Origin of the sequence: Psychrobacter immobilis (assembly GCF_003148585.1) — a bacterium.
Lineage (GTDB): Bacteria > Pseudomonadota > Gammaproteobacteria > Pseudomonadales > Moraxellaceae > Psychrobacter > Psychrobacter immobilis.
The window spans coordinates 64,203-179,545 of the sequence record NZ_QGGM01000002.1 but is presented as its reverse complement, the minus strand read 5'-3'; the positions used below and the strand labels follow the sequence as shown (position 1 = coordinate 179,545).

The window sequence follows — 115,343 nt, the reverse complement described above, 5'->3', positions numbered from 1 at the left end:
AAGCTTGCCAATAGCAGTTACTTTGTAAGCCGCAGTATATATTTGCAGATTATAACTTCGTAAAAAATAATATCAAAAAATAAGACCTAGCATGATGCTAGGTCGAATCATAAAAGCTAAGAGTAATTTGGTGTATCAGACTAAAACTGCGAACAGTTCTCGCCTGAGTAATATTGATTTTTAACTGTTTTCACGAGCAATGGCATGATGACCAATATCACGGCGATACTGTGCACCATCAAAACTAATCGCACCTGTTACCGCAAGTGCGGCTTGCTGAGCATCTGAAATACTATCTGCAAGAGCAGTCACGCATAATACACGTCCGCCATTCGTCACCACTTCTTTTTCACGGTCTATGGCATCACTGTCAGAAAAAGCAGTGCCCGCATGGAAGACTTTGACAGCGTTGTCATTATTGTCATCTAGTTCTGGCAAGCCAGCAATTACATCACCTTTTGATGATGTTTCAGGATAGCCTTTTGAAGCAATGACGATACCGAGGGCAGGGCGGCTGTCCCATTGAGCATCACTAGGCAACTGTCCTGCTAGACCTTGTGCCACCAAATCTACCATTGATGATTGTAAACGCATTAGGATAGGCTGAGTTTCTGGATCACCAAAACGGCAGTTAAATTCGATCACATAAGGGTCACCTGCTTCATCAATCATGAGACCTGCATATAAAAATCCCGTATAGGGGTGACCCGCATTATTCATTGCATCAACCACTGGTTGAATGACTTGGGTCATGACTTTTTCATGGACATCTTGAGTGACTACTGGCGCAGGAGAGTATGCTCCCATACCGCCTGTGTTCGGACCTGTATCGCCTTCAAAAGCCCGTTTATGGTCTTGGCTTGTTGCCATTGGCAAGATATTTTTACCATCAATCATGCAGATAAAGCTGGCTTCTTCACCTTGCAAAAACTGCTCAATCACCACGCGGCTGCCTGCATCACCAAACTTATTGTCCGCAAGCATGTCATCGATGGCCTCATATGCCTGTTCGATGGTTTCTGCAACGATGACCCCTTTACCAGCGGCAAGGCCATCAGCTTTGATAACGATGGGTGCACCTTGTTCATCGATATAAGCTTTGGCTGCCACCGCTTCGGTGAAGCCTTTGTAGGCTGCGGTAGGGATATTGTTTTGTTCCATGAATTCTTTGGCAAAGGTTTTGGAGCCTTCTAACTGCGCACAGTATGCTGTTGGTCCCCACGCTTGAATCCCAGCATCGCGGCAAGCATCAACGATACCAATGACCAAAGGCGCTTCTGGTCCAACAATGACCATGTCAATGGCATTGTTTTGGCAAAAATCGATGATTGCACTATGTTCACTAGCGTTCTCGTCTGTCGATACTAGGACAATGTTTTGGCATTTAGGTTCAAGCGCTGTACCAGCATTACCAGGCGCGACGTAGACATTATTGACCTTATCGTCTTTTGCACATTGCCATGCTAGCGCGTGTTCGCGACCACCTGAACCAATCACCAAAATATTCATCATACGTCTTGCCCTTAGCATTAAAGTTAGTTATGAGTTAGCCACACACTCTCAAATATACTGGCATATTCTAACAAAAAAGTCGTACTGATTGCCATGAGTATCCACTTGCCAGCAATTAATCATCAATAAACGGAAAAACCTGTCTCATGAGCAAATGTTATCGACATGTTGCTGATTCATGAAATGATGTTGTACGCTTTAGCTGGCGCGCTATGTACGTTACACTTCACTAAATTAATGGCATTAAATCCCAATTGCGACATATTCCTAAAAATAAGGGTGGAAAAAGGAGAGAAACTTAAAATATCAAGAAAAAACAGAATAAATTGCGTAAATGGATATACTGCTCCGCAGCACCAATAATGTTTCACATATTTATGCGCTGCCATTAGTTAGTACGAATTAATAAACTTAAATAAATGATAAATTACATCTATAAAAAAGGATGAAGGACATGCCAAACTCCCTCAGTATCGCAAAAGAGCGCATCAGCCAGATAAGCGATATTGCTACCAGTTATGTACAAAAAGACAAATCATTATTTGATCATTTTATTCATAGCTATTATCAGCCATTGCACGCAGAGGCAGCTGAGACTATCAGTAATGCTGACCTAGCGGGCATGGCATTACATCATTTTACGTTGCTCCAAGCCTATGATGGCAGCAAGCCACAACTGAAGGTACTAAACCCCAAAGCAGAAGAGCAGCATTTTCATAGCTCACATACGGTTATTCAAATTGTTGCCTATGACAGACCGTTTTTAGTCGATACGATTTTGATGAGTCTTGAGTCTGAAGGTATCGATGTTCATCGTACTTATAACATCATTGTCAGTGTTGCACGTGATGATAATGGTCATATTACTCATGTCGAAGGCGCACATGAAAGCGCGACCTCTCATTTGTCTTTGATTCATTGTGAAATTGCCTATCAAGATGATGAAGATCTGGCTGCATTACAGCAAATGTTATTGGCAAAAATTGATACGCTAGATACAGTCGTTGGCGATTGGAAGCAGATGCGTGCGCAGTTGACGGATATCAAAGCTGAGCTATCAAACAAGCCACTGCCAGAAGTTTTTTACTCGCAGCAAGAGATACAAGCATTTTTAGATTGGATATTAGACGATCATTTTATATTCTTGGGTTATCGTGAATATCGTTTGGAAGGCGGGCAGGCTGTCGAAGTGAATGCTGAACCTGCTGATTTAGATTTATTCGCCATTGGTAATAGCGGTCTTGGTCTATTACGCGGTGCTGAAGAAGATAAACTGTCCGAAAGTTTTAGCCAATTGCCAAAAGTATTAAAGCAGCTATTGACTGAACCACGCGTGTTGATGTTGTCCAAATCAAGCCGTGTATCGCCAGTGCATCGTCCCGTATATATGGACTTTTTGGGTATTCATAAGTTTGATGACAACGGTAAACTGGTTGGTGAATATCGATTTATTGGTCTATTGACCTCACAAGCGTATCAACTAACGGTACAGCAAATTCCGCTATTACGTGACAAAGCCAATAAGATTATGGCAATGGCAGAACTGCCGCGTGACGGTCATGCGCACCATAAAATGATGCATGTGATTAACACCTTACCGCGTGATGACCTCTTTCAAGCCAGCGTCGAAGAGCTATATCCTATCGTTTCTGGTATCAGCCAGTTGCAAGATAAAAAGAGCCTGCGCCTATTCAGCCGTGTGGATCATTATCAGCGTTTTGTCTCATGCTTGGTCTATATCCCGCGCGACAAGTTCAACACCGAGCTACGTATCAAAGTACAGAACGTCCTAAAAGAAGCCTACGGTGGCACATCATCAGGCTTTACCACAGAATTCAATGAATCAGCTCACGCACGTGTGCATGTCCACGTGCGTACAGTGCCAGGTCAAGTGAAAGACGTCGATACTGCTGCACTTGAAGCAAAACTATCTGCTTTAATGCAATCATGGAGCGACAGCTATCAAAAGATGCTGCTGGATAATGTGGGTGAGCAACAAGCCAATGCTCTAAACCGTCGCTTCTTAAATTATATCCCTGCGGCTTATCAAGAGCGTTTTGATGCCCGTACTGCGGTTGAAGACACCAAGCGTTTGGCTGTATTGACAGCAGAACAGCCGATGATTTGGCATTTATACCAATCAACCGGCGACGCAAGCAATCAATTACACCTAAAACTGTATGGTCGTGAACAGCCTGTCATTTTATCCAAAGTCCTGCCAATCCTTGAAAACTTTGGTGTGTCTGTCATTTCAGCGCAAACCTATGAGTTTGATTTGCCAGAGCAGCCCATTTGGATGCAAGAGTATGAACTGACACTAGAGCATGTCGATACTGTCAACATGCAAGTGGTTCGTGGTCAGTTTGAAGACAGTCTCAAACAGATTTGGGCGGGACATGTTGAGAGTGACTCCTTTAACGAGTTGGTATTGACGACCAATTTAGACACTTATGATGTGGTGGTACTACGAGCATTATCACGCTATATGATGCAAGCAAAAGCACCATTCTCTAGTACGTATATTCAGCAAACGGTAGTAAAAAATAGCGACATTAGCGTGGCGCTCGGTAGTCTGTTTGATGCCCGTATGAACCCTAAGTACAGTGAAGATGAACGCACAGAAAAAACCGCGCAGATTCAACAGCAAATCACGGCTGCATTGGCAGGTGTGGATAGCTTGGATGAAGACCGTATCTTGCGTTGGTACTTAGATTTAATTAACGCCATGGTACGCACCAACTTCTATCAAACCGATAGCGATGGTCAGCGTAAAGATCGTTTATCGTTTAAGTTTTTGGCAGCAGATATTCCTAATCTACCAAAACCAAAGCCGATGTTTGAGATATTCGTGTATTCGCCGCGTGTTGAAGCCGTGCATTTGCGCGGTGGTAAAGTGGCCCGTGGCGGTCTGCGTTGGTCAGATCGTATGGAAGATTTCCGCACCGAAGTGCTTGGTTTGGTCAAAGCACAGATGGTTAAAAATGCGGTGATTGTTCCTGTTGGTTCAAAAGGCGGTTTTATCGTCAAAACCAAAACCATGGCAGATGGTCGCGACGCATTCCAAGCCGAAGGCATTGCTTGTTATCAAGCATTCCTACGCGGTATGCTCGATGTGACGGATAATATCGTTGATGGAAAAATTGTCCCGCCAGCCAACACCGTGCGTCATGATGAAGATGATCCGTACTTAGTGGTCGCGGCTGATAAAGGAACGGCCAGCTTCTCTGATATTGCCAATGCCTTGTCTGCTGAATATGATTTCTGGCTCGACGATGCCTTTGCTTCAGGGGGCTCAGTTGGTTACGATCACAAAGCCATGGGTATCACTGCACGCGGTGGCTGGGAGTCGGTCAAACGCCACTTCCGTATGCGCGGCATGGACATTCAGAACCGTGATAACTTTACCGTGGTTGGTATTGGTGATATGAGTGGTGACGTATTCGGCAATGGTATGCTGCTATCAACCCATACCCAGCTGGTCGCCGCATTTAACCATCTACATATCTTTATTGATCCGAATCCAGATGCTGCTGCTTCACACGCAGAACGTGCCCGCTTATTTGACATGCCGCGTTCGACGTGGGATGACTATGAAAAGTCACTTATTAGCCAAGGAGGTGGCGTTTTCTCCCGTCAAGATAAGAGCATCACGCTCAGTGCTGAGATGAAACAGCGTTTTGATATCGCTGAAGACAGCATGGCACCCAACGAGTTAATCAGTGCGCTGTTAAAATCGCCTGTTGATCTTATTTGGAATGGCGGTATTGGTACTTACGTGAAAAGCGTGAATGAGAGCCATGCTGATGTCGGCGACCGTGCCAATGACGCCGTACGAGTCAACGGCAATGAGCTACGTACGGCTATTGTTGGTGAAGGTGGTAACTTAGGCTTTACCCAGCAAGGGCGTATCGAATATGCACAAACGGGCGGGCGCATTTATACCGACGCTATCGATAACTCAGGCGGCGTAAACTGCTCAGATCATGAAGTGAATATCAAAATCTTACTTGGCAAAGTGGTCGAGCAAGGCGACATGACTTTAAAGCAGCGTAATGAGTTGCTTGAAAGCATGACTGATAGCGTGGCAGAACTGGTATTGCGTCAAAACTACCTTCAACCACAAGCCATTGAGCTTAGCCACATTCGTGCGGCGGCTAACTTAAGTGATCATCAGCGTTTTATTCAGATGTTAGAAGGTGAAGGGCGTCTTGATCGGGCGATTGAATATCTGCCATCAGATGAAGAAATTGCCAAACGTCAAAAAGCAGATACTGGCTTGACCAACCCTGAGCTGGCAGTTGTCATGGCTTATGGCAAAATGTGGGTGTATGACAACTTGTTATCATCAGACTTGCCAGATGATGCGTACTTTATCAATGAGTTGCGTAAGTATTTCCCTGATGAGCTGGCGACGCGGTTCTTTGATGAGATGACTGAACACCGCTTACATCGTGAGATTATCAGCACCTATTTGACCAATAGTGTGGTCAATCGTTTGGGCATTGAAGCACTGTTCCGTCTTTATGAGGAAACAGATCAATCGCTGGCGACCATCGTGCGTGGTTATGCGATTAGCCGTGATGTCTTCAATGTGTCAAAAGCTTGGAACACGCTTGAAGCACTGGACAATCAAGTCGATGCTACATTACTGCTAACTCTTGAACTGCGTCTACGTGACGCGCTTGAGCAAGGTGTTGTTTGGTTTATCAATGCCTTTGGTCAAGAATTGCAAGTCGCTGACATGATCAGTCGCTTTAGTGATAGTGTTGAGAAATTAACCAAATCAGGCGGCTTTATTGAGCAACAATTTGCAGAATACTTGCAAGAAGATACCACTAGCCTGATGCAGAATGATCTGTCTAATAATGATGCCGCATTGTTTGCGATGCTGCCTTATCATGTTGATGCACTTGATGCCGCACTGCTCGCTGAGCAATATGAGCGTCCTGTTGATGAGATTGCAACATTGTACTTTGATGCCTATCACGTCTTGCAGTTAGATTGGATGATGGACAACATCGCCACGTTACCACAGCAAGACTACTGGGATCGCCGCGCACGCCATGCGTTGATGAATGAGCTGTCACGTAGTCTACGTCTACTGATGGATGCTATATTATCTAAACCTGATGCGAAGCAAGCGTTTGGTGAATGGCGTTCACGCCACTTGGATCATCTGGAGTCTGTCACCACAGAGATGAGCAAGTTAGATAATCTACATAGCAATGACGAAAATAGTCAAATTGGTCTCTCAACGTTGTCAGTATTGATGAGTGAGCTAAGCGGTTTGGTAACTAAGTAACTAAACTAACTAAGTAACTAGTCATTCAATAAACAATAAGATAAACGTCTTTTCAAAAAAACCACCGTTATTAGGGCGTGTCCTCAATTCAATCAATTACTTTCTAAATGGGCTAAACATGGCTAAATTTTGTTAAACATCGTCAAATAGCTTATCAATATCTCGATATTAACGGCGCTATCTTCCTTGTTTGACGGCAATTTATCTCATTTTTATCACCATTTTTAAAATGAGGACACGCCCTAATTAACGGTGGTTTTTTATTGTCTGGCTAAGCGTAATAAGTAATCAACTGCGTGATGCACGCTCGACTCTTGATGACCGCTTTAGCTTACGAAGTTTTTTCATTAGTAACATTGACCACTCGGCGACAGCCTTGACCACTGATTTGGCTAAAACCACCCGAGATTTTTTCAACCTTGATTTGAGTCAAGATGCGATCTTTTAACGCCTGTACGTGAGAGATAATACCAATAAGCTTACCTTCTTGTTGTAAGCTCGTTAAAGTATCGAGTGCAATATCAAGCGACTCTTCATCAAGCGTACCAAACCCTTCATCCAAAAACAGTGAATCCACGCGAATATTGTGACTCGCCATCTGCGATAGCCCAAGGGCGAGCGCCAAGCTGATAATAAATCCTTCGCCGCCCGATAGATTTTTGGTACTGCGAATATCACCGCCTTGATAGTTATCAATCACATTAAGCTCAAGCGGATTGCTGTCATCATGAATGAGCAAATAGCGGTCACTCATTTTTTGCAGTTGCGTATTGGCATGGCTAATCATCACTTCAAACGTTAAGCCTTGCGCAAAGGTACGATATTTTTTGCCATCAGCAGAACCAATTAACGTATGTAGCTGCTGCCAAACTTGTAGTTTTTGTTTTTGTTCATCGATTGCAATCAGCTGTGTCGCCTGTTGCCCTTTTTGGCTGTCGTTATCCTTGAGCTTTTGGTCAATCGCACCAATTTTTTGACTTAACTCATCGATATCCGTCTGTATTTGATGATGCTTGCCAGCAAGTGTTTCTCGGTCTTCATCTGTCATAGGCGTGGCAAGTTTTTGCTCTAACGTTTGCTGGGTATTGTCTAACTGCAACTTAGCCTGTTGTAGGGCATTATCAATCGCTAGTTTACGTATATGTAATGCCTCACGCTCTTCTTTAGGCAGACGCGCACTCAAAAAATCCGCCTCATCGACGAACTTTGACTCTGTGAGTAAGTTAGTAAAAATGCTTTCCTGTGTATTTACGGTAGTAGTCGCCGACTGTCGCTCTGTGGCTAGCTGTTGCTCTCTGCTCTTTAATTGCTCTAAAGACTGCTGTATAGAATCTAGCTGTCTTTGCGCTATGATTTGTTCAGCTTTAGCCTCATCAGCAGCGCTGCGTAACTGGTTTTCTTCATAGTCTGTATCTTTATCTGCGAATAGCGCTTTTCTAGCTTTCTTTAATTGTTCGATATCATCAGTTTTATTATCAATTAATGTCTCTAATTCTTTGAGTGCTGTCTCATCATTGGTGAGCTGTGCTTGCTTACTCTCAATATTCGCAGTCAGGCTGATCAGAGTATTTGTGAGTTGCTGTTGGCGGCTACTTTGCTCATGATGATATTGCTTTAACTGCTTCAAAGCATGACGTTGTGCCCGCAACTGGTCAATATGCTCATCATAATCTGCGCTTGCTAATACTGTTTGCTTATGAATACTTTCAATGAGCTGCTGCAGTGCGCCTTGAACGTCAGTCGCTTTGAGCGCTATCGTTAAATGATTCTCGTATTTAGCCGTTGGATACTTACTCACCAAAGATGAAATATCGGTCATCATGAGTATGAGTTCAGAAAAATTAGTGGCAATCTTATCTTCGACACTTTCAACTTTTTGAGCATTTAGCTTGATATCAGTCGCCAGATTATTAATGGCGCGACTAAGTAGCTGTTGCTGCTGTTCATCGGCTTCGATGGCAATACTGAGCGTTGCAGCACTTTCAGCTAGGTTGTCATATTCGACGACTATCGTTTTAAGAGACTGTTTATGCTCAGTCAGTTTGTGTTTGATGATGCTTAATAAGGATAAGCCCTGATCAATATGAATATCAGTATCGTTGTTAATCTGCGCAAGTGGATCGATAATTGCCACAGTCGATTCCGAATAACTATTTTCAGTGTTAAATAGCGAGGAAAGGTTAGACTTAATATCAGCGTGTAAGATTTTAGATTGCTGCTGTAAGGGCGCTAACTGCTGCTGTTGATTATTGATGGCTTCTTTTTTGGTGGCATGGTCGATATGATGTTTAGATAAAATCTGCTCAAGACTATCAATAATAGTTTCTAGTTCAGCTATGTGCTGCTGAGTTAATTGTGCCTTAGTCTGTTTTATTGTGGACGACTGGTTTTGATCGTCATTGGCGTCGGTATTATTGTTTTTGGTACTAGGGTCTAATAACGGGTGCTGTTTACCATAAGGATGCTCATGTGCGCCGCAAAGCGGGCAGGGCGACCCATCCTCTAGCTCTACTATATAATCTTCAAGCTTAGCGACCTTTTGTAGTAGATGTAGATGCTCCTGCCTATCTTGTTTTTTGAGCTTAGCCTCTTCAATATTTAGCTTGTGACTGTCAATCAAACCTTCTAAAGTCTTAAGCTCTTGATTCAGTTTGGGTAACGTTGCATTGATGTGTTGAATTTGGCTGGCACGCTCAGACAGCTGTTCTAGCTTAATATTGGCTTGCGCAATCTGGGTGCTGATTTGCTCGATTTGCTCTTGCTCGCTACGCATATTAGCAATGGGCTGGTTTTGAATGAGTATGGCTTGCTGCTGTTGTACGCTGGCAAGTTGCTCGCGTTGCTGCGTTATCAATAATTTCTCTGCGTTTTGCTGCTTATATAACTTATCAAAATCAGTCTGTAGCATGCGGGCTTGATTACTATAAGCAAGTTTAGCCGCTGTTAGATTGGCATTATCTTCCAACAGCGCCATTAATTGGCGACAGCTGTTATCGAAGGTCACCATATCTGTATCGAGGTCGTTTAGCTCTTGGTAATCGCGAAAGTACTTTTCTATACTGCTAAGCTGAGTCTGAGTCTTTTGCTCTGTTTGTTTGTAGTCAGCTATATCTTGAACTAATTGCTGAGTGTTACTAACTAATGTATCTTTACTTTTATTATCGCTAGCTAAAGAATAAGAGTGCTGTTTTATCTCAGTATCCAACTCACGCGTCTTTTTAATAATAGGCAAAGTAGCATGTAGGATATCTGTGGCTTGCTTTTCAATGGTATTGATATTATTTAAATGGATTGAAGCTTGTGCCAGTACTTCTTGCTGAGTTGGAATCTTATTAAGCAAATCTTGTTGTTCAGTATCCAACCGCTTAACCGACTCTCGGCTATAGCTAAGCTCTCGGAAATAGCTATCAATCTCTAAAGCCTTATTAGCGCCATCTAAACGCTGGGCTTCTGGAATAAAGGTTTGCTGCATATGCTGTGCCGCTGCAAAATCGGTCTGATAGGTCGAGAGATTTTGCTGTAGCTGCTGAACGCTATCCAGCCACTGTACCTGTTCACTTAGGGTTTTAAAGGTTTGACGCTGGGTGCTTTGCTGCTGGTTAAAGCGCTCTAAATCTGCTACCAGTAGCTTTTCTTCTTCAGTACCTAATAACGACAAGCTATTCACGCTTGCCTGTAGTTTGCCAAGCACTTCCTCTTCAGAGCGTTTCTTTTCATGAACGTTTAACGATATTTTGGCATAAATAGCAGTACCCGTTATTTTCTCTAAAATCGCGGCTCTATCGCCAATATCAGACTTTAAAAACGCGGCAAAACTGCCTTGTGCCAGCATGATGGAGCGCGTAAATTGATTAAAATCCATGCCAATGAGGTTTTGTATATGGGCAGAAGTTTTGGACTTTTTCTCTTCTAAAATCTTGCCGGTCTGCACCTCACTAATTTCATGCTTAATTGGTAATAGGTTGCCCTTGGCTTTTTTGTGGGCACGATGTTGATACCAGTAGCATTGATAACGCTTGGAATCAATCTCTATAATGACTTCTGCTGAGCATTCACCTGTACCTTGGGTCATTATCTCGTTCGTTGAACCAGTGATATCGCCCAGTCTTGGCGTCTGGCTATAGAGTGCTAAGCAAATCGCATCCAATATGGTCGTCTTGCCAGCACCAGTCTGTCCAGTAATGGCAAAAATACCTTCGTTAAGAAAAGCGGGGTCACTAAAATCAATGTGCCATTCGCCTTTTAAGGAGTTGAGGTTTTTAAGTCTTAGTTCTATTAGGCGCATGGCAGGGTCTTATTTTTATAGGTAGTAATAAAAAAGGCAATAATGAGAAATAAAGCTGTTATTCTGGCTAGCTTCTATCAACAGCGTTTATGATTAAATAATGCTATTCAGCCTGAGTATCTTCATGACGTAAGTTATAAACGATTTGATCATAGGCGTCACGTAAGGATGATTTTTGCTCATCAGGAATATCATGAGCAATCAAGCAACGCTCGAATACTTCTTCCTCATTTAAATCTTGTAGCGTCTCAGAAATCTGTTGTTGATTTAGTACTTTATTATAGGTACGAGTGTTTTTGATTTTTAACACCTCGCACGGCAAATTATCTACCATCGTTTGGATGTGCTCACGTAACTCGCTGACCACATCATCACCCGTATAAATAATTTCAAGCCAAACAGATTCTGTTGCATCAAGAGCTTGGATGGTTTTATCAATAGTCTTATTAATAGATTCCAAATCACCCGATATTTGCGCCAATTTTTGGAATTTTGGAATAGGTAGTGATACTACTTGCATCTGATTAGAGTCATCGCGATGCAGTATTTTGTTGGGAGTATCGATATTTTTAGGCATTGATTGGTTGTTTTGATCCTGCTGATCAGGGATGTTTTTTGTAGCAGCAGTTTTTGTCACCTCATTATTTTTTGATTGCTCGTCAAAACCAAACAAGTCATCCATAAATTCCGTAGTCTGACTGGCTGCTTTATTAGCAGGTTTTTCAATCGGGGTAACGGTATTGGTCAGCTGAGGAATAATGCTTTCAACTATATTATTTGAGGCTGATTTTTGACTGCTAATGTCATTTGCTACTGCACTAAACTGTACCAGTAATACTTGTTTTTGTTGTTTTGCCTCGCCAAATCCCATCGCGATTGGCGAGCCTGAATAGCGAATGCTCTTACGACCACCGACGCGTTGCGGTACGTGCAAATGCCCAAGCGCCACATAGTCAAAACTTTCATCGAACATGTCAGCAGAAATCTTACCGAGTGAGCCGACATAAAGCTCACGCACACCATCGTCTTCAGTAGTGGTGCCACCAGCTGCAAATAGATGCCCTGTAGCAATGATGGGAATGTGACGCTGGTATACTTCAACTAATTTAGCCTGTTTGGCTTTGGCAATGCTAGCTACTTCATCATAATGGGCGCGAATGCCTTTGATAACATTGGCATCTTTGCTATCAGCCGACTCGCCAGCACTACTACTACGGACATCACGATCACGCAAATAGGGGACGGCAGCGATAATGCAATGCGGGTTTCCATTTGTATCGTCTAACACCAATACTTCATCGTTTAAGTCTTCACAAGCGGTACCGATAACATGGACGTTTAAAAACTTGAGTACGTTACTTGGTGCATCTAAAAATGTCGGAGAGTCGTGGTTGCCTGCGACGATGACAATATGTTGACAGCATGATTTTGAAACTTTTCCTAAAAATTCATAATATAGCGCTTGAGCTCTATTGCTTGGGGTCATGGTGTCAAAGATATCACCAGCAACGATTAGTATATCCACTTTCTGTAGGCTAATGGCGTCTTGCAACCAACTTAAAAAGGCTTCAAATTCGTCATAACGCATTCGTCCATAAAGCCTGCGCCCCAAATGCCAGTCGGAAGTATGGAGGATAGTGAGTGGTTTTGGCATGAATTTAGTATCGGCAGGTATGGACATAATTGAGCTTAAGGACATTTGATAGAAAGTATTCATTCTAGCAAAATTTTCTATGTTGGAGATGGCTGTCTAAAGACATATATAAGATTTCGTCTATAGCTATAATTCCTTTAAAACTGCGTACAAAACCTATACGTCATAATTAGTTGTTTTTAAAAGTAATTTGTTTTATTGGCTCCGATAAGCGGTATGTAATGGTTGATAAACGTTTACTTTATCTCTAATATGCTGTTTGTTATTGAGTTGTATCGATAGTGAAAAATTATATATCCCAAAACCTTTTGAAGGCTTACATGACATTCTTACTCTCACAAAACTAAAAAAGTGTTTCTATGAAAAAAGTCCTTAGTATTTTTGGTACACGCCCTGAAGCGATTAAAATGGCGCCTGTTGTTAAAGCTTTAGAAGCCAATCCTGATATTCAATCCATCGTTTGTGTGACTGCCCAACATCGTGAAATGCTAGATAAGGTGCTGGCTCTATTTGAGATAGTTCCCGACTATGATTTAGATATCATGAAAAGCAATCAGAGCCTGACCCAAGCTAGCTCTAGAATGCTAATGGCACTTGAGCCTATTTTACAAGAATGCAAGCCTGATTTAGTACTGGTACACGGCGATACATCGACCACACTATGCGGTGCACAAGCAGCATTTTACCAACAAATACCGATCGGACACGTTGAATCTGGGCTGCGTACCTATAGTCTTTATTCACCTTGGCCAGAAGAAGCTAACAGACAACTAACTAGTGTCATTACCAAGTTGCACTTCTCTCCAACCAAAGCTGCCGCGCAAAATTTGTATGATGAGCATAACAACCCAGAATACATCTATGTTACTGGTAACACCGTTGTAGATGCCTTGTTAGATGTTAAAGATAAGTTAGAAAATAACGCATCACTACGATTGGAATTACAGCAGCAGTTTTCAGAATTGGACTTTAATAAACGTCGGGTCCTTATTACGGGTCACCGCCGTGAAAATTTTGGAGAAGGCTTTGAGTCTATTTGCCAAGCAATCAAAGATCTGGCTCAAAAGTATCCAGACTACGAGTTTGTTTATCCTGTTCATCTAAATCCTAATGTTAAAGAGCCTGTCAATCGCTTACTAAGCGGTCTTAATAATGTCAAACTTATTGCGCCACAGGATTATCTGCCTTTTGTCTATTTGATGAGTACTAGCCATATTATTCTCACGGATTCAGGTGGTATTCAAGAGGAAGCGCCATCGCTTGGTATTCCAGTATTAGTCATGCGTGAAACGACTGAACGCCAAGAAGCAGTAGAGGCAGGTACCGTTAAGCTAGTAGGTACTCATGGCCCTACCATCGTTGCTGAAGTTAGTAATTTGATTGAGAACGAGGCTATTTATTTAAAAATGAGCCAAGCCCATAATCCTTATGGTGATGGTAAAGCCTCACAACGTATTGCTAAGACTATCGTTGAGTTCTTATACGAACAAACTGCTAAAACTAAAGCGTTAAGCTAACTTAATATCAAATAGACGGGATTAAGATGAAAAATATTTGTGTGTTTGGTTTAGGATATATTGGTTTGCCAACAGCTGCGATGTTCGCCCATCATGGGGCTAATGTCGTTGGCGTTGATGTCAATCAGCATGCAGTTGATACGATCAACCAAGGCAAAATCCATATCGTTGAGCCAGGTCTAGAAGCAATCGTTAAACAAGCGGTAGATAACAATAAGCTTAAAGCTAGCCTAACACCCGTGCATTCAGATGCATATCTTATCGCAGTGCCAACACCATTTAAAGGTGATGACCACACCCCTGATTTGTCTTATATTCAAGCAGTCAGTAAAGCCTTGGCACCACTATTAGAAAAAGGCGATTTGGTCATCTTAGAATCGACCTCACCAGTAGGTGCAACAGAGCAGATGGTTGAGTGGCTTGCTGAGGCACGTCCTGATTTGACCTTTCCTAAATATCATGAGCCTGATGTTGAAGCTGATATCTATGTGGCTTATTGTCCTGAGCGCGTGTTACCTGGTAAGGTGGTTGAAGAGCTGATATCTAACGATCGTATCATCGGTGGTATGACTAAAGAGTCGACTAAAAAAGCGCAAGAAGTCTATCGTATCTTTGTAGAAGGCGAGTTGTTAGCAACCAACTCTCGTACGGCTGAGATGGCAAAACTGACTGAAAATGCCTCTCGTGATGTTAGCATTGCCTTTGCTAATGAGTTATCTATTATCTCTGATAAGCTCGACATCAATGTTTGGGAGCTGATCGAACTGGCCAATCATCATCCACGAGTCAATATCCTACAGCCGGGTGCTGGGGTCGGTGGTCACTGTATCGCTGTTGATCCTTGGTTCATCGTCAATCAAAACCCTGAGGAAGCCAAAATCATCCGTGCGGCTCGTGAGATCAATGATAGTAAACCTGACTGGGTAATAGGTAAAATCAATGCTGAAATCGATAAGTTAAAAGAAAAAGGTATTGAAAAGCCGACAGTAGCGTTATTAGGGCTGGCGTTCAAACCCGATATCGATGATCTACGTGAAAGCCCTGCGGTCAATATTGCTCAAAAAATGCTTGATGCTGATAATGCAAATATGCTATTGGTTGAGCCTAATATCAGTAAATTACCTGAAAAATTGAATACGGGTATGCTGGTATCTTTAAATAGTGCTGTAGAGCAAGCTGATGTAATAGTGGTGTTGGTTGCTCATGATGAATTTACAGATATAGCTCTATCCGATAAAAAAGTAATTAGTCTTGTGACTAACTGTTAGTATAGTCAGTTGAAAATAAAACTGTTATATAAATTTAAACGCGCTACTGGGATGAATTTTACTTGCGTGCTGCGTTCCCAGAGGCTGCGAAAAATTCATCCCAGTAGCGCTATGTTATTTTTAAAGTACATTGACTATATACGATGCAATAATAAGTCTCATTTCTAAACCCTTTATCTATGTCTAAATTGAATAAAATTACTTATGGTGAGTTATGAAAAATAGAATTTATGAAATGTTCTCTAAACAGGACAAAAAAACTGATCAAGATGATATTGATACCATGAGTAATTTACCTAAGTCACATGAGGCTTCTGAAATTGACATATCGATAAGTCAAAGAGGACTCTCAGTTTCCTCAGAAGAGGAAAATACAATTTCCTATCAATTAGGTAAATCCATTATAGATGCTGCAAAAAGAAAGACAACCATCAAAAGGTTTAGTAAAGAGCTATCATCACTTTACGTTGAATCTTTGCGTAGAAAAAATAAGTATCTTACTAATGCTTCTTTACTAGAAAAGATAGTCATCTTGTTGGACGATAAAGAGCTGCAAGAAAATTATTATCTAGAAAAAAGAAATCTGGTCGAGAATAAACTAGAGAAAGAACCAACTTTAGTAAAGGCGTTAGAACACCAAAATCAGTATAAAGGCATGGGTTTCAAAGGAGTAGATAATGTTGCTGAGACATCTATATTCTCTCCAAATATCCAATCTAAGGAGTTAGCAAGCCTACAAGAAAGGTTTATAGGAAAGAACGTAAAAATTGCAGCAATTATGGATGAATTTACATCCTTTTGTTTTGATCCAGAAGCAAATTTCTTACATCTTACCCCTGATAGCTGGGAAGTAGAAATAGATTATTTTAAACCAGATCTTTTATTTATTGAATCTGCTTGGAAGGGTAAAGATGACTTGTGGAAATTAAAAGTAAGTCAATGTTCTGAAGATTTACAAAAGTTAATTGATGGATGTAATCAAAGAGGGATTAAAACAGTTTTTTGGAGCAAAGAAGACCCTGTGCATTTTGGCACTTTTCTAGATGTTGCCAAAAAAGTTGATGTTGTCTTCACTACAGATATAGATTGCATTAAAAAATACAAAGAACATGTCAATCATGATGATGTCTTTTTATTGCCTTTTGCAGCCCAGCCTAAACTACATAACCCGATAGAGTTATACGAGAGAAAAAACAAATTCAATTTTGCTGGTTCATACTACCTTAAATATCCAAGAAGACAGCGCGATTTTGAAGTGCTTTCAAGTGTGGCAAAAGACACTAAAGGCTTAGATATATTCGATCGAAACTTCAATAAACCTCATCCTCATTATCAATTCCCTCACAGGTTTGAGCCGATGATACTTGGTAGTCTAGCACCTCATGAGATTGATAAAGCATATAAGGGATACCATTATGGTATCAACATGAATACGATTAAACAGTCTCAAACGATGTTTGCTAGAAGGGTGTTTGAGATGTTAGCGTCAAATACCATAGTAATGAGTAATTACTCCAGAGGGGTAAGATTACTTTTCGGAGATTTAGTAATTTGCTCCGATAACGAGACTGAACTCACTAGACAACTAGAAAGACTAGAATCTGACCTAACTACTCGAGAAAAATTCAAGCTGCAAGGGCTAAGACATGTACTTAAAGATCATACCTATAAGCATAGGCTTAAGTACATCTTACAAAAAACATTTAAAACCAATTTAAACTCTCAAGGTTTTAGTACAACTGTAGTCTCATATATTAAGAATGAACATGAATACGATAGGTTAATTGAGTCTTATGAAAGACAGAAGCTGGTTAATAAGCGTTTAATTATCCTTTCTGAAGTGACAATTAATGCAAGCTTAAAACAAGATGTCAATATACTTAACACAAAAGAAGACTTTGTTGAAGCAATTGAACAACTCGCTAATGAGTCATCTATTGCCGTATTTAATCCAAATGATAGTTATGGCAAACACTATTTAAGTGACTTTGTGCTGAGTTATAGCTACTTATCATCGGATTCAAAAGAAGGTGTGAGATTAACCAAAAATAGTTATTTTGAGAACACCAATGACACCCTGTCTCTGGTTTCGGGAGTGGTATATGGATATATCGACAATATTAGCTTATCTAGAAGTTTATTCACACTAGATGATTTCAAAAATAATATTATAGATAAAATAGAGCTTCAGGAAATCAATAATGCACAGTTTAAACTGAAAGCTTTTTCAACGGATGGCTTTAGCTATGTATTGAATGGTTCAGAGCTTAGTGAAAGTGCGTTAAGCGTAGCTCATGAAGATTTGACTATTGATGAGGGTGTAGACTTTTTAAATAAGTTATTACCCCTTTCTGAATCGATTCGAGGATTCAACGACACGACTGAGTTGACCAAGACAATTACTATAAATACTCTCTTAGCAACAGCCAATAAATACATTGAAGTAACAAAATTAGAAAATAATTTTCAAATAAAATCTAGTTTGCCAGCTAAACAGCATCGTTATATAAATATTTTAGATAAGTTAGCATTGGTAGGTGCATCTGAAGTACATACTTATTTAGATATCCATGCTAGTAATAACATCGAGCTGGTATTTGAATACTTTGACAGCAAAGGTCAAAAAACTAGTTTTGAAATCAAGAAGTACACGCCATTTATTACTGTTGATGTTATTAATAACTCTGCATTTATGAGTATCAATATTCGGATAAAGGGCAGTAGCAGTTTGGTCTTGAGTGATGAGTTTAAACTGCAGCTTATTAGCAATAATAGAGTTATTGAGAGTCATTATCAAGACCCAAGAACGTTCATCTTTGATGCTGCAGAGATAGACAAGCAACTTGTCAGACCTCAAAGTAAGCAAATAGCTATTGGGTTTAAAGATGGGCTCACTGAAATAAAATCAACATTAGCAGATGATAAATTTGCTTACGTATACTTTAAAACAATTTATCATCGTGATGATATTAACCTAAAATTAAACAGTCATTACACCGTCGAAGCTGAAAGTGATTTTGATGTAAGACAGGTTTTCGTATTTCTTGATGAAAACAAAGAAAAAATTTCGCACAATATCGTTAAAGTTGAAAATAGCCATACTATGCCTATACCAACAAACTGTAAGTTCATTAAAATAGGTTATAAATTATCTGGAAGTGGTACTACACGTATTAAGTCACTAATGATTGGCGAGACTGTTGAGGCGATAAATTCTTTAGTATGTAAAAGCGATACATTAATTCTAGCTAAACAATATCCTGCATATGATGATCTATATAAATATGGGTTTTTACATAGCCGATTAAGATCTTATAAGAATAATGGGTTTTATCCAGATATGTTTAAAATCATTAATTCAAAGTCTGGTGAGGCATTTAGAGAGTTTGAGTCTATAGATGTTTTTAATGGTAATAAGAACAACCTTAGAGAGGTTTTAAGCTCTGGACAAGTAAAGAATGTTTTTGTTCATTTGTTGGATAAAGATATGTGGGAAGTTCTCACAGATTTTAAGGACGTGCTGAATATCTCTATATGGTTGCATGGTGCTGAGGTACAAAGCTGGAAGAGAAGAGAGTTTGACTTTGTAGGATCAACTAAAGATGAAACGAGTAAAAAGAAAAGGCTTGCCGATAATAGAGTTAAGTTTTGGCAAAAACTTATAAAAGAGGATTTAAATAGTAGGGTTAAACTTATATTTGTTTCAAAGACATTTTTGCATGAAGTTGAGTCTGATTTAGGATTTGATATTCCAAATGGAAATAAATTAGTTATACACAACTATGTAGATAGTAATATCTTTAAATACTCTGAGAAGGAAGCTGATGATAGATTTAAGTTATTATCTATAAGACCATATATGGGTCCAAAATATGGAAATGACATAACTGTGCAAGCTATTCAAGAATTAGCTAATTATGAGTTTTTTAACAAGTTAGAGATTAGTGTTTATGGGGATGGGCCAGAGTTTGATAGTATAAATCGACCACTTTTAGAATATGATAACGTACATCTTCATAAAAGATTTCTAAGTCACAGTGAAATTGTTGACGTTCATAAAGAAAACGGTGTCTTTCTTAATCCTACAAGATGGGACTCTCAAGGTGTGTCTAGAGATGAAGCAATGTCTTCAGGCTTAGTAGTAGTTACTAACAAGGTAGCGGCAGTTCCAGAGTTTATTTCTGACAAAGAAGGTGCTCTATTTGAAGGCGAAAATATTCATGAAATGGTAAAAGAAATTGTAAAAATAATTAAAAATCCCACTGTTTTTCTTGATAAATCTAAAGCTGCTAGAGGCAGAGTGGGATTACAATGTGGTTTTGATAATACTATAGCTAAAGAGATTGAGCTTATAAAATAATTTTTGATCTAGAATTAGCAGCTATGTTCATTAGTTGATAATTTATTTTTATTATTAATCACGATAAGCCAGTCTGATTAGGTAAAAAATAAGTAGGATTTTAAAACTGTGTTTGTATTTCACATACTATTAATGATAAATGTATGTCTTATATAATATTATTTATAGCAGTACCTCTAAAATAACGGTTTATTTGGGTTTGTTCATATGATAAAAATATTAGATGATAAAGGTGTCTCCATCTTTGTTAACCATAAAGGAACAGACATAGAGATTTCCCTAAACCAGAAACGGAATAACTGCGTTTATGCTTGCTATTTTCACTTTGAAGATGTAACAGTTACATATCACTATCAGCATCATGTGAATTTTTCACATCAAATAGATTTGCATGGCTCAAAACTACTAAGCATTAGATATTTTATATGGGATAAAAAGAAGGATATACGTATTTCCGAGACTCTAAATATTACCAGACAATTAGAGTTATTGAGTACATATTCACTTTTTTTAGATAATGAGTTAAGTAGTTATCTTTTAGATAAAGACGTCGAAAACTATATTTCTACTGAAGAAAATATTGTAAGAGGAAAGATGCTGTTTGAGGATAACAAACTCAAACTTACTTCTTTTGCTCCAGTTGAATGGGAAGAATGGGAGGCTAACCCTTTTGATAATAGATCTTGGCAGTGGGCACTACATTGGTTCGACTTTAATAAGTATCTCTTAGCATTCCATCATGAGACTAATAACGATGAGGTCTTAGTTAAGTTAAAAAAATTCATCAGTAGTTGGATAGATAGGTACTTATACAACGATAATACGGATTTCGAGTTTATATGGCATGATCATGCAACTGCCTTGAGAGCTGAACAGATATTATTATTATTACACTACCTAAAAAAATATAATCCGATATGGATGCATACTAATTTTACTTTCGTTTCTTGTTTATTTGAAACTCTAAACGTTTTAGGGGAAAAGTTAGAAGAAGAAGATTTCTATTCTAGGCATACTAATCATGGTCTAGAACAAGTTCGCGTGCTGATGTTACTAGGACTCATTTTAGATAACAAGGTGTGGGTAGATACTTCTATATTACGCCTAAATGACGAATTAGATTTTTCTTTCACTAGTGAAGGTGTGCATAAAGAGAATAGTCCAGGATACCATCAGTTTGTATTTAAAATATTCCTTTCAATAATCGAAGAATTTCCATCTTATGTATTAAAAGACTTAGGCCCTAAATTCAATGACATAGCTTCTAAAGCATTGACATATATAACTTATATCTTAAGACCAGATAATAACTTACCAATAATTGGGGACACAGAGCTAAAACCCACCAGCGATGCATATCGTAATTATTTTTCTGGAACCATAGAATATGAGAACTTCCTATACTCATTGACTCAAGGTAAAAGAGGATCGGTACCCCTTAGGAACAACATGGTTTATCCGAAATCAGGATATGCAATATTTAGGAATACTTGGGGTAATGAGAAAGATTTCACAGATAGCATGCACTTGATATTTAAAGCAGGCTGCTTGAGTCAATATCATCATCAACAAGATGAAAATAATTTCGTTTTATATGCTTTTGGTGAAGACTGGATAATCGATTCAGGATTGTATAACTATATCAATAAAGACCCTATAAGGCATTATGCTCGTAGGAGGCAAGCTCATAATATACCTATTATTTCTAATACAAGTTATGCTCATACAGATTTTGATCATAGAATGGATAACTGGTCGATATATGACTATAGTGAGGATCAGTACAATCCTTATGTCAGTGCTGAAAATACGGTTTTACAAGATATTGGACACAGTAGAAAGATTGAGATTGACAGTTTGAAATCAGAAATTAAGGTTGAAGATAATATTATATGCTTGGATGATGTGAAAAGAACGGTGATTTTTTTATTGCACATTCCTATAGATAAAAAGATAGAAGTATTTGATGATGTAATAAAACTTTCATCTTTAAGAAGTAGCAACGTTATAAATCTATTTCTATCTAAAAAACCTAATTTAATTGAAGTAAAAAAAGGTGTAAAGAGCAATACAGTAAATAGTGTCGTCTCCTATATCGCAAACACCTATGAAGACAGTCAAGTAATTAGGTTTACCTTTAATGAATTAGATGAGATTAAACTAAAAACTACTATACGATTTGAGCAATTCAAATAATTTAGTTCCATTTTAAAAAACATACCATCAGATTAAAAATGATTTGTTTATAGGTTTATTAGGATAAGTTCTATATGATTCGTAAAAGCCCAGTATTTTTTATAAAAGATAATCAGGTTATTTATTACCCTAAAGGTGATGAAGTAGATATCAATGTAAGCGGACGTATATATAAAGCAACTACCCATGGAGCTGGTTGGATTAATTCAAAATTAATCTATCAGCCATCTCATCTAACTAGTTTTAATCCTAGTTTTTTTCTAAATCAACAGTTCTATTCATCTTATCGTGGTTCCTTATGCTTGTTTTTTTACGATGAGATCGAAAGTTACATTTATCAAGATCCTTTAGGTGGCGCTTCTATTTTCTATTATTTTAAAAATGGAGTTTTTGCTTGTGCTTCTGATATGTCTGCTTTAATAAATGTCTTAAGTAGTAATGGAGTATATCCAACTAAAAGTTTGGACTTTATTACTGAGCTTTTATGCACAGGCACAGGTGGTATTTTTCAAACCAGTTATAAAGATATTGCTATCTTAGATACTCATACATATATCAAAATCTATAATGGTAACGTTAATTTTAGAAATTCAGGTACAAGATCCATAATTTTTGATAGTCAATATACTATAGAAGCTGCTAGAGATGAGATTCAAAGTAATATTAACTCTACTTTAGGCTGTGAAGAAGTTATGAAAACAGCTCATATAACGGGTGGTTATGACTCGAGATTAGTCTTTGCTGCTTTAGAGTCTGAATCAGCAAAAGAGTATAACCATAAGGATATTTATTATGCCTGTCATGGCTATAATGAATTATTAGATAAACAAATTGCAAAGCAAATTTGTAATACGTTTGATAAGACTATGGTTAATAATGAAGGTGTACTTAGAAGTGCAGATAGGACAAATTTAAAAGATACTTGTGGTATGTCTTTAGATACCCCTCCAATGTGTAGAACCAGACATGAAATTATAATTTCAGGTGGTTTTGGAGAGACGCTTAGATCAACATACTCTAATTCTATTCTTAAATATAAAAACTTAGAAGAGTTAAGCTTACCTTTTATTATTGAAAAAACTTATGGTTCAGCTATAGCTGGAAGTGAGGATAATCGAATCGTAAGTAATGATTTCTATAATAGATTTCAAAGCATTGTCAGTAATAAGATTAATGATCTAACTAGCTCACACTTAGACATATACTCTATTTTAGATTACTTATATCTATCAATTAGAAATAGGTATTTCGTAGGTCAGATATCTACAAATTATAGTAATGTTAATCCAAGGCTAGATCCTTTGTATTCACCGATTGGTTCGAGCTATGCGTTAAGAATGGATGCAGATAGTAGGTCTAAAAACTTATTAGGATTAGAGCTAATGAATATGTTTAATCCTAAGTTATTGTCATTTCCTCTTGAAGGAAGAGAAATACCACAAGAGATTAAAACCAAACACGATATCAATATCTTAGACTTGGATTTATTGGCAACGCCCAAGCTAAAGGAATTTCCAAATTATCGATTGATTTCTAATATAGTCTCACCTAAAGGAACACCCGAGCATATCAAGCGAGCTAACAAATTGAATGCTCCATTATGGCAAGTTGTTCAGATGGAGACTATGCAGAAGCAGTTGCTTGATCTTCTAAACCAAATAGGTAAGAAAGAGATATCTAGGAGCTTTAGTTGGAAGTATCTACATAGAATATGTACTAATAAACTAAGTAGCCGTATTCATTTGAGAAGGCTTTACGCTGTTTATGATGCTTTAAGTTGGTATTATAAATAATCTTATCCTTAGAAATTAAAACTGAACGTATAATGAAGAAATATTTTAGATAATCATAAAATAGTTGAAACCTTAAGAAGGTTAACTATAATACTTTAAATTTTTTGGAGATATTAATGTTTATAGCTATAACTCGATTTAGCTTATTTTTACCACGTTCTTCAGCTTGGCTTGTTTCAATGCAGGCAGGTGATGAAGATAAAATAGAGCAATATAAGAAAAAATTATTCGATAGTCGACGGTTAGATTTCAGAATTAATTTTCTATCTAAAATAACACTGCCTATATTAGAAAAGGCTAGTAATGGTTATGACTTTGTTCATATTATTGAGTATTCAGATTCTCTACCTATTAAGTATATAAAGGAATTGAAAAAAATAGAAGAGAAATATAGTTTTGTTAAATTGAATGAGTATAATATTGAGGGTCAACCCCAAAGAAGTATAGATGACATTGCTATAGATTTTTTTAAATTATCACTTTGCACTGATAGGGATATGATGATAGGTCGATTTATGCTAGATGATGACGATTGTATCTCTATAGATTATTTTAAAAGATGTAGTAAGTACCTTAACAAATATTTTCATGGTCATAATTTATCTCTTGGTTTGGGAGTAGCAGGTGTTTTTGATGAAAATTTTAAATTAACAAATATCGTCGAAATGTATTATCCAAAGGTAAATATTGGCTTATTGCGTATTGGAGTTTACAGGCATAAGACTAAAAAAATAGTTTTTAGTTCACTAGGTAGTCATATGAGAGCTGATAGGTACTCCCCTACTATCATCGACTCACGGCAGATTTCCTTTTTCTGGTCTAAACACTCTACACAAGATTCAGCTGAAAAAGATTTTCATGATGCAGATCTCAAAAAATTGGATAAAATTGATCATATTGATTCCAGTCTAGTGTTAGAAAATTTCGGTGATCTATTTATTGAGGATTTAAACAATCTTTAATTTTCTATTAATTGAATTATATAAATATATAGTAGATCTCTTGCAGAAGTCACAATGTAAGAGGTCTAGTTAATATGTACTTTAAAACTTTAATAAAGCTGGAATTGAAATTATTGCGCCTTACAATAAGGTTTATTTATATTTTCTATAGTAACTCTTAAAAAGAGATATTCTTTCTAATAAAATGACTATATTTTTAATTTCTGTTTTTAAGTATGTGAAAATATGTTAATCATCTTGATTTCTGACGAGTTAACAGCGAAAGCTATAGATAAAAGCAAAAACATAATAATTAGCAAGGATTGGCGCTGGTTGTTTAAGATTTATAAACCAGACTTCATCCTAGTTGAATCCGCATGGCGAGGCCACAAAGACAAATGGCGCTACAAAATCGCCAACTATCCTGACTATCCTGAACGTAACAATATTGAGCTGCGTAAACTGTTAGAGATGGCGGACAAATATAATATCCCAGCAGTATTTTGGAATAAAGAAGACGGCGCTCACTTTAACCGTTTTATTGACTCTGCCAGTTTATTTAAGTATATTCTGACCGTTGATGAAAACTGTGTTGAGCGTTATCGCTCTATATTGGGTAATAATGTCAAAGTAGGGGTATTGCCCTTTGCTGTACAGCCTAAGTTTCATTATCCTGCCACATCACCACCGCGTTACCGTAAGAGCTTATTCATAGGCAGTTATAGTAAGCATATCCACAGTGCTCGGCAACAGTGGCAGGACATGGCATTTAGTGCAGCATCTCCCTATGGCTTGGATATCATCGATCGCAACTCAGATCGCAACCCTGACGTGTATCGCTATCCCGATTTACCTAACACGACAGTATTTCCTAATGTCCCTTATGATAAGACGGGTGATGTATACCGTCAGTACTCACACTGTCTGAACGTCAATACCGTGACGGACTCACCAAGTATGTTTTCTCGTCGTTTAATTGAGATTATGGCATGTGGACGTTTGGCTGTGAGTAATCCTAGCGTATCAGTAAATACACGCTTTGAGGGTATGTGTGAAGTGATTGAGAGTCGTGAACACGCGGATGAGTTATTTGCACAGTTATCTAAAGGATATACCAAACAGCAGATAGAGATGATGCGTTATGCGAGTGCTCATGTATTAGAAAACTATAACTATGATCAATGGCTACAGCATATTGTAGATTTTATCGAGCTATAGGTCGCTTCTAGTATAGAAAGATGCTTATCATATGGTGTAAGTTATCAAAAATTACCCGCCAAATATAAAAACCTACCAGCAATTAAGGGTAGGTTTTTTTGTGTGAGTTAAAAGCCTTGATTTAACCAATCACTAGCTGCTCCAAACCATTATCAGCCGTTGCCAAATTGGCTACCATAGATAACGCATGGGCCTGCTGGCTAGTATGGTCAGTTTTTGGTGTAGCCGCTGTGCCACCACGTAACCAGTTATTAGCTGTAGTGTCACTATTGTTATTGTCCTGCTGATTTTGTAGGTTATACCAAGCCAAATCATGATGGAGCGCGACCACGTCTCCCATAATGAGCAAGGCTGGTGTGGGCAGCTGGTTTTTTTCTTGCAACTCAACGATGTCAGCAAGCGTTCCCGTTAATACCTGCTGATTGGGCATACTGGCATTGGAGACAATGGCAATCGGGGTATCACTACTGCGCCCTGCATCAATCAAGCCTGTCGTCAAACGCGCCAGCGAATGCAGCCCCATATAAAATACGACTGTTTCATCCGTATTCAAAAAGCTCTTAAAATTGCTATTGGGTGCGCCAGCCTTTAAAAATCCAGTGACAAAACGTACCGACTGCGAATGGTCACGGTGAGTCAATGGAATGCCAGCATAGCTAGCGGCAGCATTGGCAGCGGTAATACCAGGCACCACTTGATACGGGACGCCATGCGCACGCAAGCTCTCAATTTCTTCGCCGCCACGCCCAAATATGAAAGGATCACCGCCTTTTAGACGCACCACACGGCGACCTTCTTTAGCGCTATTGACCAACAACTCATTGATACCAAGTTGCGCTACCGCATGGTTGCTACGTTTTTTGCCAACAAATACCTTATCAGCATCACGGCGGCATAAGTCCAAGACTTGCGGTGAAACTAGCGCATCATAGTAAACAATGTCAGCCTGCTGCATGAGACGCAGCGCTTTAAAAGTGAGCAGCTCTGGGTCACCTGGGCCTGCACCAACGATATAAACTTCGCCTACATTATTTTGTAGGGTTTGAGGTTCTATGGACTTATCATTTTCTGTATGTTTATCACTGATAATTGATGCTGTTTTATCTAAATCGGCTTGTAATTGTGCCACTGCTTCATCTTCATTGCCGGCAAACATCAGCTGACTGACTGACCCTTCAAATGCTTTTTCCCAAAACTGCCTGCGTCCTGTCAGCGTAGGTATTTTAGTTTTCACTTCGCTACGAAAATCACCAGCAAGCTTTGCCAATTTTCCATAGCCTTGTGGAATCAAGGTTTCAAGGCGAGCACGTAATAGACGTGCCAGCACTGGCGCTTTGCCGTTTGACGATATGCCAATCACGATTGGATTGCGATCAACAATCGCAGGGAAGATAAAATCGCACAAATGCGGCGTATCGACCACATTAACTGGAATGTTGAGCTCAGTGGCATCAGCATGTATTTGATGATTCAGTGTTTCATCGTCAGTGGCAGCAATGATAACGCGCGAGTCTGTCATATAGTTTTTATTATATTTTTTATAAATCAATTCGTGCTTGCTATCACTTAACAAGGCTTGTATTTCGTCGCTAATACTTGGCGCAAGAACAGTGATGCACGCGCCAGCACGGCTGAGCAAATCTGCTTTACGTAGCGCCACATCACCGCCGCCAACAATGAGTACTTTACGGTCTTCTAATTTAAAAAATAATGGAAAAGTGTTCATAGGATTACCTGTAATTCATTCAATGTAAGGTATGTCGCTATTATGGTGTATCACAGGCATACACTCACGTAGCGAATTGGCATTAGCATATTCGTTTTTGTCATGTTGGTGAGGATTTTTGATGTAAAAGGGAATAGATTAGAATGTGCAATCTTAGTCAATATAAGACATAATTTCAGTCTTGAAATTTAAATAGTGAAGATAAGAACCATGATTCTGAACAATAATCGCAGAAAACCAATAACACATTCTTTTTCTATATTTGGATTATCCTTTGGTTTTTTGATGCTAAATGGTCAAGCCGCAACCAATTTAGAGTCTAAATTAGAGAAAGACGATACAAAGGAAATGGTTTATGAGAGCGATAATGATTTTTATGAAGGGATGGCAAGAATAGAGCAAGATGATAAATATGGTTTTATTGACAAGAATAATAAGATGGTCATTCCAGTTAAGTATGACGATGCCAATGCTTTTTTTAAAGGATTATCGCGAGTCAGCCTGAATGGTAAGTGGGGCTTAATTAACAAAATGAATGAACAAATAATCCCCATAGAATATGATGAAGTGAGTCCCAGCTTTGAATTTAATCTAATAGCCGTCAGTAAAGGTGGGAAATGGGGTTACGTCAATAAAAAAAATAAAGTCGTTATTCCTATAATATATGATGAAGTAGGTGGGTTTTCAGAGGGATTGGTTAGCGTACAAAAGGATGATAAGTGGGGCTTTATGAATGAAAAAGGCAAGCTAGTCATACCGATAGAATACGATAATGTAAATTATTTAATAGAAGGTTTGGTTGCTGTTGCTAAAGATGACAAGTGGGGTTTCTTTAACAATAAGGGTGAGCAAATTATTTCTTTACAATATGATTACGCCAGTAGCTTTCAAGAAGGTCTAGCGCCAGTCAAGCTTCACAAAAAATACGGATATATCAATAAACTAAGTGAAGGAATTATTGACTTTTCTTATGATTCCGCTGGTAAGTTTTCTGACGGCTTAGCATTGGTTAATAATGCTTATAAAACAACGTACGAGGTCGGTACAGTCGAAAGATATAAAATGGGATTTATTGATAAAAAAGGCAATATCGTCATTCCTTTAATTTATAATTTGAGTGACAAGTTCTCTGAAGGTCTGGTTGCAGTTCATAAAAATGGTAAAGGTGGTTATCTAAATAAAGCAGGACAGACAATCATTCCCTTTGATTATGATCAAGTTGACTCCTTCCTTGACGGCAAAGCTTATGTTTATAAAGATGGCGAAGGCTACTATATCGATAAACGAGGACAGCGACTGCATTGATTTAGCTCTTATAACTATTTATTTACAGAAAAATTTGGCGCTAAGCTAAAGTCTGATCTTGTGATGAACTTGACCTATCACGTAAGGCATTTGATTTACATGATAGGCGTAAGAATATCAAACATCTTTAACCGGATGCCAAAACCTACTCAAACTCACTCAGCATCTTAGTCATACGGGCATCTTTTTGTTGCCAGATATCCTCTAACCAGTCAAACATCATTTTTTTGGTGGTTTCATCACGGTCATAGCCGCCGTCCATGATGGCAGCAAATAATTCATCTGGTATCTTTAAGCGAGTCACATCGACGCCCAAACGGCGAATATTACCTTTCCATAAATCATCATAGTCAGGCGCGCCGTCTGGGTAGACAATGGTCACGTCCAAGATAGAATCCAACTCATTGCCTAACGCATTAATTGCTAATGACAAACCGCCAGCCCGTGGCTTTAACAAATGCTGATAAGGGGATTTTTGCTGTTCGTGTTTTTCTGGGGTAAAACGCGTCCCTTCTAAGTAATTCAACAGGGCAAAAGGTTTGTTTTTTAATTGACGACAAGCACGCTTAGCTTCAAGCAAATTTTGTTTTTTAAGCTCTGGATTCTTGGCCATCGCTTTGGCAGAAAAGCGCTTCATCATCGGAAAGTCTAAGAAATAAAAGGCTTGACCGATAACAGGAATATAAATCAGATTAAACTTGGTAAAAAACCGTGTCAGAGGCAGGGTATCTTGGCTGATATATTGCACAATGCTGGTATCAACCCACGATTGATGGTTGCTTACCAATAGATACTGTTTGTCTTCGCTCAGATCGTCAGGCAGGTTAATGCGCCAGTCTTTGTGAGGTAGGGCATGATCAATGACGGCGTTATTACTATTAATCCAGTATTTGGTAATCGCAATCAGCGCATCATCCGCAGCTTTCGCTCCTGTCAATACTTTTGCCGCTCCCAAAGTCCAGATGGGCAGACCCACCATCGCACTATTGGCAGTAAGAACACTCGTACCGGTTAAAAAAGAGGCGGTCTTGCCTACCGCTGGTAGCTTATCGTGCAGTTTTTCATAGAGTGAATCGATTTTTTTTATAAAAGACATAATAAATATCCATATTGATGAGCGCGAGTGCCTATAAGGAAATAAAAAAGGATGAGTAACTTTGTACATGATGTGGCTTTATAGCGTCGGTTTAATGCCGAGCAGCCACTGAGGCAAGCCATAGAATACCGCAATGTTAGACAATAAAACGTTCAAGAAACGTTAATTATTCAAATGCTGACTTCTTTATACAGATAGAGATATTCAAAAATAATAGAAAATTGTCTATTAAGCGGACTATTTGCTATAGTTTGGCGGCCTCTAATACTTTACATAATAAGCTATTGTGAGGAAGAGGAGGATGTATGTCATGGTTCACCATAGCGTTAAAGCAATAAACGGTAGTCAATATGATTGTAGTGCTAATCTAAGATGTTGAACATTATTCCGCGTGGCGCCGCGCTAAGTTTAGCGTCTGCTTTGTTTGGCATACTTTTATTATTGGCTTTTGTACTGACTCATCAAATAAGTTGGTCAATTTCTGGTGTCTATCGCTATGATCTGTTGTTGGCTTATGCTTTGATTATTCAGGTTTTTTTGGTTCATTTCAAATTAGAGACACCGCGTGAGGTATGGGTCATTGCTATTTTTCATATCATGGCCATGGCAATGGAGTTGTTTTTAACCCATCCCAAAATTGGTTCTTGGTACTATCCTGAACCAGCAATTTTTAGAATTGCCACTGTGCCACTTTTCGCCGGTTTTATGTATTCGGCAGTAGGTAGTTTTTTAGCGCGTGGCTTAAGATTGTTTAATGCCTCTTTTACCGACTTGCCACGTTTACTGTGGGTGAGTTTATTGGTTATTTTTTCTTATGCCAACTTCTTCACTAAGTTTTTTGTCCCTGATATTCGCAATATATTGTTCATCGCTTCAGTAGTTTTATTTTGGAAAACCAGAGTGTTTTTTCAAATCCATCACAAGAATAATCTTCAACTGCATGATACCAAGCAATATCAATGTCCATTTTTACCATTACTGTTGTTCCTCGCTTTTTTGGTTTGGTTGGCAGAAAATATTGCTACTTTTACCAATATTTGGCGTTATCCGTCACAAGCGAATGTATGGCATGTGGTAGGTTGGGGTAAGCTGGGCTCTTGGTATTTATTACTGATGCTAAGTCTAGTGTTGGTTTTGGCAGTCATGGGTAAAAGGGATGAGAAAGGCGGTTGGCAGTTAGCTCGATAATTTTGATACTTGCGTGTGTCCTCATTGTTTTGGCAGTAGCGCTTGGATTATAGATTCAAATTTTGTGGGACTGAATATTGAATCTACTATGACAATAAAAAAACACCTCTTATATCTAAGAAGTGTTTTTATCGTAAAGCTACGAAATACCTAAAGCTGCGTGTGCAAGCCACACTCACGGCTTTCTTCTACTTTCGTTGGATCAAAGTAATCAAATTCATTCGGTAAGTGATGCTCTTCGAGATAAACATCTAAATCGGCGTCAGTGTTTTCAAACAATGGCGCTACTTTTAAGACGCCATCTTTTGATAGGCTAAGTACATCAAGACCTTGGCGGAATTCGGTTTGATCTTTACGAATAGCATTGAACCAAACATCAGGCTTTAACTCATCTAGCGCACGGCGGAAGGGCTCTAATTTTACTTGGTCGGTGAATTCATCATGCTGTGGGTTGTCGATACCTGGGATACCGTTCATGGTCGCGTCACGATACGCTGCCGTTTGCTTAGGAATATAGGTGATGACGTTTAAATTTAAATCACGGATGACTTTATTGGCAAATTGATAAGTGGCATCCGTGTTATAACCTGAGTCTACCCACAATACGGTGATGTCAGGGCGCTGTTTGGCAACCAAATGCAGAATCGCTGACTCGTATGGGCGGAAGTTAGTGGTGATGATTGGGTTTTTCGCTTGGCTTAATGCCCACTCAACGATTTGCTCAGGCGACTTGCCTTGCAATGATTGGTTGGCTTGGTCGAGGTCTAAATTTGGATGTAATTGGCTCATAATACGTTCCTTAATGGTTGTTAATAATTTAAATGCATAAAGTTAAAGATGGTAAAAAAATTAAGTATTGAATAGTAATCTTAGGCTGGGTTTTTAACCCAGCTGTGAAAATTTATAAAAGTAATAGGTCGTTGCTGTCATAATTTAAATTGAAATAATACAAATTAGGCGTCCGCAAACATCGGTAAGTCGGCGGCGTTGCGACCGTCATAACTGCTAGCCAGCGCGTTAAATGCTTGGCTGATGTCGGAGATGGACTGTAGGTCATGCTCGCTTATCATAAAACTGTCCGCGCCCGCACGTAGTAGGTAGGCAATTTGGTCACGCCCAAACTTGCCAGCCATACGAATCTCGCCTTGGTAACCGATCTGGCGTAGGGTCTGGGCAAAGCTAAAGCCGCGTCCATCGGTGAACACTGGCACATTAATCACAATTAAATCTTGCTGCAATAAAAACTCTGGTATGCGAGTTAGCACTTCCGTATCGCTATTCGATGTCACCCAGACACCAAGATTGCTGGTATGTTGAGCGAGTAATTCATACACCTCTTGCAATAGACCGCCAGCAATATTGCCCTTAGTATCCAATAAATCGCTAAGCGGTAAGAGCACATCGAGCTTTTCTTGCTTTTGTAAAATTTCGAGCAATGATATGTGGGTCAGTGCGATACCATCTGGTAGATCGTTAGTCGTCAGTACATGCCAAGTATCGTTTTGACTGATGTCCGCAGCCTCGCTATTGAAAAGATGATGATTACCCATAGACCTTCTCCTTAAAGGGTGCAAGGCCAATACGATTGATCAGCTCACCAAAGCCTTCTACCTCATTCTCATTAGCCACGCGTTGCTCTAGATAGACGTCTACTATCTTTTGTATCGTCGTCGCGACATCATCAGATGGCACCGCTTTACCCAATATCTTGCCGATTTTGGCGTCGTTACTAGAGTTTCCGCCGAGGCTGATTTGATACCAGTATTCGCCTTTTTTATCGACACCAAGGATACCGATATCGCCGGTATGATGATGCGCACAGGCATTCATACAGCCAGACATATTGAGGCGGATTTCACCCAAATCATAAAGATAGTCGAGATCATCAAATTGCTTTTCGATTTGTTCAGCGATATTGTGGGTTGTGGCATTGGCGAGCGAGCAAAAGTCCCAGCCTGGGCAGACGATCATATCGGTGAGGGTATTGATATTTGGACGGGCCAAATGTAGCGCAACCAACTGTTGCCATAGCTCGTATAAGCGGTTGGTTTGTACATCAGCGAAAACCAGATTTTGCTGATAAGTACCACGCAATTCACCAAAGCTATGTTCATCAGCGAGGTCGGCGAGGGCGTCCATTTGCGACTCACTGATATCACCTGAAGGCACGTACTTACCATTGACCAACCCTGCTTTTAACGAAATCACCACGGCGCGATAACCTGCGATTTTATGGGCGACCGTATTTTGGTTATACCAATTGGCAAAGTCTTTATCAGCGTTTAATTGCTGCTGCAAGTCCGACTGTACTTGGAGCGCATCAAAGCTTAGATAATCAGGTTCGGTAAAATAACTACTGGCTTTGTCAAAGCTGGCATCGGTTAGAGTTAATGAGCCATCTTTGGTGTGTGCTTCCCATTCAGCGTCGACCAGTTTAGCAAAGGCAGGACCGCCCATGCTCTCGACTAATATTTTGATACGCGCTTTGAATTTATTATCGCGGCGACCATGCAGATTATAGACGCGCAAAATCGCATCTAAATAGCTGAGTAAATGATGGCGTGGTAAAAATTTATTAATGGTTTTGCCAATCACTGGCGTACGTCCAAGCCCGCCACCAACAATCACCTCAAATCCAAGCTCGCCTTCTTCATTGGCTTTTAAATGCAGTCCGATATCATGCACCTGCGTCGCTGCCCGATCATTGGCGGTACCAATGACGGCAATCTTAAATTTGCGCGGTAAAAATGCAAACTCAGGATGAAAGGTTGACCACTGGCGAATAATCTCACAATAAGGACGTGGATCAGCAATCTCTTCTTTATGAATACCGGCGTAAGGGTCAGTGGTGGTATTACGAATACAGTTGCCCGAAGTCTGAATGGCATGCATCTGTACCGATGCCAGCTCCGCCAAAATATCTGGCACTTCTTCAAGTTTTGGCCAGTTCAGCTGCATATTGGTACGAGTGGTAAAGTGTCCGTAACCTCTGTCATATTTGCGGGTAATCTCGGCGAGCTTACGCAATTGATAGGTTGCCAGCAAGCCATATGGAACCGCAATACGCAACATCGGCGCATAACGCTGGATATAAAGACCGTTCTGCAAACGCAGCGGCAAAAATTGCTCTTCTGGCAGCTCGCCTGCCAAAAACCGTTCAGTTTGGTCGCGAAATTGGGCGACTCGTTCTTCTACCAAGGTTTGGTCAGCATAATTATATTGGTACATGACGTAATCTCAATAATGATAGACGTATATGATAGCTTAAAAACTGCTCAGTGACAGTTTAGTTTAGCTTAGCTTAGCGTCACATCATATAAGCTATAGCGTTAAAACATAAATTCCTATAAGTCATATCCATATCCAAAGTCAGCATAAATTTTCATAACGAAAATTCGGTAGCCTATGCGTATTCTATTTATAACCCATTTACTCAGCTTTCTCACTCATCATTAAGGTTTTAAATTAATATGACATCTTCAGTCCCCAATCAAGCAGCCTCAAAACTAGTACCCCCTCATGGTAGCGACACCCTAAAGCCACTATTATTAAAAGGTAAAGCACGCGAAGAGGCTCTAGAACTTGCCAGCACTTTGCCGACTATCACGCTAAGCTCACGTGAGCGTGGTGATTTGATTATGCTTGGTATTGGTGGCTTCACCCCGCTAAATGGCTTTATGAATCAAGCCGATTGGCAAGGCGTTGTTGACAACATGCGTCTGCAAAGTGGTGAGAATGCTGGCTTGTTTTGGCCAATCCCCATTACTTTATCTGCTCCAAGAGCACTGACCGATACTTTGAGCCAAGGTGATAAAGTGGCTTTGGTCGCGGATGATGGGGAAGTGATGGGCATCATTACTGTCGAAGAAACTTATGATATCGACAAAGACCATGAGTGCCAGCAAGTCTTTACCACAACTGATCCTGAACATCCGGGCGTGCAGCAAGTCCTGAACCAAGGCGAAGTCAACATCGCAGGTCGCGTCGAAGTACTAAGCGAAGGCGAGTTCCCCGCCTTATACCCAGAGATTTATAAAACGCCAGCTGAGACGCGCGAGATATTGGATGCCAAAGGCTGGAAAACAGTCGCCGCCTTCCAAACGCGTAACCCTATGCACCGCTCACACGAATATCTGGCCAAGATTGCGATCGAGATTTGTGATGGCGTACTGATTCATTCGCTACTCGGCGCATTAAAACCAGGAGATATCCCAGCTGAGGTACGCCAAGAAGCCATTAAGACCTTGATTGATAATTATTTCAGAGCTGATACCGTGATCCAAGCAGGCTATCCGCTAGACATGCGTTATGCCGGTCCGCGTGAGGCGCTACTGCATGCAGTATTCCGTCAAAACTACGGTTGTAGCCATCTGATTGTTGGTCGTGACCACGCTGGTGTCGGCGATTATTACGGTGCCTTTGATGCACAAACGATATTTGAACAGGTTGGTAAAGATGATCTTATCACTCAACCACTAAAAATTGGCTGGACGTTCTGGTGTAATGCTTGTAATGCCATGGCATCAGATAAGACTTGCCCGCATGAAGCGTCTGAACACGTTAAAGTATCAGGTACGAAGCTGCGTAAAGCGCTATCAGAAGATGAAGAAGTACCAGACAACTTTAGCCGTCCAGAAGTACTACAAATTTTGCGCGATTATTATGCTGGTATCGCAAGAGAGGAACGTGCTGAAGTGAAATTAGTCGGTGCCTCTGCGGTGTAAACCAAGATTATCAGCATACAAACCAGTATCAAAAAAAGGTGTCAGACTTATCATCTGACACCTTTTTTTTGATACTGGTTTTCAACGCCTGTTATCTAAGCTAGCGTTCGTTATCTATTAAATCTCTAAATCTGTTGTCAGCTTTTGATAGTCACCAATCAATGTGCCACCGCCAGAGCAGAAGTAGTTAAGCGCGTATTTATCTTGACTATCAATAGTCAGCTTATCATCCTTAAATTGAAAGAATGCTGTACTGTCATTGACTTTGCTTTGGAAAATAATGCCGTGCGCGTCGTCTTGACCCATTAATGTCGCCTTGCTATCAAACTGGCAACTGGGCTTTTTAATATCGCTACGGGCGCGAACCTTTATGTTGATTTGCTGATCACTCTCTGCCCGTACCATGACGCCAACCCAATCATAGCCTTGCGCGCGCTTTTCATAACCTTCATCAGCATAATCTCCAACGACTGCTTGCACAGCTGGCATGACATCGGCTATAGGTTGTTTTATGGCTTGGTGATTCACGCTAGGTGTCATGTTATTACAGCCACTTAAGGCAAACAGAGCCGCCGATGTGGTGAAAAATACCGAAAAAAAGCGTGAGTGACGAGCGGCACGAGGTGGAGACATGATCATTTAAGTACCTTTGATAAAGGAGTGATTAAGAGGAATGGTCGTTATCTAAACGAAACGCCTAACAGCATGGCTGTAAGGATATTAGAGATAGTATCGTTTACATAAAGGCTCGTCTATTTGACATACTCCCCCCACTTTCGCCAAGCTCAAGTGGGGGATTCTAAAAGCAAACGCTCTTAGGCAACATTCTCACGAATATCACAAGTTTTCTGTTTCAACGGGCGACCCTTTACCGCATCTTCCCTCCGCAGACAACACGGCATGCCCTGCCGCTAATATGTTGCGAGCCGCGTTAACATCTGCGTTCGCAACATAACCACATTGGACGCACTCAAATTTTGATTGAGTTTGTCTATTTTCTTTGGCGACATGCTTGCAGTTAAAGCAGGTTTGGCTGGTGTAACGTGGATTGATTTTCACTAGCAGCCCACCTTGCCATTGCTGCTTGTACTCAAGCATATTGACCATCATGGCCCAGCCTTGATCCAAAATTGATTTATTCAATCCTGATTTGGCTTTGATATTATAACCTTTTTTCTCCATCGACCCGCTTGCAGACTTCGACATATTGGTTACTTTTAAGTCCTCACAAGCAATCATAGCGTGGTTTTTGCTGATGCTGGTGGTGATTTTATGCAAGTAGTCATGACGAATATTGGCGATATGATGGTGCAATTTCTGTATCTTACGGTTTTGCTTTTTCCAGTTTTCACTGAATTTTACTTTCTTGATTAATTGACGCTGTAATCTAGCAAGCTTGAGTTGATTGGCTTTAAAGCCGTTTTTAGGTTTGATGTATTCACCATTTGAGGTGGTGAGTAGTTTGCTGATACCCATGTCTAATCCAATAGCGCTTATGGCAGGATGCCGAGGGTTCTCAGCCAGTTCAAGTTCACACCCAAACGACACGTACCAGCGCCCTGATTTCTTGCTGATGGTGACGTTTTTGATGGTGCCGATAATGTTTTGGGATTTTCTAAACTTCACCAAGCCAATACCGTTGGGTAGTTTGACTCGATTGTCCTCAACACGGCAATATTTATCAAACTGAACCAAGCGAATTGAGTCGCAGCCATCGGACTTGTGCTTAAATCTTGGCATCAGTGGACGTAGTTGGATCTCCGATCCATCAGCCAATTTAAAGAACTTGGGTTTACGGGGTTTCTTTTTATTTTCTTTTAACCTGGCATGGACTTTGGGGTCAAAAAAACGTGACCAAGCAGAGGCGAGATCACGTACTTTTTGTTGTAAAGCCACCGCATTTGAACTGGTTTTTAGGAAGTCAAAATCAGGATTACTTTTTAAATCTATAATTTTATTAACCAGATTGGTGGCATTAATAAACTCGTTGTTAGCAAACATCTCAAATGAGATTGCCAGCATTTGATTCCAAACAAAACGCGCAGAGCCGACAAGATTATTTAAAATAACCGTTTGCTCCGTATTAGGCTCAAGCCTAAATTTATACGCTTTGTTGATCTTCATAAACACTTTCTTTATTAATGAGTGTGTATTTGATATTATGATTATAATTCTAACACTTAAGGGTTTTTATTACAATGAGTGAGATATATAAAAATCGCTATGCCGCCTTTAACCTACACGTTCATTTGGTTTTTTTTACCAAGTACCGAAAAAAAGTTTTAGTTGAGTTGCATCATGATTATTTTAGTGAATGTGTTGCTGAGCTCTGTAAAATTTTTGACGCTGAGCTAAAGGAGTGTAACGGTGAGGCAGATCACATTCACATGCTTATTCAGTATCCGCCAACGGTGCAGTTAAGCAAGTTGGTTAATAATCTAAAGTCAGTCACAAGTAGACGAATGAGAGGCGATTTCATTGAGTTAAGAGCAGCTTATGCCAAGCCGGTGCTTTGGTCCCGATCTTATTTTGCAAGCTCTTGTGGTGGTGCGCCATTAGATATTATTAAGCAATATATTCAGAATCAGCGAGGCTAGCCTAAGCCTTGTGAAATAATTAATAAAATGACTTATGCCAAGTTAATCACTCGATAAGCGCATTTGTCACTAAGCATTTGACTCACATGCTGTTAGCATATTTCTCATTATCCATAGAACCGTATCCAAAGAATTATGAGCATTAATAAGATTGTCAATGCTGTGGAAAACGCTTCTATCAACATTATTGAGAGCACCCATGCAACCAGATAACAAAAGTATTCAGCAAATATCTCAAAATCTTCGTTTTGCTAACCTGCATACCCTTATTGAGGATAAAAAGACGCCAACGCCGATCGCCAATATCAGTGTTAAAGTTGGTAGCGTACTGGCGTTTGCTATGCTAATGACAGGCTGTAATCCTACCGAAGCCACTCAGCAAGACGGCTCGAACGCAACGGGTGATGCAAAAAATATCAGTTTATTAAATGTCTCTTATGATGTATCACGCGATTTTTATAAAGATTATAACGCTTTATTTAGCGCAGATTATCAGCAAAAGCATTCAGACAGTCAGGTAAATATCAACCAATCACATGGTGGCTCAAGCAAACAAGCGCTGTCGGTTGCCAATGGTCTGCAAGCAGATGTAGTGACCTTAAACCAAGAAAGTGATATGAATCTGTTGGTTAAAAAAGGCTTGGTCACAGCTGATTGGCAGCAAGCGTTCCCGAACAATGCGGTGCCTTATACCAGTACCATGGTGCTATTGGTGCGCGATGGTAACCCCAAAAACATCAAAGACTGGTCGGACTTGGCGCGTAACGATATCGACGTGGTGATACCAAACCCGAAAACCAGTGGCACCGCGCGTTATGCGTTTTTGGGTGCTTATGGTTATGGATTACATCAATTTAAAGAAACGGTGCAAAGTCCTGCCAAAACGGATGATTTTATCAAAAGACTACTGGCAAACGTGGTCACTTATGACAATGGCGCACGCGCCGCAACAACCAGCTTTACTCAGCGCAGGCTGGGCGATGTACTCATCACGACCGAAAATGAAGCGCATTTAGCCGTCAAGCAATTTGCCAAAGGACAGGTCGATATCGTTTATCCCAGTTATTCTATTGTGATTGCGAATCCAGTGGCGGTCGTAACAGCCGTCACTGACAAGGGCGGCAAGACGGCAGCGGCGAATGCTTACCTAAAAGGCTTATGGGACACTCCAGCACAAGAGCTTATGGCAGAGATGTATATGCGTCCAAGTAACCCACAAGTGCTGGCAGCTCACAAAGCAACCTTGCCTGATATTGAGACTTTTGAGCCGGTAGCAGTATTTGGTTCTTGGGAGCAGATTATGGACACTTTCTTTGTCGATGGTGGGCGTTTTGATCAGCTGGCAAGAGTGAAGTAGGGAGCCTTTATCAAGAGATCGTCAATGACCTGATACATGCTCAAAGTGCTCAATTTGTATGAGCCAGAGCGGGTAGTTAGTAGGGTGTCAGCCTTATGTGTTAACGATACTATTTAAGTAATTGATAACCTTGTGTTTATCCCTTTGTTATTCCATTTTGGCAATAACATACGCATATTCATCATTAAACATAATAAGATGGCACTGTTAGCATACTTGCATTACTTAACAGATACCTTTGAGGAATTTATGACATACGCTTTGCACTATCAACAAAAAAGTAAAAAACGTCACGTCTTGAGCATTGCAGGCGTTGCATTAACCTTAGGGCTGGCTGGCTGTAGCAATAGCGAGACAGAAACGACTGCTAATGCAGATGGCACCGCTGCCACAGAAGGTCAAAATATTGAGCTACTGAACGTCTCATATGATGTGGCACGTGACTTTTATAAAGACTACAACCCATTATTCGTTGAGCATTATAAAGCTGAAAATCCAAACAGCAATATTCTAATCAAGCAGTCACATGGTGGCTCAAGCAAACAAGCGCTGTCGGTTGCCAATGGTCTGCAAGCAGATGTCGCTACCATGAACCAAGGCTCTGATATTGAGCTGCTTGAGAAAAAAGGTTTGGTTGAATCAGATTGGGAAAGTAAATTCCCAGACAATGCCGTGCCTTTTACCAGTACCATCGTATTCTTAGTCCGTAAAGACAATCCAAAAGGCATCAATGACTGGGAAGATTTGACCAAAGAAGGCGTTGAGATCGTCATGGCCAATCCAAAAGTGACGGGTAATGGTCGTTATGCGTTCTTGGGCGCTTATGGTTATGGCTTACATGCTTTTGATAAAAACGAGACCAATGCCAAAAACTACGTGAAAGACATGCTTAAAAACGTCAAAGTTTATGAGAATGGCGGGCGCGCTGCGACCACCACTTTCGTTCAGCGTGGTATCGGTGATGTCCTAGTGACTTTTGAAAATGAAGCCAACCTTGCCGCAACTGATTTTGGTGCTGGTAAAGTTGACATCGTTTATCCTAAATACTCTATTAAATCAGAAAGCCCTGTTGCGATTGTCAAGTCAGTGACAGATAAAAAAGGCACAACGGATGCCGCAAAAGCTTATCTTGACTACTTATGGAGCGAGCCTGCTCAGCAGCTAGCAGCCAACCTATACTTGCGTCCTAGTGTCGAAAGCGTCCTTGATAAAAATGGTGATAAATTACCACCAATCGAAACATTCCGTCCAAATGATGCCTTTGGTACGTGGGATGAGATTATGGGTACTTACTTCAGTGATGGCGGCGTATTCGACCAGCTCGCCATTAACGCCCCGCAGTAATCACTTGCTAAGTGCATAAGAGAAGCTACTGCGCTAGCAAATGCAGTCAGTCACACCATTAGTCATGCAGAATCTTATAAAGGACATGGTCATATACGCTATGTCCTTTATACCGTAAGCATATTAATAACTACCTGATAGCGTGGTTTTATGGACGACATCATCGTTAAATGCTTTCTGTTAAGTGCTTTTTTTAAGTATCAATAGTGAAAACCCACGTTAAGCAATAACAATAAATAGTAATCATCGCTAAGTACGATTGGTTAGGCAATAGGACATCATTATGAGTGCAAAAACATCTCCTGCCAGCAAAGCCCCTGTAAAAAAAGGGTGGTTAACACGTTTGCGCCAACGCAATGTGCTGCCAGGGTTCGGCCTGAGCATGGGTATCACGGTCTTTAGCTTGTCGCTACTGGTGGTATTACCGTTTGCCATGATGGCCTACACCACGACTCAGATGGGTTGGACTGGATTCTGGGAGACGATTAGTCAGCCGCAAGTCACTGCTGCTATCAAGCTAAGCTTATGGATGTCATTTTTGGCGATGCTGACCAACATGGTGTTTGGCACATTGGTCGCTTGGGTACTCGTACGCTACGAGTTCTGGGGTAAGTCGCTGATTAATGCGCTAGTTGATTTACCATTTGCATTACCAACGGCGGTCACAGGCATTTCGCTTGCGACCCTTTATGCCCCTAATGGTTTGATTGGACAGTGGTTTGATAAATTTGGCATTCAGGTCGCCTTTACACCTATAGGTATTTGGCTCGCATTGGTTGTGGTCAGCTTTCCTTTTATTGTCCGTGCGGTACAACCTGTACTCGCTGAGCTATCGGTTGAATTTGAAGAGGCAGCCGCGGTATTGGGCGCCAATCGCTTGACGACGTTTCGCAAAGTAATTTTGCCAGAGCTGTTGCCCGCTTTACTCATGGGTGCAGGCATGATGTTTGCTCGTGCCACTGGCGAGTACGGTTCGGTTATCTTTATCGCTGGCAATATTCCCATGCAATCAGAGATTTTACCGCTCATTATCATTAGTAAACTAGAGCAGTTTGATGTTCAAGGGGCTTCTGCGGTTGCATTATTTATGCTACTGATCTCATTTGTGATCTTATTGACCATTAACATCATGCAGTGGAAACTGTCGCGCCGTGTAGGAGCTCGCTAATGCAAATATCTAATAGCTACGACTACCAAAGTAACGCAGCGACTAAAGATACGCCATGGATACGCCTTACCTTTATCGTCATCGCAGTGCTATTTATGGTCATCATGTTGGTCATTCCGTTGCTGGCTGTATTCTATGAAGCCTTTAAAGGTGGCTGGCAGTTGTATATTGCCTCGTTGGTTGATCCAGAAGCCCTGCAAGCCATTAAGCTGACATTAATTACCGCGGCTATCGTCTTACCCATCAATATGGTGATGGGTATCGCCATCGCATGGTTAGTGACGCGCTATCAGTTTAAAGGTAAGCAGCTGGTCACCACTTTGCTTGATCTGCCATTTTCAGTATCACCCGTCGTTGCAGGTCTGATGTTCGTTTTACTATTTGGACTCAATTCCACCATTGGCGGCTGGCTTGAGAGCATGGGGTTTCAAGTTATTTATGCGGTTCCAGGGATCGTGCTCGCTACTTTATTTGTCACCTTTCCCTTTGTAGCACGTGAGCTGATACCGCTGATGCAGACGCAAGGCGACTCTGAAGAGCAAGCGGCATTGACCTTGGGCGCGACTGGTTGGCAGACGTTTTGGCATGTGACACTACCGAATATCAAATGGGCACTACTCTATGGTTTGATTTTGACCAATGCGCGGGCAATGGGTGAGTTTGGGGCGGTGAGTGTGGTATCTGGTCATATTCGCGGTGAGACCAACACCATGCCACTACTGGTTGAGATTGCTTACAATGATTATAACTTTACCGCCGCTTTTGCCTTGTCAAGCCTACTTGCCGCGCTGGCGCTCGTGACGTTGCTTATTCAACAAGTCATGACTAAGCTACAAGAGCGCAAATTTGCCAAGTCCGAACGGCTGGCAAGTGTGCCTGAATTACTGGTAAGTGCCAACGCTACGAAGGCTACCAATACTACTGATGCAACAACCGCTGAAATTTCGGATAAGTAATACTATCTACACTTGGTCTGAAAGGGCTGGCATTAGATTTAATTTAATAATGTAAATGCGGTAACCAAAAAATCTGCCACCATACCAAAGATATAATAAGAGAACCCATTATGAGCATCGAGATTCGCAACGTTAATAAAAAATTCGGTCAGTTTACCGCCTTAGATAATATCAATATCACCGTGCCGACTGGCAAGCTGACCACTTTGCTGGGACCATCAGGCTGTGGCAAAACGACGTTGTTACGCATTATCGCCGGCTTAGAATATGCTGATTCAGGGCAGATATTGTTTGATGAGATGGATGTGACCAATACGCCAGTACAAAAGCGCCATATTGGCTTTATGTTTCAGCATTACGCATTGTTTCGTCATAAAAATATCGCCGATAATGTCGCCTTTGGACTGACCTTGTTACCAAAGAATGAGCGGCCAAGTAAGGCAGATATCAATAAGCGCGTTGCCGAGCTATTAGACTTGGTGCAGCTGCCACAAGTGGCCAATGCTTATCCGCATCAATTATCAGGCGGTCAGCGTCAACGGATTGCGCTGGCACGCGCCTTAGCAGTGAAGCCAAAATTATTGTTGCTCGATGAGCCTTTTGGTGCACTCGATGCCAAGGTACGTAAAGAGCTGCGCACGTGGTTAAAGAACATCCACCATGAGCTTGGTATTACCAGTATCATGGTCACTCACGATCAAGAAGAAGCCCGCGCCGTCTCAGATGAGATCGTGGTCATGAATCAAGGGCGGGTAGAGCAGGTAGGCACATCGGAGGAGCTGATACACCAGCCAGCCAATGCGTTTATCAGTGATTTTTTAGACTTAGCATAGTGAAATTTGGTGCAGTTCTTCTGTTATAACCCATAAAAAAAGACCTATTTATTGTAGGTCTTTTTTTTATAGGTTAAAGCAGGTCTCAATTTCATTTGGTATCTAGCGTTATTGAGATCAAATGTTGATAGCAATAATGCTAGATAGTCATCATATCTCAGCAGGCTTGGACATATCGATGTCTTTGCTAGATATTTGCTTATAAGTAATATCCAAAATCTCTTGGCACCATTCTGGCAAGTCGTCAGCGACTTCATACCACATCCACGTACCGTCGCGAACACAGCTTAAAATACCGAGTTTCTTTAAATGGTTCAAATGACGCGATATCGTTGGCTGTGGTTGATCTAGTATTTCTACCAACTCACCAACACAGCGCGACTCTTTGTTAAATAGAATTTGAAATATTTTTAAGCGCGTCGGGTCAGATAAGACTTTAAATAACTCGATAGGTCGTATCGTAAAATTATTATCAGACATAGAACAATTCCAATTGGGCTTTGTTAATAGGGGTTCAATATAACAGCAGTTATCTACAAAATCGATTAAAAAATGGGCTAAATTACAGTTCGTCGTTAATTTACTACCTTTCATCATATTCGGTTACACGCACGCTTATATTCACTTACATCAATTAACTGCGTGCAATATAACTCTACTTTCTTGACTGTACTTTTATACCAATAATATATCAAATGCTATTGCAAATGATAATAGTTATCGTTATTATACATCAAGCCATAAAAATGACCGTGAATATCAAGACAAACACTCTATTCACCATTTTTATCATCAATGCACTAAATTTATGAGCAATAAAAGTAGTTACCGAATAGCGGTATTCAGAGGAGCCAGACCATGTACGTATGCATCTGTAATGACGTAAAAGAAAAGCAAATCAAAGCAGCCATTGCTTCAGGTATCGATACCCTTGACGGTCTAAAAGATACCCTCGATGTTGCGACTTGCTGTGGCTGCTGCGAACCGATGGTTAACGATTACCTAGATGAGCATCATGCTAGACTCGATGTCTTGGCTTACGCTGTTTAAACGTTATCAAACCAGAGATTTACTACCCAGCTGTTCATCACCTCATTACACCAATATCACTAGTACGCCTCGATACCACATACATTCAATATTCCGCACTTATCCTTTGGTCATTATACATAAAGGGTAAGTTGCGAGCGTCCATATAACTTTACTCATACACCTACTACAATGATATTGAGCATCATTAGCAGCCATTGTTGCGATAAATCAGTGATTACTAAAGCTAGCTAATTATGATTCTCAATTAGCATCTTATTCTTAGTTCATAACATTACAAGCTGTATAGCGCCTATATGCTACTATATCTGTCTCACGTTGTAAGACGTTTTGTTGATTTTGATCTTTACTGATCAGTTTACCAATAGTACTATCCTTATATGGATAATTATGAATGTACGGTGATCTGTAAAATATAAATAGGGGAGTATAGGTTATGATAGGTAGCCCAAAAGTCATTGATTATTTGAATTTTTTGTTAGGCGGTGAGCTTGCTGCCCGTGACCAGTATTTTATTCACTCAGAAATGTATGCTGAGTGGCATTATGGCAAATTGTACGACCGTATCCATCATGAGATGGCAGATGAGACGTTACATGCCCAAGCTATTATTCGCCGTATCCTAATGCTGAGTGGCACGCCGAAAATGACGGTCAATGCCATCAATATCGGTGCGACAGTTCCTGAAATGCTGCAACTTGACCTTGAGCTAGAGTATCAAGTACAACAGCACTTAAAAGACGGTATTGCTCTCTGTGAAGCAGAGCGCGATTATGTCACGCGTGAGATGTTGGTAGAACAGCTAAAAGACACTGAAGAAGATCATGCGCATTGGCTTGAGCAACAGTTGCGCTTAATTGAGATGATCAGTCTGCCCAATTATCTACAAAGCCAAATGGCTGAAGTCACTCCCAATCTTGTTTAATGTCACGAAGATATGAACAATAACCATAGTATTTAGCATAAATAACGGCATGAAAGGGAGAGAGATAATGAAAGGGGATAAAGAGGTTATTCGCGCTTTAAATAAAGTGCTCGGACAGTCATTGATTGCCATCAACCAGTACTTTTTACATGCGCGCATTGCGCGCCATTGGGGATTAGAAGCCCTTAATGAAAATTTCTACAAACAGTCTATCGCTGAGATGAAATGGTCTGATGAGCTGATTGCCCGAATTTTATTGCTAGGCGGTTTACCAAATTTGCAAGATTACGGCAAGATGTTCATCGGTGAAGATGTGCCAGAGATTATCGAATGCAATTTGCGCCTAGAAAAACAAAAATTCGAGATCATTACCGATGCCATTACTCTATGTGAAACAAAGTCTGACTATGTGTCACGCCAGCTATTAGTGACGCTAAAAGATGGTAATGAAGAGTATCAAGACTGGTTAGAGACGCAAGAAGACTTGATCGAAAGCATTGGGGTTGAGCGCTATATCCAATCACAAATGGATGATGACGCGCCTTAATGGTTCATTGTTGATGCAATGAGCCGTAATATGCTCTAAAAATGCCAGCGTGTCTTGTGGTTTATAATCACTCACATGCTGGCATTTTTATGTCTCATATTTGACAACGCGTGCTATCTGCACTGCTGACAAAATCAACGCTTAATCAATATTTTTCAAACTCTTTATTCAAAATCCAAATATCAGCGGCTCAGTATAAGCCGCGCCCATCTTCAGGCTTAAGTCGTAAGAAGTACAGCCCCGAGAGAATGGTCAAGACCCCAAGTATCCAATAGGTGGTTTGAAACGCTGTCAGCGTATCCATTTGTAGGCGTTCACGTAACAGCGTCAGTACCGCTGCCCCAAAAGCAATACCGAAACTAATTGCTAACTGCTGATTGACCGCCATTAAGCTATTGCCGCTACTGGTTTGAGCGCCTTCTAAATCACCGATAGTAATCGTATTCATCGCGCTGAATTGCATAGAATTACAAGCGCCCATTATGGTCAAAATAGGGATAAACCATAACCACTGTGAGGCATCGGTAAACTGTGCCAACACAATGATGAGCGTGCCCATCAAAAACGTGTTGAAGACCAGCACTTTGCGATAAGTATAACGCTGAATAATTTTACTGACCCATGGTTTAATCCCGATAGCACCGACTGCGATGGGCGCAAGGAGCCAACCTGCCTGCGACGGTGAGTACTCAAACACCACTTGCAGCAACAGCGGCAGCAAAAACGGTACGGCGCTGATGCCTAATCTGGTAAATAAGTTACCAGTGATGCCAATACGAAAGGTGCGAATGTCAAACAAACTCAAGGGGAACAAGGGTGCTTGACTACGCTTGGCGTGCCAAATATAAGCGCCTATCAATAAGCTGGCCACCAAACTCAGCAGCAACCCATAAAACCCTCGACCAATCTGTGAGCCGAACTCTACAGCAAGCGTAAACCCACAAGCCGCTGCCGCAAACAATAAAAATCCTGTCCAATCAAGCCGCTTGGTATCCTCAAATAGTGCCGGAACCAGTTTTTTGCCCATGATAAAGCCAAAAATACCCATCGGTATATTGATCAAAAATATCCAATGCCAACTGGTATATTGTACGATATAGCCACCTAAGACCGGCCCTACTAGTGGTGCTACCAAAGCAGGAATCACCGCAAAGTTCATAACGGTCAGCAGCTTATTGCGTGGGTAGGATTTGACCAATATTAAGCGAGCCACAGGCGTCATCATCGCCCCGCCAATACCTTGTATAACCCGTGAGCCAATCAAAAAATCCAACGTTGGTGACGCAGCACATAGCAGTGAGCCAATACAAAAGATAATAATCGCTGCCAAAAATACTCGGCGCGTGCCGTATTTATCCGCCAAAAAACCACTGATGGGAATAAATATGGCCAAAGTTAGCGCATAACTGATCACCGCCCACTGCATTTTTAATGGAGACTCACCCAGCGCCTGTGCCATCTGCGGTAATGACGTATTTAATATAGTGGCATCCAAAATTTGCATAAATAGCGCCACCGCTAGCACATAGGGCAAGTATTTATCTTGTGTCGGGGTTAGCGTTACCATGTAAATCTCATTAGATATTCCATCATAAAATGAACAAAATAGTCTATTGACGACTAATTCGCTATACCAACCGAGTAGTATAAGAAAGACTCAATCATAATAAAAGGGAATCAAAGTAACGGCTGGCGGTTGAGGTTATAAAATTCTGTGTTTAGAGGTAATAATATTAACACTGCTTACAAGAGAGGACTTTAATATCAGGGTTGGTTATCGTTATAGTAAACCCTCGCTAACGACTTAAGCCAACAGATAAGCAGTATAGTCAATTTCATCTCAATCATATGATATTGAATTGACTACCGACGATATAAGTAGAAGCATCAACAATACGATAAAGATAAACTGAGGATATATTATGAGTCAGGAAAATAACAAAGCTTGCAATCATACCGATGGCCAAAACGATAAATATGTCCCGCCAAAGGTTTGGACGCAGGACAAAGAAAACGGTGGTAAGTTTGCCAGTATCAATCGCCCAACAGCGGGTGCGCGCTATGAGAAAGCGCTGCCAGTAGGCGATGCGCCATTACAGCTGTATTCATTGAATACGCCAAATGGCGTCAAGGTTAATATCCTGTTAGAAGAGCTTGCCGAGATTGGTGTTAAAGGTGCTGAATATGATGCCTATAAAATTGATATCTCTCAAGGAGAGCAGTTTGGTTCTGGCTTTGTAGCCATAAACCCTAACTCAAAAATTCCAGCCTTGGTTGATCATTCTTCCGATATAGCTGGCGAGCCGATAGCGCTCTTCGAGTCTGGTGCTATCTTGATGTATCTGGCAGAAAAATTTGACCAATTTATGCCTTTATCACTTGGCAAAGCACGGGCAGAGTGTTTGTCTTGGGTCATGTGGCAGATGGGCAGTGCGCCGTTCTTAGGTGGCGGCTTCGGACATTTTTATGCTTATGCGCCTGAACCGCTAGAGTACCCGATCAACCGCTATACCATGGAAACCAAACGCCAGCTCGATGTGCTAGATACCCATCTAAAAGACAGCACATATATGTGTGGTAACAATGAAGCCGATTATAATATTGCGGATATGATTATTTGGGCATGGTATGGACAATTGGTGCTTGGAAAGCTCTATGATGCCGCCGAGTTCCTGCAAGTTAATGACTACAAGCATGTGAAGCGCTGGGCACAGGCAATTGCTGAACGTCCAGCCGTTAAGCGTGCCGTAGACCTATCATTAAAGCCTATTGACTAAAACTATCGATAACAGACGCATTAATAAAATCAAGGCTGATAGGCTATTTGCTTATCAGCCTTGATTTTATCCGACATCTTGCTATTCTATATTCATATATGGTTATATTAAAATAGAGATATACTTACCTGTTTACACAATGATACATTAGTACAACAGATAGAAACCTTAGTACGTTAAGATAGCTTGAGTAGCTCAAGCAGATAACACCTTAATAAGCGGGTATTTGTACTGCTTATTTAATTGGCTCAATACCATTGGGATACCAGCAAGGTGAATAGAGCCAATTATAATAGATTGAGTAAGTCACACAGAATATCTGATTGAAATAAGATTGACTATATTGATGGATAACGATTATGAAGGATGATAACCGTAAACGGATCAACTTCTCACGACAGGCGATGGCTAGCGAATTAAAAGTTATTAATACTAAACTCAGCGCCATTCATAACGATCAACAGATAGATGCTGATCGATACTCAATATTGCAATACAAAGCCAACTTAACCACCCATCCTAAAAAAATAAAAAAGATACTCTTATTGATGATAAAAAATAAAATACGATTACCTATGTTTGCTGCTATCAGCGCAGCTTTATTTAGTACAGCGACGATGGCCAGCAATGGCATTGAATTTACCAATCAAGACTGGCAGGTAGTCTGCGACAATACTCGTACATGCCGGCTGGCAGGCTATCAAGCAGAAAACAATAGCGAATTTCCTATATCGGTATTGCTCATACGCCGTGCAGGCGCAAATGCTGGTGTGGATGGCAAAGTGAAGCTGGGCGGTGCTAAAGAAAGCTCATCTAAAGCCTTGATGCAACTTGGCAATCGTCATCGTATATCATTGTTCATCAATGGTAGAGACTATGGCGAAACCAAGCCGTTTTCAACTGCAGCAGGTAATGCTGACCTGACCCCAACACAAGTCACAGCGCTACTAGAGGCGCTGACTAAGTCAAGCAAAATTGAGCTAGTACTACGTAACTCACGCTGGCAACTGTCTGATAAAGGGGCTAGCGCCGTCATGCTCAAAGCAGATGAAGCCCAAGGTCGAGTAGGGACGTCATCTGCCTTTATCAATACTGATGGTGCCGCCAAATCAAATAGCACTGTATTGTCATCCAAGTCCGCACCAAAACTGCGCTTTGTGGCGCCCAATCCGAAAGCCGTCGCTAGTAACAATAGAAAGTTTGTGATGAAATCGTCGCAGCTAGCGGCGCTGATGAAGAGTACAATGAAAGATGCGGATAGCGACTGTCCCAATCTATCAGATAAATCACCATGGCGTGTGAGCCGACTGAATAGCTCACAGCTGTTGGCACAACACGATTGCTGGACAGGTGCTTATAATACTGGTGCAGGTATCTGGGTCATCAATGACAGTAAACCTTATAAACCGACATTGGTAACCACCAACGCCACGGGCTATGATAAGGGTAAAATCACTTCCGTACAAAAAGGTCGCGGCATCGGTGATTGTTTAACCAAGACTGATTGGGTATGGACAGGTAAGGCATTTGAAAAAAGCCATGAAAGTACCACAGGGCTTTGCCGTATGATTGAAGCGGGCGGTGCGTGGCAGCTGCCGACGTATGTTACCGAAGTTAAAATGGTGCGATAGCCGCCAATAATACTGCTGATTGTCTTATTACTCAGCATATCGAACACGCACATTTATAAGCCAATTTGCTTTATTTACCGAGAAATTTAATAAATAGCTACATATAATATTTTATTGTGCTATACTGCGTCGCCACGTTAGCTTAGGCTTTCGTGAATTATGAGATTGATAACATCGCCTGCGATTTTGGGTCTAGGATGACCATAAGTAATTGTTGCCGATGATTTTGTGTACTTGAATAACCTGTCATGAAAATAGCAGTTATTTTTGACTCATATCTTATCTACCGAACCATAAATGTGGTTTAAATTGGTTGTTATTCGCGATTATTTGCTTTGGACAAAGCATTAATAATACGCTTATATCAAACAAGGATGAGACACTCGGCACTACCACCAAAATACGTCAGACAGCACGAACGCATTTATTGTAGAGGCTCTAAGCATTATTGGCTTGGCTTCTGATTATCGACACTTACATGTGGTCCGGTAATTCTTTAATAAAGGCAGCGTGGTGAACGGTTATCAGTGGTATGCATCAAGCTTGCTGAATTTACAGCAACTTATACTTACCAAGGATTCTCATGACTGATATTTTATCTGCAATCGCCGCTGAAAACGGCATCATCGAAAACACTGACACTCCAAATACTGATACTAATAATCAAGCGGCTACTACTGACGCGACTGATGAAGATCAAATTACCTTTGCTGAACTAGACATTGCCAAGCCGATTTTGACCGCGCTTGATCGCAGTGGTTATACCAATCCAACACCTATTCAAGCACAAGCCATTCCTTTTGCTCTAGCGGGTCGCGACTTATTATTGTCTGCGCAAACCGGTAGTGGTAAAACGGCGGCATTCGTTATCCCTGTACTTGACCGTTTAAGCCGTGCCACTAGTTTTGATAAACTAACTAAAGCTCTTATCTTAACGCCAACGCGTGAACTTGCTCAGCAAGTACATGACAGCGTACGTACTTATTCTAAAGACATGCGTGGTCTATTCTGCGTACCTTTGGTTGGCGGCGCACCATACAATGGTCAGATCACTGCGTTGAAAAAAGGCGTTCAAGTTATCGTTGCGACTCCAGGTCGTCTACTTGACCATATCAATGCTGGTCGTGTTGATTTATCAAGCCTAGAAATTTTGGTACTTGATGAAGCTGACCGTATGCTAGACATGGGTTTTGCTGATGACATCAGTGACATCCTTCGTGCCGCACCAATTGATCGTCAAACGATTATGTGTTCTGCAACTTGGGATGGCCCAGTAGGTAAAATCGCTGCCAGCTTTACTAAGAACCCTGAGCGTGTATCAATCAAAGTAGAATCTGCACACATCGAAGAAAAAGTGTACTACTGTGATGATTTTGATCACAAAAACCGTTTGCTTGATAAAATCGTTTGCCAGCAAGATATGGAACAGATCATTATCTTTGCTGCTACCAAACGTAGTACTGAAAAACTGGCCAAACAGCTACAAGAAGCGGGTCATAAAGCCAGCTTCCTACATGGTGATTTGCCACAAAGCAAGCGTAACCGTATCGTTCAAGACTTGCGTAATGGTAAAGTTAAAATCCTAGTAGCGACTGACGTTGCTGCTCGTGGTCTAGATATTCCAGCTATCTCGCACGTTATTAACTATGATCTTCCACGTCAGACTGAAGATTACGTCCATCGTATCGGTCGTTGTGGTCGTGCTGGTCGTACTGGTATCGCTATCAGCTTATGTAGCATGGATGATCGTCCACAGCTAAACGCGATCAACCGTTATTTAGATCGCAAAATGGAAGTATGTATTATCGAAGGCATGGAGCCTAAGAAGACTTATGTACCTAGCGAAAACAAAGGTAATGGTCGTGGTCGCGGTCGTGGTCGTTCGAACGGCGGCGGTGGTAATGGTCAAGGCCGTGGTCGCTCAAGCGGTGGTTATCAAGGTAATCCTGCTAATGCTCGTGGTCGCTCAAGCGACAGCTCATCAACTGGTCAACGCGCTAGCAATGACAGCGGTTATCAAGGTAAGCCACGTGACGCGTCAGGCAAACCAAATGAACGTTCAGGTGGCAAGCCGTATCAAGGCAAGCGCACTGGTGCTCCTAGCCGCGGCGATAGCACTGGCGTTCCACGTGGTGAGCGTGCTGCAACAGGTCGTGGTCGTCCAAGTGGCAGCCAAGGTCGCCCAGCAGGTCGTTCTGACAGCCGTGGTCAAGGTCGTCCAAACGGCGGCAACCGTGGTAACAACTCGTAATACTTTTATATTTTGTGATTAAAGTTATTAATTGCTTGATCGCCTAAAGATAGCACTAAAAAAGCCAGATACTTGTTATCTGGCTTTTTTGTGTTTATTCGATCGCTGCTTGCGCGTTTTTTTTGCCTTGTCTATACTAACAAGCTTTTATTCATCGTGTGCTGCGGAGCTATTTGATGCCCGATATTTCTCATTTAACTATTGATAGCCTGCCATTGGCTTTTGGCATCATTATGGCCATTATCGGTTTGGTTTTTTATACCCAAGGATTACCCGGTAAATTCTGGCAGCGCTTTTATGCGGTATTGCCGGGTATTGTGCTGTGCTGCTTTATACCTGCAACGCTTAATAGTTTAGGTGTCTTTGCTGACGGTATTGGCTCACAGATTTATGGCTTTACTGCCACGTATCTGTTGCCAGCAAGTTTGCTGTTAATGACCTTGTCGATGGATGTACCAAAGATATTGGGGCTAGGCTGGAAAGCCATCGCCATGTTTTTCGCCGCCAGTATCGCGATTATTATTAGTGGTCCAATAAGCTTAGGTGTCGCTAAATGGGTATCGCCTGAAATGTTTACCGATGACACGCTATGGCGTGGGTTTTCGGCGGTGGCGGGTAGTTGGATCGGCGGTGCGGCAAATCAAGCAGCGATGAAGGAGCTATTTGGCGTCAGTGATGATTTATTTGGGATGATGATTTTGGTCGATACCACCAATGCTTCATTATGGTTATTGGCTATCTTGGTATTGGCGAAGCATAGCGATAAGATAGATCGGCTATTGAGGGCAGACACCAGTAGTATTGATAAAGTGATTAAGGCGGTTGAGAATTATGAGCGTGACAATGCTCGTCCAGCAACTTTAAATGACTTGATGGTGATGTTTGGCTTATGCTTTGCTATGGTGGGTGTCGCACACTTTGTTGGTGGTCAAATTGCAGGATTTTTTGCGCCCTATAGCTGGGCAGTACAATATAGCTTTGCCAGCTCATTCTTTTGGATGGTTGTGATTATAACCTTGATAGGGGTAATTTTTTCCTTTACCAAGATTCGTAGGCTCGACCATGTGGGCGCTTCCAAAATTGGTACGGTATTCATCTTCATCTTGATTGCTGCTATTGGTATGCAAATCAATCTTGCGGGTATCGTTTCGCAATGGCGATTGTTACTTATTGGTTTATTATGGATGAGTATCCACGTAGTGATTATCTTTGCTGTGGCTAGGATAATTCGTGCGCCGTTTTTCTTTTTGGCAGTCGGCTCCAATGCCAATACTGGCGGTGCCTCATCAGCACCCATTGTTGCAACGGCATTTCACCCATCACTCGCGCCAGTTGGGGTGTTTTTGGGCATTCTGGGCTATGCGGTAGGCACTTTCGGTGGCTATATTAGTACCCAATTGATGCGCTTGGTAGTAGGGTGAGCTCGAATATAATGCTCAGCATTGGTAACGCTAGACGCTTCTGTAGTAACGCTAACAAGTCTGCGCTGTTAATCGCTATCATATTCATATGAGTCGGACTGGTTAGTATTAGTTGATAAACAACTATGTTGACCCATCATATCTCTACAGAGAGAAAAACTTTCAATTTATGCCAATTTAATAACAAAAAGCCGACTTCACCGTCGGCTTTTTACTTGTAGTATCAATACATACCAAATTGAGCAAACATTCAAATTTGATATTAAATATTTTTAACTCAAAACTATAAGGATGAAAAAATGCAAGCAAACTACAACCCAAAAATCATTGCTGGTGCAACATTCCCCAATATCGAAGTACCCACTTATAATGGTGACATGACGCTATTAGGCAAGCCCAAAAATGGTCATGACTGGAAAATGGTGGTTGTTTACCGAGGTCAACATTGTCCCATTTGCACCAAATACCTCAATCAGTTAGAAACATTAAAATCGGTATTTAATGAAACTGGTGTCGACGTCATCGCTGTTTCAGGTGACAGCAAAGAGCAGGTAGAAAGTCATTTGGAAAAAATAAATGTGAGCTTTCCTATCGCCTATGATCTGACCGTTGAACAAATGAAAATGCTGGGTCTTTATATCTCCAACCCACGTTCAGAGAAAGAAACCGATCATCCATTTGCAGAGCCCGGCTTGTTTGTTATCAATACAGAAGGGAAGATTCAGATTGTAGATATCTCCAACGCTCCTTTTACTAGACCTGAGCTGGAAGCCTTGGCAAATGGTCTGGCCTTTATCAGAAATCCAGAAAACAACTATCCTATTCGTGGTACACACGATTATGCTTAAGACTGTATTATTGACGACGGCATTTTTCTTGATATCAGACATTTAATACGCTTAAGTGTGGCTGTAAACTCAAAACTAAACTAATAACTAGTCAAAGACGTAAATTCATAGGGCAGTGCATCATAACCGATGCATTGTCTTTTTTATTGCAAACGCTCTTTATTGTTAACATTCTCTCCAAAGGCTGAAATCACAAACCTTATTTATACAGGTGTGCACTCACAGTCAAAAACTCTGCACTGTCAGTCAATCTATTTGCCAAAAACCTCGCTATAGTAAAAAAGCTTCGTCATTAGGATGGATGACAGCCATATAAAGAATGAGTGTAATTGTTAAGTATTGACGGCCACATTGGGCGTTATATTTTACAGAGCCACTCATATCTTCTGATATAAATTTCTAGACAGGGAGTCTCACATGAGCAAAGCTCACACTTCAATTGATCCTATTACTTTGTCCGTCGTACGTGGTGCCTTAGAAACGGCGCAGCGCGAGATGACGACAACCTTAGAAAAAACCGCACGCTCTAGCGTCTTCAACTTAGCTCACGATTATAGCAATGCTTTGTTTGATCATTTGCCTGAGATGATTTTGCAGGGTCAGGATATTCCTATTCATCTAGGCTCACTCATGCCCGCCATGAAAGCTGTTGCCGAATATTATGGTGATGACATTCATGAAGGCGACGTTATTTATCACAATGATCCTGTGATGATGGGCAGCCATATCCTAGATTGCTGTATGTATAAGCCAGTGTTTTATAAAGGCGAGCTGGTATTTTGGACGGTGTGCAAAGGTCACGTCACTGATATCGGTGGTCCCGTGCCGGCAGGATATAATCCAGACGCTAAAGAGATATACGCCGAAGGGTTGCGCATTCCGCCTATCAAAATATGGGAAAAAAGCGTTAGACGTCGTGATGTCATTAACTTAATCCATAGTAATATGCGCTCTCGCCGTAACCAAGAAGGCGATCTTAATGCTCAATATGGTGCTTGTGCGGTTGGTGAGCGCAACATGATTGCGTTGCTAGACAAGTATGGCGTAGAGACCGTCCGTGCGGCGATCGAAGAGCTAAAGAATATGGCTGATACCCATATGCGCTCATTAATTTCATCTATCCCAGATGGTCAGTATCATGGCGAAGCGGTGTTAGAGGATTCAGGTCACGGTTTAGGTGATTTGACCATCAGCGCTGATATTAAGATTAAAAACAGCGATGTACATATCAAGATTACCAGTCCACCGCAAGTGCCTTACTTTATTAACTCCTATGCGGGTAACTCGATGTCTGGTGTACTGCTAGGTCTGATGATGTTTGCCCAAGTCGATCCACCGTACAACGAAGGTTTATATCGCTGTGTTACGGTAGATCTGGGTGAGCATGGCACGCTATGTAATGCCAAAGAACCTGCCCCTCATGTGAATTGTACTACCACACCGATGGAAACCTTAACGGATGCTGTGCGTATGGCTTTTGAAGATGCCGCGCCAGATCGAGTGATTGCTTCTTGGGGTCATGCGTCTGGTATCAACATCTCAGGTATTGACCCAAAAACAGGGGAACAATACGTCACTATGATTCTAGCTTCGATTATCTCTGGTGCTGGCGCGACTCAGCAGATGGATGGCTGGCATGCTTGTGGCCCATTATGTTGCTTCGGCGCGCTAAGCTCTGGTGATATTGAGCTACTAGAGTATCAATATCCTATCTTAATTCATAAGTACGGCTTGGCAGAAGACAGTGGCGGCGCTGGTGAGTATCGTGGCGGTTGCGGTACCGTATGGGAAGTTGAGCCGTTAGGTCATGAGATGACTGTCGTAGCATTTGGTGAAGGTCGTGAGCATCCGACAATGGGCGCTGCAGGTGCAGAACAAATATCACCTGAGCTTAAGTTAGGGCGCTTAGAGATTATCCATAAGGATGGCGTCACTGATCTGCACAAGCAAAATATAATGACTGAAATACAACCGGGTGACCGTGCGCGTAATACCAATCCTGGCGGTGGCGGATATGGCAGTTCGTTTGCACGGTCGGTACCCGCAGTATTAAAAGATGTAGAAGAAAGAGTCATATCAGTAGCAGCGGCTAAGACTGAGTACGGTGTGGTTATTGACTCACAAACGCTGGCGGTCAATGAAGCAGAGACTGACGCGTTACGTCGTAAGCTGACAGCATAAAACCCAAAACTAACTGATGATATTAAATAATTTGAGTTAAGGATGACTTATGAAAAATGATTTCCGTATTGGAGTCGATGCTGGTGGGACGTTCACTGACTTTGTTCTGGCCGAAAGAAGTGGTAATGTACATCTATTCAAAGCACCTTCTACTCCCGAAGATGGCACCTTAGCTATTGCCAACGGGTTACAGCAAATAGCCACGCAGTTTGACCGTCCTATTGAAGAGATTATTCAAGCCTGCGACCTATGCATCAACGGTACGACCGTCGCGCTAAACGCCTTGATTCAGATGAAAGGGGTGAAGGTCGGACTATTATGTACGGCAGGCCATGAGGACAGTATCGAGATACGTTTAGGGCATAAAGAAGAAGGGCATCGCTATGATGCTAGCTATCCGCCAGCACCGCAAATTGCCACCCGTGATCGTCGCTTTCCTATTCGGGGTCGTATTTTAGCTGATGGTACTGAACACGAGCCACTAAATGAGCAAGACGTACTCGATGCAATCAAAGTACTTAAGGAAAAAGACGTTCAAGCAGTTGCTATCTCCTTCGTCTGGTCTATTCGTAATACTCAGCATGAGCATCGCGCTAAAGAGCTGGTTGAGCAGCATATGCCAGGGGTATTCGTTTGCTGTGGCAGTGACGTATATCCACAGATTAAAGAATATACTCGTACCTCAACGACCCTAGTTAATGCCTATTTGAGCCCAGTAATGGCTTCTTATGTCCATAAAATTGACGACTACTTTAAGGCATTAGGCGCTGAACAGCCTGTACGTTATTTCCAGTCTAATGGCGGACTTGCGGTCGGTAGCATCATGCGAGAGCGTGCGGTAAATGCCATTAACTCGGGGCCAGCATCTGCACCACAAGCGGGTCTGTATATTGCTAGCCCTTTTGGGATTGACGATATCATTACGGTTGATATGGGCGGTACTTCTTTTGACATCACTATGGCTAAATCAGGCAGAACCAGCCTCAACCGCGATATTGATTTCTTACGTAATCGTATTGGTGTGCCTATGATTCATGTAGAAACATTAGGCGCTGGTGGGGGTTCAATTGGGCATGTTAATACCTTTGGTATGTTAGAGGTCGGTCCTCAGAGTGCTGGCGCGACGCCTGGACCGGCATGTTATGGTAAAGGTGGTGACTTGCCAACCGTCACAGATGCAAACTTAGTGTTGGGCTATCTACAGCCGAATGCGGTATTAGGCGGTAGTGTGACCTTAGACAAAGACAAAGCAGTACAAGCGGTGCAAACACACATCGCTGATCCGCTAAACATCGAGTTAGATCATGCCGCATTTGGTATCAGTGCTATCGTTAACCAAAACATGTCTAATGCCATTCGCCGTATTACTATCGAAAAAGGCTATGACCCTCGGGATTTTGCGCTAGTATGCGCAGGCGGCGCAGCTGGCATGCATATTATTGCTCTGGCTGAAGAGATGGGGATTGGGACTATTTTAATACCGAAAATCGCATCTTGTCTCTGTGCTTTTGGTCAAATTATCTCTGATATCAAGTATAACTACTTAGCGACACAGATGATGATTCTAGCGCCAGATGTAGAGTTGCCATCACTCAATGCCAAGCTACAAGAACTTGAAGAGCAGGGTGTACAAAAGCTGCTAGAAGATGGCTTTACAGATAAAGATATCAGCATCGAACGTACCATGGAGATGCGCTATGTTGGTCAGGTGCATGAATGTAACGTGCTGATACCGAATGGTAAGCTCGATGCTGATAGTGTCAACACCATCTTAGAGTTTTTCCATCATCGCCATCGTGAGCTTTATACTTATGATGAGCGTGATAGTCACGTCGAGCTGGTCAATATTGAGGTATCGGTAATTGGTAAAATCAGTAAGCCAAAACTACCGAGCCTTATACCGCAGCAAGGGGATATCAGTAATGCTAAAACGGGTAGCCGTGAGATGCTGTTTGATCAGTCCTATGACTGGATTGATACGCCTATCTATGACGGTGAGAAATTTGGTGCTGGTGCTGTGGTCACAGGTCCTGCGCTCATTCAAGAGCCAACCACTACCGTGGTCATTAAAAATGGCTGGCAAGCAGAGCTGCATGAGACTGGCACTTATAAGCTGACTCGAGCAGCATAGAGATAAGTCGTTAAGCAAAACCTACTAGAGGTTTCACCAACTAAAGGCTTCAGGCATTAAAAAGTATTTAATGCCTGAAGCCTTTTTTATTTTATGATATAAAAGAGGATTATTGATCAATAACTGATAGGATATCAGTACAGTTGTATACCATATATTGAGTGTTCAAGGATGAATGCAAATCAAAAGCCAAACCGTTATCAAGATACCTCTCATCAAACCTTGCTAGCAGATAAGACAAAAGACGTCACTGCACATGATTTATCAATGAATAAAAATTTTCTAAGCCTCTCAGGGTTAGAGATGCCAGCAACGGATCGCATGCAAACCTTAGGTGCCTTCGATTGGAAGCGTACCATCAGTGACACTTACTTTGATCTTGATGTGAGCTTTCGGCAACCAAATAAGTTTTCTGGTTTTTTGCAACATGCTAAGCTTCTAGAGATAGGTGTTTCGCACTATCATGCTAATACTGTGCACTATAATCGCGGCAGACAGAGCCCCGGCTATATTGATGACAGTATTTTAATTACTTTTCCTATCACAGGCGACGTTCGTTTTACTCAAAAAGGTCGACAGCTAACGTCTAAGCCCGGTCAGTTCTTTATTGAGCTGTCCAGCCTACCTTATGAGTTCTATCATCTGCACGAAGCATCACTGTATGTGATTAAAGTGCCTTTAGCGCTATTAACCCCGCAAATGGGCACTATAGAGCGGCAGTTTGCCCGCAGTCTGTCTATTGATGAAGGGGCAGGCAGGTTACTGGTATTTCAAATTGGTCAAATACTGGCGCTTATTCATAACAATCAGCTGGGTGATTTAGAGATAAAAATATTAGAGCAGCAGCTGCTTAACCTTATTGTATTGACATTGATCGCCCCGAAAGAGGTGATGATGAGTACCAGCTCGTCCATACAATCGGTGCACTTAAAGCGGATAGAACACTATGTAAGTCTAAACTTAGCAAGCTCTGACCTTAATCCTAAGACCGTCGCTGCTGCTTGTCATATCTCTGCCAGATACTTACACAAGCTGTTTTCCGATCTACCTTATACTTTTTCAGACTGGGTCAAGGAATTGCGCTTAAAGCAGGCCAATCACATTTTAAAAACCAAAAGCTACGTGACTATAGATGAGGTCGCTCATAGAGTAGGCTATACCGATCAAGGTTATTTTTCACGTATTTATAAGCAGCACTTCGGTTATTCGCCGCGAGATACACCAAGCACAGGATAGTCATTATTATGTACTCTTTCATGCAGTCGCCGTATAATTTATGAATTGAGCATAAGCGCGTATATTAAGGAAAAACCAAGATGGTTGGTGTTACGAATGATAAAACAGCAAAAGTAGAGATATATGAAAGCGCTGATGGGAAGGCGCAGGTAGACGTACGTTTTGGACAGGATACGGTCTGGCTGTCACAATCACAAATGACTGAGTTGTTTGGTCGTGACCAATCAGTGATTTCGCGTCATATTACCAATGCCATAAACGATGAAGAGATCGCTGAGAAAAGCAATATGCAAAAAATGCATATTGCAAATTCTGACCGCCCTGTGACTTTTTATGACTTAGATGTAGTTATCTCAGTAGGTTATCGCATCAAATCTCCCCAAGGTGTGCAGTTTAGACGCTGGGCAACCCAGCGCTTACGTGAATACTTAGTTCAAGGCTATACGCTCAATCAAGAGCGCTTTGATAAAAACTCAAGCGAGCTACAACAAGCGTTAAATTTAATTAGAAAAACCGCGCAAAGTCCCGAGCTTAAAACCGATGAAGGACGCGGCTTGGTTGAAATTATCAGCCGTTATACACAGACATTCTTATGGTTACAGCGTTATGATGAAGGCTTGCTTGATAATCCTTCAGGGGAGGATGGCGGTATCTTACCCAGTCCGACTGAGGCGATGGCAGCGCTGACGGATTTAAAAGCGCAGCTGATAAATAGAGGCGAGGCGACTGAGCTATTTGCTAAGCCTCGCGGTGATGGGTTGGACAGCGTACTGGGTAATTTACAGCAGACGGTGTTTGGCGAGCCTGCGTACCCGACCATTGAGAGTAAAGCGGCGCATCTGCTGTACTTTATGGTCAAAAATCATCCTTTTACCGATGGTAATAAACGCAGCGGCGCTTTTTTGTTTGTGGATTTTTTGCATCGTAATAATCGACTGCTCAATGATAAAGGTGAGATGGTCATCAACAATACCGGGCTTGCCGCATTAACCTTGTTAGTCGCTGAATCTGATCCCAACCAAAAAGAAACCTTGATTAAGCTGATTATGAATATGTTGTCGTTAGAGAGTTGATACACAGGCTTATTGTCAGCACCATTTAACCCCTTAAAACACATAACGCTAATAATAAAAAGCACAGTCTAAAGACGCAATTAAAGGAAATTCAATATGTTTAGCATAATAAAAGACTGGCGCGAGCAGCGTATCTTAGACAACAGCGAGTTTACCCATGCTGACTGGCAACAAGCTGCCAAGCGTATTGTGATACTTGATCGGTTAAATGAGGACGAGCTAACACGCTTGTTTGAGCTGGCGACGCTGTTTTTGGCGGATAAGTCAATCACGGGCGCACAAGGTTTTGAGATTAGCGATACGGTGCGGCAATCCATCGCCTTGCAAGCTTGTTTGCCTATCTTAAACCTTAGCCTTGAGTGGTATGCTGGCTGGTCAGCCATTATCATTTATCCTGGTTCCTACAAGAGCGAAACAACCACTGTCGATGAACTGGGCATCGTCCATGAGGGCAGTCAGCACCGTAGCGGTGAGGCGTGGCTGCGCGGCCCCGTTATTTTGTCATGGAAAGATGCGAAGCACTCAGGCGAGCGCGATGGTCATAACGTTGTCATCCACGAATTTGTGCATAAACTTGATATGTTAAATGGCCGTGCCAATGGCTTTCCACCACTGCAACCCGATATGGATCCTGCGCGCTGGACTGAGATTATGACACGTGATTTTGAAGACTTTCAGACTCATTGTAAGGCAGGACTAGATCGTTATGGCGCTACCAATCCTGCGGAGTTTTTTGCGGTTCTGAGCGAAGTGTTTTTTGAAACACCGCAAAAATTGGTAGATGCTTATCCAGATATCTATGAGATTATGGTGAAGTTTTTTCGCCAAACGCCACTTTAATAAGATCATTAGTATTTAACATTTATGTTGAATACTGAATATACAGGCGGAAAAATAATAAAAAGGGCAGTGTATGGCTTCGGTGACACTGCCTTTTTTATTACTCATTCTTTATTTAAATACATGTTCTTATAGATAAAAATTATTTAAACTGTCCATTGCTCATTCACAATAGCGACCAAATAGCGTTTGCCTTGATATTCTTCAAACACTAAGCGCATGATGCGCCAATCCATACCAGCGTATTCCTCTGAGCCTTTATGATAAAACTCGACAACCTCTGAATTGGGATAAATCCTCTTTAGGTTATTAATCATATTGCCGCTGTGTTGGAATTCATTAATACTGATACTGGCATTATTAAACTTGCTAGCATCAATCCATGTGTCTAAATATACAGGTAGTGGTGTGACTAGTAGATCACCAGTACCGTCTTTTTCACCCCAAGTAAAGCGTACTTTGGACTGTTGTAAATATTGCGCGAATTGTTCACGGCTAAAGACTTTATCAGTCTCAGGACGCACATAGGCATACATCGAAAAACGAACACCACGGGTTGGATGAATATCATTGGTGATGCGAGCGAAGTCTTTATTCGCAAGTGCGCGCTGAATACGTAAGGCTTGCTGCTTAAGGGTTTGCTGACTGATATCGGAGACAACGGGCGTTGATGAATGGCCGTTAGATTGATTTGGAGTGGCTATATTGGATTCAGCAGAAGATTGACAGCCAGTTGCTGCTAGCGCCAAAGCCAATGCGCCGCCAACGGTTAATTTAGATGAACGGTCTTTGAAAGTAGATAATAGGGTCATAAAGCATCCTTATCGCAGTGGTTAGCGAAATATACGTTACTGTGAATATAATTGAGCAAATGTCACAAGATTACTGAGCAAAAAGTTATTATTTAAAAGTTACTAAGTAATAGATTATTTCTATTAGATAAACCGGAATGATACGATAATACAGCAGAGTCATAATATGGTTATGATGTAATGGTTTATAACACTTATATCATTGAAGCTCGTAGAGAACGCCATGCCAACACATTATTCACTGACGCTGCTAGCTATGGGACTGATAACAACCAATTCTGCTATAGCTGATATAGCAGAGTCAACTCAGACTTATGCAGCCATAAAAATAGCGACCATTAGCAATATGTATCAGCAAGATGTCAACAATCAAGGCATGGATAATCCTGTCGTATTGCAACAGTATGCCGACCCAGATCTACAAGCCGCGATGCAGATTGAACAGGATTATTTTGATAGAGAGCAAATATCTTGTCATGTTGATTATGATGTATTGTGGGATTCGCAAGATCCTGATTATACCCAAGACAAACAGTTTTCGATGACTGACCAAGGATTGGTGCAAGTGAGTTTGGCGCATGGCAGCAATGTTTATTACGAGTTATCATGTAATGGTACCGATGACGATGCTAATTGCCGAGTGGCAGATGTGATTTTAGATGAAGATGGCAAGTCTTTACTCAAGCATTTACTAGAAACCTGTCGCTAGCCAATACTGAGTGTTATTTTTATTAATACCTAAATATAAAAACTATAAACCCTGAATAAAAATCACAGAGACAATCTTGAGAGCTTATAAATCGCACTGTATAAAACTATGAGCCTAACTTCTAAAGTCATTGGTTTGTTTTCGCATAATGTATATTATGTTAAACTAAGGCTACCGTACAATAAGTTCATGGGATTATAATTATATGATTAATCTTTATCAAGATTGGTTGATGATTGATTAATTCTCATACCTACTAACTATTCATAAAGTCATCTTCATCAACATCCTCGTTTGATTGTAGTACAACTCGATATATCTAATGATATTGGTAATAGCGGCAAACCTTGTTTTATAGTCTTGGTAATATACTAGTTCGTTCTTCAATATGCCCCAGAAGCTTTCTATGGGTGCGTTGTCAAAGCAGTTACCTTTAGCGCTCATTGAGCTTGTAAAGTGAGGCTGCTTGATGATCTTATGGTACGCGTGGCTACATACTGGCTGCCTATTTTAGAGTGAACGACTAGCCCTTTACTGGGTCGTTTGTTCTTGATGGCCATGTTCAATACTTTGCATACTAGATCTGCTGTCATGCGTTTGATGATGGCGTAACCGACAAGCTCTTTAATGTATAAGTCTTTAACGCCTGCTAAATACAGCCAACCCTCATTTGTCCAGATATAGGTGATGTCATGGCCTTGCTCGGTGAGTGTTGCATGCAAACGTTCATAACCATAACGTTCTTTACTTTCACTGTGAGCGGCTTTAACTAGTAGCTCACAATGGTTGCGATGTATCTGCTGCTCGCTGATATCGCGACTACTCCAGTCGTAATAGCTTGATGGTTTGACGCTTAACACACGGCACATAGAGACGATACTAAAGACCTGTCTATTAGTTTTTATAAAGGCGTACTTTACTAGCTGTGCTTGGCAAAGTACGCCGTCGCCTCACTCGAGCATAGCTCTCCCCTTGCGTCGGGGCGAAGCAATGCTCCGCTTTATCCCTCCTCATTTAATATCTCTCGCTCTTCTTCAGCAACTTTAAGTTGTCGCTTGAGCTACTTTATTTCTTGAATAGCTGCCATAAGATCAGGTTCATATTGCTGAGTGCTGATAAGCTTGCCTTGATTGGCTTTATTGTGCCAATTAGATAAGGTCTGCATGGCGATGCCAAGCTGCTTTGCGGTCGCTGAGATATTGCCATTATTGTCTGCTATCTTCTTGACTGCCTCGGCTTTAAATTCGTCACAGTAGGTTCTTACTTTCTTGGTCATGATAAACTCCGATTAATACGCTTAGTTTACCAAATTTACCTCTACGGTTTCTTCAGCATAGCTCAAACCATTTTTTAGTAGTCATGGTGTTTAGTCGCACGCCTTCGCCTTTGACGTATATCATCCTAAGCACATATTAGGCATCAGCATCACCTTGATTAGCTTCGCGTTGAACTTGGCTAAAATCAGTAACCATAGCTGACACAGACAGCATCGCTGCTGCTAAAAAAGGATATATTTACGTGTTAAAGAGGTTTTAGGGAGGGTCATAGCAGATTTCTATAGATAGTTTTTTGGAACTTAAACTTATGTATTATTCTCATGATAGCAGAGCTATTTTCGAGCACTCGAACCGATGACTTTTTTTGCATGAAAACCATTTAACGTAACATCTCTAGGAAGAAGCTCAGTCTGCTAGTGAGGACTTGAGTCTTAGGCTATGCATTTATGGATTTATATCAAAAACAGTTTAGGGCGTGTCTTCAATTCAATCGATGGACATCTAAATGGGCTAAAAATGGCTAAATTTTGCCAAACTTCATCAAATAGCTAGGTAATATCCCGATATTAACGGCGCTATTTTCCTTGTTTGACTACAATTTATCTAATCTTTATCACCATTTTTAAAATGAAGACACGCCCTAGTATCTAAAACACTTACCAAACAGTTTTTCCTATCTTACCTTACCTTTACTGATCTTGTGTATAGGTGATAAAATAAAGTCCAAAACGTTATTCGACGTTTGATTTATTTGTTAATTACATAGGTATGTAATGATGGACGCCTAGTTTTAACTGGTCGTCCATCATTGCATGCCAATCTGCTTTTATATAAACAGGTGGTTCCGCTCATGGAAAAATTCATAGCTATTATTATGGCGGTTTTTGCCGCACCTTTGCTTATTGGAGGTACCTACTTACTCTCGTTAGGCGGTAGCGCTTACTATGTTATTGCTGGCATTACGATGCTTGTCACAGCATTCTTGCTATTTAAAAGACATTGGAGCGCCTATGGGCTCTATACTATTTTTATTATAGCGACCCTGGCTTGGGCGCTTTGGGAATCTGGGTTTTATTGGTGGGCACTGGCAACTCGCTTGGGCTTTCCGCTGATATTTGGTTTATTAATGTTATTGCCATGGGTATCTAACAAGATGCAGGGTAATAAAACTCGAGTATCAAAGAGCTCTGATAAAAATTTAGTTGCTAATGGTACATCGAGCTTACATTCCGAAAATCTTATTACAACTCCCTTCAAAGACGCCAAAAATAACTCAAAAAACCCTATTTATTATTGGGGATTGCTGGCTAGTGTGGTTGTGGGCGCACTGCTCTCTTTCGGTAGTATGGCCAATAATGCCACCGACAAATTGGGCGAGCTCGATTTAACTGCCAAAGATGACGGCGATCAAAATGCCACTTCTACCAACCTTGGCGACCCATTATCAAATGGCGAGCAAACACCAGATGGTGAGTGGAGCGCCTATGGCCGTACTAACTATGGCCAACGCTACTCTCCTTTGACTCAAATCAACACAGAGAATGTCAAAGATTTGGAGCTGGCGTGGCAAATCCAAACAGGCGATATCAAAGGTCCTAATGATGTTGGCGAAACCACTTATCAAGCAACCCCACTAAAGATCGGCAACGCTCTTTATATGTGTACGCCGCATAACTGGGTGCTGGCATTAGATGCCGACTCTGGTGAGACTCTATGGAAGTTCGATCCTAAGGTTGGCGAAAACCTCCAGCGTCAGCATCAAACTTGCCGCGGTGTCTCTTATTACGCTGGTCAAGCTGGTACAAACAGCACTACGCCAGCAGCTAATGCTAATACCGAGACAGCTAGCGATAGCGCCGTCAGTGACACCACTGATAATAACGTAGTAGCGGCTAATAAACCGGCTGCGACTGGCGATACATTGGTGCAAAAAATTGCTGGGAATACCTTTGAAAATCCCTCCAAGCAATGCGATGCCAAGATATTTATCCCAACCTCTGATGCCAAGCTATATGCCCTCGATCCAAAAACGGGACAACGCTGTCAAGAGTTTGGTGAAGATGGCGCATTAGATTTGATGCACAACATGCCGTTCCAGCAAGCAGGCTACTATTACTCAACATCTGCCCCAGTGGTTGCAGGTGGCGTTATTATTGTCGCTGGTGCTGTTAACGACAACTACGATGTAAACTCACCCTCTGGTGTGATCCGTGCTTATGACGTGAATACTGGCGAGCTTATGTGGAACTGGGATTCAGGTGATCCTGACAACACAGCCCCTTTTGATGTCAATGATCCAACTCAAGTCTATCGCACCAGCTCGCCAAACTCATGGTCGACTGCCAGTGCTGATGAAGAGCTTGGTTTGGCCTACTTCCCAATGGGCAATCGCACGCCCGATCAGCTCGGTAGCTATCGTAATGCTGCTGAAGAAAAGTATGCAACCTCTGTGGTCGCACTAGATCTGAAAACTGGTGAAGCGCGCTGGGTACAGCAGTTTGTCCATCATGATCTTTGGGATATGGATACGCCTGCGCAGCCAACATTGCTTGACTTAAATACCGCTGATGGTGTCCAGCCTGCATTGGTGGTACCGACTAAACAAGGCGATGTTTATGTCTTGAACCGTGCCACAGGCGAGCCTATTGTGCCTATCAAAGAGCGTGATGCACCGCAAGGCTACCTCATTGCTGGTGAACATGCTGCTCCGACGCAACCTTATTCTGGTTTGAGCTTTGAGCCTGAGAAACTGACTGAAAAAGATATGTGGGGCGCAAGTCTCATCGATCAGATGATGTGCCGTATTGAGTTCAACAAACTCAACTACGACGGTCGCTACACGCCACCATCAACCAACGGTACGTTAGTCTATCCTGGTAACTTTGGTACCTTTAACTGGGGCGGAATCGCTGTTGATCCTGAAAATGGCGTGATGTTCGGTATGCCAACTTACCTTGCCTTTACCTCAAAACTCATCCCTAAAGACACACTTGGCGATGTTGAGACCAATAAAGGTGAACAAGGTGTGAATGCCAACGAAGGCGCAGACTATGCGGTAGAAATGGGACCATTCTTATCACCACTTGGTGTACCTTGCCAGCAGCCACCATGGGGCACTATCGCAGGTGCTGATCTGGCCACAGGCGAGATTGCTTATCAGCGCAAGAACGGTACCGTACAGGACTTATCTCCTATTCCAATCAAGTTTGAATTGGGGGTACCTGGTATCGGTGGACCTATCATCACTAAAGGTGGCGTCGCATTCTTGTCAGCGGCTACTGAAAACAACTTCCGCGCCTATGATTTAAAAAATGGCGATGTATTGTGGAATGTTCGTATTCCAGCAGGTGGCCAAGCGACGCCTATGACTTATCTAAATTCTAAAGGTGAGCAGATGGTCGTATTGGTAGCTGGTGGACATGGTTCAGTTGGTACTACTATTGGGGATTATGTTATGGCTTATAAACTTGCTGACAAAGCCAAGTAACATCATACCTGTTTAATGAAGCGGTAATGATTTGATTCATTGCCGTTTTATTACTAAGGCATATATCCAATTTACCTTACAATGAACAGTGGTATATGCCAAGATAAGTATAGTTTGATTACTACTGTTAGACTGCGTAACTAAAATGTTTTCCGTCTTTTTACAGATTTGACAGCAGGGGCTAGATTAGAATACCATTAAAGATTCTTTTTACTAATCTTACTTATTAGCTAGTGAGATCTTTCCGGAGTAATCCTATGCAATGGACTAAACCAGCTTTTCAAGATATCCGTATCGGTTTCGAAGTCACTATGTATTTTGAAGCGCGTTAAAATTTACTAGACTTAAATACATTAAAAGCCCTAGATGATTAGGGCTTTTATTTTTTTGGAAATATTGATTTATGTATATTCACGTTTTAGGCTCAGCGGCTGGTGGTGGTTTTCCACAGTGGAATTGCAATTGCTATAATTGTCATGGTGTTCGTCAAGGCACAATTGAAGCAAAGACCCGCACCCAGTCTTCGATAGCCATATCAGAGAATGGCATAGATTGGATTTTATTCAACGCGTCACCTGATATTCGTCAGCAATTATTTGAATTTAAGGCGGCACAGCCAGCACGTAACCTGAGAGATACAGGCATCACGAATGTGGTTTTGATGGACAGTCAGCTTGACCATACGACTGGGCTATTGACCCTGCGAGAAGGGTGTCCGATTCCTGTTTGGTGTACTGAGATGGTCTACCAAGATCTCACGACAGGGTTTCCTATTTTCAATATGTTGAAACACTGGAATGGTGGCCTGCAATATCACCAAATTGATCCGAAACAGACCTTTAATATTGAAGGTTTTAGCAATTTAGAATTGACGCCTTTGGTGATTAGAAGCTCGGCACCACCCTACTCGCCACATCGTAATAACCCCCATGATGGCGATAATATTGCGCTGATTGTAAAAGACTTAAAAACGCAAAAACAACTCTTTTACGCGCCAGGTTTGGGCAAAATTGACGATGATATTATGCAGATTATGGAAGCCTCTGATTGTGTGATGATTGATGGCACTTTATGGACTGACAGTGAGATGCAAGAATGCGGTGTCGGTACAAAAACAGGCCAAGACATGGGGCATTTACACATTAGTGGTGAAGATGGATCACTGCACTATTTAGATCAGCTCAAAAACATTCGTAAGGTATTGATCCACATTAATAACACCAACCCAATATTGAATGAACAATCTGAACAGGCTGCAACATTGAAACAACACGGTGTTGAAGTGGCGTTTGATGGTATGCAGATTGAATTGTAAGGCGACAGCAAAATGAAGATAATGCAAGAAGAAAAAATAGCCCTAAGCGTAGAGGCCTTTGAACAAGCGATTATGGCTAAAGGTCAGTATTACCATATTTACCACCCTTTTCATATCATGATGCATGAAGGACAAGCGACCCAACAGCAGATTCAAGCGTGGGTCGCCAACAGATTCTATTATCAAATCAATATTCCCTTGAAAGATGCGGCAATCATGGCGAATTGCCCCGATCAGCGGGTGCGTCAAGAGTGGATTCAGCGCATGATTGATCAAGATGGCGTGTATCCTGATGGTGGCGGTCGTGAAGCATGGTTGAGTCTGGCAGAAGCGGTTGGTCTTAGCCGCGAACAAGTGATTTCTGAAGAATTGGTGTTGCCGGGTGTACGTTTTGCAGTCGATGCTTATGTAAATTTTGCGCGTCGTACCTCATGGCGAGAAGCAGCCAGCAGCTCACTGACAGAGCTTTTTGCCCCGCAGATTCATCAATCGCGCTTAGAGTCTTGGCCAAAACATTATCCTTGGATTAAAGAGCAAGGTTATACCTATTTTCGCTCGCGCTTAAGTCAGGCCCGCCGCGATGTTGAGCATGGCCTAACCATTACGCTCGACTCATTCAAAACAGTTGAACAACAAGAGCGTATGCTAGAGATTCTACAATTTAAACTGGATATTTTGTGGACCATTTTGGATTCTTTGAGCTTGGCCTATGTCCATAATCAAGCCCCTTACCAAAGCGTCACTGATGATAATGTCTGGCATAAAGGATTGTTCAAATGAGTTTACCTGAACTAGATCACTCTATCGTCCCAGTATGGCGTCATGGTTATCGCTTTCAGTTTGAGCCTGCACAGAACGCTTATGTGTTGCTGTACCCTGAAGGGATGATCAAATTAAATGAGAGTGCCAGCATCATCGGTCAACACATTGATGGTCAAGCGTCCATTGCTGATATTATTAAAAAGGTGAAGGCTATGTTTGGTGATATACCTGAAATCGAGCAAGACATTATCGAATATATGTTGGTGGCTCAACGTGAACATTGGATTGATTTAGTATGACTGCGCCAGTAGGACTGCCATTATGGCTATTGGCTGAGCTTACCTATCGCTGCCCATTACAATGCCCTTATTGCTCTAATCCTGTTGATTATGCTCAGTATAAGCAGGAACTGACAACGCAAGAATGGTTCGATGTTCTTGATCAGGCGCGGCAAATGGGCACGGTGCAGCTCGGCTTTTCTGGCGGTGAACCACTCGTTCGTCAAGATTTAGAACAATTGGTCGCTTATGCTCATAACAAAGGTTTTTACACCAATTTAATCACATCAGGCATGGGATTGAACGAATCTCGGATTGCTCGATTAAAAGAGGCTGGCCTTGACCACATTCAGATCAGTTTCCAAGCCAGTGATCCAACGGTTAACAATGCATTGGCTGGCTCAAAACATGCCTTTGAACAAAAGTATGAGATGTCACGTCTGGTCAAGCAGTACAACTATCCTATGGTGCTCAACTTTGTCATTCATCGGCAGAATATTGATCAGATTGATCAGATTATTGAGCTGTGCTTAGAGCTGGAAGCCGATACCGTTGAACTGGCCATTTGTCAGTTTTATGGTTGGGCATTTGAGAATATCGAAGGCTTACTACCAACCAAAGCGCAAGTGGTTCGAGCCGAGCGTATTACCAATGAGCACCGCAAGAAAATTGAAAAACGTGGCATCAAATGTAAACTCATTTTTGTCGTTCCTGATTATTACGAAGAACGTCCTAAACCCTGTATGGATGGTTGGGGTAAGATTTTCTTGACTGTGGCACCGGACGGCACAGCCCTACCTTGCCATGCCGCCAGACAATTACCAATACAGTTCCCTAACGTACGCAACACCCAACTTGCAGATATTTGGTATGAGTCTGCGAGCTTTAATCAGTTTCGCGGTGACGATTGGATGCCTGACATGTGCCAAAGCTGCCCAGATAAAGAGCGGGATTACAGCGGCTGTCGTTGCCAAGCGTTTATGCTGACTGGGGATGCCAAAAATGCCGATCCTGTGTGTGGCAAATCACCTTATCATTATCTGATCGAGGAAGCGCGTATAAACAGTGAAACGCCAGTTTCCTTTGAAGAGTTACGCTTTAGGAACCCTAAAAACTCAAAGCTATTGAGTCAAGAGCAATTAATTCCTACTCGTACGGTAATGGATGAATAATGAATGCTCAGCCTGTGATATTTGATGGACATAACGACCTATTGACCCGACTGTGGCTGAGTGCAGCCGCAGATCCTGTGCATGATTTCATTTATGGTACGCTACCAGGACATTTGGATTTACAACGTTGTCAGAAAGCGGGATGGATGGGCGGCTTATTTTCTATTTTCCTGCCGCCCTACGCTTATGTTAAAAAAAACCATCCTGACAAGTTATCAAATCTCTCAGGCTTAGATTTTGAGCCGCAAAAAATCGTGGATATTTGCTGTGCACAGTTGGCACTTGTGCAACAATTACAGGCGCGATCAGACGGTCAGATTCAGATTTGTAAGTCTTTAGCGCAAATTCAAGCCTGTCAGCAGAATCAGCAATTAGCCATCATCCTTCATTTGGAAGGTGCTGAGTTTTTAGCCATTAAACCTGAGTTATTGGATGTTTTTTATGATGCAGGTCTTAGAAGTATAGGGCCACTCTGGAATAGAAAAAGCCTCTTTGGTGATGGCTTAAATGCCTCCTTTCCTCATTCTCCCGATACAGGATCTGGTCTCACGGATCAAGGTAAAGACCTCATTCTAAAGTGTCGTGAAAAACATATGCTAATCGATGTGTCGCATATGAATGAGCGTGCTTTTTGGGATACGTTAGAGATTATTGATCAGCCCATTGTCGCGACACACTCTAATGCACACGCGTTATGTCAGCAAGCAAGGAATTTGACTGACCAGCAACTGGCTGCCATTAAACAAAGCGGTGGTATGGTTGGGGTGAACTTTGATGTTGCATTTCTTCGTGCTGACGGTCAACGCAACACGCAAACTTCAGTTGATGTGATTGTCGATCATCTTGATTATCTAGTTGACCATTTAGGCGAAGATCACGTCGGTTTTGGCTCTGATTTTGATGGTTGTCTATTGCCAGATGAGTTATCTGATATCAGTCAAATCTCTATGCTGATTGAGCACATGCAACAACGACATTTCTCCGATCCACTCATTGAAAAGATTACGTCAAAGAATTGGTTCACTGTGCTGGATAGGATATGGCAGTGATAATCGAGCTTTTTGAGAGGCAATATTTTTTTCTAACATCTTGTCTCAATTGCTGCCTAATTAATAGACTGTAGTGGCATAATCAAGCATCTGTTTCACCAAGTTACATACGGGTCGTCTCGATAGCTGGTAGCTGACTGACCCCTACCGTCAAATCCGTATAAAAAAAATTCGGGAGATTTTAGTTAGGGAGCCTGACGATAGAAACCCACCCACATCTAAATTAGTTGACCCTTACACCTTTTCAACCTTCTTAATTTAATTAAAGGAAGTCAATGTATTTAGGTTATAAGTTAGATATCTGAACGTAATTCTCTATTAATTAACCCGTATTGCGTAGACCCGCTGCCAAAGCATTGATACTACGGATTAATGGATCTTCAACACTAAAGTCACCGTCATCATATATAGTGTCTCTTTGTCTGGCACGTTTCAACAACTCGATTTGTATGTAGTTAATCGGATCTAAATAAGCATTTCGCCATTGCAGTGATGCGGCAAGGCTTTGCTGATGCGCCAATAACGATGTCTGGTTAAGCAAAGAATTTAAACCTGAGAAGGTTAGGTGATGCTCATCGATTACTGCTTTCATAATCTGTTCACGTAACCTCGTATTGTCACATAATTGGCTATAAGCCTGAGCAATGCTCATCTCAGCTTTGGTAAATGCCATTTCAATATTACTAATAAATACGTTAAAAAATGGCCAGCAATCAATCATCTCTCTCATTAAACCTTCGTCTTCTTTAACGCTATGAAGAGCACTACCTACGCCATACCAAGCTGGTAGGGTGAAGCGCGCTAAAGACCAACCAAATACCCAGGGAATCGCCCGCAAGGTTGTCTTACTTGGCAGGCCTTTATTACGGTGCGCTGGGCGCGAGCCAATATTTAATAAAGAGATTTCCTGCACTGGCGTCACTTGTGAATAGAATTGATAAAACCCTTCGGTATGGTCCGTCAGCGTACGATAACTTTGTTCACCCGCATCTGCTAGACGCGCAAAGAGTGCTTCATAATTTGCTAGTTCAGGCGGTTGCACCACAAATCTTGTTGAGCACGCTTTAAGCGTACCAGTTATGCCCATGGTAAGCTCAAATACAGCAGTATCGGTGTTGGCATATTTGGCATAAAGGACTTCGCCCTGCTCGGTGACTTTAATTTCTCCATGCAGTGTCCCTGCGGGCTGAGCGGCAATTGCATTATGCGTTGAGCCACCGCCACGACTGACAGAGCCACCACGCCCATGAAACAGGCGTGTTTTGATGCCATATTCAGCAGCAATATGGTTAATGGTTTGCTGCGCGCTATAAAGCTGCCACGCAGACGTAATGATGCCACCATCTTTTGATGAATCTGAATAACCCAGCATGATTTCTTGTGTGTTATCTGAGTGCTGGAGGAGTCCTCTATAGAGTGGGTTGTCCAAGACGGCAGGTAAAATCTTATCGATGTTTTTAAGGTCTTCGATGGTTTCAAACAAGGGTGCGACGGGTAAGTCAGCAGACAGCTGACCTGCATCATCAACCCTGCACAAGCCTGCAAAACGCATGAGTAGTAAGACTTCTAATAATTGACTGGCATTGTTGGTCATCGAAATCACATAACTACCGAACGTGTCTTGTCCGACCAGTTTACGTAATGTTGCCACTGAGTTCATCAAGGCTAATTGTTCACGGGTTTTATCAGTCAAGTTATCGGTATAGATGAGCGGTGTACCCGGCTTTGCAAGTAAACGCGTCAACCACTCTTGGCGCTCGGTTTCACCCAGAGTCTGATAGTCTGGTAAATTTGAGGCATTGGCGAAAATATCGGCGATCACATCGCTATGATAAGACGACTCTTGGCGGATATCGAGCGCTGCTAGATGAAAGCCGCAGGTTTTGACCAGACGAATCGTATCGAGTAATAGCCCTTCGCCATGAGCCTTGTCATGAGTATTGACACTTTTTCGAATGATACGTAAATCTTCTAACAACTCTTGTGGGTTGGCGTAAGCATCGTGTGCGGCGTCGAGGTCTGTACCTTTGCTTTGAATGTGGCGATTGGTCGCTTTTATTTTGGCAAGGATAATCGATAGCAACCTACGGTACGGCTCATTGTTGTAATCGTCAGGATTATAATAAAATACTTTTTGCTCGAGAGTGGCATACTCCTTTATACGAGCATAAACGTCTGGCGCAATCTTGATAATCGTATCACTGTGAATAAGTTCACGGCGCAGTTTTTTTAGCAGTACTTGATAATGACGTAGCACGGTATCGGCATGCATCAATACCGCCATTTCTGTGGTGTCATGAGTGACAAAGGGATTGCCATCTCTGTCGCCACCTATCCAAGAGCCAAAACTCATAAAGGCAGGTAATGGGTAGTCTGTTAGCTCAGGATAGATATCGATAATGGCGTCTTTAATATTACGATAAACCTTTGGAATGGCATTGAATAAACTGGCATTAAAATAATGCAGGCCATTATTGATCTCGTCATAGACTAAAGGCTTACGCGTACGCACTTCATCCGATGACCATAGTAAATCAATCGTCTGCGCCGTTTTTTCTTTTGCTTGCTCGTAGGCAAAGCTGTCTTCTGCAAGATTGTTTAAGGCATCGCTATGAATAAACAAACTCTGCAATAGATTCATGGTCGTACGGCGGCGCGCTTCAGTAGGATGCGCGGTAAAGACAGGTATAAATTTCAGCTGCTCAATCAGCTCTTGCATTTGGGCAGGTTCAATATTGCGTTCGCGACATTCAAGCAAGGTGCGGCGAAACGAGCCTTCCCAGCTTTGATCGGATTGCATACGCAAGGCATGACGCTGCTCGCGTAAGTAATTTTCCTCACTTAGATTTGCTAAAAAGAAATAGATAGAAAAGCTGCGGATGACGTTTTTTAAGGTTTGATTATCTAACGAGGCGATGAAGTCGATAAGTTGTCGCTTATTCGCTTCGTTAGGTGCGCGGCGTTGTTGAATAAAACCTTTACGCAGCGTTTCAATCGTATTAAGTGTTTCTTCGCCCGTCTGGCGAGAAATCGCCTCTCCTAGAAATGAGCCTAATAAGCTGATGCGTTCACGTAGTACGTCGTTATCAATAGTCATCCTTGATCTCCTGATCAAATTCATTCAAATATAGTCGTGCGGTCTTAAATGTAGGTTTTCTATGGTGTAAGCCATTTAACCTGTTTATGTGGATCTCGAAGCTCTCGCTTCTCATCAGCCAAGACGTTGTCAGCTTTATGTATTAATCATTTATTTTTTGGTGATACTGGGTCAGCCATTCCTGTAATGGTATATCTGTCTATCCCTAGTCAGCCAACAATATTATGAGTTTCATTATTACGATTGATGACTAAACTAACGGCTTCAAGTTTAATTCTCCAGCTTTACTAAACAGTCAGAATTAATATCAGCAATCGTTTTGGCACCAGTCAAGGTCATTGCGACGCGTATTTCTTTATCTAGCAGTTCTAACAAATTGCTTACCCCTGCACCGCCATCCGCTGCTAAAGCATAAATAAAAGCGCGCCCTAGCATGCAAATATCAGCGCCCAAAGCCAACATACGCACAATATCTAAGCCATTACGTATACCAGAGTCGGCTAAAATTTTAATCTCTCCTTTAACTGCATCGGCAATAGGAGGCAGAGCACGTGCACTGGATAAAACACCGTCCAGTTGTCGCCCACCATGATTGGATACGACTATGCCGTCTGCCCCAAAACGCACCGCATCTTTGGCATCTTCGGGGTCCAAAATACCTTTGATAACCATAGGCCCATCCCAGTACTCGCGAATCCAATCTAAATCTTTCCAAGAAATAGAGGGATCGAAGTTATTACCTAGCCAGCCTATATAGTCTTCCAATCCTGTTGTCTTGCCTAAATAAGTAGAGATATTACCCAGATCGTGCGGACGGCCATTTAGTCCTACATCCCATGCCCATTGCGGATGCGTCATAGACTGGAAGTAACGGCGCATAGCGGCATTTTTACCGCTCATACCGGAGTGCATATCTCGGTAGCGTGCCCCTGGTACCGGCATATCTACCGTAAAAACCAAGGTCGAACACCCCGCAGCTTTGGCACGCTCCAAGGCATTTTTCATAAAACCTCGGTCCTTTAATACATAAAGCTGAAACCACATTGGACGGTTAATTTTAGGCACTACTTCCTCAATCGGACAAACCGAAACTGTCGACATGGTAAACGGAATGCCTTTTTGATCGGCTGCCATAGCGGCCTGCACTTCTCCGCGGCGCGCATACATACCTGTCAGACCCACGGGTGACAACGCGACAGGCATAGACAGAGTTTCATTAAATAACTGCGTCTCTAAGCTCAGTTGTGACATATCATTCAGTACACGTTGTCTAAGGGCAATTTTTGATAAATCTTCAACATTATGTTTTAAGGTATATTCCTCATAAGCACCGCCATCTATATAATGAAATAGAAATGGTGGCAGTCGGCGCTTGGCAGCAGCCCTGTAGTCGTTTGGAGATGAAATAATCATACGCTTGCCCTTATTCTGTTAGATATCTATGTAATATTTTTGAATCTCTAATTATTTATTGATTAGTGCTAAACGATGGATGCAATTGGCTTATTTTTGAAGCAGCAAGCTTAGCCCAAACTGCCCATTACAAACAGCACGAGCAATTACGTTTGGTTTTCGACATTTTACCGATGCCGGGATTAAAGCTATTGGTTGGGTCTAGACTTTTATAGAAATTCTGCAAATCAGGCTCTGCTTCGTATAGATGACCGACATTATGCTCAGCAGGATATTTGGCTCCGCGTGCGCTCAATAGCTCTAACATCATCTTTTTAACAAGCTTGGCATCACTGCCCTTCTTCAATATATAGTCTTGATGAAACACATAACAAAAGAAATGTCCGTAATACAGCTTCTTTTCTAAGTGTTTTTCAATGTCTTCAGGCAAGCTTTCAAGCCACTCTAGCTCATTACGTGGTATGGCAATATCCAGCGCTAATATCTCACCGACTTCTTTTTCATGTATGATTTCATAGCGTAATGCGGCACCGGCTGCTGCAAAACGATTTAAAAGTGCGCTTTCTGATTCTTCCTGACTACATTCAAAATAGTTACCCGTGTCCGACGCATCAAAAAACGTCTTCAGAAAATCTTGAGCCTCTGCTATACCTTCATCACTCATTTTTATGATGAGGTGATGCTCGTATTGATTGCGGTACTCCATCATGCGCTTGGGCAAATGCTTTGGAAATAGAGTAGCGATGAACTGCATGACTTTGTCAGTAAAATGCTTTGGCATCCATGACCATTTATGGAACTTTGCGTCCATAGCGCCTTTAATAGAAAACAGTCTAGGTAAAGCATCTGTACCGAGATGCTTAATACTCAAGAACGTGTCTTTACCGTATTTAGCGGAGACATCAAATATATCACGATGCATATACTCGCCCACTTCAGGGATATTGTCGAAGCGGGATAGTATCTGTCTTCTGAGCTGTGCAAGCTCACTCACACTGTTGGTGCCTATGTAGAAAGTTTGCTCTTTTGCCGCTATTGGATAAGTGTCAAGACGTACTGCAAATACGGCAAGCTTGCCAGCACAGCCGCTTGCTTCATACAGTCTGCGCTTATCCGCATTGAAGCGACTGGGCGTGCTTGCATCAACCTCTTTTACTCGGGCGATGTACTCTCTGTCAGATGCGAGCTTACCCGTGTCAGGTAATTCTTTTTTATCAAAATGACCGTTTTGCAAATTCGTTAATATTTCTTCCGGAGTATCACCCAACTCGACGTCTAGATGATTGACTAGCACCAGTTGACCGTGTTCATTTATTTGGGCAAACACAGCAAGCTCAGTATAGGCAGGGCCTCTTTTAACTAGCGCCCCACCAGAGTTATTAGATATACCACCAATAATAGACGCACCTAACGTCGAGGAACCGATGACAGAGTGAGGCGCTCTATTGACGGCATTAAGCTGACTTTGCAATTGATGCAATGTTGCCCCAGGCAAGCTAATCACTTGCTCGTTGTCATTCACCAAATACAACTGGTTTATGGCAAGCGTATTAATCACCACAACAGGTCTATCGTAGTCATTACCGCTCGGTGTTGATCCTTCAGTCAGGCCTGTTTTTGCCGCTTGCATAATGATAATACAGTCGCCTTCAACGCACACTTCTAAGCTACGCCAAATGTCCAGCAATGTTTGCGGAAACAAAACCGCTAAGGCACTGCCGCCGCCAGAGCGCCACCCCATTCTATAGTGCTCATTTTTCTCTGGATCAGCCTGTACATTACTCGCGCCTAGCAAGTTGGTTAGTTTACCTAACACCTGATCAGGACTGAGCATGCCTTGAGAAGCTTGATTTGACGAAGATATATGACGCTCCTTATTTTGTAATGGTGTGTCATTCATCATGCCAAGGGACCTTGAAAACCAAAAATGTAAATGGCGGCCATGACGATGATGCCACAGAACAACACATAGTATATGGTGGGTAAAATAGTACGCCTAAGTGTGGCGCCCTCCATACCAAGTAAACCCACCGTTGCTGATGCAGCCACCACGTTATGTATGGCAACCATATTACCGGCTGCGGCACCAACCGCTTGCGCCGCGATGATTAGAGAAGGTGAAATATGTAAGCTCATGGCGGCTTCATATTGAAATTGACTGAACATCATATTAGATACGGTATTAGAGCCGGCGATAAATGCACCTAAAGCACCAATGGTTGCACTAATCAATGGAAAAATATTACCAAAAGTACCTGAAAACAACTCTGCACTGGCGACTGGCATACTTGCCACATCTGATAAGTTTATGCCTGAATTGATAAAAATTCTAACCATTGGTATCGTAAATATAAGTACAAAACCTGCCCCTAACACAGTCTTACCTGATTCTTTAAAGGCACTGTTTAGGGCGCTGACGGGCTTTCTAGTTTGAAAAGCGGCGGCAACCAAAGCACTAATTAGTAACAAGCCGCCTGGTAAGTATAAAGGACTAAAACTGGCACTGATATCTGTCTCACCTAAAATCGAGGTTAGGTCTACTGCTACACTGTTAAGTAAAGACTGAAAGCCTGTAAATACTCTTGAAAACACCAGTAAAAGGGCAACCAGTAAATAAGGGAACCACGCCATAAGGGTGGACATCTTCTTATCACTCAAGGTCAGCGTAGCATCTTCTTTACTGACCACTAACTTACCAAGCCATTCACTCGGCCAGTTTTTTTGCGGTTCAAAATCCCATGTAGTTTTTGGTACCAAAAACCCTCTTTTAGCAGCATTAACAACAATAGTAATACTGACCAAGCCACCGACCAGTGACGGAAACTCTGGCCCTAAAAAAACACCAGTCATCATATAAGGGATTGTAAATGCCAAGCCTGCAAAAATCGCAAACGGCCAAATCGCAAAGCCTTCCCGCCAGCTTTTGTTTTTACCAAAGAAGCGAGTGAGCATCATCACCATAAAAAGTGGCATAAACGTACCAATGACACCGTGAATAATGGCGACTTGACTGGTAATCAGTTGTAAAAATTCGCCCCACTGTACTCCTTCTTGTGCCAGTTGAGCGCTAATGGCAGCTTTATCTAACCCATCATTTACCCCTATCACAATAGGCGTACCGACCGCACCAAATGATACAGGTGTACTTTGTATCATCATTCCCATCAACACCGCACCCAGCGCCGGAAATCCTACTGCCACCAGCAAAGGTGCTGCAATAGCGGCAGCTGTACCAAAACCAGAGGCGCCCTCAAGAAAGCAACCAAAGCACCATGCAATGATAATGGCTTGCACACGCCTATCTGGCGACACATTGGTAAACCCAGCACGGATAACGGCGATTGCACCAGTGTGTTTCAATGTATTCAACAAAAAAATAGCACCAAAGACTATCCACAATACCGAAACCGTAATGACCAAACCCTGAATAATAGATGATGACACTCGGTTAAGCGTCATATCCCATATAAAAATGGCAAGCGCTGCGGTAACCACTAAAATGATAGGCATTGTTTTTTTAGCTGACCATTGCAAACCTATCAGAAAAATACCACAGAGAACGATTGGTAGTAATGCCAAAAGCCCATATATTGTTTGATTCAAAATTACATCCTTTTGATTGTGTGATCTTCCTTGAACCAAGTCATCGAAGCCTTTATTTTGACGAACCCATGATGACTAAGTTGTATTAAATATTCACAAATAGGGACTGCTTATTTACTAAATCTGTCTTGCAGAAAAAGCCGAGCACGACTTGCGACAGTTTATGTCCCAATGTCAAAAACGCCCTAGAATAGTCTACGCCTTGTTAATTCATTGATATATTACATCAATGGACAATGTTATTTTCCTTTTTTGATATAATCAGAAACACATTACTGCAATTGGAGAACAAGTGTGACCAAAGCTGACGACATGATTTTATTCGTTCAGGTTGTTGAAGAAGGGTCATTTTCTAGAGTCGCTGAAAAATTATCATTGACGAACTCAGTAGTGAGCAAGCGCATTGCGAGATTAGAAGAGAACTTAAATACACAACTGCTTTATAGAACCACTAGAAAGTTGAGCTTAACCGATGCAGGCAGGGCGCTTTATAACAAAGCTAAAATTGCTAAATCCGCCTTTCAAGAAGCTGAAAATGCTGTCACGGGTTACGGCGAAGATATGAAAGGCAATATACGTATAACCATGCCTGTGGTCTCTGCGAATTTCATATTTAGCGAATCTATTGCCGAATTCTGTAAACAACACCCTGAAGTATCAGTAGAGTTACAAATTACCAATCGATTGGTTGACTTGATAGAAGAAGGATTTGATTTGGCACTAAGGACCGCTGTGCTTGAAGATTCTTCACTCATTGCAAGGCGCCTTATAGATAGCCAGTGGATTATATGCGCGACTCCAGCCTATTTAAAGCAATATGGTACGCCTCAAACTCCTGAACAGTTACAGAATCATGAGTGCTTAGTTTACAAGTTTGATAATACGGCTAACAGTACATGGCCGCTATATATAGACGGCAAAGAGCAATTAATATCTGTCCATGGTCGGTTTCATAGCAATCATCTGAGTGCAATTAAACAAGCCGCGCTTAGCGATTTAGGTATCGCTTTTTTACCACAAGTGTTGATCTATGAGGAAATACAGAAAAATACACTCACGCAGATTTTACAATGTTTTACCAGCAAGAAGCTTGGCCTATATGCGGTTTATCCTAAGGCCAGACAACCGGATCAAAAGTTAAAACTGCTCGTTGCACATTTACGAGACTCATTACATCAAAAACAGGCTTACTACTACTAAGTAATAAGCCTGTTTTTGATGTGTATAAAAAAACTAATAAAGCGGTCTTAAAATTAAAGAAATGGTGAAGAATTTTTTATGGGCAATAAAAACTGGTCTGATATTATTTTTAATAATCCACAGTGTAGCTCAAGCCGTAAGTTGTACCCGAGGCAGGCAAACGATTCAAATCGCCATAGGTTGTTTGATGATAGACCGTTAGATAGTCCTTATTGAGTAAGTTATAAATCCCATAGTCTACTCGACCTACCGGCATTTTGACTTGTCCTAATACATCAAGTGTCATATAACCTGTGACTGGCAATGCGCTAGAATCAGGGTCTTTTTGTTGATCCTTAAAGGCTTTATCATCACCGCCAATTGCCAATGCTTGTAGACGTATATTACTGCCTTCATCGAAGTTGTATTGTGCAAATGCGGTGCCTTTAAGTGGTGTCAAGCGTACGGCATCCAGCTCCAACCAATCACCATCTTTATCATACTGGCCACGAGTATAGGCGACACTGCCACCCACTTGCCATTGATCATCAATATCATGGCTGAGCGAGCCTTCTACGCCGTAGACGCGCTCATCGGTATCGACGACTTCTACCGTATAGTCATTGGTAAAGCGTACCGTTTTATCTGATTCATTGTAAAAACCGCTCAATCGTGCAGCAGTACTGCCATGCTTACCTTGCCAGCCCAACTCGTAATTGTCGATCGCAATAGGCTGTACGTTGTCTGAGTTGACGACAAAGCCTGCTCGTACATCACGTAGCGCACGCTGAATGTCAGCAGTCGTAAAGCCTTGTGAAAAATTGGCAAATACTTGGTCATTTGGGGTTAATTGATAGCTGGTACCGATATTAAATAGGGTTTTATCGTGGTCTGTATTGCCCTTTTCCACTTGACCGGCCTGATAGTCAATGCCATAAGCATCACTGACACCGTTGATGAGAGGGTCATTAAAATACTCTTCGAGCAATTGCTCATAAATGGGCGTGAAAGTAGCCGTTTCTGCTTTCAATTTTTGATAGCGCACGCCAACACTGGTATGCCATTTATCAGTGATATCTATATCCGCATTGACAAAAGCGCCCCATTTATCGATGGTGGTATCTGGTCCACCATTATAAGTAAGACCATTAGTTTGAGCGCTCAAACCATTACTAGCAAGAAACGTGTTCAAGTCTTGACCTTCATAGGTTTGCTCACTTTTTTCGCGTTCAAAATCAGCCCCATAGCTAAACAGCGTTTTTTTACCTGCGATTTCGCTATCCGTTTGCATGGCTGCGCGTAGACCCATCACTTCAATATCTGCTTCTGATTGAGTGACGAATGTTGCCGCGCCCAACAGCTTACCTAGCGTGTCTTTATCAGTAAGACCATTGGTAGCCCAAACTTCAGCTGCTTGGTCTGCTGCACTTTTCCCAGAAGGATAAAAACGGCCTTTTTCGTCTTGATAGTAGCCAGTCACGCTCAGATTTGAGCCTGCAATATCATCATTATTATAGTTAAGATTCACTGATGTTTTGGTGGTATAAGGCTCGTTTTCTACGTCGGCACCGTCAATCGCTTTTAAAGATGGTGGTAATTTTTTCGGTTTTAATAATACTTGTAAATTTTTACCATAATCTGGGCCATAGTCCGTATCCTGCTCATCATTATAATAAGTCACTGCCAAATCAAGACGTTGGCTGTCAGTGAGCTCTATACCCAAGCTACCGTTAATACTTAGCGACTCGGTATCTTGTTGGTCAGTTTGATTGACGTCTGGACTGATGCGATTATCGTGGCTATCGAATTTGCCGCCCTTACGATCATAATCCACATCTAGGCGACCATAGACTCGCTCACCGCCATAACCCAATGTTTGCCCCACATGATAACCCAATGAATCTGAGTCAAAATTACGACTGCTACTGACGCCGACTCTGGTTTGCCTGATAGAGCCATAACCTACCATAGATTTTGTGACGAGATTAATCAGACCACCAGCCGCGCCAGCCCCATAAATACTGGTCGCACCAGAGAGCACCTCCACCCGCTCAAGCTGCGCAGGGTCGATACTGTTTAGCTCGCGTGAAAGGCTGCGTGAGCCACTCAATGGCACACCATTCAGCAAAAACTGCACGGGACGGCCATGCATGGTCGTGCCGTAGTTACTGGTTGAGCCGCTGCTTGCCCCCAAACTTGGGATCAGCTGAGCCAATATGTCTCCAGTAGTACGATTGCCTGTCGCTTGCATCTGCAGCTCATTTTCGGTAATTACCTGCGTGACGGCAGGCATCTCACTAATTTTTTGCGCCAAAGCCGTTCCTGTCCTTGCTTTAGCAGTGACCGTAATGGTATCTAAAGTCACGTTTGGTAACTCACTTGAGGCGGCGTTGACAGCTAAGTCTTCTGAAAGCCTCGTATTTGAAGCGATGTCCATAGCACTGACATTGTTTTGTGCATATAGTTGCTGGCTGATACAAAGGGTAAGAAAGGATAGAGCAACTTGATGGTGGCGTTTCATATTCACTTCACTTAATTGGAGGATCAAAGAGTGGTAAAAGTTATATTTAGCTAATAATGCTGTGTGTACTAACTTTGTGAACAATATTGTAAATGATAATCATTTTTGTTTCTATAATTATTTACAATATTAAAAACCCTTAGTGCTTCCAAAAAATACTGCTCCAGCGTCACTTAAGATTTGATATCTAAGCGGTATCCATAATTCAATTGATAGCTCTCTATATGGCTCAACACTGACAGGTTATTCATATCACCCAAGCGCCTGAACAAGGCTTCTTAGATCGTATGATGTCCTTGGTACGATAGAAGATGCCAAACGTCCCAGAACGCCAGATGAAATAGCACTGACTATATTGCCGTTCTCTCAAAAGGCAATATAGTCAGTGCTATTTTTATTTCAGTGGCTTTATTAGTTTACTTAATTTCGACAACGATTGGCGTAGCAGTCATGAGCCGAATGCTCAAGCTAAGGTGATTGCGATCTTTGGACGGGCGGTGGAAGCTGCTGGCGACGTCGATGTACTATGGATTTAGAACAACGATTACCAGAAGTGGCTCGCCGTGGTAGTACGCTACTGCTGGTTGCAGATGGTCAGCAAATATTAGGTGTCATTGAAATTAGAGATATGGTTAAGTCTAGTATCAATTAGCATTAACCATAACGACTGTTAGCCTATAAACTTGATTATTTTTCCTCACGGTATAAGATATTTTTTGCTTCTACTCTAAAATTTTCATGACTAATCGCAGGCTCAATGCTAGCTGCATTTAGGTTCACACGTGAGACAGACGCTTCTGGCTCACGATATAAGATATTCTGTGCTTCCTGTCTAAAATCACCATAACTAATAGCAGTCTCGACTTGAGCATGCTTAGCTTCAACATTAGCCTGATTGTGATTTTTTTTAACCTCTGCTAGCGGTGAGCTATCTGCTGCCGCCTCGTTGATTTGATGAGTAGCTACCGTAACAGGTAGATGAACACTTACCATGGATGTTTGAGGGATTGTTGAAAAAAAACGAGCCGACACAAATATAGCCATTAATAACAAGACGCCCACTATAGCAAACCATTTTACATGACTCAGCAAACTGTCTTTTGCTAGCTTTGCTGTGTTGGTTGCTAATAGTGGCTCGTTATTAGAATTACTGGATAAGCCAACACTTTTATTGATATCATTTTTATTGTCTGAAATAGTCATAATTCAATACCGAGTCAATCCATGTTATGAACGGCCTATCACCGTATCCTTGATCTCAGGATACGAGCTCTCGGGTATGTTGCAATGATTTTTGGTATGAGCGATAGAATTGACTGATAAGCGGCTTGAAAGCACTATTATTGTATGGCTAGTTGCTGATGAGCAATTTGAAAAATGGTGATAAAAATGAGATGAATTGCAGTCTAATAAGCAAAATAGCACAGGTTATCTCGAGGTATTAGGCAGATATTTAACGCTGCTTGGCAAAATTCAGTCCATTTGAATTGATAACATGCCTTAGATTGAATGACTAGTTGAAATTATGAATGTGCAACAGACCCTAATCATTGGTTTCACGATACAAGGTACTTTGGGATTCTTCTCTAAAGTCATCATAAGTGATGGCTGCCTCAGCTGCTGGCATGGTCAATGGGGCTTCAGTAGTCTCTATCCCATTAGGATTGGTGTCTGGATTCTCAGTGGGGGATTCATCTGGTTGCGATATCACTGTCGATTTGTCTATCGCGCTTGTATCAGCAGAAGGTTGGTTGTCATCGGTTACTACTGCTTTGCCAGTGCTAACAGCTGGTGCTGCATCTGTCGTTGTTGTTTTCGTTGAGGTCGATAGAACGCCGGTGAAAATTAGTGTTGCTACAATAGTAGCAATCAATAATGAGCCAAAGATCATGCCAATAATAAGTGGTTTTTTGCTACTTACTTGCTTTTCCTTTGATTTTGCTAATTGTTTAGCAATAGCATTGTCATTTACAGCGTCGTTATTATTAGATAGTTGTTCGTTTCTAACTTTTTCAGCTGCTAATCTTTCTGAATCTTGACGTTTTAAATCATCAGCATTCGCGCTGTCAGCGATATATAAAGAAGATTTATCGTTATTTGCATCAGAGTCTAAAGAGTTGTCAGTATTAGCTATCGGTGCATGATTTGTCGAAAAACCCTCGTCTTTATCGTCATCAGAAAAATATATATTAATACCTGTGCTCACGCTTTCTTGCTCTAAATTAGCAAATAATTCTAGCTCTGTGGCGCTTAATGGCTCGTATGATGAAAGATGATTGGTATTTTTTAGTGGTTTTAATGCATTTTCTTTGAAAGCAGGGTTATCCTCATTACTATCAACATTTTCGACACGCGTGATGAAACGCTCGTAGATATTATCTTTACGCATACGCTTACGTGGCTTAGTATTAGCAATTTTGGCTAAATTTGCCTCTAACTGCGCATTAGGGCTATTTTTTTTGTCGCTCATGAAGTAATACCAAACCAGTTTTTACCGCGAAAAAGTAGATAACAGCTAGAATTAAGAATAATTTTTTTATTGTTTGCTAAAGTGTAACACTAACGTTAACAAACAATATAGTAGCTCGCCTCGTTCGCTTCAAGCATAATTTGTCGCTTACTGCTCTTATTCGGATAAAATAATCAAAATAGCCAAAAAAATAAGCCACAAGCAACGATGACATCATAAACAAGTGAGCATAAAGATATGGATTTAAAACAGCTCAATGCTTTTATTGCTATCGCAGATTCACGGAGCTTTAGTGCCGCAGCGACTAAAACTGGATTGTCACAACCAAGCTTGAGTCGTCTGCTTAAACAGCTTGAAACAGATATGGGTGTGGAATTGGTCGATCGCTACCATAGACCGCTACATCTGACTGAAGCTGGTACATTCTTTTACGACAAAATCAGCGCCATATTGACAGAGATTGATACCGTCACCAGCATGACGCAGAGGCTATCTACGCCCAGTAGTATGCTGAATATTGGCTTTGTCCCATCCGTGCTTTATGGATTGCTTCCTGAAATTATTGCCATGCTAAAGCAATCCAGCCCCGATATCGACGTCAATCTCAAAGACATCAGCTCATATCAACAAATAGAGGCGCTCAAATCTGGTGAGATAGACATCGGTTTTGGGCGTTTCCCCCATCAAGATCCATGGATTCAGCAAATACTACTGCGTCATGAACGTTATGTCGTCGCCTTACCAAAAGCCCATCCTTTGGCGCATGTAAAGGAGCAACGGTTGATAGACTTAGCGAACAATCGTCTGATTCTCTACCATCAAACCCATTTACCGATAGCGACGAGCCTAAGATCAACCAGTGCAAAGCTGGATAGTAATACAAAATCCAGACGCACAAGCGCTGAGCAATCCACACTTAGCGCGCCTATTACGGAGCCGTTGCTACACTTATTCGCACAATACGGTATTTCGCCTTTTATGACTACGACGGTGAGTGACTTGCAAGTAGCGCTAGGCTTGGTGGCGGCTGGCGAAGGCATTACCCTTGTGCCTGCTAGCCTAAAGACCGTGCGTACCGACCAAATCAGTTATCAACGTTTAGTACACGAAAACGTCACCTCCCCTATTTATCTGCATACACTCAAAGATTTCGTTCATCCCAGCATTTCTGATTTACTGAGCGCCACCTATCAGGTATATGAGCAGCGCGGCATCACTTATCGGCAGCAAAAATTTGTGTCACAGCCTTAAATTATCAGATATTGAATGGATATTGTGTTATAAAGAACCGCTAAAAAATAATCAGCCTTAACACTTGATATTAGCAACTGATTATGCTAACTAAAAAGAATGGCAATGCAAACAAATAGTAATAACAACTAGAATAATCATTCTCCTGACTGGCTTCGGTGTGCTAAAGTCGATACAAGATGAATCGTTTTATATTTAAGCAGTTTATAAAGCCCTTCTCTCATGATCATTGGCAAGCTGACACAGGTAAGTGATAATTTGCCGTTTTAACCATTTAGAGGTATTCATGACCACACAACCACTCAATAATCCACGCACCAACCCAAATGCCACTGACGATACCGCGACCTCGCCGCAAGAAGGCTTTAGCTGGCGCATCTTTGGTCCCGGTATTTTGATGGCAACCGCTGCTATCGGTGGCTCACATTTGATTTCATCGACGCAGGCTGGCGCTATATATGGCTGGCAACTGGCCATTATGATTATTTTAGCCAACGTTTTTAAGTATCCATTTTTTCGCTTTGCAACCGACTACGTCTATGACACTGGCGAGAGTTTGATTGCAGGCTATGCCAAACGCTCAAAGGTATATCTGTGGGTATATTTTATACTCTCTATCCTATCGGCTGTCATTAGTACGGGCGCGGTCTCATTAATAGCAGCGGTTATCTTAGGTTTTATGCTACCTGCTTCTCTTGGGCTATCGACGATGGCGCTGTCATTGATTATCGTAGCGGTTTCTTGGTTCTTTTTGATTGCTGGTCACTATAAGCTGCTTGATGGTGTGACCAAATGGATTATGATTGCTCTGACCACGGCTACTGTTGCTGCGGTCATCATTGCTGCTGGCAAGCCGACAGTCATGGCTGCTGACTTTGTCGCGGCCTCTCCTTGGAATTTAGCAACTTTAGGTTTCATCGTGGCACTCATGGGCTGGATGCCAGCACCGCTTGAGTTTGCCGCCATTACCTCGATGTGGACATCTGCCAAAGTCAAAGCCGATCACACCACCCATCGCCAAGGTTTGCTTGATTTTAACGTCGGTTACGCCGTCTCAGCGATTTTGGCATTGTTCTTCTTGTCATTAGGCGTGTTTGTACAGTATGGCTCAGGACAAGAAATTGAGCTGGTTGGTGGCGCTTATATCAATCAGTTGATTAACATGTATACCGCAACCATCGGTGAATGGTCACGTCTATTGGTCGCTTTCGTCGCCTTTATGTGTATGTTTGGCACGACGATTACCTGTGCAGACGGTTATGGCCGTGCCAACGCTGAGTGCTGGCGTCTAATAAAAGGAGAAAGCGAAATCAACAAAAAGCAAATCGCTTTTTGGACGACCTATGCTATCGGTGGTGGGTTGATGATTATCACTTTCTTTACTGGACAACTAGGGACTATGCTTAAGTTTGCCATGATATCGGCGTTTGTTTCAGCGCCTATCTTTGGCTGGTTAAATTACTCGCTGGTTAAAAACCATAAAAAACTGTCTTTTGGTATGAATGCACTCTCTATCGCGGGACTCATCTTCTTAACGGGTTTTGCGCTGTTATTTTTAGCCAATCTTGCTGGACTATTTGGCTAGGTGTCGGTTTTAAAAATATCTATTTATATCATAAAAGCCCTTTTAGCTTAGCTATTAGGGCTTTTTGGTAAGCTAAAACCATGAATCGATAAAAATAAGCGCAACCGCTATTGTAAATAAATGTAAATAATGGGCTATACGTGTCTTTGCAAATTCAGCAATATGAATAATAGTTTGAGCAAGCCATTACTTTATAGATAATGCTATTCATATAGTAAATAATATTAATTTTAATAAAATATATGTTTAAATAATTTAAATAAATGTGCTTAAACAATGCTTTTCACTCACTGATTATTGAGTATAATCGAACACAATAACGATAATACTATCTCTCTATGCAAGGACACTCACATGACTTCACCTTCAGCAGGCGCACGCTTTCGCAGTGCTTTGACCCAAAAAAACGATAATAACCAGCCACTACAAATTGCAGGTGCTATCAATGCCTATACTGCAATGATGGCGACCCAAGTCGGTCACCAAGCGTTATATCTCTCTGGTGCTGGTGTGGCAAATGCCTCATTTGGTCTTCCTGATTTAGGCATGACTAGCCTTGATAATGTGCTAGAAGATGCACGACGTATCACTGACGCAGTTGATACGCCGTTATTAGTCGATATCGATACTGGTTTTGGTGGCGCGTTTAACATCGCCCAAACCATCAGAAAAATGGAAAAGGCAGGCGTGGCAGCGGTACATATCGAAGACCAAGTGGCGCAAAAGCGTTGTGGTCATCGCCCAAATAAAGAAATCGTCAGTATTTCAGAAATGGTTGATCGCTTAAAAGCGGCATTGGATGCCAAAACTGACCCTGATTTTGTGGTCATGGCACGTACGGATGCGCTATCGGTCGAAGGGCTTGATGCTGCTGTAGAGCGCGCTGTTGCCTTCCAAGAAGCAGGCGCAGACATGATTTTTGCCGAGGCGTTAACCGATATCGAGATGTATCGTAAATTCACCGATGTACTAGATATTCCAGTACTCGCCAACATGACAGAGTTTGGTCAGACCGACCTTTACACCACTGACCAGCTATATGGCGTGGGTGTCGAGATGGTGTTGTACCCACTATCAGCATTCCGAGCGATGAACAAAGCGGCATTAAACGTTTATCAGCATCTATTGACTGATGGCACCCAAGAAAAAGTTGTAGATACCATGCAAACCCGCATGGAGCTGTATGATTTCTTAAATTATCATGAGTTTGAGCAGACGCTAGACAAGCTATTTGCTAATAAGTAGTTAAGCATTCGTCATTAGCAACACTGAAAAGATAGCTCGCCTTTGAGTGTGTTATCTTTTCGAAATCCGTCTTCAATTATTTTTAGGTTATTTATGCCATTTTTTACTGCTAATACTGCTCTTAAAACGTCACTACTGAGCAGCACGCTTGCGGCGCTATTATTCATGACGGGCTGTGATAAAACACCAGAAACCGCCGACGAGACGACCAGTGGTGCAAGCACTGCTGAAGTTAATGCTACCAAAGATGCTCCTGCACCTGCCACTCAAGATGACTTAGTCATGACGACGATTACGTTAGATACTGTCAACAGCCTACTATTTGCACCGGTTATCAATAGTGGTGCGCTCAGTGCAGAGCAAGTCAGCTGTCTCGAATCACGCGACAAAGACTTGGGTAAAGCCGAAGTCGATAGCTTCTATAAGAGTCAGTTTACCGATGCAGAGTTACAAGAGTTGGATGACTTTTATACGTCAGAGGTAGGGAAAAAGCTGATTACGTTTGGTAATGAGCAACTGCGTGTCATGAATGGTGAAGAGATTGCAACGCCACTGGCTGACCCTACCCCAGAAGAGATGACTGAGATTCAGACATTCATGGAATCACCACTGGGTGTCAAGTACATGAAAATCAATAATACAGAAGGCGAAGGCAGCGCAATGGAAGTTTTGAATGGCCCTATTGAAGCCGAATTCAAGCGTTGTAATGTCGATTTAGATGGTCCACAGCTTGAACAGCCTGCGTAACACTTAACTAACGCTATAGTCAGTCATTAACCAATAAATTTATTATTAGAAACTTAGAAACACCGTTTTTCACCCAAAAAGCTACCCACAAAAGGAATTTCATCATGGCAGCACAAAATCCATCAACAAAAGTATTGTCAGGCGCAGGTCTACGCGGACAAGTCGCTGGCAAGACCGCGCTATCTACCGTCGGCAAGTCAGGATCAGGTTTGACGTATCGCGGTTATGACGTGTCAGAACTGGCAGACAAATGCATCTTTGAAGAAGTGGCCTACTTGCTGCTTTATGGCAACTTGCCAAACCAAAGCGAGCTTGACGCTTACCAAGCCAAGCTCAAAAGCTTACGTGGCTTACCACAGTCATTAAAAGACGTGCTTGAGCGTATCCCTGCCGAGTCACATCCAATGGATGTATTACGTACCGGTTGCTCTATGCTGGGTAACTTAGAAACCGAAATGAGTTTTGAGGAAGAAAACGACCAAGCAGATCGCATGCTTGCGGTATTCCCTTCTATCATTAACTATTGGTATCGCTTTACGCATGACAATGTGCGTATCGAAACCGAAACCGATGATGCGACCATTGGCGGTCACTTCTTGCATTTGCTAAAGGGTGAGAAACCAAACGAGCTGCACACAAAAGTGATGAACGTCTCGCTTATCCTCTATGCAGAGCATGAGTTTAACGCTTCAACCTTTACCGCACGTGTGTGTGCTTCTACGCTATCTGATATCCATTCTTGTATCACTGGCGCAATCGGTTCACTACGCGGTCCTCTGCATGGTGGCGCTAATGAGGCGGCGATGGATATGATTGAAGGCTTTAGCTCAGCTGATGAAGCTGAAACCGAGATGATGGGTATGCTGGCGCGTAAAGACAAAATTATGGGCTTTGGTCATGCCATCTATAGCGAATCAGATCCACGTAACGTCGTTATTAAAGGTTGGGCTGAAAAACTGGCAGCGGATGTTGGTGATGAAGTGCTATACCCAGTATCAGTACGCTGTGAAGAAGTCATGTGGCGCGAGAAAAAATTGTTCTGTAATGCTGACTTTTTCCATGCCTCTGCTTATCACTTCATGGGTATCCCAACCAAGCTGTTCACACCAATCTTTGTTTGCTCACGTCTAACAGGTTGGGCGGCTCACGTATTTGAGCAACGTGCTAATAACCGTATCATTCGCCCAAGTGCGGAATATACCGGTGAAGACTTACGTCCTGTACCTGATATGAGTGCGCGTTAATATTTCTTGTGATTATCGAGTATAAAAGTTTATGTTCGGTAACGGATTTAACGGCTAAATGTATTCACCATTTAGCCGTTAAATATTTTCTTAGTAATCTTACTTTCTGTTTAAGCATATTTTTTTAGCAAAGCCGATTTCTAATACCACTGACGATTTTGCTAAAAGAATGACTCTTTTTTTAAATTTAAACCAGCCAACTGCCAAAGGTGACTCATGGACAACGCCCTAGTACAACCAATGAATGATTCATTCAAAAAGCTATTACCCAGCACAGACTTGTATTACTTTGATACCCGTGAAGCGATCGAAAACATCGAAGCTGGCGCGTATGACAAGCTACCATTCTGCTCAAAAGTATTGTGTGAAAACTTGGTACGCCGTTGCCCACCAGAAGACTTAACGGCTGCGCTTAAGCAGCATATCGAAGGCAAACAAGATTTAGATTTTCCTTGGTACCCTGCCCGCGTCGTTTGTCATGACATCCTAGGTCAGACCGCTTTTGTTGATTTGGCAGGTCTACGTGATGCCATCGCTGAGCAAGGCGGTGACCCATCAAAAGTAAATCCAATTGTACCGACGCAATTGATTGTCGACCATTCACTAGCCGTTGAACATGCCGGCTTTGAGGAAAACGCTTTTGAGAAAAACCGTGCTATCGAAGAGCGCCGTAACGATGATCGCTTTCACTTTATCAACTGGTGCCAGTATGCCTTTGATAATGTCAACGTCGTACCGCCCGGTAACGGCATCATGCACCAAATCAACTTAGAGAAAATGTCGCCAGTCGTCCAAGTCGTCCACAATAAAGCTGGTGAACAAGTTGCCTTTGCTGACACCTTGGTCGGTACCGATAGCCATACGCCTATGGTTGATGCGTTGGGTGTTATCTCCATCGGTGTTGGCGGACTTGAAGCTGAGAGCGTCATGCTAGGCAACCCGTCTTATATGCGCCTACCGGATTACGTTGGGGTTAAATTAACCGGCAAATTGCAAAAAGGCATTACCGGTACGGATTTGGTACTTGCGATGACTGAGTTTTTACGTGATGCAGGTGTGGTTTCTACCTATATCGAATTCTTTGGTGAAGGTGCACGGCAGCTAAGTGTCGGTGATCGTGCCTCTATCTCCAACATGACGCCTGAATATGGTGCAACTGCTGCGATGTTCTATATCGATGAGCAAACCATCGATTACTTACGCCTAACTGGTCGTAGTGAAGATCAGATTAAACTGGTTGAGCAGTATGCCAAGCAAGTGGGTCTATGGGCTGACGGCATGGAAAATGCGGTTTATGACCGTGTGCTTGAGTTTGATTTGTCCGCAGTTGTCCGTAACATGGCGGGCCCTTCACGCCCGCATGCTCGCGTATCAACCACGGATTTGGTTGCCAAAGGTATCGCTCATGGCGCTGACGAAAAACTGCCTGAACCAAAAGATGGCATGATGCCAGATGGTGCGGTGATTATCGCGGCTATTACCAGCTGTACCAATACCTCAAACCCACGTAACATGGTTGCTGCAGGCCTTGTCGCTCGTAACGCCAATGCCAAAGGGTTGTTAAGGAAACCTTGGGTTAAATCGTCACTCGCACCCGGCTCAAAAACGGTCAAAATGTACCTAGAAGAAGCCGGCTTGATGCCTGAGCTACAAGAAATTGGCTTTGACGTGGTTGGCTTTGCTTGTACCACTTGTAATGGTATGAGCGGCGCACTTGACCCAGATATCGAAAAAGAAATTATCGATAATGATCTGTTCACCACAGCTGTACTGTCTGGTAACCGTAACTTTGATGGTCGTATCCATCCGTATGCCAAGCAAGCATTTTTAGCATCACCACCATTGGTGATTGCCTATGCTATTGCCGGTAATATCCGTTTTGATATCGAAAAAGACTCATTGGGCAAAGACCAAGACGGCAATGACGTTTATCTAAAAGACATCTGGTTCGATGATGATGAAGTTGATGCCATCGTGGCTAAAGCGGTAAAACCTGAGCAATTTAACGCTGTTTATATTCCGATGTTTGACGAAGCCAAAAAAGACACCGGCAAAGCATTAAGCCCACTCTATGACTGGCGTGAACAGACGACTTATATCCGCCGTCCGCCGTATTGGGAAGGCAAAATGGCAGCGATGAATAAGCTAAAAGGTATGCGCCCGTTAGCGGTGTTAGGTGACAATATCACTACTGACCATTTATCGCCATCTAATGCTATCTTAGGTGACTCAGCTGCTGGCGAGTACCTTGATGCTATGGGTTTACCTAGCGAAGATTATAATTCTTACGCCACCCATCGCGGCGACCACTTAACCGCGCAGCGTGCAACCTTTGCCAATCCTAAGCTATTGAATGAGATGGTACGTGACGAGACAGGTGAAGTTATTCAAGGTTCGCTTGCTAGAGTAGAGCCTGAAGGTCAAGTCATGCGCATGTGGGAAGCCATTGAAACCTACATGAATCGAGAGCAGCCGCTTATCATCATCGCAGGTGATGGCTATGGTCAAGGCTCAAGCCGTGACTGGGCTGCTAAAGGTGTGCGTTTAGCAGGCGTAGAAGTAGTCGTCGCTGAAGATTTTGAGCGTATCCATCGTCAAAACTTGGTCGGTATGGGAGCGCTACCTTTACAGTTTAAAGAAGGTGTCAATCGTAACACCCTAAATATCGATGGTACTGAAGTATTTGATATCGAAGGCGAAGTGTCTGCTGGCGGTGAGATGACATTGGTCATTAACCGCACAGATGGCACTGTCGATAAAGCCTTAGTGAAATGTCGTTTAGATACTGCTGATGAGGTCAAAATGTACAACGCAGGCGGTATGCTCCAGCGCTTTGCCAAAGAGTTTATCGATGGCACGTTAGATATCGTTTAATAGAAACGAATAAACAACAGCGATAGCTGCCGTACACGTGACAAAAGCCAATGTTATATTTATATGGTATTGGCTTTTTTAGTAGTCTCACAATAGATTCTGATACTCTTTAGTCTTATTAGGCTTATATCCATTAAATACATTACTTATAGTACTTTATTTAAATGAATTTTCTTAAAAAAATAAACATTTGTTTTTCTATTTAGTATAATTGTCATTTTTTATCATGAGAAGTGGCATGAAAAACATCAATAGAACTTTTATTATTTTGATTTCTGTATTGAATCTTAGCGGTTGTAGTAGTCTCACTGATTTATCAATGGTAGACGTCTCTATTTCCATTGTCGTTATTGCTATTATTATTGGTTGTTGGGTTTCTAATGTACGTACCGGCCGCGATATGCAAGAATCCGTTGATAGTATTATACAAATTCGACGGGAACAACTTGAAATGGCTAAGTCCGATTTGAGACCTGGCATTGATGAAGGCGACCCAGTTTCGCAGTATCTCTTGGCGCTTAAATTTCATACTGGTGATGGTGTCGGTCAAGACTTAGTAGCAGCGTGTTACTGGTACAGTTTGTCCGCTGAAAGTGGGTTTATTCATGCCGTGACAACTTTAGCCCTTATGTATATAAAAGGATGGGGTACCAAGCAAGATTTGACTAAAGCTGCTAAGCTTTTGTCTATTGCCTCAAAAGAAGGCGATTTGCAGGCACAGAACTTTTTAGCAGCAGCCTATTTAAACGGATGGGGTGTTCGAAAAAATGAAGAAAAAGCACGTTATTGGCTGCAACAAGCAGCTGCACAAAGCTCTGAAGAATCTAGTGAGTCTTTAAATATGTTGTCGCCGCAATCTATTGAGTCATTAACAATGGTCATTCAAAACGGTGATGAATATATCGTACTAAAATAATAGGAATAAAAAAATGACCCGACCAACCCCTGCTTTTGCCCCACAACTATCTGTCCCCGCCACCTATATGCGTGGCGGCACCTCAAAAGGTACATTCTTTAAACTATCTGATTTACCAAAGCGTTGCCAAGTTGCTGGCGAGTCGCGCGATAAGTTTCTGCTACGTGTCATCGGTAGCCCTGACCCTTATGGCAAGCAAATAGATGGTTTGGGTAATGGTAGCTCTAGCACCTCAAAAACGGTAATTCTTTCTAATTCAAATAAAACAGATCACGATGTGAACTATCTGTTTGGACAGGTCAATATCGCCAAGCCAATGATTGATTGGGCGGGTAACTGTGGCAATTTGACCGCCGCCGTTGGCGCTTGCGCGATTAATATGGGTTTGGTCGATGCCGATAAAGTGGCTAATAGTATTAATGACAGTACGGATAACGGCATTTGCGAAGTACGTATTTGGCAAGAAAATATCAGTAAAACCATCATTGCTCATGTGCCTGTTTACATGGATGCACAAGGCAAAGTGCAAGTACAAGAAACCGGCGATTTTGAATTAGACGGTGTAACCTTCCCAGCGGCTGAAGTCAAAATTGAGTTTATCGATCCTGTTGATGCTACCAGCGATATGTTCCCTACTGGTAACTTGGTCGATGATTTTGATGTCTCTGGCTGTGGTCTAAATACTGATAGCGTCAAGGCAACTTTTATTAGTGCTGGTATCCCAACCATCTTTATGAAAGCAGAAGATTTGGGCTTTACCGGTACTGAGCTACAAGGCGACATCAATAGTAATAGCGAGCTACTTGCCAAGCTTGAGAAAATCCGTGCCAAAGGCGGCGTTGCGATGGGGCTGTTTAAAGACGTCAGTGAAGCGCAAACCAGTCAACATATTCCTAAAATCGCTTGGGTTGCTTCTACGCAAAGTTATACTGCGTCGAGCGGTAAATTTGTCGAGGCGGCAGATATTGATTTAGTCGTTCGTGCTATGAGTATGGGTCAATTACATCATGCGATGATGGGCACAACAGCGGTTGCAATAGCAGCGGCAGCAACGACACAGGGTACATTGGTCAATGAAGCGGCAGGTGGACATGAACTGAACGAAGTGCGTTTTGGTCATCCATCAGGTACATTACTCGTTGGCGGTAAGACTGAACTGGTTGATGGACGCTGGCAGGCTAAAAAAGTATCAATGAGCCGCTCGGCAAGGCGTATCATGGGTGGTGAAGTCTTTGTACCAGCGGATGCGTTTTAGTTAAGGGAACTTAAGTGGCTTACGATCTTACAGAAAAACTAGTTATCGGTATTTCATCAAGCGCATTATTTGATCTTAAAGAATCAGATAGTATATTCAGGACAGAAGGCGAGCAAGCCTATAGAGAATATCAGAGAAAGCATCAAGATGATGCTCTTAATACTGGGGTCGCCTACCCTTTTATCAGGAGACTATTGAAGCTAAATGAGCTGCTTAAAGATCCGTTAGTAGAAGTTATTTTATTATCACGCAATGATCCTGACACCGGCCTCAGGGTTATTAACTCAATTGAACATTATAATCTTTCTATTACTCGTGCGGTTTTTTTGCAAGGTCGATCAGCACACGAATATATTCCAGCCTTTGATATTGAATTATTTTTATCTGCTAATGAGGGAGACGTTAAACAAGCAATAGAGGCAGGTTACCCAGCAGGTCAGATTTTACATGGAGATATTTCTGATAATATTGAAGATACGCAATTGAGAATAGCATTCGATTTTGATGGCGTGATAATCGACGATGAATCTGAAAGTGTTTATAAAGAAAATAAAAACCTTGATGAGTTTCACCTCCATGAGTCTACTAAGGTTGATATAGCTCATAATCCAGGACCACTAAAGAATTTTATTGACCGTATTTCTCATATTCAAAAACTTGAAAATGATTATAAGCTTGAAAACCCTAATTATGAACCAATGGTAAGAGTCTCTATCGTCACTGCAAGAAACGCACCTTCACATAAACGTGCAATTAACACAATGCGTGAATGGGGTATTCTTGCAAATGAAGCTTTTTTTATGGGCGGAGTAGACAAATCAAAGGTTCTTGAGATATTAAAGCCTCATATCTTTTTTGACGATCAGATGACACATTTGAAATCATCTGGTGTATTGCCATCAGTTCATATTCCTTTTGGAATCGCTAATAAAGTAGTACATAATGAAAGCTAATTACTAATATTCATAAAAATACATGCCAATATCTCCCCAGCCACGCCATGTGCCGTTAGATAAAAAGCCGCCGCTCAAAAAAACTGAGCGGCGAGCTTTGTTGTGGGATATCCTCAAAAAGCTTGCCGTCTTTGCCGCGCCTTATAAAGTCTTAATCATTGCCACATTGATATTAACCGTGCTGGGCTCTTTTACCGCGCAGGTCAATGCCTTTGTGCTTCGCTATGCCGTTGATACTTTGACTGAAATTGCCACGCTTGCCGAGCCGTGGCAGGCAGGCGTGCGTATGCTAGGTATCATCAGTGCCGTACTCTTGACCAAAGAAATACTATCGATATTTATCTCTTTTGGGCAACGCTTCTTTGGTGAAAAGATTCGTATCAATCTCTCGCGTGATTTATCGCAAAAAATCATTGAGCGCATCTTAACCTACCGCATGGCATTTTATACCAGTAGCGAAAACGACAGCGGCAAGTTGCAAACGCGTATTGATTACGGGGTCAGCAGTTTAACCAGTTTAGTGCAAAACTTCTTTATCGATATGCTGCCATTGTTTGCCAGTGCGATCGTCTCACTCATCATTATGTTTTCGACCAATTTTTGGATAGGCTTGGTCGGTCTTATTATCATCCCGATATATTTCTTCATCAGTCAAAAACAAGCACGGCGTCTACAAGGTTTTCGTCGGCAGATGCGTGGCTATAGAGAAGCCAAAAGTGGCTTGGTTATCTCCTTGATCAACTCCATCAGCGTGGTGAAATCCTTTGTTCGTGAGTCGATAGAAGCAGAAAAGCACTTAACCATTCAAAAAGACATGACTGACAATCAGCTGCGCATTCGCAGTATTGGTTTTATTTATGATGCGATAAAGACCTTTATTGAGCAGATTGGCGTGGTGGTAATCATTCTGCTGACATCCTACTTTGTATTAAAAGGCCAGATGACCATCGGTATGATTTTATTCCATGTCATGCTATTTCAAAACGTCGCCGCCCCTATCCGCCAATTGCATCGTATCTATGATCAGATTAATAATGCCCTGACTTACGCTGAAGGTTTCTTTGATATATTAGAAGATGAAAGCCAAGTTGAAGATATCACGGGCAGAAGTAGTGAAAATTTAAAAGGTCATATTGAGCTGAAAAACGTCGATTTCACATATCCGAATGGCACGCAAGCGCTAAAAGATGTCAGCTTTACTATCAAGCCCAATCGTATTACTGCGCTGGTGGGTTTGAGCGGTGCTGGCAAGAGTACGATTATCAGCTTATTGGTAAAGTTTTATGCGCCAGATAGCGGTACCATATGGCTAGACGGACATAATTTAGCCGACTGCGATACTCATGAATTGCGTCAAAATATTGGCTTGGTACTACAAAGTAATCATATATTTTCCGGTACGATTAGCGAAAATATCCGCTATGGTGATATGAATGCGACAGATGAAGATATTATCATTGCAGCAAAAAAAGCCTCCATTCATGAGCAAATTATTAATTTAGCAGAAGGCTATGAGAGTACAGCAAAGTCATTGTCTGGTGGTCAACAGCAACGTATCGCGCTGGCACGGATGTTTTTAAAAGATCCGCCTATTGTGTTTTTGGATGAGCCAACCGCTAGCCTCGATGCCATCGCCAGCCAACAAGTGAAGAAGAGCCTAGATCTCATCAAAAAAGATCGTACCGTAATTATGGTTTCGCATAATATTGCCCAAATTATCGATGCGGATGACTTGGTCGTGATAGAAGATGGTCGCGTGGTTGAAACCGGTACGCATGAAGCGCTATATGAGAAACACGGCAAATATTTTGAGATATTCAATGCCATGTCGGACAGCTTAAATTTGGATAAAATCAGCCAGACTCTAAATGGTTAGGAATGGTTAATGTGTGCCTAAATCGTTATAATGCCAATCTTTTACCGCCTATTTCCAGAAGCTAGCCCACTATGACTTGTGAATTTTCTATCAAAACCTTTGATGAGCTGACCTCAGTTGATCTCTATCATATTTTAAAAGCCCGATCACAAGTGTTTGTGGTTGAGCAAAACTGCGCTTATCAAGATATGGATGAGATGGACTTTGATTGCCTACATCTTATCGCGCATCAAAACGAGGCGTTGGTAGGCTACTGCCGTATCATTCCGCCTGAATTTAATAAATTAAAATCCAATCTATCGGTCGCCGACCCTACGATTAAGACCAATCATACTGCTATGCCTGCCATCGGTAGAGTGCTGGTATTATCAGAGCACAGAGGTGAGGGTGTCGCACGGCAGATGATGATTCATGCCATTACGCACTGCCGTAAAAAATATGGTAAAAAGCGCCCGATTATACTCTCTGCACAAGCCTATTTACTTAGCTTCTATGAGTCCTTGGGGTTTGTACCTGAAGGCGATCATTATCTCGAAGACAATATAGAGCATGTAAAAATGGTTCTATACGTTGCCAAGAAAAACAAAGTACAAAAAGAGCGTACTGAGTCTGCCTCCACAACGAACAAAGTATTAAGTTTTCTGCTGTTTATCATGGCGGCTTTATTTGTGTTAGGTCTGCTATATTTGATGATTTAAGCGCGCCGCAAGGTTTTAATTTTTAACATAATTCAGTTTGGTTGTTTCATATTGAGTATGCTACTTTTAAATGATGGCTAATTTAAAAAGATGACCGAGATAATGGGTCAAGGAAGTAGCACACTCAAGGAAGAGGAGACAACCATGTCAAATGATAATTCAGATACAACACATTCAAATAAAAATGATGCGACGGTAGAAAGCAATGTCCGTCCAGAATATGACATTGAGATTCAAAAGATTGCTGATTATGTGCTTAATTATTCGATAGATATCGACTCCCCCAATAGCGCAGATGCTTGGAATACTGCGCGTCATTGCTTGATGGATACGCTTGGTTGTGGTCTGCTTGCGCTACGTTTCCCTGAATGTACTAAGCATCTGGGTCCTGATTGTGCCGATCAGCTTACCCCTAATGGCGCGCGCGTTCCGGGTACAGCCCACAGACTAGATCCTATCAAAGCCGCATTCGATATTGGCTGTATCGTGCGCTGGCTTGATTATAATGACACGTGGCTGGCTGCTGAATGGGGACATCCTTCGGACAATTTAGGCGGTATCTTAGCGGTCGCCGATTATATCAGCCAACAAAGTGTCAGTCGCAATCATCGGCCATTAACCATGCGTGAGGTGCTTGAGGCTATGATTATGGCGCATGAGATTCAGGGGGTAATTGCACTGGAAAACTCATTCAACCGTGTGGGTCTTGACCATGTGTTTTTAGTTAAATTGGCCTCTACTGCTGTGGTCGCCAAGCTTTATAAATTGCCACGTGAGCGTATCATGGCTGCCATCTCGCAGGCGATCGTCGATGGTCAGGCATTGCGTACCTATCGTCATGCACCCAATGCCGGTAGCCGTAAATCTTGGGCAGCAGGCGACGCTACCAGTCGTGCGGTACGCTTGGTTGATATTACCCGTCGCAGTGAAATGGGTATCCCTGGAGCGCTCTCTGCACCGCAGTGGGGGTTTTATGATGTATTGTTTAGCCATACCAATAAAGACTTATCCCTTAAACCTGCAAACGAGCGCCGTTTTACTTTCCAGCGTGAGTTTGGCAGTTACGTGATGGAAAATATCTTATTTAAGTTAAGCTTTCCTGCCGAGTTTCATGCGCAGACTGCTTGTGAGGCTGCGGTGATTTTACATCCACGCATTGATGATAGAATCGATGATATTGAGAAAATTGTCCTGACCACTCATGAATCTGCGATTAGAATTATCTCTAAAGAAGGCACATTGGCCAACCCTGCTGATCGCGATCATTGTTTGCAATATATGGTCGCGGTGCCTCTGCTCACTGGCGATTTAATGGCAGAAAACTATGAAGACGATTATCATGCACAGCACCATGTTTTGATCGATGGTCTACGCCGCAAAATGATCGTAGAAGAAGATGCGGGTTATTCAAAAGATTACCATGACCCAAGCAAGCGCTCGATTGCCAATGCCATTCAGATATTTTTTAAAGATGGTAGCAGTACCGACAAGGTTGTTGTCGAATACCCTATCGGACATAAGCGCCGCCGCAAAGAAGGTATTCCTGTATTAGAAGCCAAGTTTCGTGCCAGTTTGGCGACGCGATTTATCGACAGTCGCTGTCAGGATATTTTTACCCTTTGTAGCGATCAAAAACGCTTAGAGCACACACTTGTACATGAGTTTATGGACTTGTTTATGGCGAACTAAGCATTTTCCTATCTAAGAATTACCCTTATCTTATCAATAAAATAGGGCGTGTCGTTGTCATCATATTAACGACAACGACACGCCCTGTTTTTTATCTATTGACTTGGCTTTATGAACCTTTTAATCGTTTAGAGCTACCAAGGTATGGATTCCCCTGCCCAGTCAACAAAGCTTCCTGATTGCGTAGCCGTCATACGGTTAAGCACTTCTAATAAGCATTCCGCACTGTAGGCTGGCGAGAACAACTGACCTTCGGCCACATTACCTTGAAAAGGGGCTGATAGTTGCGTATTTACCGTTCCTGGTTGCATGACAACCACGCACACGTCTTTAAGCGAGCGACTCCATTCAATACTCAGGTTTTTCATGCCCATATTGAGTGCCGCTTTACTCATACGATAGCTATACCATCCGCCCAGCTGATTGTCACTGATACTGCCAACGCGCGCGGATATCGTCGCAAAGATTGCGGGCTTGTCATTACTACGCGCAGATTTGGCTAATAATGGTCTAAAATGCTTGGCAATGAGTAAGCTGGCTAAGGCATTCACTTGCATGTTTTGTAAAAAGAAATCAGTCTCAACCTGACGCAGCGCTTTTTCTGGCTGCTGCGTCGCCGTATGTAATAACCCTGCACAATTGATAATCCAATCAATATGAGTGGTTTGCTGCTGAATAACCTCGGCTGCTTGTTGGATACTCTGTTCGTCGCAGAGGTTCATGGATATCCAATGCAGATTGTCAGCCTCAAAATCAGGTACATTGTGATGATAAGTTGCAAAAACATGAATACCCTGTTTTCCACAATTATCGGTATTCGCATTCTCATCCTCATTGCCACTGGCAGTACCATTTAATAAGTGTTCAATCATCGCTCTACCAATGCCGCCTGTACCGCCAACGATTAGATACGTTCTGTTATTCATGATGATTCCTTTTTTGGATTCTCTTTAACAGCGTTTTTTCACCCTCTGTTTTTTTACACTATTGTCATTATCATTTTGTTCATTATTCATTTTGGCTGATTTTTATTGTCTTTACCATGATAAAAATGCTTAATAAATGTTCATTTTTTAACATTTGGCGAAGGCGTGTCCTCATATATACGCTACAATAATCAAGAATTATCTCCTACATAAACGCCTTTATATGGATGTTATCGCATTATGCTATCACCCCAAGATCAATTGACTGAGTTGGTACGCACGCTTGAGACGCAGCAACATGTCTTTGCCACTGACCCGCTACTTATCACGGAAAAACTACAAGGTGAGGATGGCAAACCCATTCAAAAATTGCACCGCCGAGCCTCACGCATCGATAGTAATGGTGTGCTGGCACGAGTATTGGGCAAAATTGACGGGCGTATCAAAGGCATCATGGTGGTCATGAGCGTGGTGTGGTGTCTCTCGGGATTTTTGGTATTATTCACCTTACTACAGACCAATGTGGTGAATTTCTTTTATGTCTTGGTTTGCTTGCTGGGTTTTCATACTATTATGCTGTTAGGCTGGCTGGTGATGAGCATGATTAATCAAGGCAAGCCGTCTTCGAATTGGTTTGCCAATTTTGTCAGTCCCAGTTATCTGATACGTGGCAAGGATGATGTTACCAAGGCGGCAGTCGATTTGTACGAACGCCAATTACAGCATAGCGGGATGCGCTGGTATTTGGGGCGCTTTAGTCATCAGTTATGGCTGGCAACGTTGACGGGCATGCTGCTGGCGATTATCTTCCTGTTGATTGTGCGTCAGTATAGCTTTAGCTGGGAGTCGACTTTACTATCCGATCAAGCGCTAATTACTTTGACACAGGTACTTGGCTGGTTACCAAGTATGGTGGGATTCGATGTGCCAAATAGCAACGCTATTGTACAGAGTCGCTTGGTGACTGATGCGATGCCATTGACTGTTGCGCGGCAATGGGCAGGCTTATTGGTTGGTAGTTTGCTGATGTACGGTATTGTACCAAGAGCGATTGCTTGGGCGTTTTGCGCATTGATGTTCCGTCGTAAAAAGATGCGGTTGGACATCAAGCAGCCTTATTATCAAAAGATTTTAAACTTTTGGCAACGTCAGGTGGTAGATGCTGATGACTTTAAAGAAGTGCCTGCGTCTATTGCGCCAAAAGCAGCTGTCAGCGCTGGCAAGAAGCTGGTTGCTTTGCTTGAGTATCCATCAGAGCAAGATAACTGGTGGCTTGCAGGTCTGGATGCCAATATTAATAATAGCGAGATAGAGAATTTCGGTATCGTTGATGATCGTGACGATATGGCACGTCTGAAGACGTATTTAGACAATCATCCAGTGCAGGTCTTACTTGGTATTCATCATAAGGCCTTACCTGACCGTGGCACATTGCGTAAACTTGATCAAATCGCCCGCCATGCAAAAGATGGGCTCATTGTGCAGTTGCTGAGTGATTCAAGCGCTTTAGAGTTAACCAAGCAGGTTGCAGACGATCAAGATGTTCGTTATCAGCAGTGGCAAACCGCACTCTCTGCCCGCAACATTGGTCTAGTGAATACTTGATTGACTAGCCAAAATGGGATTATCAGTTACTTAAGACAAATGGTTAGTATTAATACCGAAATAGCACACAATTTGTTCTACAATAAAATCCACTGTATGTTTTGATCATTAATAAATATAAGACGATATTATGAATAATGATAATAAAAAAGAGAACTATGAACACAATAAGCCTGCTGGTCTCTTTGCAGATAAGGCTTATGAGGCAACCCCTAATACCGCAAACAGCACTTTAAAATCAGCTGTAACTGAGTCAGTGGAAACTCAAGACAATCAACCTTTATCAACTGAACCATTAACAACAACGACAAGTATGACAAGGAAAACCATCGCCAGTGGTGAACCGCTAAAATTGGCCGTCGTTGGTCATACCAATACGGGCAAGACATCCATACTGCGTACCCTATTGCGTGACGTCTATTTTGGTGAAGTAAAAAATGAAGCCGCAACTACCCGTCATGTAGAGCAAGCCAAATTAACAGACAGCCAAACGGGCGAAGTGTTGGTGGTATTGTATGACACACCGGGTTTAGAAGATGCGTCAGGATTAATGGATTGGTTAGAGGACAATACCGCCAGTCGGCGTGATGGCATTGAGCGTTTGCAACAGTTTTTGGCAGCAGACATTGCCCAAGGTGGTGATGAGCTAAATAGCAATGAGGACTATAGCCAAGAGGCCAAAGTTATCCGGCAGCTGCTGGCAAGTGATATGGCCATTTATGTCGTCGATGCACGTGAGCCGGTACTCGGTAAATATAAAGACGAGTTAGCTATTTTATCTTGGGCAGCGATTCCTGTTATGCCGGTATTTAATTTCACTGACAGTCAGGATGCCAATATCGACGAGTGGCAGACTATGCTGGCGCGTCGTAATTTGCATATTTCGACGCGTTTTGATTCGGTCGCGTTTGAATTTGAAGATGAGATGCGTCTATGGCAAAATCTTGCGACTATGCTCACTCACTCAGAGATGCTTGAGCAATTGATGGCACGTCGTACTGAAGACTGGGCACAGCTTTATGATGAGGCAAATATTATCATTGCTGATTTTTTAATCAATGTTGCTGCTTTTGTTCGTGAGATTAGTGAAGATGACGACCCAATGCCAGTATTACAGCAAATGCAAGAGGCCGTGAGACAAAGTGAACGGGCGATGCAGAACAACTTGCTCAATTTATATAAGTTTTATGACAATGACGTAGCGGCAACGCCACTTGAGTTAAAAGCTTATCAACAAGATCCGTTCGACCCTGAGCTGCTAAAAAGCTATGGTATTCGCACCACTTCTGGCGCGGCAGCTGGCGCGTTATTGGGTCTTGGCATCGATGCTGCAGCACTTGGTACTACTTTAGGATTAGGTGCTGCCATTGGCGGTATCGCAGGTGGGCTGTTATCTAATACCAGTAGTATTGCCGATAGAATCACTGGGGTAAAACGTTTGTATATCGACCCTGCAACATTGACCTTGTTGGCAACGCGAGCGATAGATTTATTGACAGCATTGCGCCATCGCGGTCATGCAGCAACTGATGCCACGCAATTGCTGTATAAAGTTAAAGGTGAGAAATCCAGTATTGAACAGTCGTTAGATGACGAAAGCACCACTGTCACACCATGGCCGACACATAAATTGCCAAGTGAGCTCAAGAAAGCTCGTGGTAAACCGCAATGGTCATCACTCAGTAGTGGTAAGTCTGAACAAGCGCAGCTATTACGAGCAGATATGGCATGGTCGCTGGCAAGTAAGCTACAGTCATATAAACCTGAGTAATGATAGCCCAGCTTGACTAAAGTCGTAAATATGGCTGCTTAAGGAGATGGGCGTAATAATGCACTTAAGGCAAAAGTACCACGCACATCGGTTTGTTGCAGATATATTGGGTATAACGGATACTTGGGAAAGCTTTGCTCAATATCTTGCATTAATTGTTGTTGGCGCTCAGCTCGATGACGCCAAAACGCATCAGACTGGGTCGGTGCTATCAATTGATTAATAACGATGGCGGCTGGCATGAGCTTACTGTCTTCTAACTGCTCTATCGCTCGCTTTGTTTCAGCCAGTGGCAATACGTCAGCCGTCATAACTAATACAATGGCGGTTTGTGTACGGTCATGCAGTAGCAACCCTGCCTGACGAAACAGCTGTTTACGTTTCTCTAGTACGGATACTGCTTGCTCCCAGCGGTCAGTTTTTTTTGCGGCAAATGGATTGGCTAAGTCATTTTTGTTATTGTGTGGTTCATGACTGCCTAAATGATTTGCCACTGAGCGAAGTTTTGCTTGCCTTCGCTGCTGAGCGAGCAATCCATCCGTCCATGCCCCCATCATTTCAGGCAGCACTAATAAACGCAGTGTATGTCCCGTCGGTGCGGTATCAAAAATGACGTGCTCATAGCCGGCATCTGCTGCTGCAACCAAGTGCTGACACATAGATTCGAGCATGGCGGCTTCTTGTGCGCCAGGTGCTGATTTTGATAGCCGTAGATGCTCGCGAATTTTTGGCATCATATCTGGGTTTGCATAGGAAGTAATGGTGCGTTCAACTTGGGCAAAATGCTCATCAACGATGATATCAGGGTTTAGTTCAATAGCATCTAGACAAGAAGTTACTGCTGTTTTTTGGTTTTTTAGTGGGACGTTTAACACATCGCCCAAGCTGTGTGCTGGATCGGTCGAGACAATCAGTGTCTTTTTGCCTTGATTGGCATAATAGCTGGCAAGTGCGGCGGCAGTGGTGGTTTTACCGACACCGCCCTTGCCGCCGATAAATATAATTGGCTGTGTCGTTAATTGCTCTACCAATGCGGATAAAGGGTGTAATGCCATACTTGTATCTCATTTTAATGAATTCAAAGGAAGCTAGCAGCAACCTACATGGTCAAAAGGACATCTATCCATGCCCATTCTGGTATGCCATTCATGGAAGTTTTCTAAAAATAACGGCTGCAACTCTAAGGTATAAAAGCTGGCAGGATTATCGATACCTAAGCTTTCAGCAAACATGAGTAGCATAAAAAAATCTTCTTCATCACGTGCGGCGCGTGCCATTGTCTGACGATAAGGCGCATGATAAAACTCATTTAACCCAGCCGCAAACCGTTGCCACCATGGCGCAATATTTTTTATAGGGTTTGTCATATTTGTGGTTTCCATGAAGATTTTTATTTTGCGTATACTTATTATCTATCATGCCTATATGAGACAAAAAACGCCAGCAATTGCTGCTAGCGTTTTTTATACATTTTAGTAAATATTTAACTAGGCATTCAACATGGCTTAGAGGTTGCTTTTGCCTCTGTGTATCGACCATTCTTTGCGTAATACAGATAGACTCTCAAACGTCACTAAAATCGTGGCTATCAAAATAATGATATCCATAATAATAAGCAGCCAATTACCATCATTGAAAAAGGTTTTTAGCTGAATCAATAACGCAAAAACCGTCATGACCAATAAGAATGACAATGGCCCCAAGGTATACCACACAGGTCTGCCTTTACGTAACAAGATAACGGTGACAATCATCAAGGTTAATGCAGCCATGAGCTGATTCGTCGTGCCAAATAACGGCCAAATAATCATACCGCCAGCACCATCGATGCCACCAGCACCAAAGGCTAATAACAAACAGCTACCAACGGCAAGCAATGTTGCCACCACACTTTTATTTAGAACAGGCAGTTTATAAATTTCACCAAATTCTTGGAAGATATAGCGTTGCAAACGTACCCCAGTATCCATTGTAGTACCAGCGAACAATGCTGCCATTACCGTCAGCATCGTCTGTGATAAAACCATATCAATGCCGACGCCTGCATTCAGTATGGTTGCACCGCCATCAATAAAGGCACCAATAGAGCCGTCACCAAATTTTTGATAAACGGCTTGCCAGTCGCCAAGGGTTGCAAAGCCTGCTGTTGCCGCAAGTATTGCACCCAGTGCCAGCATCCCCTCACCCATGGCACCGAAGTAACCAACGAAACGTACATCCTCTTCTTTATCAATCTGCTTAGATGTCGTACCCGTTGCCACCAAACCATGAAAGCCTGAAATTGCACCACAAGCAATGGTCACAAACAATAAAGGCACCATAGATGGTGTGCCGATTGGCAATGCCGTGTTTATCGCTGGCGCGACAATATTCGGCGTCGCAATAAAGATGGCAGCGTATAACAAAATTAGACCGACAAATAACTGTAAGCCATTGATGTAATCGCGCGGCTGCAAGAGCATCCAAACCGGTAATAAAGAAGCGATTGCCGCATAAGCAAACAAAATAATAATCCAAACAGCATTGTCAGGTAAGCCTAAGAATGTCTCAGGCAATACAACAGGGAACATAGGACCAAGATAGATAAGCCCATATAAAGCTGTGACCCCAATGATTGATACCCAAACCAGATTCATCTTATAGCGATAAATACACTGACCGATAATAAAGGCGACTATCAAAGCCCCCCAAACAGGTAGCACAGCGGACGGGGTTTTTATCATCATATTAGCAATAGCGACGCCGAATACCGCATTTACCATGAGTAATAATAAGAAAATAACGATCATCATCAAGCTACGCACACGTGTACCCATGACAGTACCGGCAATCGAGCCAATCGATTGACCTCGATTGCGCATACTAGCCCAAATGGCTGACATATCGTGGACACCTGCCATAAAAATCGTGCCCAATACTACCCAAATGATAGCAGGTACCCAGCCCCAAATAACCGCAATGGCAGGACCAATAATCGGAGCCGCTCCTGCGACTGAAGTAAAATGGTGTCCCCATAACACGTATTTATTGGTGGGGATATAATCTACCCCATCTTTCATAGTATGCGCTGGCGTGGGGATACTGTTATCCAATGCCAATATTTTAGTAGCGATAAATTTTGAGTAAAACAGATAACCGCAAAGCATCGCGGCAACAGCAAACACTAGCACGATTGCACTATTCATCTTATCTCTCCTTAGACAAGTAATAGGTAGCCTTATAAGTTCAAGCTTTTTAATTTAGAATATAAAAAATATGTTAAATTAGTCGGCGACTAGTGACTTAGCGCACCTGTCCAAAGGCTGTTTATAGAAGTACTGTGGTATCATCATCCATTAATAAGGCTTTGCATTCTATCGTTAGCACATGTCACTAGTCAGCATATGGTGAGTCTTTGACTGCAACCCATCTAGATACTAACTGATTTAACGACAAATGTAACGCTGGTTAAACATGAAAAACAACAAATAAAGGAAGCACCATGGCGCATTATTTTGGGTTTGTACCTTCAGATAAATTGAAAGCATTAATCATTGACGCTGAGCAAGTGATTGCCTCAAATGAGGAGGTCGAATACTACCCATATCGTGATGCCCTGACGCATCAAACAGCACGTGATCTAATCGACAATTTGTTGATTGGATTGGTAGATATTATTCCAAACCCTGAACGTCAAGCTTCGATGCGCAAAATTGTTGGCACAGTTGAAAAAGCGACAGATACGCTGCTTAATATCTTACTCGGTAAAGAGAATAACGAAGAAGTAATGCCAAGCTTTCATTTCTTGAGAGATCGGGCGACGTTTATTGATAATGAAGGTGTAAAACGAGTGGGTTTCAAATTATCTGATGCAGATGCGCAAACCATCGAAAAAGGCTTTGCTGCTATCACACCTGAGCAAGTAGATATGAAAGCATTTAAAACAGCGCTTGAAACCATGAATGAAGAGACATTGACTCACTTTATCAGCCGCTATGCTGAAACGCTGAAACTTGGCATGATTAAACGCAAAGCTGTCCCAGTTGCCAAAGCCGCCATTGATAAAGGCATGAGTATGGCCTTAAATAAGTTGCTACCCGACCTACCTGATCGCTCTTTAAATCGTTTAGCAAACTATTACCGCCCTTTCATCGTAGAAAAGCCGGAATAAATGCCAGTATTTGATTAATTTTGTCTCAAAACACAGATGGCATTGGGCAAATTCACTAAAATTTGCTAAAATAAGCGGCACTTTTTACCGAAGGCGCACCCGATGACCCAAATCAGCAACCAAGAAATTGAAAAAACATTACGCAACTCAGAGTGCCTTATCAGTAGCATCGAAGTAGCCGCTGCTTATGAGCGCCTTGCCGCCCAGCTCAACCTACATTATGCTGGTTTAAATCCAATCGTCATGGTTGTTATGAATGGTGGACTTATTCCAGCTGGTCAACTATTGACTCATTTGACGTTCTATCATCGCATGCATTATATTCATGCATCACGCTATCGTGATAATGCAGGCACCAATGAGCTAGATTGGAAATTCAAACCTGATGTTAGTATCGAAGGTGAGCATGTATTGCTGATTGACGATATTTTTGATGAAGGTATCACGCTAAAAACAGTTGTCGAAGAATTAAGTAAAGAAAAACCTTTATCACTTGAATGTTGTGTGTTGCTTAATAAAGAGCATGATCGTAAAGTTGAAGATTTTGATGTTGATTTTGTCGGTATCAATGTTGCAGATCGTTATGTCTATGGCTGTGGTATGGATTTCCATGGTTACTTGCGTCATCTGCCTGGCATCTATGCCATCAAAGAAGACAAAGTTTAAGTTCTATATTTGAGTTCAAAAAAAGCATCCAATTTGGATGCTTTTTTATTGCTTAGATTTTGCATTTACTATTAATTTTGCTACTCATACAATGCCCGTATTTTTTCTGTAGGCAGTATGTTTGTACCAGTCACCACGAAGAAATAATCGAGTTGCCAATTCTGTGTCTTCTTAGCAGTATTACTGGTTGGCTTATCCCAGCTAGGATACACCCTGATACCCATCTTACCTTTTGTAAAATGAGACTGAAGAATATTATGTCTAAGCAAGACATTTTTTGGAAAAACAAATTGCCCAAATGTATGGTTGTCTTTAAATGCGGTGATTACTAACAAGTCTGGTGACGAATCATATTGAAAAGGTTGATTAATACCTTTGGAATCCTTTTCCCAAAAGGTAACAAACTGCCCTACTTTGGTAGGTGTTTGTTTAGCTACTCTGAATCTAACTGTTTTGACAGTCAGTCTGTTCATTAATTCAAATGTACCAGCAGCATATTCTAGATTTTGTTGTTCTTCTTGAGTTGAAGCAATAATCAATTGGTTCGGCTTATAAATAACTTCATTAATATGCTCTAGCACAGTATCAAAGGTATACAACTCTAGTCCTCTTTTTATATTTTTTAGTATTTATCTATTAACGCTGAGAAAACTGTAATGCCAAACCTGTGTGACGCTCAGTAGGTGTTTGAACAGCCTTTTCAAAAGCAGATTTTGTACTATATATGGTTACCTGTTTCTTAGCACGGGTCACCGCCGTATAAATAAGCTCTTTGCTTAGCAATCTAGCATGACTATTATCAAAAGTAATGGCAACGTGCTCAAACTCAGATCCTTGCGATTTATGAATGGTCATCGCATATGCGGTGGCAATCACCTCTTCGTTTAGCAGATTGACAGGAATCCCCTGTGTTTTATTCTCGAAAAACACTTCTAATCGACTTCTTTCATCCGATGTCTGTAAGCAAAAACCAATATCACCATTAAATAATCCTAACTCGTAGTTGTTTTGCAGCATCATAACAGGACGACCATGAAACCATATGTTTTGGCCCAATGGTAGCTTTAGTTCAGTTAGGTGCCATTGAGTGAGATAGTTATTAATGTAGTGATCGCCCCATTCACCATTATGACCAGCACTTAGAATTCTGAATTCATTAAATGTCTCCATTAATGATGTAATCGTATTCTTTACTGATTCTGGCATGGATTTTTCTATTGGATCTCTTAGGAGTTTTTTTATTTTATTTATATATTTAATATATTTTAACGATATTTTTGGAATTAATTTTTTATTACTTAGGCTATTTCTTGTCTTATTATCTTTAAGCTCATTTGTTTGCAGCGTATTTACATATTGAAAACTCAAGGCTTCATCCTGCCTTAACAGCTGCCAGATGGCTTGCGTATCTATCTCTGCCTGATTAATTTGGTAGGCAAGTTTGCCAATACCTGATTCTGCGCTAAATCTGCGGCTTTCGGTTAACTCTGCATGAAT

General features: G+C 41.9%; 80 protein-coding genes and 4 pseudogenes (1 of these 84 only partly in view). 57 read left to right on the top strand and 27 right to left on the bottom strand.

All coding sequences use genetic code 11. From position 1 onward, the window contains the following. Positions 1–180: 180 nt before the first annotated feature. Entirely contained in the window at positions 181–1,509 is a 1,329-nt protein-coding gene (gene purD, locus C8D84_RS02690; protein ID WP_109590076.1) for a phosphoribosylamine--glycine ligase, read from the bottom strand. Between the two features lie 457 nt (positions 1,510–1,966). Here purD and C8D84_RS02680 point away from each other — a divergent pair, with 457 nt between their 5' ends. Continuing rightward, the gene (locus C8D84_RS02680) at positions 1,967–6,814 is read left to right on the top strand and encodes an NAD-glutamate dehydrogenase (protein WP_109589840.1); all 4,848 of its coding nucleotides are present in this window, start codon (positions 1,967–1,969) and stop codon (positions 6,812–6,814) included. A gap of 331 nt (positions 6,815–7,145) precedes the next feature. Here C8D84_RS02680 and C8D84_RS02675 read toward each other — a convergent pair whose 3' ends face one another. Both C8D84_RS02675 and C8D84_RS02670 read right to left on the bottom strand, forming a co-directional pair. Further along, complete coding sequence (locus C8D84_RS02675; protein ID WP_109589838.1) at positions 7,146–11,099, bottom strand: AAA family ATPase; 3,954 nt, start codon at positions 11,097–11,099, stop codon at positions 7,146–7,148. Positions 11,100–11,202: 103 nt separating this feature from the next. Next, positions 11,203–12,780, bottom strand: a complete 1,578-nt coding sequence (locus C8D84_RS02670; RefSeq protein WP_228244429.1) for an exonuclease SbcCD subunit D C-terminal domain-containing protein — start codon at positions 12,778–12,780, stop codon at positions 11,203–11,205. 332 nt (positions 12,781–13,112) lie between these two features. Here C8D84_RS02670 and wecB point away from each other — a divergent pair, with 332 nt between their 5' ends. The 7 genes from wecB to C8D84_RS02635 all read left to right on the top strand — a co-directional run bounded on the left by wecB (position 13,113) and on the right by C8D84_RS02635 (position 26,046). Continuing rightward, the gene (gene wecB / locus C8D84_RS02665; protein ID WP_109589834.1) at positions 13,113–14,270 is read left to right on the top strand and encodes a non-hydrolyzing UDP-N-acetylglucosamine 2-epimerase; all 1,158 of its coding nucleotides are present in this window, start codon (positions 13,113–13,115) and stop codon (positions 14,268–14,270) included. Between the two features lie 26 nt (positions 14,271–14,296). Next, positions 14,297–15,538: a UDP-N-acetyl-D-mannosamine dehydrogenase gene (gene wecC / locus C8D84_RS02660; RefSeq protein ID WP_109589832.1), complete on the top strand. Its 1,242-nt coding sequence runs from the start codon at positions 14,297–14,299 to the stop codon at positions 15,536–15,538. A gap of 214 nt (positions 15,539–15,752) precedes the next feature. Continuing rightward, positions 15,753–19,898, top strand: coding sequence for a glycosyltransferase family protein (locus tag C8D84_RS02655; RefSeq protein ID WP_109589830.1), 4,146 nt, complete (start codon positions 15,753–15,755; stop codon positions 19,896–19,898). 207 nt (positions 19,899–20,105) lie between these two features. Next, positions 20,106–22,094: a heparinase II/III domain-containing protein gene (locus tag C8D84_RS02650; RefSeq protein WP_109589828.1), complete on the top strand. Its 1,989-nt coding sequence runs from the start codon at positions 20,106–20,108 to the stop codon at positions 22,092–22,094. A 74-nt stretch (positions 22,095–22,168) separates the two neighbouring features. After that, complete coding sequence (locus C8D84_RS02645; RefSeq protein ID WP_109589826.1) at positions 22,169–23,887, top strand: hypothetical protein; 1,719 nt, start codon at positions 22,169–22,171, stop codon at positions 23,885–23,887. A gap of 116 nt (positions 23,888–24,003) precedes the next feature. Then, entirely contained in the window at positions 24,004–24,849 is an 846-nt protein-coding gene (locus tag C8D84_RS02640; RefSeq protein WP_109589824.1) for a glycosyltransferase, read from the top strand. A 312-nt stretch (positions 24,850–25,161) separates the two neighbouring features. After that, the gene (locus C8D84_RS02635) at positions 25,162–26,046 is read left to right on the top strand and encodes a CgeB family protein (protein ID WP_170108258.1); all 885 of its coding nucleotides are present in this window, start codon (positions 25,162–25,164) and stop codon (positions 26,044–26,046) included. Between the two features lie 121 nt (positions 26,047–26,167). On the opposite strand, the gene cysG is transcribed toward C8D84_RS02635, so the two are convergent. Beyond that, complete coding sequence (gene cysG / locus C8D84_RS02630; RefSeq protein WP_109589821.1) at positions 26,168–27,772, bottom strand: siroheme synthase CysG; 1,605 nt, start codon at positions 27,770–27,772, stop codon at positions 26,168–26,170. 210 nt (positions 27,773–27,982) lie between these two features. Between cysG and C8D84_RS02625 the strand changes: the two genes are divergently transcribed. Then, complete coding sequence (locus C8D84_RS02625; protein WP_109589819.1) at positions 27,983–29,077, top strand: WG repeat-containing protein; 1,095 nt, start codon at positions 27,983–27,985, stop codon at positions 29,075–29,077. A 145-nt stretch (positions 29,078–29,222) separates the two neighbouring features. On the opposite strand, the gene C8D84_RS02620 is transcribed toward C8D84_RS02625, so the two are convergent. Next, positions 29,223–30,173, bottom strand: a complete 951-nt coding sequence (locus C8D84_RS02620; protein ID WP_109589817.1) for an acetyltransferase — start codon at positions 30,171–30,173, stop codon at positions 29,223–29,225. Between the two features lie 372 nt (positions 30,174–30,545). On the opposite strand from C8D84_RS02620, the gene C8D84_RS02615 reads away from it, so the two are divergent. After that, positions 30,546–31,361, top strand: coding sequence for a DUF817 family protein (locus C8D84_RS02615; protein ID WP_109589815.1), 816 nt, complete (start codon positions 30,546–30,548; stop codon positions 31,359–31,361). Positions 31,362–31,511: 150 nt separating this feature from the next. Here the strand turns inward: C8D84_RS02615 and C8D84_RS02610 are convergent, their stop codons facing one another. The 3 genes from C8D84_RS02610 to C8D84_RS02600 form a co-directional block, all read right to left on the bottom strand. After that, entirely contained in the window at positions 31,512–32,150 is a 639-nt protein-coding gene (locus C8D84_RS02610) for a phosphoadenosine phosphosulfate reductase domain-containing protein (protein ID WP_109589813.1), read from the bottom strand. Positions 32,151–32,314: 164 nt separating this feature from the next. Continuing rightward, positions 32,315–32,911: a DUF934 domain-containing protein gene (locus tag C8D84_RS02605; protein ID WP_109589811.1), complete on the bottom strand. Its 597-nt coding sequence runs from the start codon at positions 32,909–32,911 to the stop codon at positions 32,315–32,317. Continuing rightward, on the bottom strand, positions 32,904–34,589 hold the full coding sequence (locus C8D84_RS02600) for a nitrite/sulfite reductase (protein WP_025652043.1): 1,686 nt from the start codon (positions 34,587–34,589) through the stop codon (positions 32,904–32,906). Before C8D84_RS02600 ends, C8D84_RS02605 begins: the two co-directional genes overlap by 8 nt. Positions 34,590–34,831: 242 nt before the next feature. On the opposite strand from C8D84_RS02600, the gene sat reads away from it, so the two are divergent. Beyond that, positions 34,832–36,085, top strand: coding sequence for a sulfate adenylyltransferase (gene sat / locus C8D84_RS02595; RefSeq protein WP_109589809.1), 1,254 nt, complete (start codon positions 34,832–34,834; stop codon positions 36,083–36,085). A gap of 117 nt (positions 36,086–36,202) precedes the next feature. Here sat and C8D84_RS02590 read toward each other — a convergent pair whose 3' ends face one another. Continuing rightward, positions 36,203–36,724, bottom strand: coding sequence for a hypothetical protein (locus C8D84_RS02590; protein WP_045456193.1), 522 nt, complete (start codon positions 36,722–36,724; stop codon positions 36,203–36,205). A gap of 176 nt (positions 36,725–36,900) precedes the next feature. Further along, a pseudogene (locus tag C8D84_RS02585) lies at positions 36,901–38,209 on the bottom strand (RNA-guided endonuclease InsQ/TnpB family protein). A 74-nt stretch (positions 38,210–38,283) separates the two neighbouring features. Between C8D84_RS02585 and tnpA the strand changes: the two are divergent. From tnpA to C8D84_RS02555, 6 genes and pseudogenes are all read left to right on the top strand, one after another. Next, on the top strand, positions 38,284–38,682 hold the full coding sequence (gene tnpA, locus C8D84_RS02580) for an IS200/IS605 family transposase (RefSeq protein ID WP_109589807.1): 399 nt from the start codon (positions 38,284–38,286) through the stop codon (positions 38,680–38,682). A 340-nt stretch (positions 38,683–39,022) separates the two neighbouring features. Further along, positions 39,023–40,039, top strand: coding sequence for a sulfate ABC transporter substrate-binding protein (locus C8D84_RS02575; protein WP_170108262.1), 1,017 nt, complete (start codon positions 39,023–39,025; stop codon positions 40,037–40,039). Between the two features lie 249 nt (positions 40,040–40,288). Beyond that, positions 40,289–41,383 carry a sulfate ABC transporter substrate-binding protein gene (locus tag C8D84_RS02570; RefSeq protein WP_109590074.1) on the top strand — a complete coding sequence of 365 codons (1,095 nt, stop codon included), beginning with the start codon at positions 40,289–40,291 and terminating at the stop codon, positions 41,381–41,383. Between the two features lie 283 nt (positions 41,384–41,666). After that, a complete protein-coding gene (gene cysT, locus C8D84_RS02565; RefSeq protein ID WP_045456184.1) occupies positions 41,667–42,551 on the top strand; it encodes a sulfate ABC transporter permease subunit CysT in 885 nt (294 codons plus the stop codon). Then, the gene (cysW, locus tag C8D84_RS02560; protein ID WP_045456181.1) at positions 42,551–43,507 is read left to right on the top strand and encodes a sulfate ABC transporter permease subunit CysW; all 957 of its coding nucleotides are present in this window, start codon (positions 42,551–42,553) and stop codon (positions 43,505–43,507) included. The genes cysT and cysW overlap by 1 nt, the downstream gene beginning before the upstream one ends. Positions 43,508–43,617: 110 nt before the next feature. Next, positions 43,618–44,337 (top strand): annotated as a pseudogene (locus C8D84_RS02555) (sulfate/molybdate ABC transporter ATP-binding protein); the annotation flags it as partial. 153 nt (positions 44,338–44,490) lie between these two features. Here C8D84_RS02555 and C8D84_RS02550 read toward each other — a convergent pair. Beyond that, positions 44,491–44,820, bottom strand: coding sequence for an ArsR/SmtB family transcription factor (locus C8D84_RS02550; RefSeq protein WP_045456178.1), 330 nt, complete (start codon positions 44,818–44,820; stop codon positions 44,491–44,493). A gap of 378 nt (positions 44,821–45,198) precedes the next feature. Between C8D84_RS02550 and C8D84_RS02545 the strand changes: the two genes are divergently transcribed. The 3 genes from C8D84_RS02545 (at position 45,199) to bfr (C8D84_RS02535) (ending at position 46,862) form a co-directional block, all read left to right on the top strand. Beyond that, positions 45,199–45,390, top strand: coding sequence for a (2Fe-2S)-binding protein (locus C8D84_RS02545; protein ID WP_045447323.1), 192 nt, complete (start codon positions 45,199–45,201; stop codon positions 45,388–45,390). A 436-nt stretch (positions 45,391–45,826) separates the two neighbouring features. Then, complete coding sequence (gene bfr, locus C8D84_RS02540; RefSeq protein WP_109589803.1) at positions 45,827–46,315, top strand: bacterioferritin; 489 nt, start codon at positions 45,827–45,829, stop codon at positions 46,313–46,315. Between the two features lie 67 nt (positions 46,316–46,382). Beyond that, a complete protein-coding gene (gene bfr, locus C8D84_RS02535) occupies positions 46,383–46,862 on the top strand; it encodes a bacterioferritin (protein WP_109589801.1) in 480 nt (159 codons plus the stop codon). 190 nt (positions 46,863–47,052) lie between these two features. Here the strand turns inward: bfr (C8D84_RS02535) and C8D84_RS02530 are convergent, their stop codons facing one another. Beyond that, positions 47,053–48,429, bottom strand: a complete 1,377-nt coding sequence (locus C8D84_RS02530; RefSeq protein ID WP_109589799.1) for a DHA2 family efflux MFS transporter permease subunit — start codon at positions 48,427–48,429, stop codon at positions 47,053–47,055. Between the two features lie 355 nt (positions 48,430–48,784). On the opposite strand from C8D84_RS02530, the gene yghU reads away from it, so the two are divergent. The 10 genes from yghU (at position 48,785) to C8D84_RS02480 (ending at position 63,251) form a co-directional block, all read left to right on the top strand. Next, a complete protein-coding gene (gene yghU, locus C8D84_RS02525; RefSeq protein ID WP_109589798.1) occupies positions 48,785–49,639 on the top strand; it encodes a glutathione-dependent disulfide-bond oxidoreductase in 855 nt (284 codons plus the stop codon). A 359-nt stretch (positions 49,640–49,998) separates the two neighbouring features. Continuing rightward, on the top strand, positions 49,999–51,270 hold the full coding sequence (locus C8D84_RS02520) for a DUF1176 domain-containing protein (protein WP_228244428.1): 1,272 nt from the start codon (positions 49,999–50,001) through the stop codon (positions 51,268–51,270). Between the two features lie 583 nt (positions 51,271–51,853). Next, positions 51,854–53,521 carry a DEAD/DEAH box helicase gene (locus C8D84_RS02515; protein ID WP_109589797.1) on the top strand — a complete coding sequence of 556 codons (1,668 nt, stop codon included), beginning with the start codon at positions 51,854–51,856 and terminating at the stop codon, positions 53,519–53,521. A gap of 176 nt (positions 53,522–53,697) precedes the next feature. Next, the gene (locus C8D84_RS02510; RefSeq protein ID WP_109589796.1) at positions 53,698–54,942 is read left to right on the top strand and encodes a DUF819 family protein; all 1,245 of its coding nucleotides are present in this window, start codon (positions 53,698–53,700) and stop codon (positions 54,940–54,942) included. Positions 54,943–55,241: 299 nt separating this feature from the next. Then, a complete protein-coding gene (locus C8D84_RS02505) occupies positions 55,242–55,790 on the top strand; it encodes a peroxiredoxin-like family protein (protein ID WP_109589795.1) in 549 nt (182 codons plus the stop codon). 417 nt (positions 55,791–56,207) lie between these two features. Further along, positions 56,208–57,971: a caprolactamase subunit beta gene (gene capB / locus C8D84_RS02500; RefSeq protein WP_109589793.1), complete on the top strand. Its 1,764-nt coding sequence runs from the start codon at positions 56,208–56,210 to the stop codon at positions 57,969–57,971. Between the two features lie 49 nt (positions 57,972–58,020). Continuing rightward, on the top strand, positions 58,021–60,102 hold the full coding sequence (gene capA / locus C8D84_RS02495) for a caprolactamase subunit alpha (protein ID WP_109589791.1): 2,082 nt from the start codon (positions 58,021–58,023) through the stop codon (positions 60,100–60,102). Positions 60,103–60,273: 171 nt separating this feature from the next. After that, a complete protein-coding gene (locus C8D84_RS02490) occupies positions 60,274–61,338 on the top strand; it encodes an AraC family transcriptional regulator (protein ID WP_109589789.1) in 1,065 nt (354 codons plus the stop codon). 80 nt (positions 61,339–61,418) lie between these two features. After that, a complete protein-coding gene (rhuM, locus tag C8D84_RS02485) occupies positions 61,419–62,411 on the top strand; it encodes a RhuM family protein (RefSeq protein WP_109589787.1) in 993 nt (330 codons plus the stop codon). 96 nt (positions 62,412–62,507) lie between these two features. Beyond that, positions 62,508–63,251 carry a M90 family metallopeptidase gene (locus C8D84_RS02480; protein ID WP_109589785.1) on the top strand — a complete coding sequence of 248 codons (744 nt, stop codon included), beginning with the start codon at positions 62,508–62,510 and terminating at the stop codon, positions 63,249–63,251. A gap of 146 nt (positions 63,252–63,397) precedes the next feature. On the opposite strand, the gene C8D84_RS02475 is transcribed toward C8D84_RS02480, so the two are convergent. Further along, a complete protein-coding gene (locus C8D84_RS02475; RefSeq protein ID WP_109589783.1) occupies positions 63,398–64,063 on the bottom strand; it encodes a hypothetical protein in 666 nt (221 codons plus the stop codon). Positions 64,064–64,286: 223 nt separating this feature from the next. Here C8D84_RS02475 and C8D84_RS02470 point away from each other — a divergent pair, with 223 nt between their 5' ends. Then, on the top strand, positions 64,287–64,772 hold the full coding sequence (locus C8D84_RS02470) for a hypothetical protein (RefSeq protein ID WP_109589781.1): 486 nt from the start codon (positions 64,287–64,289) through the stop codon (positions 64,770–64,772). A gap of 285 nt (positions 64,773–65,057) precedes the next feature. On the opposite strand, the pseudogene C8D84_RS02465 reads toward C8D84_RS02470, so the two are convergent. Continuing rightward, positions 65,058–66,048, bottom strand: a pseudogene (locus C8D84_RS02465) (IS3 family transposase); the annotation flags it as partial. 851 nt (positions 66,049–66,899) lie between these two features. Here C8D84_RS02465 and C8D84_RS02460 point away from each other — a divergent pair. From C8D84_RS02460 to C8D84_RS02430, 7 genes are all read left to right on the top strand, one after another. Next, positions 66,900–69,536 (top strand): membrane-bound PQQ-dependent dehydrogenase, glucose/quinate/shikimate family, encoded by a 2,637-nt coding sequence (locus tag C8D84_RS02460; RefSeq protein ID WP_109589779.1) that lies wholly within the window; start codon positions 66,900–66,902, stop codon positions 69,534–69,536. 257 nt (positions 69,537–69,793) lie between these two features. After that, positions 69,794–69,868 (top strand): pyrroloquinoline quinone precursor peptide PqqA, encoded by a 75-nt coding sequence (pqqA, locus tag C8D84_RS02455; protein WP_082894360.1) that lies wholly within the window; start codon positions 69,794–69,796, stop codon positions 69,866–69,868. Between the two features lie 71 nt (positions 69,869–69,939). Further along, positions 69,940–70,851, top strand: coding sequence for a pyrroloquinoline quinone biosynthesis protein PqqB (gene pqqB, locus C8D84_RS02450; RefSeq protein WP_068407044.1), 912 nt, complete (start codon positions 69,940–69,942; stop codon positions 70,849–70,851). A gap of 21 nt (positions 70,852–70,872) precedes the next feature. After that, a complete protein-coding gene (pqqC, locus tag C8D84_RS02445; RefSeq protein ID WP_102076859.1) occupies positions 70,873–71,631 on the top strand; it encodes a pyrroloquinoline-quinone synthase PqqC in 759 nt (252 codons plus the stop codon). Further along, complete coding sequence (gene pqqD / locus C8D84_RS02440) at positions 71,628–71,912, top strand: pyrroloquinoline quinone biosynthesis peptide chaperone PqqD (protein WP_068407047.1); 285 nt, start codon at positions 71,628–71,630, stop codon at positions 71,910–71,912. Before pqqC ends, pqqD begins: the two co-directional genes overlap by 4 nt. Further along, the gene (gene pqqE, locus C8D84_RS02435; protein WP_068407050.1) at positions 71,909–73,063 is read left to right on the top strand and encodes a pyrroloquinoline quinone biosynthesis protein PqqE; all 1,155 of its coding nucleotides are present in this window, start codon (positions 71,909–71,911) and stop codon (positions 73,061–73,063) included. The genes pqqD and pqqE overlap by 4 nt, the downstream gene beginning before the upstream one ends. Next, a complete protein-coding gene (locus tag C8D84_RS02430) occupies positions 73,063–74,112 on the top strand; it encodes a dipeptidase (RefSeq protein ID WP_180952532.1) in 1,050 nt (349 codons plus the stop codon). Before pqqE ends, C8D84_RS02430 begins: the two co-directional genes overlap by 1 nt. A 322-nt stretch (positions 74,113–74,434) precedes the next feature. On the opposite strand, the gene ppc is transcribed toward C8D84_RS02430, so the two are convergent. The 4 genes from ppc to C8D84_RS02410 form a co-directional block, all read right to left on the bottom strand. Continuing rightward, positions 74,435–77,209, bottom strand: coding sequence for a phosphoenolpyruvate carboxylase (ppc, locus tag C8D84_RS02425; protein ID WP_109589777.1), 2,775 nt, complete (start codon positions 77,207–77,209; stop codon positions 74,435–74,437). A gap of 270 nt (positions 77,210–77,479) precedes the next feature. After that, positions 77,480–78,622, bottom strand: coding sequence for an FMN-dependent L-lactate dehydrogenase LldD (gene lldD / locus C8D84_RS02420; RefSeq protein WP_109589775.1), 1,143 nt, complete (start codon positions 78,620–78,622; stop codon positions 77,480–77,482). Between the two features lie 127 nt (positions 78,623–78,749). Next, complete coding sequence (gene dld / locus C8D84_RS02415; protein ID WP_170108261.1) at positions 78,750–80,456, bottom strand: D-lactate dehydrogenase; 1,707 nt, start codon at positions 80,454–80,456, stop codon at positions 78,750–78,752. A 65-nt stretch (positions 80,457–80,521) separates the two neighbouring features. Beyond that, positions 80,522–82,225, bottom strand: a complete 1,704-nt coding sequence (locus C8D84_RS02410) for an L-lactate permease (protein WP_109589773.1) — start codon at positions 82,223–82,225, stop codon at positions 80,522–80,524. Between the two features lie 294 nt (positions 82,226–82,519). Here C8D84_RS02410 and C8D84_RS02405 point away from each other — a divergent pair, with 294 nt between their 5' ends. Beyond that, positions 82,520–83,425 (top strand): LysR family transcriptional regulator, encoded by a 906-nt coding sequence (locus C8D84_RS02405; RefSeq protein WP_211181234.1) that lies wholly within the window; start codon positions 82,520–82,522, stop codon positions 83,423–83,425. A 109-nt stretch (positions 83,426–83,534) separates the two neighbouring features. On the opposite strand, the gene C8D84_RS02400 is transcribed toward C8D84_RS02405, so the two are convergent. Then, positions 83,535–85,925, bottom strand: a complete 2,391-nt coding sequence (locus C8D84_RS02400) for a TonB-dependent receptor (protein ID WP_109589771.1) — start codon at positions 85,923–85,925, stop codon at positions 83,535–83,537. Between the two features lie 396 nt (positions 85,926–86,321). Here C8D84_RS02400 and C8D84_RS14050 point away from each other — a divergent pair. Both C8D84_RS14050 and C8D84_RS13940 read left to right on the top strand, forming a co-directional pair. After that, positions 86,322–86,452 (top strand): annotated as a pseudogene (locus C8D84_RS14050) (hypothetical protein); the annotation flags it as partial. Further along, positions 86,452–86,577: a hypothetical protein gene (locus C8D84_RS13940; RefSeq protein WP_265735496.1), complete on the top strand. Its 126-nt coding sequence runs from the start codon at positions 86,452–86,454 to the stop codon at positions 86,575–86,577. The pseudogene C8D84_RS14050 and the gene C8D84_RS13940, both read left to right, overlap by 1 nt. 35 nt (positions 86,578–86,612) lie before the next feature. Here the strand turns inward: C8D84_RS13940 and C8D84_RS02395 are convergent, their stop codons facing one another. Then, positions 86,613–87,128 (bottom strand): hypothetical protein, encoded by a 516-nt coding sequence (locus C8D84_RS02395; RefSeq protein ID WP_109589769.1) that lies wholly within the window; start codon positions 87,126–87,128, stop codon positions 86,613–86,615. 340 nt (positions 87,129–87,468) lie between these two features. Further along, positions 87,469–88,395 (bottom strand): hypothetical protein, encoded by a 927-nt coding sequence (locus C8D84_RS02390; RefSeq protein ID WP_109589767.1) that lies wholly within the window; start codon positions 88,393–88,395, stop codon positions 87,469–87,471. Positions 88,396–88,632: 237 nt separating this feature from the next. On the opposite strand from C8D84_RS02390, the gene C8D84_RS02385 reads away from it, so the two are divergent. From C8D84_RS02385 to C8D84_RS02330, 12 genes are all read left to right on the top strand, one after another. Beyond that, complete coding sequence (locus C8D84_RS02385) at positions 88,633–89,646, top strand: LysR family transcriptional regulator (protein WP_109589765.1); 1,014 nt, start codon at positions 88,633–88,635, stop codon at positions 89,644–89,646. A 286-nt stretch (positions 89,647–89,932) separates the two neighbouring features. Continuing rightward, positions 89,933–91,231: an NRAMP family divalent metal transporter gene (locus C8D84_RS02380; RefSeq protein ID WP_045454703.1), complete on the top strand. Its 1,299-nt coding sequence runs from the start codon at positions 89,933–89,935 to the stop codon at positions 91,229–91,231. Positions 91,232–91,585: 354 nt separating this feature from the next. Continuing rightward, complete coding sequence (gene prpB, locus C8D84_RS02375) at positions 91,586–92,476, top strand: methylisocitrate lyase (protein WP_109589763.1); 891 nt, start codon at positions 91,586–91,588, stop codon at positions 92,474–92,476. Positions 92,477–92,569: 93 nt separating this feature from the next. Continuing rightward, complete coding sequence (locus C8D84_RS02370; RefSeq protein ID WP_109589761.1) at positions 92,570–93,223, top strand: DUF2059 domain-containing protein; 654 nt, start codon at positions 92,570–92,572, stop codon at positions 93,221–93,223. 104 nt (positions 93,224–93,327) lie between these two features. Further along, complete coding sequence (gene prpC / locus C8D84_RS02365) at positions 93,328–94,467, top strand: bifunctional 2-methylcitrate synthase/citrate synthase (protein ID WP_109589759.1); 1,140 nt, start codon at positions 93,328–93,330, stop codon at positions 94,465–94,467. A 240-nt stretch (positions 94,468–94,707) separates the two neighbouring features. Next, complete coding sequence (acnD, locus tag C8D84_RS02360; RefSeq protein WP_211181237.1) at positions 94,708–97,341, top strand: Fe/S-dependent 2-methylisocitrate dehydratase AcnD; 2,634 nt, start codon at positions 94,708–94,710, stop codon at positions 97,339–97,341. A 238-nt stretch (positions 97,342–97,579) separates the two neighbouring features. Next, a complete protein-coding gene (locus tag C8D84_RS02355) occupies positions 97,580–98,257 on the top strand; it encodes a tetratricopeptide repeat protein (protein ID WP_170108256.1) in 678 nt (225 codons plus the stop codon). Between the two features lie 13 nt (positions 98,258–98,270). Further along, complete coding sequence (prpF, locus tag C8D84_RS02350; RefSeq protein ID WP_109589753.1) at positions 98,271–99,512, top strand: 2-methylaconitate cis-trans isomerase PrpF; 1,242 nt, start codon at positions 98,271–98,273, stop codon at positions 99,510–99,512. A 14-nt stretch (positions 99,513–99,526) separates the two neighbouring features. Continuing rightward, positions 99,527–100,465, top strand: a complete 939-nt coding sequence (locus tag C8D84_RS02345) for a 5'-nucleotidase (protein WP_109589751.1) — start codon at positions 99,527–99,529, stop codon at positions 100,463–100,465. Between the two features lie 22 nt (positions 100,466–100,487). Then, the gene (locus C8D84_RS02340) at positions 100,488–102,341 is read left to right on the top strand and encodes an ABC transporter ATP-binding protein (RefSeq protein WP_109589749.1); all 1,854 of its coding nucleotides are present in this window, start codon (positions 100,488–100,490) and stop codon (positions 102,339–102,341) included. 71 nt (positions 102,342–102,412) lie between these two features. Beyond that, entirely contained in the window at positions 102,413–103,039 is a 627-nt protein-coding gene (locus C8D84_RS02335; protein WP_109589747.1) for a GNAT family N-acetyltransferase, read from the top strand. A gap of 144 nt (positions 103,040–103,183) precedes the next feature. Further along, positions 103,184–104,728, top strand: a complete 1,545-nt coding sequence (locus C8D84_RS02330) for a bifunctional 2-methylcitrate dehydratase/aconitate hydratase (protein WP_109589745.1) — start codon at positions 103,184–103,186, stop codon at positions 104,726–104,728. 134 nt (positions 104,729–104,862) lie between these two features. Here the strand turns inward: C8D84_RS02330 and C8D84_RS02325 are convergent, their stop codons facing one another. Further along, positions 104,863–105,654: an SDR family oxidoreductase gene (locus C8D84_RS02325; RefSeq protein WP_109589743.1), complete on the bottom strand. Its 792-nt coding sequence runs from the start codon at positions 105,652–105,654 to the stop codon at positions 104,863–104,865. A 240-nt stretch (positions 105,655–105,894) separates the two neighbouring features. Here C8D84_RS02325 and C8D84_RS02320 point away from each other — a divergent pair, with 240 nt between their 5' ends. Together C8D84_RS02320 and C8D84_RS02315 are read left to right on the top strand one after the other, a co-directional pair. Further along, the gene (locus C8D84_RS02320) at positions 105,895–107,259 is read left to right on the top strand and encodes a DUF2868 domain-containing protein (RefSeq protein WP_109589741.1); all 1,365 of its coding nucleotides are present in this window, start codon (positions 105,895–105,897) and stop codon (positions 107,257–107,259) included. Between the two features lie 130 nt (positions 107,260–107,389). Continuing rightward, the gene (locus C8D84_RS02315; RefSeq protein WP_109589739.1) at positions 107,390–109,030 is read left to right on the top strand and encodes a DUF3482 domain-containing protein; all 1,641 of its coding nucleotides are present in this window, start codon (positions 107,390–107,392) and stop codon (positions 109,028–109,030) included. A 38-nt stretch (positions 109,031–109,068) separates the two neighbouring features. Here the strand turns inward: C8D84_RS02315 and C8D84_RS02310 are convergent, their stop codons facing one another. The 3 genes from C8D84_RS02310 to C8D84_RS02300 all read right to left on the bottom strand — a co-directional run bounded on the left by C8D84_RS02310 (position 109,069) and on the right by C8D84_RS02300 (position 112,215). Continuing rightward, entirely contained in the window at positions 109,069–110,085 is a 1,017-nt protein-coding gene (locus C8D84_RS02310; RefSeq protein WP_109589737.1) for an ArsA family ATPase, read from the bottom strand. Between the two features lie 33 nt (positions 110,086–110,118). Then, positions 110,119–110,397 (bottom strand): cory-CC-star protein, encoded by a 279-nt coding sequence (locus C8D84_RS02305; RefSeq protein ID WP_407691868.1) that lies wholly within the window; start codon positions 110,395–110,397, stop codon positions 110,119–110,121. Positions 110,398–110,535: 138 nt separating this feature from the next. Beyond that, positions 110,536–112,215, bottom strand: coding sequence for a carbon starvation CstA family protein (locus tag C8D84_RS02300; protein ID WP_055125815.1), 1,680 nt, complete (start codon positions 112,213–112,215; stop codon positions 110,536–110,538). A gap of 296 nt (positions 112,216–112,511) precedes the next feature. Here C8D84_RS02300 and C8D84_RS02295 point away from each other — a divergent pair, with 296 nt between their 5' ends. Together C8D84_RS02295 and C8D84_RS02290 are read left to right on the top strand one after the other, a co-directional pair. Continuing rightward, positions 112,512–113,180 (top strand): hypothetical protein, encoded by a 669-nt coding sequence (locus C8D84_RS02295; protein ID WP_055125814.1) that lies wholly within the window; start codon positions 112,512–112,514, stop codon positions 113,178–113,180. Between the two features lie 102 nt (positions 113,181–113,282). Further along, the gene (locus C8D84_RS02290) at positions 113,283–113,846 is read left to right on the top strand and encodes a hypoxanthine-guanine phosphoribosyltransferase (RefSeq protein WP_045447249.1); all 564 of its coding nucleotides are present in this window, start codon (positions 113,283–113,285) and stop codon (positions 113,844–113,846) included. A gap of 80 nt (positions 113,847–113,926) precedes the next feature. On the opposite strand, the gene C8D84_RS02285 is transcribed toward C8D84_RS02290, so the two are convergent. Both C8D84_RS02285 and recD read right to left on the bottom strand, forming a co-directional pair. After that, positions 113,927–114,445 (bottom strand): MepB family protein, encoded by a 519-nt coding sequence (locus C8D84_RS02285; RefSeq protein WP_109589733.1) that lies wholly within the window; start codon positions 114,443–114,445, stop codon positions 113,927–113,929. A gap of 37 nt (positions 114,446–114,482) precedes the next feature. After that, a protein-coding gene (recD, locus tag C8D84_RS02280) for an exodeoxyribonuclease V subunit alpha (protein ID WP_109589731.1) crosses the window boundary here: on the bottom strand, positions 114,483–115,343 show its 3' portion. 1,353 nt of this gene lie beyond the right edge of the window; the window shows 861 of its 2,214 coding nt (coding positions 1,354–2,214); its start codon lies off the right edge, out of view — the gene reads right to left on this strand; its stop codon occupies positions 114,483–114,485.

What these genes read in the sequence shown, in the direction of transcription:
- C8D84_RS02305 (WP_407691868.1), bottom strand. Translation starts at nt 110,397, where the DNA reads ATGACAAACCCTATAAAAAATATTGCGCCATGGTGGCAACGGTTTGCG.
- C8D84_RS02330 (WP_109589745.1), top strand. Translation starts at nt 103,184, where the DNA reads ATGTCAAATGATAATTCAGATACAACACATTCAAATAAAAATGATGCG.
- C8D84_RS02470 (WP_109589781.1), top strand. Translation starts at nt 64,287, where the DNA reads ATGCCAACACATTATTCACTGACGCTGCTAGCTATGGGACTGATAACA.
- C8D84_RS02655 (WP_109589830.1), top strand. Translation starts at nt 15,753, where the DNA reads ATGAAAAATAGAATTTATGAAATGTTCTCTAAACAGGACAAAAAAACT.
- cysG (WP_109589821.1), bottom strand. Translation starts at nt 27,772, where the DNA reads ATGAACACTTTTCCATTATTTTTTAAATTAGAAGACCGTAAAGTACTC.
- C8D84_RS02310 (WP_109589737.1), bottom strand. Translation starts at nt 110,085, where the DNA reads ATGGCATTACACCCTTTATCCGCATTGGTAGAGCAATTAACGACACAG.
- C8D84_RS02620 (WP_109589817.1), bottom strand. Translation starts at nt 30,173, where the DNA reads ATGTCTTTTATAAAAAAAATCGATTCACTCTATGAAAAACTGCACGAT.
- cysW (WP_045456181.1), top strand. Translation starts at nt 42,551, where the DNA reads ATGCAAATATCTAATAGCTACGACTACCAAAGTAACGCAGCGACTAAA.
- capB (WP_109589793.1), top strand. Translation starts at nt 56,208, where the DNA reads ATGAGCAAAGCTCACACTTCAATTGATCCTATTACTTTGTCCGTCGTA.
- C8D84_RS02545 (WP_045447323.1), top strand. Translation starts at nt 45,199, where the DNA reads ATGTACGTATGCATCTGTAATGACGTAAAAGAAAAGCAAATCAAAGCA.
- ppc (WP_109589777.1), bottom strand. Translation starts at nt 77,209, where the DNA reads ATGACTATTGATAACGACGTACTACGTGAACGCATCAGCTTATTAGGC.
- pqqE (WP_068407050.1), top strand. Translation starts at nt 71,909, where the DNA reads ATGACTGCGCCAGTAGGACTGCCATTATGGCTATTGGCTGAGCTTACC.
- C8D84_RS02670 (WP_228244429.1), bottom strand. Translation starts at nt 12,780, where the DNA reads ATGTCCATACCTGCCGATACTAAATTCATGCCAAAACCACTCACTATC.
- C8D84_RS02460 (WP_109589779.1), top strand. Translation starts at nt 66,900, where the DNA reads ATGGAAAAATTCATAGCTATTATTATGGCGGTTTTTGCCGCACCTTTG.
- C8D84_RS02605 (WP_109589811.1), bottom strand. Translation starts at nt 32,911, where the DNA reads ATGGGTAATCATCATCTTTTCAATAGCGAGGCTGCGGACATCAGTCAA.
- C8D84_RS02610 (WP_109589813.1), bottom strand. Translation starts at nt 32,150, where the DNA reads ATGAGCCAATTACATCCAAATTTAGACCTCGACCAAGCCAACCAATCA.
- lldD (WP_109589775.1), bottom strand. Translation starts at nt 78,622, where the DNA reads ATGATTATTTCATCTCCAAACGACTACAGGGCTGCTGCCAAGCGCCGA.
- pqqB (WP_068407044.1), top strand. Translation starts at nt 69,940, where the DNA reads ATGTATATTCACGTTTTAGGCTCAGCGGCTGGTGGTGGTTTTCCACAG.
- C8D84_RS02290 (WP_045447249.1), top strand. Translation starts at nt 113,283, where the DNA reads ATGACCCAAATCAGCAACCAAGAAATTGAAAAAACATTACGCAACTCA.
- C8D84_RS02530 (WP_109589799.1), bottom strand. Translation starts at nt 48,429, where the DNA reads ATGGTAACGCTAACCCCGACACAAGATAAATACTTGCCCTATGTGCTA.
- C8D84_RS02675 (WP_109589838.1), bottom strand. Translation starts at nt 11,099, where the DNA reads ATGCGCCTAATAGAACTAAGACTTAAAAACCTCAACTCCTTAAAAGGC.
- C8D84_RS02385 (WP_109589765.1), top strand. Translation starts at nt 88,633, where the DNA reads ATGGATTTAAAACAGCTCAATGCTTTTATTGCTATCGCAGATTCACGG.
- C8D84_RS02475 (WP_109589783.1), bottom strand. Translation starts at nt 64,063, where the DNA reads ATGACCCTATTATCTACTTTCAAAGACCGTTCATCTAAATTAACCGTT.
- wecB (WP_109589834.1), top strand. Translation starts at nt 13,113, where the DNA reads ATGAAAAAAGTCCTTAGTATTTTTGGTACACGCCCTGAAGCGATTAAA.
- C8D84_RS02510 (WP_109589796.1), top strand. Translation starts at nt 53,698, where the DNA reads ATGCCCGATATTTCTCATTTAACTATTGATAGCCTGCCATTGGCTTTT.
- pqqD (WP_068407047.1), top strand. Translation starts at nt 71,628, where the DNA reads ATGAGTTTACCTGAACTAGATCACTCTATCGTCCCAGTATGGCGTCAT.
- sat (WP_109589809.1), top strand. Translation starts at nt 34,832, where the DNA reads ATGACATCTTCAGTCCCCAATCAAGCAGCCTCAAAACTAGTACCCCCT.
- C8D84_RS02680 (WP_109589840.1), top strand. Translation starts at nt 1,967, where the DNA reads ATGCCAAACTCCCTCAGTATCGCAAAAGAGCGCATCAGCCAGATAAGC.
- capA (WP_109589791.1), top strand. Translation starts at nt 58,021, where the DNA reads ATGAAAAATGATTTCCGTATTGGAGTCGATGCTGGTGGGACGTTCACT.
- C8D84_RS02320 (WP_109589741.1), top strand. Translation starts at nt 105,895, where the DNA reads ATGCTATCACCCCAAGATCAATTGACTGAGTTGGTACGCACGCTTGAG.
- prpF (WP_109589753.1), top strand. Translation starts at nt 98,271, where the DNA reads ATGACCCGACCAACCCCTGCTTTTGCCCCACAACTATCTGTCCCCGCC.
- C8D84_RS02600 (WP_025652043.1), bottom strand. Translation starts at nt 34,589, where the DNA reads ATGTACCAATATAATTATGCTGACCAAACCTTGGTAGAAGAACGAGTC.
- dld (WP_170108261.1), bottom strand. Translation starts at nt 80,456, where the DNA reads ATGCTCAGTCCTGATCAGGTGTTAGGTAAACTAACCAACTTGCTAGGC.
- C8D84_RS02390 (WP_109589767.1), bottom strand. Translation starts at nt 88,395, where the DNA reads ATGAGCGACAAAAAAAATAGCCCTAATGCGCAGTTAGAGGCAAATTTA.
- C8D84_RS02640 (WP_109589824.1), top strand. Translation starts at nt 24,004, where the DNA reads ATGTTTATAGCTATAACTCGATTTAGCTTATTTTTACCACGTTCTTCA.
- purD (WP_109590076.1), bottom strand. Translation starts at nt 1,509, where the DNA reads ATGAATATTTTGGTGATTGGTTCAGGTGGTCGCGAACACGCGCTAGCA.
- C8D84_RS02615 (WP_109589815.1), top strand. Translation starts at nt 30,546, where the DNA reads ATGTTGAACATTATTCCGCGTGGCGCCGCGCTAAGTTTAGCGTCTGCT.
- C8D84_RS02575 (WP_170108262.1), top strand. Translation starts at nt 39,023, where the DNA reads ATGCTAATGACAGGCTGTAATCCTACCGAAGCCACTCAGCAAGACGGC.
- cysT (WP_045456184.1), top strand. Translation starts at nt 41,667, where the DNA reads ATGAGTGCAAAAACATCTCCTGCCAGCAAAGCCCCTGTAAAAAAAGGG.
- tnpA (WP_109589807.1), top strand. Translation starts at nt 38,284, where the DNA reads ATGAGTGAGATATATAAAAATCGCTATGCCGCCTTTAACCTACACGTT.
- C8D84_RS02395 (WP_109589769.1), bottom strand. Translation starts at nt 87,128, where the DNA reads ATGACTATTTCAGACAATAAAAATGATATCAATAAAAGTGTTGGCTTA.
- pqqC (WP_102076859.1), top strand. Translation starts at nt 70,873, where the DNA reads ATGCAAGAAGAAAAAATAGCCCTAAGCGTAGAGGCCTTTGAACAAGCG.
- C8D84_RS02480 (WP_109589785.1), top strand. Translation starts at nt 62,508, where the DNA reads ATGTTTAGCATAATAAAAGACTGGCGCGAGCAGCGTATCTTAGACAAC.
- prpC (WP_109589759.1), top strand. Translation starts at nt 93,328, where the DNA reads ATGGCAGCACAAAATCCATCAACAAAAGTATTGTCAGGCGCAGGTCTA.
- wecC (WP_109589832.1), top strand. Translation starts at nt 14,297, where the DNA reads ATGAAAAATATTTGTGTGTTTGGTTTAGGATATATTGGTTTGCCAACA.
- C8D84_RS02515 (WP_109589797.1), top strand. Translation starts at nt 51,854, where the DNA reads ATGACTGATATTTTATCTGCAATCGCCGCTGAAAACGGCATCATCGAA.
- C8D84_RS02505 (WP_109589795.1), top strand. Translation starts at nt 55,242, where the DNA reads ATGCAAGCAAACTACAACCCAAAAATCATTGCTGGTGCAACATTCCCC.
- bfr (WP_109589801.1), top strand. Translation starts at nt 46,383, where the DNA reads ATGAAAGGGGATAAAGAGGTTATTCGCGCTTTAAATAAAGTGCTCGGA.
- C8D84_RS02295 (WP_055125814.1), top strand. Translation starts at nt 112,512, where the DNA reads ATGGCGCATTATTTTGGGTTTGTACCTTCAGATAAATTGAAAGCATTA.
- rhuM (WP_109589787.1), top strand. Translation starts at nt 61,419, where the DNA reads ATGGTTGGTGTTACGAATGATAAAACAGCAAAAGTAGAGATATATGAA.
- C8D84_RS02325 (WP_109589743.1), bottom strand. Translation starts at nt 105,654, where the DNA reads ATGAATAACAGAACGTATCTAATCGTTGGCGGTACAGGCGGCATTGGT.
- C8D84_RS02645 (WP_109589826.1), top strand. Translation starts at nt 22,169, where the DNA reads ATGATTCGTAAAAGCCCAGTATTTTTTATAAAAGATAATCAGGTTATT.
- C8D84_RS02570 (WP_109590074.1), top strand. Translation starts at nt 40,289, where the DNA reads ATGACATACGCTTTGCACTATCAACAAAAAAGTAAAAAACGTCACGTC.
- acnD (WP_211181237.1), top strand. Translation starts at nt 94,708, where the DNA reads ATGAATGATTCATTCAAAAAGCTATTACCCAGCACAGACTTGTATTAC.
- bfr (WP_109589803.1), top strand. Translation starts at nt 45,827, where the DNA reads ATGATAGGTAGCCCAAAAGTCATTGATTATTTGAATTTTTTGTTAGGC.
- C8D84_RS02400 (WP_109589771.1), bottom strand. Translation starts at nt 85,925, where the DNA reads ATGAAACGCCACCATCAAGTTGCTCTATCCTTTCTTACCCTTTGTATC.
- prpB (WP_109589763.1), top strand. Translation starts at nt 91,586, where the DNA reads ATGACTTCACCTTCAGCAGGCGCACGCTTTCGCAGTGCTTTGACCCAA.
- C8D84_RS02590 (WP_045456193.1), bottom strand. Translation starts at nt 36,724, where the DNA reads ATGATCATGTCTCCACCTCGTGCCGCTCGTCACTCACGCTTTTTTTCG.
- C8D84_RS02550 (WP_045456178.1), bottom strand. Translation starts at nt 44,820, where the DNA reads ATGTCTGATAATAATTTTACGATACGACCTATCGAGTTATTTAAAGTC.
- C8D84_RS02300 (WP_055125815.1), bottom strand. Translation starts at nt 112,215, where the DNA reads ATGAATAGTGCAATCGTGCTAGTGTTTGCTGTTGCCGCGATGCTTTGC.
- C8D84_RS13940 (WP_265735496.1), top strand. Translation starts at nt 86,452, where the DNA reads ATGGATTTAGAACAACGATTACCAGAAGTGGCTCGCCGTGGTAGTACG.
- C8D84_RS02430 (WP_180952532.1), top strand. Translation starts at nt 73,063, where the DNA reads ATGAATGCTCAGCCTGTGATATTTGATGGACATAACGACCTATTGACC.
- yghU (WP_109589798.1), top strand. Translation starts at nt 48,785, where the DNA reads ATGAGTCAGGAAAATAACAAAGCTTGCAATCATACCGATGGCCAAAAC.
- C8D84_RS02355 (WP_170108256.1), top strand. Translation starts at nt 97,580, where the DNA reads ATGAAAAACATCAATAGAACTTTTATTATTTTGATTTCTGTATTGAAT.
- C8D84_RS02370 (WP_109589761.1), top strand. Translation starts at nt 92,570, where the DNA reads ATGCCATTTTTTACTGCTAATACTGCTCTTAAAACGTCACTACTGAGC.
- C8D84_RS02335 (WP_109589747.1), top strand. Translation starts at nt 102,413, where the DNA reads ATGACTTGTGAATTTTCTATCAAAACCTTTGATGAGCTGACCTCAGTT.
- C8D84_RS02650 (WP_109589828.1), top strand. Translation starts at nt 20,106, where the DNA reads ATGATAAAAATATTAGATGATAAAGGTGTCTCCATCTTTGTTAACCAT.
- C8D84_RS02380 (WP_045454703.1), top strand. Translation starts at nt 89,933, where the DNA reads ATGACCACACAACCACTCAATAATCCACGCACCAACCCAAATGCCACT.
- C8D84_RS02340 (WP_109589749.1), top strand. Translation starts at nt 100,488, where the DNA reads ATGCCAATATCTCCCCAGCCACGCCATGTGCCGTTAGATAAAAAGCCG.
- C8D84_RS02315 (WP_109589739.1), top strand. Translation starts at nt 107,390, where the DNA reads ATGAATAATGATAATAAAAAAGAGAACTATGAACACAATAAGCCTGCT.
- C8D84_RS02625 (WP_109589819.1), top strand. Translation starts at nt 27,983, where the DNA reads ATGATTCTGAACAATAATCGCAGAAAACCAATAACACATTCTTTTTCT.
- C8D84_RS02520 (WP_228244428.1), top strand. Translation starts at nt 49,999, where the DNA reads ATGAAGGATGATAACCGTAAACGGATCAACTTCTCACGACAGGCGATG.
- C8D84_RS02490 (WP_109589789.1), top strand. Translation starts at nt 60,274, where the DNA reads ATGAATGCAAATCAAAAGCCAAACCGTTATCAAGATACCTCTCATCAA.